We start from the raw sequence: 109239 nt of genomic DNA on the forward strand, positions 1-109239 counted from the left end.
AACACTTCTCCTCTCTCCCCCCAGAAAGATGACAGAAACGCCATGTCCAAAGCTGCTTCCGCCCCGAAAAAGGTTGTTCTTGCCTATTCCGGCGGCCTCGACACTTCGATCATCCTGAAATGGCTCCAGGTGGAGTTCGGCTGCGAAGTCGTCACCTTCACTGCCGACCTCGGCCAGGGCGAGGAGCTGGAACCGGCCCGCAAGAAGGCGCTCGCCGCCGGCGTGAAGCCGGAAAACATCTTCATCGAAGATGTCCGCGAGGAATTCGTCCGCGATTTCGTCTTCCCGATGTTCCGCGCCAATGCCGTCTATGAAGGCGTCTATCTGCTCGGCACCTCGATTGCCCGGCCGCTGATCGCCAAGCGCCAGATCGAGATTGCCGACATGGTCGGCGCCGATGCCGTCTGCCATGGCGCGACCGGCAAGGGCAATGATCAGGTCCGGTTCGAGCTGGGCTATTATGGCCTCAACCCGGACATCAAGGTGATCGCGCCCTGGCGCGACTGGGCATTCAAATCGCGCACCGACCTTCTGAAATTCGCCGAAGAGCACGGCATCGAGATCGCCAAGGACAAGCGCGGCGAAGCGCCCTTCTCGGTGGACGCAAACCTGCTCCACTCCTCCTCCGAGGGCAAGGTTCTGGAAAACCCGGCAGAGGCGGCGCCGGAATTTGTCCATATGCGCACGATCAGCCCGGAAGAAGCGCCCGACGAAGCCGAAGTGATCACCATCGGCTTTGAAAAAGGCGACGCGGTTGCCATCAATGGCGAAGCGCTGTCGCCGGCGACGCTGCTGACCAAGCTCAACGAATACGGCAAGAAGCATGGCATTGGCCGGCTCGACCTTCTGGAAAACCGTTTCGTCGGCATGAAGTCGCGCGGCATTTACGAGACGCCGGGCGGCACGATCCTGCTGGTGGCGCATCGCGGCATCGAGCAGGCAACGCTCGACCGGGGCGCCGCCCACCTGAAGGACGAGCTGATGCCGCGCTATGCGGAGCTCATCTATAACGGCTTCTGGTGGAGCCCGGAGCGCGAGATGCTGCAGGCCGCCATCGACCATTCCCAGCGCTTCGTCACCGGCGAAGTGACGCTGAAGCTCTATAAGGGCCAGGCCTACCTCATCGGCCGCTCCAGCCCCTATTCTCTCTACTCGGAGAAGATCGTCACCTTCGAGGACGATCACGGCGCCTACGACCAGAAAGACGCAGCCGGCTTCATCAAGCTGAACGCCCTGCGCCTGCGCCTCCTGGCCGGCCGCGACCGGAAGTTCGGCAAGAACTGAGCCGCTTCTTCACATAGCCAACACCGGCGCCCTCCCCTGACCTTAAGGGGAGGCGCTTTTTTATGGGCGACCCGCCAGCGCCTCAGGACGAATTGAGCCCCGCCCAAGCCGCAGGCCGCGCTTCTTCATCCAGCCGCAGGATCAGCGCGTCGGTCCATGGCGCGAGGCGGCGGAGGATGTGGGCCGGGACGGGAATGTCTTTCAGGCTTGCGCCTTTCCGTCTGCGGAGGAGACGGGCCAATCGCTTCGCATGTTTCTCGGGATCATTGAGAACGAGCGCGAGGCGGCGGGCGGCTTCGAGCATCATCGCCCATTGGATGAAGGACGGGTCTGCGGTTTCGGAATTCGATGATCTTGAAGGCGCGCAGGCTTCTTCGATGAGGCGGAACAGGGCCTCGCGGCGCGCTTGGAGTTTCCCTGGAGTTTCGTTGGAGTTTTTTGCGGAAACGCCAACGGCGCGCTCGGGCAGGACGATCTCTGCGGCGAGGACATGGATGTAGCGGCGGATGAGGGCGGCAGCGGCCACAAGATGCGCGCGGGCCTCGCTGGCAATGCCGGTGAAGTGTTCAGGCACGACCGTTCGCAGGAGCTGGCGCAGGGCGCCGAGCACGGCGGCGATGCGGGTCCAGAGTTCCGGGCGGGGCATGTGATCGAACATGCGCCGGAGGATGGGGGAGACGGGAAGCCGGGCGGATAAGGTGCCGGGAATTGCGGGTGCCCGCTCTATCCTTCGACCTCATCCTGAGCCCGGCGAAGGACGCTCAGGATGAGCTTCGCGGGCAGGGGCGCTGGAATTGCGGGGCTTTCTGGGTCCCGGACATTTGCTTCGCAAATTCCGGGATGACGGACGGAGGGGGCGAGTGGGCGTGGACAGGCCAGCGCCTGTCCCCTGCCCGATCAGCCGGCGACGACCTGCAGGCGGGGCGTTTCGGCGAAGGCGCCGGGGCGGAGCCAGGCGCCGATATTGCGCGTGAGGGCCGGTTCACCCTGCACTTTCAGGTCACCGGAATTGATCGCGTCCCTGAAGGTCCGGTCGCCCATCCAGACCTCATACATCGTACGGATGGCGCAATTGAGATAGACGTTCACATCCTTGCCCGGATCGGTGATGCACAGATCGACATTCTGGCCCTTCACCAGCAGCCAGAAATCCTTCTGCTCTTCCAGGTCGATAAATTTGAACTGGATGACGCTTTCATCCCCGATCAGCTTCGACGGATCGACCGCGCGTTCCAGATAGAGCATCAGCATTTCGACATCGAAATCGGAATCGAGCATGTTCTCCTTCGTCCAGACGATGCCCCATTCGCCGATGGCTAGGATAACCGGGAGCAGCGCCTGACAGGCGGGCGTGGGATAATATTCGAATGTTTTCTGGCCCTGCACCCGGCGCTTTACCAGCATCCGCTGCTGCTCGAGCGATTTGAGACGCGCGGTGAGCAAGGCGGGCGAAATATCGCCGAGGCCGCGCTGGAGCGTATTGAAGCGGCGCCCGCCCATCAGCAGCTCGCGGATGATCAGGATCGTCCACTTCTCGCCAAGAATTTCCGTTGCCGTGGAAATCGGACAATATTGCCCATACTTCATAGCGCGTCCCTCCGTCCGTCCCCCGACACCGGTAACACGGAGTAAAACCCCAAAACTGTAGTGTGTCACTTCAAAATCTGTAGCCCGTTACTTCAATCTGAGAACTCAAATGCGCCGGCTGGCTCTGGCAAATGTCTCCCTGTCGCCGGACGGTCCGGCCACGATCAAACCAAGGAGACTTCAGATGCCCCTCGTTACCGTTGACGTTATCAAAGACGTGTTCACCCCCGCCCAGAAAGAAGAAATCATCCGCAAGGTGACCGACGCCATGGTCTCCATCGAGGGCGAAGCCCTGCGCAGCGTGACCTGGGTGCGCATCATGGAAGTGGAACAGGGCGACTGGGGCATCGGCGGCCAGCTGCTCAAGGCGCGCGACGTTCACCAGATGCAGGGCGCCCCCGCCCACGCCTGACCTGCCGAGGCAGGACAATCAAGGAGGCCCGCGCTTTGCGGGCCTTTTTGTGTTTTGGGCGCGCCGGGCGCCGCCATCGCCATCCCGGAAGGTCCGAAGGGACTATCCGGGATTCAGTGCAGGCGTGGTACTTCGGCGCATTCTGGGTCCCGGACATTTGCTACGCAAATTCCGGGATGACGAACCCGGTTCGCTGCGGGTGTTGGATAGGCCGGGCTTTATCCACGGAGCCCGTAGGGTGGGTTGACGCCCAATGGGCGGATACCCACCGCATACGGCAGATGGTGGGTATCGCTACGCTCAACCCACCCTACGACTTGCTACGCAAATTCCGGGATGACGAGCGGACAGCTGCACGAACTAGGGCTTCGTCTTCACATCCCTGCCCGTGGTGACTTTCTTGCCATAGCTGGGGGCGCCGGCGGAGGCGCCGCTGATGGCGGAGCTGCCGCGAACCGTGCGATCCGTGAGCGGAGGGATGGCCATGGCCTTGGGGTTTGGCTCGTTTTCGTCGAAGAGGGAGGCGAGCTGCTCGGTCATCGCGCCGCCGAGCTGTTCGGCGTCCACGATGGTCACCGCGCGCTTGTAATAGCGCGTCACATCATGACCGATGCCGATGGCGATGAGCTCGACCGGCGAGCGGTTTTCGATTTCCTCGATCACCTGGCGCAGATGGCGTTCCAGATAATTGCCGACGTTCACGTTGAGCGTGGAATCGTCCACCGGGGCGCCGTCTGAAATCACCATCAGGATCTTGCGCTGCTCGGGCCGGCCCAGCAGGCGATCATGCGCCCAGAGGAGCGCTTCGCCGTCGATATTCTCCTTGAGCAGACCTTCGCGCATCATCAGGCCGAGATTGCGGCGCGCGCGGCGATAGGGCGCGTCGGCCTGCTTGTAGACGATGTGGCGAATATCATTCAGGCGGCCGGGCGCCTGCGGCTTGCCCGCCTTCATCCAGTCTTCCCGTGCGAGACCGCCCTTCCAGGCTTTCGTGGTGAAGCCGAGGATTTCGGTTTTCACCTGGCAACGCTCCAGCGTGCGGGCGAGAATATCCGCACACAGAGCCGCCACCATGATCGGGCGCCCGCGCATGGAACCGGAATTGTCCAGCAGCAGCGTGACGACCGTGTCGCGGAACTTCGTGTCGTCTTCCTGCTTGAAGGAGAGCGGCGAGGTCGGGTCGGTGATCACGCGCGTGAGGCGGGCGGTATCCAGAACGCCCTCCTCCAGATCGAACGACCAGGTGCGGTTCTGCTGCGCCATCAGGCGGCGCTGCAGCTTGTTGGCGAGCTTGGCGACGGCGCCCTGCAGGCCTTGCAGCTGGTGGTCGAGATAGGCGCGCAGGCGGGAAAGCTCCTCGGCGTCGCAAAGGTCTGGCGCATTGGCCACCTCGTCATGCGCGCGCGTGAAGACCTGGTAGTTGAACCGGTCCTTCTCGTCGCCGGGCTGGAAATTCGGCCGCAGGGGCTTGGTGCCTTCCTCGGTCTCGTCGGGGGTATCGTCCGCCTCCAGATCGACATCCTGGTCGACCGAGACGTTTGCCTCCTCCCCTTCCAGCTCCTCGCTGTCGCCGGCCTCCATCTGTTCGGAGGAAGCGCCCATCTGCTCTTCCGATGAGGTGTCATCCTCGCCGGACTGGTTTTGCTGGTCGTCCTGCTCCTCGGAGGGGGCTTCGTCTTCGGCCTCGGCTTCATCGCCGGGCATGTCCGAAGCCGTCAGATCCCGGATGATGGCGCGGATGGTGCGCGCAAAACCGGCCTGATCGTGCAGCTGGCCGGAGAGAGCGTCCATCGCGCCGCTCGCATGTTCCTCGACCCTGGCGCGCCAGACATCGGCCACGCGCCGCGCGCTTTCGGGCAGCGGGCGACCGGTCAGCTTTTCACGCAGCAGGAATTCCAGCGCCGGGGCGAGCACGGCGTCGGGGTCTTCCGAGCCCATGCCGAAATTGGTGGACCGGCAGCGGAAATCGAGCACGGCTTCAAGGTTTCCGGCGGTGCCGGCCATGGCATTGGCGCCGAGGCTTTCGATGCGGGCTGTTTCGGCCGCCTCATAGACGCGGCGGGGAAGATCCCCCTGCGGACGGTTGGCCGCATGGGCGGCAGGATTGTGGTGGGCCCGGCGCAAGGCAAGCGCGTCGGCCTCCCCGCGAATGCGCGCAGCGATCTCGGCGGAGACTTCGATCGGCGGCGGGCGCAGCACCATGCGCGTGCCATGGTCGCCCACATCCGGGCCGAAGCCGACTTCGATCTCCCGCTCGGCGCTCATGGCCTTGGTGGTCGCGGCGAGCGCGGCCTTGAAGAGTTCCTGAGGGGTCGTGTCTTTGGGCATCTTTGCTGTCTTAACGCGCCACAGGCTGCCTGAGTAGCCAACACATCGGCAAGATGGTCAGCCGCTCTGCAATCACTCCAGCATCTTGAAACTTTCGGCTCGAAGGCAGGCGCCTGGATTTTCAGCTTCCCAGCTGATCCTTATTGAAGAATCAGCGAATTCAAATGTTTCGGGCAGCTCCGGAATGCCGGAACGAACTTGCGCAAACTCTTGCTCGATCATTGCCCGGTTCTGCACACGACGATCAGCCTCCCGCGCGCTGTTGAGCGTCAATTGGTCGTGGTAGGATGGATGAGGGCCTGACAGGAAAAGAGTCACGACGCCGGGCTTCAGATTGATGATGGGTGCGCCCTGAGAGAGGCAAACCGTGCTTCTCCCTCTCAAAAGTCCGTCATCCCAGTCGCTGGCCACAACTGCACTCGCATACGCGCCCGGCGGGACTCTCAGCAAAGAGAACCTGAAATTGGCGGCGCCCCCGTTGAAGTTCGTTTTAGCCTGACGGTTGATGTTTTTCTTTTTCTCGCGCAACCCGAGTGCAAAGCGCTCGTCTATGAACTCTTGTGTCTCGATATTAACGCGCTTGAAGAGGAAGTGAGTATCGAGCGTAATGGGTTGGGCGCGCGTCGCTACAACTATAATCGCGGCATCTTCTCCAGCTTTATTGGCTGCTGGAATGACCAGGGTTTCAGCAAATGCCGCCACCTGGCCCAAGACAACCACAGAAGCCAAAGCTGACACCAGAGGCAAAAGGAATCTGCGCACGCCCTTGATCCCTATCCTCAGGCGACCTTCACCATCAGCGGGCTCTCGGGGAGTTCGGCGCCGAAGCAGCGCTGGTACATCTCCGCCACGAGCGGGCGCTCGAGTTCGTCGCACTTGTTGAGGAAGGTCATGCGGAAGGCATGGCCGAGATCGCCAAAGATGGCGAAGTTTTCTGCCCAGGTGATGACGGTCCGCGGGCTCATCACGGTGGAGAGATCGCCCGACATGAACGCGTTCCGGGTCAGGTCAGCCAGGGTGACCATCTTGGCGATGGTGGCGTCTTCAACGCCGGTGGCCTTGGCCTTGATGATTTCGACTTCGGCGTCATGGGTCAGATAGTTCAGCGTCGTGACAATGCTCCAGCGGTCCATCTGGCCCTGGTTGAGCTGCTGCGTGCCGTGATAGAGGCCCGTCGTATCGCCGAGGCCGACCGTGTTGGTCGTCGCGAACAGGCGGAAGAACGGGTTGGGCGCGATCACCCGGTTCTGGTCGAGCAGGGTCAGCTTGCCGCTGGCCTCAAGAACGCGCTGGATCACGAACATCACATCCGGGCGGCCGGCGTCATATTCGTCGAACACGATGGCGACGGGGCGCTGAAGCGCCCAGGGGAGAATGCCTTCGCGGAATTCGGTGACCTGAACGCCGTCCTTCAGGACGATGGCATCCTTGCCGACCATGTCGATCCGGCTGACATGGCTGTCGAGGTTCACACGGATCATCGGCCAGTTGAGGCGGGCGGCGACCTGCTCGATATGGGTCGACTTACCCGTGCCGTGATAGCCCTGCACCATGACGCGGCGGTTGTGCTCGAAGCCTGCCAGGATGGCGAGCGTCGTCTGGGGGTCGAAGCGGTAGGACGGGTCAATCTCCGGCACATATTCGGTGCGCGTCTTGAAGCCATGGACGACCATGTTCGTGTCGAGGCCGAAGACCTTCTTCACATTGATCTTTTCGGTCGGTTTCAGGCCATCGAGGGCATCGGTGTCGGACATAACGGTCATGGGGTATCAGCTCGCCAGCGGGAGGAATTCAATACAGACTCCGGGTTCTAGCACGGGATGGCCGCACGCCTAGTGCGACGCAACGTAAAGTCTGCAGATGCGGGCGCCCTCCCCGCTCCGGCGGAAAGGGCGCGGCGGGGTCAGGGCCGGGTGAAAACGAGGACGGCCTGATCGGTCTTCCCGCGAATGGCGGGATCGAAAACGTTGGTAAGGCCATCATCGTCCGGATTGCGGAGAATGTCCGAGCTTTCACGGAAGCTGAGGCCCGCGGCCTCTGCCATCTGGCGGATCAGCGCCGGATCGATCCGGTGCGTGTCACCGCCCGTTGTCGGGGGTGAGCCAGCCGGGGCAGTGTGATCGATGGCAATGAAGACGCCGCCGGGCTTCAGCACGCGGGCGATTTCAGCAAAGCTTTCTTCCGGATCACCCAGGCTCTCGGTCGTGCCTTCGGGAATGTACCAGAGCTCATGCGGGCCCTGGAACCAGGTGACGGCGTCCATCGACGCATCCGGCAGGCCAAGCGCGTCAAAGTTCGATTTGAGATAGGTGACATTTGTCAGCCGGCCTTCGAGGCGTTTGGTGACCGTGTCTCCCAGGAAGCCATCGAAGGAGGCCGGGTTCTGCATCCACACCTGCCCGTCGGGGCCAACTGTGCGGGAGAGTAGCTCGGTGAAATATCCCGCGCCTGCTTCCAGTTCGAGCACCTTGTCTCCCGGCGCGATGCCTGTGATTTCAAGGATGGCGGCGGGATGGCGCCCGGCGTCACGCGCAACATCATCTGCCGGACGGGCGGCGTCTGCCACGACGGCAGCGTAATCTGGAAGGGACGCAGCGCCTTCGCTGACGCAGGCAGATGTCATCAGGGCCAGCGCCAGAGCGGCGGCGCCTGCAAATTTCAAACTTGGCATTTTGAATGTCCTCCAGCCGATAAACTCTCGACTCCCCGCAAGGAGTCATACGCCGATGCAGCAGGCTTGTCGCCTGCCTGCCTAGTCGCCCTGCCAGACTTCCTTCAGCGTCTTCTCCCGCCCGCTTGCCTTCTTGTAGGCTTCGTAGCGGCCCGGCTCCTTCAGGTAATAATCCTGATGATAGTCCTCAGCCGGATAAAATTCAGTGGCGGGCAGCACGGCTGTGGCGATGGGCTGTTTCAGGCGTTTGGCGTTCGCCTCCAGCGAGGCACGCGCGGCATTGGCCTGCGTCTCATCCAGCACATAGATGGCGGTGCGATACTGGCTGCCCCGGTCGTAGAACTGGCCACCTTCATCGGTCGGATCGATGTTCGACCAGAAGACTTCAAGCAGCTGCGGATAGGTGACCTTCGCCGGATCGTAGATCACTTCGACGGCCTCGGCATGGTCGCCCATGCGCTTATAAGTCGGGTCGGGCGTCGTGCCGCCGGTATAGCCGGAGATGACCGTGCGCACGCCGGGCACTTCTTCCAGCTCTGCCTCGATGCACCAGAAACATCCGCCGGCGAAGATTGCGACTTCCTCATGCGCGGCCGCTTCCGGGTGGGCGGCCTCTGTGGCGGCAGCTGGCGGGACGGCGACGGCATTGTTGCAGGCCGCAAGCGAGACGATGGCGGCGGCGATCAGGGCAAGACGCATGGGATACCTTTCATCCGGCGATGAAAGCCAAGGTATGGCGGCGCGCGGGCAGGTCCAGCCCGGCGCCTTTCACAATAAGGCGAGCAAGGCAGGCGCTAGCGTTCTGCCCGCCAGACGACCTCGCCGCCCACGACCGTCATCACCGGTTGGGCTTCCAGAATCTCCGCCTCCGGAACAGTCATCAGGTCCCGGTCAAACACCGTGAAATCGGCGATCTTGCCAGTCTCGATGGTGCCGAGGTCTGCCTCCTGGAAAGCGGCATAGGCCGGGCCGGTGGTGAAGAGGGCGAGCGCCTGCTGGCGTGTGACGGCCTCCTCAGGATGCCACCCTTCCCCCGAGAAGCCTTCCAGATCCTTGCGGGCAACCGCCGCATAGAACTCGATGGTCGGGGAGCCGACTTCGACGGGCGCGTCCGATCCGCCAGCGATGATCGCGCCGGCTTTCAGGAGGCTTGCCCAGGCATAAGCGCCGCGCAGGCGGTCGAGACCGACACGGGCCGGCGCGAAATGCAGGTCGCCAATGGCGTGGCTTGGCTGCATCGAGGGGATGAGGCCGCTTTTGGCGAGCCGGTCGACATCGTCAGGGTGCAGCATCTGGGCATGTTCGATGCGCCAGCGCACATCCGCCGGATAGCCAAGTTCCTCGAACTTCTCGATGACGCGGCGGTTGGCGAGATCGCCAATCGCATGGATCGCGAGCTGAACCTTATCCTCATAAGCGTCCATCATGAGATTGTGCAGCTGGCCGGACTCCAGCAATGGCAGGCCGCTGGTATCGGGCCGATCCGAATAGGGCTGGATAAGCAGCGCGCCCCGACTGCCGAGGGCGCCATCCATATAGATCTTCACGGCGCGGTTGGTGATCCTGCCGGTTTCAAATTCGCGGCGTTTGGCAATGTCGAAGCCACGCTCATCGAATGCGTTGTAGACGCGCAGCGGCAGGCGGCCCTCATCGTCCAGCGCTTTCAGCAGGCGGGCATGGTCCCGCGCGGCGCTCATATTGTGAACGCCGGTCCAGCCGCGGCTGGCATAGGTCTTCGCGCCGACTTCCAGCGCCTTGCTCATGTCGTCATAGGTCGGGTCCTGCACCAGAGCCAGGACGGGCATCATGGCATTGTCGATGACGATGCCGGTGGCTTTGTAGTTTTCGTCCCGCTCGGTGAGGCCACCGGGCGGGTCGCCGGTGATGTCGTAAATCTCCGCTGCTTTCAGGGCGGCGGTGTTGGCGACGAGGGCGTGACCATCGGAGCGGACAAAAATCACTGGATTATCAGGGCTTACCGCGTCGAGATCGGCGGCCGACGGCATCCGGCCCTCGGGCCAGCCGGTTTCGATCCAGCCGCGCCCGAAGAGGATGGCGCCGGGGGCGAGATCTTGCAGCTCCGCTTCGGTGCGGGTGACCAGTTCGTCGATCGAGGCGGTGCCTTCGAGGTTAAGGGTCAGCTCCCGCTCGCCGATGCCTTGCAAATGGGCGTGGGCATCGGTGAAGCCAGGGAACATGACCGCGCCGGAAAGGTCAATGATTTCAACCTCTTCTTCGCTCCAATCCTGGGAGAGCGGCGGGGCTGTGCCGAGGATGCGGCCATCGGGGCCGACGATGACGGCCTCCACGGTCGCCGGATCGGCGAGGCCGGTATAGATCGTCCCGCCAGTGAAGACGCGAACCTTGCCTTCTGCAGCGGGCGCTGCAGATTGCGGGTCCGTGCAGGCACCCAGAGCGAGCGCGGCGAGGGCGGCAAGTATGGTCAGACGCATGAGGCTCCCCTTCCCTGTGGTGGGGCATTCTTGAACCGGTTCCCGCAACCGCGCCACCCCCTCAAACCGGGGCGGATGCGTGCCTGACAGTGTCAAAACGGGGACGGACCGTGTCATTTTGAGTACGTTTGAGGACAAACGCGGCCATTTCGGCGCCATTCCAGGCCAAATGAAAACGCCGGGCCTGACAGATCAGACCCGGCGCTCACAAAAGACAGAAACCCGCTTACTTGTAGGCCGTGATCGGCACGCCGCGGGTGGTGTCCTTCCGGGTATACTGAAGGCAGTCATCCGTGATGAGCTTGGTTTTCATGCGGACCGCACGGACAAGTTCGGCGGCAGAGTAGTCTGCATCCTTGCAGGCAACGAGCTGGGTGAGGCGGACATCTTCTGACTCGGCAAGATCGAGCAGGAAGTAGGTCAGGCTCTGCGCGAGGATATGGGTGTTGAGCTGGCGGGCGCGGGTGCGGGCGTTGCGCGAGCCCTGCCCGACCGTGGAGAGATTGCCCTGCCGGGCGGCGCGGGTGGACATCTGCTTCTCGTCATTGCCCGACCAGGGTAGCGGCAGGTAGTTGGCCGGATCAACCTGAAGTGAAACATAGTTCAGCGGATTCATCTGGCCGAGCGCCACGAGCGCCGGGCCGGAGAGGGCGGAGACGCCCGCCGTCCAGACATAGCCCTGATAGGCATCATTCCATTCGGCCTGGGAGAGCTCATCGACCGTGTCGCCACCGAAGAAATTGCGGAGCTTCACATTGTTGTTCCAGACTTCGAGGAGCCCGCCTTCATACAGGCCGAACGCGCCGAAGGCAGCGGTGGAGGCGATCACGCCGGGGGCCGAAACGTTATAGGCGAAGCTGGCGTCTTCCTCGTTCAGCCCCGGATATTCGGCAATGAAATTGGAGCGGATGACATTCTCATAGATCGCCGCGCCGGTGCGCCGGTCAACCACGCGGTAGGTGGCGGACGTCTTGCCGGCAAAGTGGCGGCCAAAGGCATCTGAATCCAGATCCTGAAACTCGATCTGCAGCGCATAGCGCGCGCCAGCGGCCGTTTTCGCCTCAAGACCGGAATCTGCCAGGGCAGAGGCGACCATCGGGCGGAAAAGCCCCTGATTGGGCTCCTCGAACAGGTAATCGCGCTGCGACATGCCGCTGATGTAATCGAGTTCAAGGCCGTGCATCAGCCGGTCCTGCTGGCCCCAGCGAATATAGTGGGTGACCGGGAGCGTCGGGCGCTGGCGCTCAATCGTCTGCGTCTCGTTCATGAAGCCGGGCAGACCCATCATACCATTCTTGGTGGGTTGATGGTTTGCGCAGGCTCCAAGGGTCAGAAGCGCCGCTGCCAGAACGAGATGTTTCATGATTACAACCCCTGCCGGAAATCTATATTCAGCAACGGGAATAGGTTCGAAACCCTAAGAAATAATGTCGGCAACCAGACAGCGCGGCACCGGGATTCCGGCACACACGAAAGCGCCGGGCCTGACGGATCAGGACCGGCGCTTTGATTTTCGAGGGATGACGCGGAAAGGCGTCAGCCCGCCTTCAGGAGATCAGGCGACAGCTTTCTTGGCGATGTCGCGCTTGATCTTGAGGGCTTTGTCGGACAGGCCGTCTTCCTTCGCCTTGGCGAGGAAGGCATCAAGGCCACCCAGCTTGTCGACCGAGCGCAGGGCTTTGGCAGCGATGCGCATCTTGAAGTCCTGGTTCAGGGCTTCAGAATGAAGCGTAACCTGAACGAGGTTCGGCAGATAGCGACGCTTCGTCTTGATCTGAGAGTGGCTGACGATGTTGCCGACCATCGGCTTCGTGCCAGTGAGTTCGCATTCGCGGGACATGGGCCTCGCTCCGGAAATGAGGTGTTCTTTGATCTGAAGGCGCGCGTCTACAGTCTGCGGGGGCGCCCTGTCAACCGCCACGATCAGGCTTGTGACTGATGAATCGTACTCCCATGTCATGCTCTGTCATTTTATGTCAGTGGGCGGGGCCCCTGGAATGCGGCATGTTCGGGGCAGGTCCGTTCAGGCCGCGTTGGGTGAGGGCGACTATAAAGCCGCAAACGGGAGGGCAATATGCCCGCCCGAGCAAAAGGCCGACCGAAAGGAACGACGAGACCCAATGAAGCGCCGCCTCACCCTTGCTGCCGCCGCCGCCCTCGGGCTTGCGGGGCTTTCCACTGCCGACACAGCGCCAGCCGCCCCGGCGGCGCCCAAAGGCAGCCTGCTGGCCAATGTGAAGGCCGGTACGCCCATGCGCATGGTTTACGAGCTGGATGCCAGGGCGATGATCCTGATCATCCCGGCGACCGGCCGCGCCAGCTTCAATGTGGAGCTGAAGCCCAACACCTACACCATCAAGTCCAAGGTTCGCACCACCGGCCTGGCCGATGTGTTCGTGAACTATAATATGGAACTGGCTGCCTCGGGCTATACCCGCCCCGGCGAACTGAAGACGTCCGGCTATGTTTCCCAGAACCGCGACGGGAAGAAGAACCGCCGGGTCGAGTTGTCGATGACCAATACCGGCTTTACAATGAATGCGTCGCCGAAGTTCGGAAACCTGGGCGACCCGGCCGCGACGCAGGAACAGGCAGTTCTGGCCAATGACCCGCTGACCGCGCTGATCACTTTTGCGCTGGAGCCGCGCCCCAACGGGGTCGACCCCTGCGGCGGGCCGATCCGCGTCTTCGACGGCAAGCAGCTGACCTACCTGATCCTTGAAAACAAGGGCAAGGCGAAGGTGAAAAGCCCGGCCTGGAGCGGGGAAGCCATCGAATGCCATGTGACCATGGACAAGATTGCCGGCTACAAGGCGGGCGAAGTGAACAAGGACACGCTGACCGGCATCGACGGCCCGCTGCGGATGTATCTCGCCCCGATGGACAATGGCACATTCGTACCGGTACGGATTGTCGCTGACACCGACAAGGTGGGCAAGGTAACACTGCAGGCGCGTACACTGCGCTTCGAGCCGCTGGAAACGGCCGCAGCGCAGACAGGCAGCGGCGGCGGGCGCTGACCTTTCACGATCTTCATTCGCCAAGGGCGGCGGATTCTGATCTTGGGTGCGCCCCTTCCCTGCACACCCAAGGAGCCGCCCGATGGCAAACCCCTTTTTTCCTGCCGCCTGGCTGACGGCTGCCTGCCTTTTGATTTCAGCCTGCGGGGATACGCCGGGCCTTGAGCTGGAGGCTGGCCCCATTGCCGGGCCGATTGCCGAGCTGGTGGCCAGCGAGCCGGCGCCTGCGCCTTCGCCCAAGCCCCGGACCTTCCAGCGCGGCAATGGCGAAGCCTATGAACTGCTGGGCAGCCAGGTGTGGGATGTGCCAGACCCCGTTTCAGGCCGGAACTATCAGGTGTTCGTTTTCCTTCCGGCGTCCTACGCCGAAGCGCCCGAGCGGACCTATCCGGTGCTTTATGTGACCGATGCCGATTATGCCTTCCCGATTATCCGCCAGATCAGCCGCCGGATGAATTTGGAGAAGACGCGGATTGCCGACTTCATTCTTGTAGGGCTTTCCTATGCCGAGGGCGACACTGGCGGGACAAGCCGCCAGCGCGATTATACCCCGACACCCAACGGGCCAAGCGGCGCAGCGCCCGGATCAATCCACGGCCAGGCCACCGCCTATCAGACCTATCTGCGCGACCAGGTGAAGCCGTTCATCGCCAGCCGCTTTCGCGCGGCGCCGGGAGAGGATGTCCTGCTGGGGCATTCCTATGGCGGGCTTCTGGGCGCGCAGATCCTGCTGACCGAGCCGGAAATGTTTCGGGGTTATGTGCTGGGCAGCCCATCCTTCTGGTTTGACAACCGCCATATCCTGACGCTGGAAGCAGACTATGCCAAAGCGCATGATGATCTGAAGGCGGACGTTTACATGTATGTGGGCGAGTATGAGGCCCGAAAGCCCGGTGACCCGCGCTACATGACCAGCGTGGACATGGTGGCCGACATGCAGACCTTCCAGCGCCGCATGGAAGGGCGCGGCTATCCGGGCTTGCACATCAGCGCTGACGTGCTGAATGATGAAAACCATATGAGCGTTGCGCCGCGCGGCTTCACCCTCGGCCTGCTGGAATTGCTGCCGGCGGACTGAGCCGGGCGCGCGCCATGCTAATCGACGGGCAGTTTTCTCAGGGCGGCAACGAGGCCGGCCATGTCTGCCGGAAGCGGCTGTTCGAAGCGGTGGGTTTCGCCCGTGATGGGATGGACGAAGCCAAGCACGGCGGCGTGCAGCGCCTGCCGAGGGAACGCCCGCGCTGCCGCAAGCGCAGCGTCATACTCAGCCTCGGGCGCGGCGGGCGATTTCCACGCCATGATGCCGGACTGGCGGCCATAGACCGGATCGCCGATGAGCGGGGCGCCGACATGCGTCATGTGGACCCGGATCTGGTGCGTGCGGCCTGTTTCCAGCCGGCATTCGATCATCGCGGCGGCGGGAAGACGGGTGGCGCGGTCCTTATAGCCATAGGTTTCCACGGCCCGGTAATGGGTGACGGCATGGCGGGCGGACGGGCTGTCGGGATTTTTGTGAACCGACATTTTCTTGCGGTCATTTTCCGAGCGGGCAATGGAGGCCTCGATCGTGCCCGAGAGGGGCCGGGGGGCGCCGCGCGTGATGGCGCGGTAGAGCCGGTCTATGTCGTGACGCTCGAACAGGGCCGCCAGGCCGATATGGGCGGCTTCCGTTTTCGCCGCGACCATGACGCCGCTGGTGAGCTTGTCGAGCCGGTGGACGATGCCGGGACGCTCCACCCCGCCGATGCCGGAGAGCTGGCCCTGGCAATGATGCAGCAGGGCATTGACCAGCGTGCCGGTTTCGCTGCCCGGCGCGGGGTGGACGGCGAGGCCGGCAGGCTTGTTGAGGACGATCAGGTGTTCGTCTTCAAACAGGATGTCGAGCGCGATGGCCTCGGCCTGGGGCGTGGCGGGCACCGGGGGCGGCAGGTTTACCGCATATTCGAGGCCGGGCTTGATCGGCGCGCGGGGGTTTTTCTCCACCGCGCCCGCGACCGTGACCGCGCCTTCTTCGATGAGCGCCTTGGCGCGGGAGCGGGAGAGGCCTTCAGCCTTTGCGCCAAGAAAGGCATCAAGGCGCTGGCCGGCATCATCTGCCTCGGACGTAATCAGGATCTGGGTCATCGGCGCCTTATAGACGAGGGACGCAGCGCGCGTCATGCTGGTGTCGCAAAATGAGGCCAAGAGAGCCACACGCAAACTGGGGAGTAACAGACAGATGACACGGGTTACACGGCGCAGCCTTCTGGGCGGGGCAGCCCTCGGTACAGTCGCAATCGGCGCAACCAGCCTGACCGCCTGCGCCAAGACGGGGCCGGAAAAGTATAAGGGCGAAGTCGCGTTCCAGCATGGGGTGGCCTCCGGCGATCCCCTGCCCGACCGCATGATCCTGTGGACCCGCGTGACGCCGCTTTCGGGCGCCGGGCCGATCCCCGTGCGCTGGGAAGTGCTGCGCGCGGGCCAGGACACACCGGTTTCCGCCGGCATGGCCGAGGCAAGCGAAACGAAGGATTACTGCGTGAAGGTGGACGCGGGCGGGCTGGAACCTGGCTCGGACTACACCTATCGCTTCACGGCGCTGACCGATCATGGCGATGTGACCTCACCCACCGGACGCCTGCGTACGCCGGCGGCGAATGGCTCCAGCGCTGTCCACCTCGCAGTCGTTTCCTGCTCCAACTGGCAGTTCGGCCTGTTCAACGCCTACAAGGCGCTGGCTGCCGAACCCAATCTGGATGCCGTGGTGCACCTTGGCGACTATCTCTATGAATATGGCATCGATGGCTATGGCGGCGACGTGGCCGTCAAAATCGGCCGGATGCATGAGCCGTCTACGGAGATTATGACGCTGGCCGACTATCGCCAGCGCCATGCGCAGTACAAAACCGATCCCGACCTGCAGGCCGCGCATGCCGCCGCGCCGTGGATCTGCACCTGGGACGACCATGAGAGCGCCAACGACGCCTACCGGACCGGCGCGCAGAACCACAATCCGGAAGACGGCGAAGGCGAGTGGAGCGCCCGGAAGATGGCCGCCGTGCAGGCCTATTTCGAATGGATGCCGATCCGCGATATCAAACCGGGCGAAGTGACTTCGGTGGCATGGCGCACCTTCCGCTTTGGCGATGTGGCGACCATCCACGCGCTGGAAACCCGCCTGACGGGCCGCTCGGAAAGCCTGAGCTGGTCAACCGCGCTGGCAGGCGCGACCGATCCGGCAGAAGCGGGCGCCAAGGTGCAGGCGATGATGCAGACCGCCGCTGACCCGGCGCGCACCATGATGGGCGCCGAGCAGGAGAACTGGCTGAACGGCGAGCTGGCCCGGTCTGTGTCTTCCGGCGCAGCCTGGCAGGTTTTGGCCAACCAGGTGATCATGGCGCGGGTGAAGCTGCCCAACTTTGCAGAAACGCTGACGGCGGAGCAAGTTGCCGCGCAGGACATGCCGGAAGTGAAAGGCCTGCTCGCCTTCACCGCCATGGGCCTGCCCTGGAACCTCGACGCGTGGGACGGATACCCGGCGGCGCGCGAGCGCCTGTATGACAGCGTTTCGGCCGCCGGCGCGCGTCTCGTGACGCTGGCCGGTGATACGCATACGGCCTATGCCAACGAACTCTATGACGCGCGCGGCATTCGGCGCGGCGTGGAGTTTGGCTGCACGTCGATCTCCTCCCCCGGCATGGGCGCCTATGTCAAAGCGGTGCCCGACCTTGGCCAGCAGATTGCCGACGCCAATGACGAAGTGGTGTGGCACGATCCATTCGGCCACGGCTACACGCTGGTGTCTTTGACACCGGGAGCGGCCCGCGCGGTGTTCCGCAAGGTGTCTGACATCTATTCGGAAACCTTCAGCACCGAGACGGTCGCAAGCTATGAAGCCAGCGCCGAGGCGGGCGGGGTTTCTGCGCTGAAGCCGGTCTAAAGCCGCCTCAGTCCAGCACGCCGGAAAGGGTCGAGCGTCCGCCATCCATCACCAGGCTTTGCCCGGTAACAAAGGCGGCCTCGGCCGAGGCGAGGAAGAAGGCCGCCGCCGCAATCTCGTCGGCAAGGACCGCGCGCCCCAAAGGCACGCGGCCGAGCGACCAGGGTGTGGCGCGCTCTTCACTCGGACGCAGGGAGACGATGGAGTTCACGCGGATGCCATGTTCGGCAAGCTCCAGAGCGCCGGACCGCATGACGCCCTGAATAGCAGCCTGATTGACCGTGTCGGAAAAGCGGCCCGGCATCGAAGAAACAGCCGCATAGCGCAGGACGAAGATGACCGAGCCCTTCTGGCGCTTACGCTCCACGCCGGCTTCGGGAAGGTCTTCCTGCTCCAGCATCCGCTCTGCCACGACGCGCAGGGCGATGGCGGCGCCGCGAATGGTGCGACCGATGGATTTGTCGAACTTCTCCTGCGTGAATTCGAGCAGCTGGTCTGGATCTTCATAAGGCGGGACGACGACAACATGGTCGATCCGGCCAAAGGCTTCGACAGCGGCGGTGACCGCATTCCGGACACCCAGCTTTGATGTGAGGTCGCCATGATAGAACTCGATCGACTCGTCGAGCGCTTCACGGGCGGCGTCGATACGGTCCTGGGAGGGGTCTGCGACCAGAACGCGGTGGCCTTCATCTTCAAAGCGGCGGGCAATGGCTTCGCCAGCTTCGCGGCCAAGGCCGAGCACAACAGTTACGGGCTGTGCCATGGATCAGGCGACTGTGGGTGGCAGAGGGCGGCGGTAGACGTTCGGCATGGAGTCCCGTTCCTTTCTGGGCCCTTGCGGCCCCGGAACGGGACTGCCGAAGGGAGGGTCAGCTTGCTCTAAGGTGTTGCAGCTGCTCCTTAATCCTGAGTTTCTGTCGCTTCAAATCCTTGATGACGAGGGCATCTCCCGACGGACTCTTCTCCTCGGAAGCGATCTTTTCGTCCAGATGGCGGTGCTTTGCAGACAGCTCACTGATACGACCGTAGAGCGACATAGGCAGTCTCCTTTCGTCCCCGGCCCGGATTGACCGGTGATGCAAAGATGCCACACTCCTGTAGGGGAGTCATGGGCAGAACTACCTATCTTGCCACATTTTCACCTTAATGCCCGGCCTTCGCCCTTGCGGCGCGATTTTTCAGCAAACATCGCCTGATCCGCCCGGGCGATCAGGCCGGCGGCGCTTTGCCCGGCAGCCCACTCCACAACGCCGCAGGACGCGCCGATCTCGACAGGCGGAAGCGTGGACCCCTCCTCCCCCCGCACTTCGAGCGCATCGATGGCGGCGGCAAGCTGGGCAGCCTTGCGGCGGCTGTCTTCAAGGCTGGCATGGGCAAGCACGATCCCGAACTCATCCCCGCCCAGACGCCCGACAATATCGGTTTCGCGTGTGCGGGCGAGCAGGATGTCCGCCACCTTCAGGAGGACAGAATCCCCGGCGGCATGGCCATAGACATCGTTAACCGCCTTGAAGTTGTCCAGATCGATGAAGATCAGCGTTAGAGGTGTCTGGAAGCGTCCGGACAGGGCGATTTCGCGCCGGACCTCCCGTTCGAAAGCACGCCGGTTGAACACCGGGCAGAGCGTATCATTGTCTGCCAGCAGCTCGGCATCGGCAAGGCGCGCCCGGAGCGTGTCTCCCTCTTCGCGCAGGGCGATGACTTCTTCCGCCAGCGCCTCGATGGCAGCGCGGGCGCGCAGATCCAGACGGCCAAGATCCACCCCCAGCGCGGCCAGCAGGGCGCGCTTTTCGGCATCGCTCAGGGGAGGCATTTCTGTCGGCATTCGTTAACTTTAGCGGGCTTCGGCGCCATTGTAGAGCGCAACTACATTTTCTGCCGCCGGTTTCCCCTCACACGAGCTGTTGACGGTCAGCGACGCGCTCTTATGGTGCGCGCTTTCCAGCGGCGAGGCAGGCATGGACAAGGCGCGCTCCCCGGTCGTGGGCATCATCATGGGCAGCCAATCGGACTGGCCGGTGATGCGCGAGGCGGCGAAGATTCTCGAAGATATGGGCGTGCCGTTCGAGGCGCGGATCGTTTCGGCGCACCGTACGCCGCAGCGGCTGGTGGAATATGCCACCAGCGCCAAGGATCGCGGCCTGAAAGTGATCATTGCGGGCGCTGGCGGCGCGGCGCACCTGCCGGGCATGGCGGCCTCCATGACGCCCCTGCCCGTTCTGGGCGTGCCGGTGCAATCGAAAGCCCTCAAGGGCCTCGATAGCCTGCTGTCCATCGTGCAGATGCCCAAGGGCGTTCCGGTGGGCACGCTGGCGATCGGCGAGGCAGGCGCAGCCAATGCCGGTATCCTGGCGGCCTCCATCATTGCGCTGGAAGACGGCGCGGTGGCCGCAAAGCTCGACGCCTTCCGCGCCGCGCAGACTGCTTCGGTGAAAGAGGTTCCCGAGGAATGAGCCCGCTTCGCCCCGGCGCGACGATCGGGATACTCGGCGGCGGCCAGCTTGGCCGCATGATGGCAACCGCCGCTGCCCAGCTCGGCTTTGACGTGCTGATCTATTCCCCGGAAGACGACCCGCCCGCGGGCCGCGTGGCAACCGGCGCCTTTCAGGCCGACTGGGACGACGCCGAAGCGCTGAGCGAATTTGCACGCGCCTGCGATGTGGTGACGCTGGAATTCGAGAATGTACCGGTGGCGAGCGTCGAGGTGATCGAGGCCGCCGGCAAGCGCGTGTTGCCGGGGGCGAAATCCCTGTCGGTCTCGCAGGACCGGCTGACGGAGAAGACCTTCCTCAACGCGCACGGCATTGCGACCGCGCCTTTCCGCGAAATCGAAGCGGCGAGCGATATTCCCGCTGCGCTGGAAAGCCTGGGCGGCAAGGGCGTGCTGAAGACGCGCCGCGAAGGCTATGACGGCAAGGGCCAGGCCTGGGTGCATGATCCGGCCGAGGCCGAGAGCGCGTGGCAGAAGATTGGCGCGGTGCCGGCGATCCTTGAGGGCGCGATTGCGTTCGCGTGCGAAATCTCCGTCCTCGTTGCGCGCAGCCAGACAGGGGCGACCATCAGCTGGGCGCCGCCGCGCAATGAGCATGAGAACGGCATTCTCGCCCGCTCCACCGTGCCTTCCGGCCTTGCCCGCGCGATTGAAGACGAAGCGCGCAGGAAAGCGATGCATCTGGCCGACGCGCTGGGCCATATCGGCGTGCTGGCGCTGGAGTTTTTCGTGCTGCCCGATGGCACGCTGCTGGCCAACGAATTTGCGCCGCGCGTGCACAATTCCGGCCACTGGACACCGGAAGCCTGCCAGACCGGCCAATTCGAACAACATATCCGCTGCGTGGCCGGATGGCCGCTGGGCGATACCCACCGCCTGTTTGATGCCGAGATGCTGAACCTGATCGGCGAGGCGGGCTATGTTGACCCGGCAAAGCTGGGCAAGAATGATGTGCTGACCCTCTATGGCAAGCGCGAGGCCCGGCCCGGCCGCAAGATGGGCCATATCACGCGCCGCCTTGCCCCGCGAAAGGACTAGTCCCATGCGCCTGCCCGTTTCCACCTGGCCTGACATTGAAGCCTGGCTGCAGAAATCGAAAACCATCGTCATTCCCATCGGCTCTTTCGAGCAGCATGGGCCGAACGGTTTCATCGGGACCGATGCTCTGTGCCCGGAAATCATCGCCAATCATGCTGAAAGCCTCGCCCCGGACGATATTCTGGTGGGGCCGACTTTCAATGTGGGCTGCGCGCAGCATCACCTTGGCTTTACCGGCACGATCACCATGCGCCCCTCGACCATGATTGCCGTGATGGTGGACTGGACCGAGAGCCTGATGCGGCATGGCTTTGAGCGGATCTACTGGCTGAACGGGCATGGCGGGAACATCGCCACCATCGAGGCGGCGTTTTCCGAAATCCATGCGCGCCGCAGCTTTGACCCGCGCGGGGAGAATAATCGCCCCGGCCTGACCCTGAAGCGCCGCGACTGGTGGGACTTCAAGGAGGTGATGAACGTCTGCAATACGCTCTACCCCACCGGCCATGGCAGCCACGCGACGCCGTCTGAAGTCTCGGTCACCTATTGGGGCTATCCGGAGCGGGAGCGCAGCAAGACCGCGATGAGCCCGAAGATTGCGCCCAGCGGAACGATCGGCGACGCCATCCAATATCGCCGCGACTTCCCCGATGGCCGGATCGGATCTGACCCGAGCCAGTCGAGCGTGGAAGACGGCGGGAAGATCGTGGCTGTGGCGGCGAAATGCGTGATCGAAGAGGTCGCGCGGTTTTCGGCGTGAGCCCGGCGCACATGAAACGCCCGTAATATCTGACAGCTGCGCCTTTAACCCCGGCGCGACGCCCGCTATCACCGGGAGACGGGAACAGCGCGGGACATTCATGCTGGACGTCAGATCGCTCGAAAAGGCCTATGGGCCGAAGCAGGCCGTGTGCGGCATCTCCTTCGCCGTGGAGAAAGGCACCGTGCTGGGCTTTCTGGGCCCCAATGGCGCGGGCAAATCCACCACGATGCGGATGATCGCCGGCGTGCTGGAGCCCGACACGGGCGACGTGCTGATCGACGGGAAATCCATCGTTTCGGAGCGCCGCGCCGCGCAGGCCGCGCTCGGCTACCTGCCTGAAGGCGCGCCGCTCTATAATGACATGACGCCGCCAGAGTTCCTGGCCTTCCTCGCCAGCGCCCGGCAGATCCCCAAAGGCCAGCGCAAGGACGCCATCGACCGCACGATTGCGGATGCGCGCATTTCCGGCGTGCTGGGCCAGCGGATCGGCGCGCTGTCGAAAGGCTATCGCCGCCGCGTGGGGCTGGCAGGCGCGATCCTGCATGATCCGCCCGTGCTGGTGCTGGACGAGCCGACCGATGGCCTCGACCCCAACCAGAAGCGGGCCGTGCGCTCGCTGATCGCGCGGATGGCGCCGACCAAAGCGATCATCATCTCCACCCATACGCTGACCGAAGTGCCCGCAATGTGCAGCCGCGCTGTGCTGGTGAGCCGGGGGCAGATCATTGCGGACGACACGCCCGCCGGCCTTGCCAAACGCTCCGATGACGGGACGCTGGAAAGCGCCTTCGCCCGCCTGACCGATCAGGTGGAGGAGGAAACGCTGTGATTAGCTTCATCCGCCAGCAGATGAGCGGGTTTACCGCGACCTACCGGCGCGAGCTGGGCGCGTATTTTGCCACGCCAATGGCGTATGTGTTCCTCGCCGTGTTCCTGCTGGCGCTGGGCCTGTTTACCTGGGAAGCGGCGCGCCTGTTTGATACCGGAGTGGCAGACCTGCAGCCATTCTTTGCCTGGCATCCCTGGCTCTACATGATCTTCCTGCCCGCCCTTGCCATGCGCCTCTGGGCGGACGAGCGCGCGGCGGGGACCGATGAACTCCTCCTCTCCCTGCCCCTCGGCCTGCCGGGGCTGGTGCTGGGGAAACTCTGCGCGGCATGGACGGTGGCGGCTGTTGGCCTGCTGCTGACGGCACCGACCTGGATTTCGATCAACTATCTTGGCCACCCGGACAATGCCGCGATTGCGCTGACCTATTTTGTCAGCCTGCTGATGGCGGGGGCGTATCTGTCTATCGGCGCGGCGATCTCTGCGCTGACGGGCAGCCAGGTGACGGCGTTTGTGATCTCTGTCGTCATCGCGTTCGTGTTTACGGCGGCGGGCTGGCCGCTGGTGCTTTCCACCGTGCAGACGCTGTTTGGCACAGGCTTTGCCGACCTGATCGCGCGCTTTTCTTTCCTCACCCAGTTTGAAAGCGCGCAGCGCGGCGTGCTGGAGCTGCGCGTGGTGGCGTATTTCCTTGGCTTCACCGCGACCTTCGCCTTTCTCAATTGCCTGTGGGCGTCGCGCCGGAGGCTTGGCTAGGCGATGCGGGCACGGCGCTATCTTCTGCTGACGACGCTGCTGGCGGCAGTGATCATGCTGGCGGGCAACATTGCCGGGCAAAGCCTGCTGGCAGGCGCGCGGCTCGATTTCACCGAAGGCAAACTCTACACACTTTCTGACGCGACCAAGGAAACGCTGCGCGACCTGGCTGAGCCGGTAGAGCTGACCTTCGTCTACTCCCGCCGTGTGGGGCAGGACTATCCGGCGATCCAGGCGCATGCCGCGCGCGTGCGCGAGCTGCTGGCGGCCTATCGCGCCGCGTCCGGCGGGAACATCCGCGTGCGGGAAATTGACCCGAAGCCTTTCTCTGAAGCGGAAGACGAGGCGCTGGCCGCCGGCGTCAGCGCGATCCCTGCGAGCGGCGATCCGCTCTATTTCGGCATCATCGGGCGCAACACGATTGATGATGTGAGGCTGATCCCCTTCCTGGCGCCCGAACGCGAGACGACGCTGGAATATGACCTGACACGAATGGTGGCGCGACTGGACAATCCGGAGCCCCCGAGCGTGGGTATTCTTTCTTCGCTGGACGGGATGCGCGCGCTGGGCGGGGACAGCGGCTATACGGTGCTGCAGGATATCGGGCGCAGTTTCACCGTGGAGCAGATCCCCGATGATTTCCGCACACTGCCGGATGTGGACGTTTTGCTGCTGGCCCAGCCCCCTTCCCTGACGGCGCGGCAGGAATGGCTGATCGACCAGTTCATCCTGCGCCATGGGCGGGCGATCTTTGTGGTGGACCCGGCAGCGAAGACGGCGCTGACAGGAAGCTTCTTTGCCAATTCCGAGTCCCTTGCCCGCTCGAGCCTCGGGCGGCTGGGCACGGCCTGGGGCGTGGAGCTGGCGCCGCAGGCGGTGGCCGACGCAGCCAACGCGCTGACCGTGCCGGTGGAGAGCGCGCTGGGGCGGATCGAGGAAATGGCGCATCCGCTGTTTGTGGGCGTGCCGGCCGAGACGATGAGCCGGGATGATCCGATCACGGCGGACCTGATGCGCGTGATCAATTTCGGCGCGCCCGGCGCCCTGATTGCCAAGGCCCTGCCCGAAGGCGAGACCTTTGCGCCGCTGATCATGACGGGGCCGAGCCCATCCTATATCGACCCGGCCCGCGCCGCGCGCGACATGAGCCCGAATGAAGTGCTGCAAAGCTATATGACCGAGCCCGAGCCGCTGGTGATTGCCGCGCGGCTTTCAGGCGAGCTGCGCAGCGCGTTTCCAAACGGCGCGCCGCCCATTGATGAACCTGCCGACGAGGCGGAGGCCGAAGCCGCACGCGCCGAAGCGCAAGACCTGTTGCCGCATATTGCGGCGAGCGAAACGCCTGCGGAGATCGTTCTGGTGGCGGATGCTGATTTCCTCTCAGACGATTTCTATGTGGTGCCCGGCAGCGGCGTTGTGGTGGCCGACAATGGCGCCTTCCTGCTGAACGCGCTCGACGCGCTGGCCGGGAGCGGGGAGCTTTCGCGGCTACGGTCTCGCGCGGCCAGCCTGCGGCCAATGGTGCGGATTGATGAGATGCGCGAGGCGGCAGAAGACCAGTATTTCCGTCAGCAGTCTGAACTGGAATCGCGGCTTTCTGCGGCGCAGGCGCGGCTGAACGAGTTGCAGTCTGCCGTCACCGGCGACGGCTTTTTCGCTGGCGATCCGGAAGCCGAACTCACAGCGGCAGAGCGGGCCGAGCTTTCGCGCCTGCGCGAGGACATTCTTTCCCTGCGGGCGAACCTGCGCGACATTGAACGCGATTACCGGCGCGACATTGACCGGCTGGAGGCAACCCTCAAAGCCATCAACATCTGGGGCGGGCCGTTGCTGGTGACGCTGGCAGGGCTTCTGGTCTGGCGGCGGCAGGTGAAGCTGCGGAGGAAGCGGGCATGAGCGACCTGCGCGGGCGCCAGCGCGCCAACCGTGTGCGGATCATGGCCGCCGTTGCCGGGGCGCTGACACTGGCGGCAATCCTCAGCCAATGCAGTGGCCGCTTCGGGCCCGAGCAGAGCGACCTGACCGGCAAGCCCGTGCTGCCCGGCTTCGAGAGCGTGCGGGCCGAGGCAAAGGAAATCCGCATCTCGCTGGCCGATGAAAACTACACCCTGTTTGCAACACCGGCAGGATGGCGCCTTGCGGGCACGGACGGGTATCCCATCCGCGTTGACCGGCTGGACGAACTGGCCGCGGGCCTTGAAAGCCTCGTCTGGGACCAGCCGCGCACGCGCGACGAGGGCAAGATGAATGCCATTGGCCTCGGCGACCCGCGCGAAGGCGGCAATGGCGCGCTGGTGGAAGTAATCGGGCAGGATGGCGAGGTCCGCTCCGCGCTGATTACGGGGCGTAAGGACAATTATATCTATGCGCGCCATCCGGGCGAGGCGCAGGCCTTCCGCGTGACCGGCGACCTGCCCCCGCTCTATTCTGCGCAGGCCTGGCTCGATCTCGACATTATCGACATCAATGCCGACGCGGTGTCTGCCGTGCGCATCACCGACCGCAATGGCGCTTCGCTCTATCTGCAGCGCGCCGTGGGCAGCAGCGACCGGGATTTCCTCCCCGCGCCGCCCTTCGAGAATTATGTGCTGGTGAACCGGCTGGCGGTGACCGGCCCGGCCCTCGCCCTGACACGCCTGCAGCCAGTTGGCGTGAAGCCAGCGAGCACGCTGCGGACCCAGCCTGTAAGCCGGCACATCACAGAGACGCATGACGGGCTGGAGGTGGAAGCGCGCGCCTATTCGGAAGCTGATGGCTACTACATCACCCTGCGCGCGATCGAAGCGGGCGAAGGCGCCCATCGCGGCGCAGCGATCAACGAACGCGCCGATGGATGGGCGTTTCAGGTGTCCGCGGTCGACTGGATGGATTTCACGCCGATGATCAGCGCCATTGCCCGCGCGCCGGAGAGCGAGACACCGACCACAGAAACAGAAACACCTGCCGAAGAGTGATCAGCGCACGTCCAGAACGGCGAGGACAGGACCGAAACCGGCCTCCTGAACGATCAGCATGCAGGCCGAGGCGCAGGCGGGAAGATCGATATCGGCCCGGCCGCCGATCCATGGGCCGATCTGGCGCGCGGATGTGACGGGGTTGGGCATCTTGGTGTCGTTGTCTTCATCGGTGAGATAGCTGACCCACCACAGGTCTACGAGGCCTTCGGCCTCCCCTTTCAGGGACACGCGGCCATCCGCCTTGCGCACCAGTCGGATGCCGCTGGCAGGCAGCGCCGTCATCTTGGAAAGGGCGGCATCGACCTTGCTGGACTTGTTGCCGGGGGCTTGCTCCCTGCCATTGAAGACGGCCTGGGGCGTATACGGGCCGCGCAGGGCGAAACGCTCGACATAGCCGCGCTGGCGATCTTTCGATTCCGGCAGGGCCATCTTCTCTTTCGAGCCGAGATAATCCCAGTAATCGACCGGCCAGGTGAGGACGAGGACATCGTCCCGCTGGGCTTCCAGCTCATCCATCGCCTTATAGGCCGCCGGGCAGGACCGACAGTTCTTGGAGGCAAAAAGCTCCACAAGAACAGGACCTTCCGCGCGCGCCGAGGGCGCCACAAATGCAGCCATCAGGAACAGGAAAAGAGCGGACAGTCGCAGCATAACAGGAACAGCTTATAAGCTCTGGCTCGAAGTGCCGACAGTCACAGCAGCGTGAGACGCTGTAAAAAGCCCGCCGCGGGCAAATCCGGCGGCGGGCTCTTTTGCTTACGAGGCTTTTGCGAGGTTGCGCAGCACGTAGTGCAGAACGCCGCCATGCTTGACGTAATCGACCTCGATCTCGGTATCGATCCGGCATTTGATCTGGATCGTTTTCACCGTGCCGTCTGCATAGGTGATCTTCGCAGGAACGGTGGAGAGCGGGCGAATGTCGTTGCCGAGGCCTTCGATGTCGAAGGTTTCGGTGCCTTTCAGGCCAAGCGACTTGCGGTTGTCGCCGTTCGTGAATTCGAACGGGATAACGCCCATGCCGACGAGGTTGGAGCGGTGGATCCGCTCGAAGCTTTCGGCGATGACGGCTTTGACGCCGAGCAGGTTGGTGCCTTTGGCGGCCCAGTCACGGCTGGAGCCGGCGCCGTATTCGATGCCGCCGATGACGACGAGCGGCACGCCGCGGTCGATCCAGGCCATGGCCGCGTCATAGATCGAGGTCTGCTCGCCATCCGGGCCGAGGGTGTAGCCACCCTCGACGCCATCGAGCATCTCGTTCTTGATACGGATGTTGGCGAAGGTGCCGCGCATCATGATTTCATGGTTGCCGCGGCGCGAGCCGTAGGAGTTGAAGTCCTTCACCGGAACCTGGCGCTCGGTCAGGTATTTGCCTGCCGGGCTGTTGGCCTTGAAGGAACCGGCCGGCGAGATGTGGTCGGTGGTGATCATGTCGCCAAGCAGGGCGAGGACACGCGCGCCGGAGATCGGCTTGATGTCGCCCTTCTCCGGACCCATGCCGCGGAAGTAGGGCGGGTTCTGAATGTAGGTCGAGCTGACCGGCCAGTCATAGGTCTCAGCATCGGTGGTTTTGACGCCCTGCCATTTCGTGTCGCCTTTGAACACGTCGGCATATTTGGAGATGAACATCTCACGCGTGACGACCGAATGCACCATGTCGGCGATTTCTTTCGTCGTCGGCCAGATGTCCTTCAGGTAGACCGGCTTGCCGTCTTTATCGGTGCCGATCGCATCTTTCGTCAGGTCGATGTTCATGTCGCCGGCAATTGCGTAGGCGACGACCAGCGGCGGCGAGGCGAGATAGTTCGCGCGCACGTCGGGGCTGATACGGCCTTCGAAGTTGCGGTTGCCCGAGAGCACCGAGACGGCGACCAGGTCGTTCTCGTTGATCGACTTGGAGATTTCCGGCGCCAGCGGACCGGAGTTACCGATACAGGTGGTGCAGCCATAGCCGACGAGGTTGAAGCCGAGGGCGTCCAGGTCTTCCTGCAGGCCAGCGGCGTTCAGATATTCGGAGACGACCTGCGATCCCGGTGCCAGCGAGGTTTTCACCCACGGCTTGCGGGTGAGGCCAAGGGCGCGTGCCTTGCGGGCGACGAGGCCGGCGCCGATCAGCACATAGGGGTTCGACGTGTTGGTGCAGGACGTGATCGAGGCGATCACGACGGAGCCGTCGCGCAGCTTCCAGTCATGGCCTTCAACGGCCGCCTCGCTCGGGCCGGCATGGTCGCCGGGGATCGTTTTGGGAGCGGGCGCGCCGCCCTCTTCCGTCATGTCCGACTTCTGGGCCGACGGAGCGACAGCCGGCTTGCGGATGCCGTCGATATAGTCGCCGAAGGTCTGGGCCGCAGCGTCGAGGGCCACGTGATCCTGCGGGCGTTTCGGGCCGGAGATGGCCGGGACGACATCGCCCAGGTCGAGATGCAGCGTCGAGGTGTAGACCGGCGCATAGTCAGCGCCGCGCCAGAAGCCGTTCTGCTTGGCATAGGCTTCGACGAGGGCGATGCGGTCTTCCTCGCGGCCCGTCTGGCGGAGGTAGCGGATCGTCTCGTCATCGATCGGGAAGAAGCCGCAGGTGGCGCCGTATTCCGGGGCCATGTTGGCAATCGTCGCGCGGTCAGCCAGCGGCATGTTGTTGAGGCCTTCGCCGAAGAATTCGACGAACTTGTTCACAACGCCGTGCTTGCGGAGCATCTGCACCACTTTCAGCACGAGGTCGGTGGCGGTGACGCCTTCCTTCAGCGCGCCGGTGATCTTGAAGCCGACAACTTCCGGGATGAGCATCGAAACCGGCTGGCCGAGCATGGCCGCTTCCGCTTCGATACCGCCGACGCCCCAGCCGAGAACGGCGAGACCGTTGACCATCGTGGTGTGGCTGTCGGTGCCGACCAGCGTGTCGGGATAGGCGAGGACGGAGCCGTCGGTGTCCGTATCAGTCCAGACAGTCTGGGCGAGGTATTCGAGGTTCACCTGGTGGCAGATGCCGGTGCCGGGCGGAACGACGCGGAAATTGTTGAACGCGTTCTGGCCCCATTTCAGGAACGTGTAACGCTCCATGTTGCGCTCATATTCCAGGTCGACGTTGGCCTGGAAGGCGCGCGGGGTGCCGAATTCATCGATCATCACCGAGTGGTCGATCACGAGGTCGACCGGAACCAGCGGATTGATCTTCTTGGCAGAGCCGCCGAGGCCCATGATGCCGTCGCGCATGGCGGCAAGGTCAACCACGGCCGGAACGCCGGTGAAATCCTGCATCAGCACGCGGGCCGGGCGATAGGCGATCTCGCGGGGGTTCTTGCCGCCCTTGTCGGCCCATTCGCCGAAGGCGCGGATGTCGTCTTCAACGACCGTCAGGCCGTCTTCAAACCGCAGCATGTTCTCCAGCAGAACCTTGAGCGAGGCGGGCAGGCGCGAAACATCGCCAAGGCCTGCATTCTTCGCCGCTGCTTCCAGCGAGTAATAAGTGTACGTCTTGCCAGCTGCGGTGAGCGTGCTTTTCGATTTGAAGCTGTCCTTTGACGGCATGTCCGACCCTTGCCTCCTGGTAAAGGGCCTCACGGTCTGGAGGCCCGCTTTCGTCGCTGCGGCCCTCATATAGGCCCTGCCCTTCCGGCGCAATTGGGACAAAGGGTCAATACGTTAATCGCGGCGCAAGGCCCCGTTTGCAGGCAGGGGCGAACAGGCTAAGCCTGCGCGGGTGACGACTTCGACCGCGCCCCTGATCCATGCCAGCGGCCTCGCTATCCTGCGGGGTGAACGGGTGCTGTTCCGCGGGATAGGCCTCACCCTTGCGCCCGGCGAAGCCATCGTGCTGCGCGGCGCCAACGGGGCGGGCAAGACGACGCTGCTGCGGATGCTGGCGGGACTGACACGGGCCGAAGCGGGGGATATCTCCCGCCCTCTGCCCCATCACTGGGTAGGCCATAAGGAAGGTATCAAACCGCAGGAAACCCCGCGCGAGCATCTGGCGCTTTGGGCGCAAGCCTGGGGATCGACAGCGAAGATCCCTGAAATCCTTGAGAAAATGGCACTGACCCGCGCCGCGGACGTGCCGGGCCGATACCTTTCAGCGGGGCAGAGACGGCGCACGGCCTTTGCCCGGCTGATGCTGGAGGACCGGCCCCTGTGGCTGCTCGATGAGCCTTATACAGCGCTGGACGCCGATGGCAGAAAGCTGCTCGACAATGTCATTTTGAGGCATCTTGAGGCAAAAGGCGGCCTTATTGCATCAATGCACGACCATTCCGGATTCCCTGTGAGCCGGGAGGTGACGCTTTGAGCGGCGCCCCGGTTCTGGCGGCGTTCCGGCAAGCGTTCGGCGAGGCCTGGGCGGGCGGCGCGGGCGCGCTGATGCCACTCGGCTTCCTGGGCGGGGCAGCCGTTCTCGTGCCGCTGGGTATCGGAAGTGATACCCAGACCCTCCAGGCGGTTGGCCCCGGCATCATCTGGGTAGCGCTTGCCCTATCCAGCCTTGTGACGCTGGAGCGGATTTTCCAGGCCGATGTGGAAGACGGGACGCTGGACCTCTGGCTGCAAGCGGGCACGCCCATGGCGGCCATCGCGGCGGCAAAGACGCTGGCGCACTGGCTGGCCGCCGGCCTGCCGCTGGCGCTGGCCTCTCCCCTGCTGGCGCTGATGTTCCAGGCACAGATCAGCCCGCAATTGCTGACCGATCTTGGCCTCTACACCCTTGGCGGACTTGCATTTTTCTTCTGGGGCGGGGTGGGCGCGGCCCTTTCGGCAACGGTGCGCCGGGGCGGGCTGCTGATCGCGCTGATCGCCCTGCCGCTTTATGTGCCGACGGCGATCTTCGGCGCCCTTGCCATGACCGGCGGGATCGGGTCTGACGGCGCGCCGATGCTGCTGGCAGCCTCGACACTTTTTGCCTGCGCTGTTGCGCCCTATGCCATGGCCGCCGCCCTGCGCTTGGCGGCGGACTGAGGGAAGGTTATTCCGGGAACGTCATGTGGTCCTATTTCGCTAATCCGCACAAATTCCTCGGCCTGTCGAACTGGCTGGCGCCTGTCTTCTATATCGCGGGCGCGCTCTGCATCGGCTGGGGCCTCTGGCAGGCGCTCTGGATTATTCCGAAGGATGACTATCAGGGCGGGGACATCATGCGGGTGATGTTCGTCCACGTTCCCGCCGCCTGGCTGGCCATGGCGAGCTATTCAGCCCTGGCAATTGCCAGCTTCGTCTGGTTCATCTGGCGCCACGAACTGGCAGACATTGCGGCCAAATCCATCGCGCCGCTGGGCGCAGTGTGGACGGCGCTGTGCCTTGCGACCGGCGCGATCTGGGGCAAGCCGACCTGGGGCACCTGGTGGCAATGGGACGATGCGCGGATGATGTCCGTGCTGTTCCTGTTCTTCCTGTTCCTTGGCTATATGGCCCTGCGCGCAGCGATGGATTCCCGCCAGAAGGCAGCCCGCGCCGGGGCAATCCTCGCCATGGTGGGCGCAATCAATGTGCCGCTGATCAAATTCTCCGTGGACCTCTTCACCTCGCTGCACCAGCCTGCCAGCGTCATCACAGCGGACGGCCCGGCGATGCCGGCAGTCTACCTGACGCCGCTGCTGATTTCCGGCCTGGGCCACAGCCTGCTGTTTGGCGGCCTCGTGATGACGCATATGCGCACCGAAATTCGTGAGCGGCGCATTGCGCGCCTGACGGCCAAGGCATTGGAGGCCTGACCCATGCCGGAGTTTGACAAGAACGCCGCCTATATCTGGGCCTGCTATCTGATCGGCGCGCTGATGATTGGCGCAGCCTGCCTTCAGGCCTGGCTGGCGGCAAAGGCAGCCAAACGCCGGCTGGACAGGCTGGCGGCCAATGATGACGAGGCGAGCGCATGAAACGGTGGCTCTACGCCCTGCCGGTTGCGGCGTTGGTGGTGGTGGCCGGGTTTGGCGGCTGGCAGATGATGCGCCCCTCGAAAGGCGAGTTCGAGCGGATTTCCCGCGACGCGCCACAGCACATTTTTCCCCTGATGGATGGCAGCGGCGAGATTTCCTTTGCCCCTCCCCCCGGCGGGCAGCCGGTGGTGGTGAACCTGTTTGCCAGCTGGTGCGCCCCCTGCGAAGCCGAGCACAAATACCTGGTTGAGCTGGGCGGGAAGCATCCCGGACAGGTGTACGGCATTCTTTATAAAGACAAGCTGGAAGACGGCGCCGCATTCCTGGAGCGGATGGGCAATCCCTATACCCAGATCGGATTGGACCCCAACGGGCGCGGCGGGCTCGATTTCGGGCTGACGGGCGTTCCGGAAACCTTTGTGATCTCCGCGGATGGCCAGATCATCCTGCATATTGGCGGCCCGCTGGACGAAGAGCTGGTCCAAAAAGTAAGCGGGGCGCTAGAAGCGCCCCGCTGATAGCCTTCTGACGAAGGAAAGAAGACTTATTTCTTCTTCGCAGCCGTTTTCTTGGCAGCAGCTTTCTTGGCAACCGGAGCTTTCTTCACGGCAACCGGAGCGGCTTTCACTTCAGCCTTGGCAGCGGCCTTTTTCTTGGCAGGCGCTTTTTTGGCTTTCGGGGCAGCCGCTTTGGCAGCCTTCGGAGCTTTGGCAGGCTTGGCCGCTTTCGGGGCTTTCGGAGCCTTCGGCGCTTTAGGTGCTTTCGGGGCTTTAGGAGCGGCCGGAGCAGCTTCTTTCTTCTCAGCGTCGTCGACGAGGCCGGTCAGGCCCTGCAGCAGAGCGTCTTGTTTCGCTTTGGCGAGGGTCGAGAAAAGCGCCGCGTCGGCTTTCGAAACAGCCGGGAGGGCTTTGTCGTAGGCTTTTTTGCCTTTTGCGGTCAGCGTGACCGATTTGGCGCGGGCGTCGGTTTTGGAGTCGGCGCGCTTGATGAGGCCAGCAGTTTCCATACGGGCAACCATGTCAGCGAGGGTCGAACGGTCGATGCCGGTGGCATTGACAAGGTCAGACTGGCTGACACCTTCGTTGCCGGAGAGGGCAGCGAGGACCGAAAACTGACGGAGCGTGACGCCGGCCGATTTCAGGGCAGCGGCGGAATGGTTTGCAGCGATCTGCTGTGCGCGGTGAAGCAGGTGGCTGGGCGAAGCGTTGAGGTTGAAGCTCATGATGGGATTCCTGTAAGTTAGAGGTCTTTAGGTTGGTGGGCGTCCTGGGGGACGAGACTGGGAAAGGGGCCGATCCGTGTTCCGCGGCGTTAACAACAACCCCGTAGGCGGATCAAACACATTCTCCATATAGGCGACAGGATAAAGATTGGATGACTGATCAATTGCCAACTCCTTACCACAACACAGATTTTCGGCTTGATGTGCCAGATGGGGACGATCGGTTGCGAAGAATCTGCAATCGCTGCAGTTTTGTTGATTACGTGAATCCTAAGATCGTTACCGGCGCGGTAGTAATCAAGGACGAACATATCCTCATCTGTAGGCGTGCAATAGAGCCACGCAAGGGCTTCTGGACCCTGCCAGCCGGTTTCATGGAAGAGGGCGAGAGCGTGGAAGAGGGCGCGATACGCGAGGCACGCGAGGAAGCGATGGCCGAAATCCGGATCGACGCCCTGCTCGGGGTCTATTCCGTGCCCCGAATTTCGCAGGTTCAGATCATGTTCCGCGCGCATCTATTGTCAGACATCGCGCCAGGACCGGAAAGCCTGGAAGTGAAACTGGTGCCCTGGCGGGAGATTCCGTGGTCGCAAATGGCGTTTCCGACGGCAATCTGGGCGCTGACACATTATGCCCAAACCCGGAATCAGGAGGTTTTCGTACCCTTTGGCAACCCGCCGGGTACGGAAAAGGTCACGCGGCAGTCGCTTCAGCTTCCCTGAGATGCTTCAGGGTGTAGGGCGTGTTCAGCGCGCCAAACAGGAAAACGATGACCATGTTGCCGAGCTTCCAGTTGGCCCAGACATCTTCGGCGTTCTTTGCGCCGAAGGTCAGGCCAAGGAATTCATAGGTTCCGGCAGGGGCCACCGGAATGCCCGCGAGTACGAGCGGGGCCTCGAAGCCCGGCGCGTAAGTGCGCCAGAGATATTCGTTCCACACCGCCATGGCGAGGAAGAACAGGCCCCAGCGGATGGCCAGCGTGCGCCAGGCAAAATCGGGAAGGTCGAACACTTTTGAGAAGAGCGACTTCCAGAGGTTCTTCCCGAACAGCAGCGGAATGAAGATCATGCCGGCCATGAAGATCTGCTGGATGGTGGGCTTCACATAGATGAAGGCCTTTTCCTGAAGCAGGATACCGATCAGGCCGAAGCCGCCGACGATGGCGGAGGAGAACAGCATCATCTGGGAAACCGGCTGGCGGCTGATGATCTGCTTTCCGAGGAAGCCGAGCATCAGCGCGATCAACACACCCGTGGCCCAATAGATAGCGGTGTCTTTATTGATCAGACCATCAAACAGCTCGACACGGCGGAAGATATTGTAGGTGAGGATGAAGCCGATCACCGGGACAAAATCGCCCCAGATCTGGTTTGCCTTGCCGGCGGCAGTGCCGATGCCATTGGCGGGCGAAGGCGGCGGGGTCATCTCGGTCATACTCTTCCTTACGCGTTTTTGCGTCTTCCGGTTCAGCTGCGTAACGTCATGTCATGAACGAAATGTTCCGTCAGCCCGCGGCCTGCATCAGGACGAGGCCGGCGGCGAGCGTTGAAGCCGCAATAATCCGGCGTTTGCCGAAGCCTTCACGCAAGAGCCAGGCGCCGAGCGCGGCGGCGAAGACCACGGATGTTTCGCGCAAGGCCGTGACCATGGCCGCGTCCGTCAGCGTGTAGGCGTAGATCGCCATGCCATAGGACAACGCCCCAGCAATGCCGCCGATGACACCGGCGCGCAGCTCCTTGCGGAGGGCGGCAACCGCCCTGCCCTGTCGCTGCCAGAAGAGGACGATCGTGACGCCGACCCAGTCAAACAGGAACAGCCAGACCACGAATGTCATCGGATCTGGCATGGCGCGGACGGCGCGCGTATCGGCCACCGCATAAAGACCAACGCCGAGCGCCGTCATCATGGCCCAGAAGAGCGCCGTGCGATCGAGGCGGCGAGCGTCCGGCGTCTGGGCGGTCGGAAAAGCAAAGACGAGGATCGAGGCGGAGGCGGCAACCAATCCGGCGATCTGAAGGGGCGCGAGACCCTCGCGCAGCCAGATGGCCGCAAACGCCGCTGTGGCCAGCGGGCCAAGACCGCGCATCACGGGAAAGACCAGGGACAGCGCGCCGCGATGCAGCGCCCGGATCGCGGAGAATTGATAGAACCAGTGGACGACGACGGAGATGGCAATCAGCGGCCAGGTCTCCGGCGGGGGAAGCGGCACGAAGGGCGCAAGTGGCAGGACACTGAGGCCCATCGTGATTGCCACGATGGCGCGCGCGGTGAGCACATCGCCGCCGCGTTTCACCATCACATTGGTGATCGCAACCGTGAGCGCCGACAGGAGGCAGAGAATAACCGGGAGGAGCGGGGCGGACATCGGCGCACCGATTAGGCCGGAATCGGACAAGGGGGAAGCGGCGTCAGGGTTTGACAGGCCCCACCCTTGCGGCATCCTCGCCCGAGAAAAAGAAGAGATGACCCGGAGGACTACGCAGATGACAACCCATGACCTGATCATTCGCGGCGGCACCATCGTCGATGGCACCGGCGCTGAAGCGTATGAGGGGGACGTTGCAGTATCCGGCGGCGTGATCACCGCTGTAGGCAAGGTAAACGGCAAAGGCATCGAAGAGATCGACGCCAAAGGCCAGATCGTGACGCCGGGCTTTGTTGACCTGCATACCCATTATGATGGCCAGGTGACCTGGGGCGAGGAGATGAGCCCCTCGTCCATTCACGGCATCACGACCGTGGTGATGGGCAATTGCGGCGTGGGCTTTGCGCCCTGCAAAAGCGAAGACCATGATCGCCTCATTCGCCTGATGGAGGGCGTGGAGGACATCCCCTTCCCTGTTCTCTCCCAAGGTCTGCCCTGGGCGTGGGAAAGCTTCCCCGACTATCTCGACTTTCTTTCCACGCGCCGCTTCGACACCGATGTCTGCGCGCAGCTGCCCCATGCGGCCTTGCGCGTGTTCGTGATGGGCGACCGCGGCGCCAACCGGGAAGATGCGACCCCAGAAGATATTGCCGCCATGGCCAAGCTGGCCAAGGAAGCGATGATGGCCGGGGCGATGGGATTTTCCACTTCGCGCACGCTGAACCACCGCACCTCCGATGGCCAGCCAACGCCGACGCTGACCGCCTCTCAGGCAGAGCTGGAAGGCATCGCCATGGGCCTTTCAGAGGCAGGCCGGGGCGTGTTGCAGTTTGTGTCAGACTTCAACGACCCGCTGAAGGAAGCCGCGATGCTGCGGCATCTGGTGGAAGTTTCCGGCCGGCCACTTTCGGTATCGCTGGCCCAATCGGATGTGGCGCCCAATGCCTGGCGCAAGCTGCTTGGCGCCATTGAAGCCGCCGCGAATGACGGCGTGCCGATCCGCGCGCAAGTGGCGCCCCGCCCTGTCGGCGTGCTGCTGGGGCTGGACCTGACGCTGAACCCGTTCACCGCCCACCCAACCTATCAATCGATTGCGCATCTGCCGCTGGCCGAACGCGTGGCAAGACTTCGCGATCCGGCGTTCCGTGCGCAGCTTCTGGCCGACGAGCCGAGTGCGGACAATCCGTTCGTCAAATCCACGCTGCGCAATTTGGGCAAGATCTTCCAACTGAGCGATCCAGTGAACTATGAACCCGGACCGGAGAGTACGCTGGCCGCGATTGCCGAAGCGCGTGGGATGACGCCGGAAGCCGTCGCTCTGGACCTGATGCTGGAGCGTGACGGGATGGGCGTGCTCTACCTGCCTTTCCTGAACTATGCGCAAGGCTCACTCGATCCAATCCTGGAGATGATGGAGAGCCCAGCCACCCTGCCCGGCCTTTCCGATGGTGGGGCGCATGTGGGCATGATCTGCGACGGATCGTTCACGACAACCATGCTGACCCATTGGGTACGCGACCGGATGAAGGGCAAGAAGCTCTCTGTTGAGAGCATCGTGCAGCGACAGGCGCGCAAGACAGCTGAATGGATTGGTCTGTGGGATCGCGGGCTGATTGCGCCGGGATACCGCGCAGACCTCAACGTGATCGACCTGGCAAACCTGAAGCTGCACCTGCCAACCATCCAGCGCGACCTGCCGGCCGGCGGGCGCCGCCTGATGCAGCGCGCCTCGGGCTATACTGCCACGATCCTGAAGGGTGAGATCACCCACCGAGACGGAGACCCGACCGGCAAGCGGCCCGGCCGCCTCGTCCGCGGCGCGCGGGCAGCACCGGTTCAGGCAATCGCGGCGGAATAGTCCGTCAATCGGGAAGACCAATTGACGATCCCGGCCGGCCCCGCCGCGCCGGGATTTCTTTTGGCAGGTTGGATCAAGGAATGTTGTAAAGCTCGCTTGACATGACAAGGACACTTGTCATATAGACAAGGAAACTTGACAAGGAGAGATCCCAATGATCCGGCCAAAAGGCTTTCGAGCAGCCAACAAACGTTACCTGATGATCTTCGTGCCGATGATGGCGCTTTATTGCGCAGCATTGATCTTTGCCATGACATTCATCGACATGAAGACGGCCTCCGCTGCAGCGCGGACCGGCGCTGCATTGGGCGTTTCTCTGCCGCTGGCCGCGATCCTGTGGTCGATTATGCGGCTCGTTCGTGAAACGGACGAATACACACGTTTGCGCCAGCTTCAGGCGCTGAGCGAAGCCGGGGTGATGTTGACGGCGCTGGTTTTTGTGCTGGGCTTCATGGAGCGCTTCAACGTGATCCCGGATATCCCGCTGTTCCTGTTCGGACCCGCCTTCTTCTTTCTCTACGGCTTTGCCCACGTTCGCCAGATACTTGGCAAGACGGTCTGACGGAGGCGCTCATGGAAAACACCATTCGTACCCTGAGGGCAGAAAAGGGTTGGAGCCAACAGCAACTGGCAGACCTGCTCGATGTATCCCGGCAATCGGTCAATGCCATTGAGACCGGAAAGTATGACCCGTCCCTGCCTCTGGCATTTGCGATCGCCCGGCTGTTCGAGCGTCAGATCGAGGACATTTTTGACGACGGGCGGCGCGCAGCCGAATAGACCGGCCTAAGCCTTGATCCCCACCAGCGCCTTCGCAAAGGCCTCCGCACTGAACGGGCGGAGGTCTTCTGCTTTTTCGCCGATACCGATGAAGTGGATCGGCAGGTCGTGCGCCTCGGCAATCGCGACCAGGACGCCGCCTTTCGCCGTGCCATCAAGCTTGGTCATCACAAGACCCGTCACGCCGGCCGTATGCCGGAACGCCTCGACCTGGGAGAGCGCGTTCTGGCCAACGGTCGCATCGAGCACCAGGATGACATCATGGGGCGCATCCGGATCAATCTTCCTCACGACACGGACGACCTTGGCAAGCTCCGACATAAGCTCCGCCTTGTTCTGCAGGCGGCCTGCCGTGTCGATCAGGACGAGATCGAGGTCTTCGGCTTTGGCTTTCTCCACCGCTTCATAGACGAGACCCGCCGCATCTGCGCCGGTATCCTTGGAAAGAACCGGAATGTCGGCGCGCGCGCCCCAGACCTTGAGTTGTTCGACTGCGGCGGCGCGGAATGTATCGGCAGCCACCAGCAGCGCTTTGGCCCCCTGATCCTTCAGCTTGGACGCAATCTTGCCGATGGTCGTGGTCTTGCCTGAACCATTCACGCCGACAAACATCACGATGCGCGGACGCGGACCATCTGAAAAGTCGACGACTTTTTCGCGCGGCTTCAGGATGTCCGTGATTTCTTCAGCGAGGGCAAGCCGGATTTCGTCGGGGCCAATTTCCTTGTCGAACCGCTCTTTCGCAATCCCCTTGGTAACACGCGCGGCGACCTTTGCGCCCATATCGGACGTGATCAGAAGATCCTGCAGCTCGTCGAGCGTATCCTCGTCCAGCTTGCGGCGGCCCAGCGCAGCAATGCCTTCGGAAATCTTTGCCGTGGAGCGCGCCAGCCCCTGCCCCAGACGGCCAAAGAGACCCGGATCATTGGCTTCTGCTTCGGCGGCGAGGCGGGCGGCTTCCGCCGCTTCAGCGCGCAGGCGCTCATGCTCGCGGCGTTCTTCCAGAAGCTTCAGCTCTGCGGCGGCTTTCGCGCGGATGGCTTCATCTTCGGCTTCCTGCGCTTCGCGGCGCTGACGCTCTTCCCAGGCGCGGTTGGCTTCAGCAACCTTGCGCTCAATCTCTTCCTTTTCGCGCGCGGCGGCTTCCTGGGCGGCAAGCTCTTCGGCTGAAAGCTCGGGCGCTTTCATTGCCTCGCCGGCGGCCTTGGCCTCTTCGAGTTTCTTTTTCTTGCCGAACCAGAGGATCATAAAGGTGTTCCGAGAAGCTGTTTGCCGTCATGGTCGGTTATCTGCACGGAGAGCATGCGTCCACCCTCCGCGTCCGGCTGACTGAGTTTGACCTGGGTGAAATCTGACAGGCGCGCCATCGTGCCACGCTCCACAAGGGCTTCGCGTTGCTGGCCGACATGGCGCTCAAAGTGACGTATCAGCGCCGTCTCCCCTGCTTCGCGCAAGCGCGCGGCGCGCGCCTTGATCAGCGGTTTGGCAAGCTGGGGCATCCGCGCGGCGGGCGTTCCGGGGCGCGGGCTGTAGGGAAAGGCATGCAGGAAAGAGAGGCCGCACTCCTCGACGAGGCGGAGCGAGTTTTCAAAATGCGCGTCTGTCTCAGTCGGGAAGCCCGCGATGATGTCCGCCCCCAGAGCGATATCCCGACGGATCGTACGCAGGCGCTCGGCGAGCGCGATGGCGTCCTCCCGGCTGTGGCGGCGTTTCATCCGCTTAAGGATCAGGTTGTCGCCATGCTGGAGCGAGAGGTGCAGGTAAGGCGCCAGGCGCGGCTCTGCCATCGCTTCGAGGAGGGCGTCATCCATCTCGATTGCGTCGATGGAGGAAATCCTCAGCTGGCGGAGATCTGGCACGAGCTTCAGGAGACGCTGGACAAGATTGCCGAGTTGCGGCGTGCCCGGAAGGTCTGCGCCCCAGCTGGTGAGGTCAACGCCCGTCAGCACGACTTCATAATGCCCGCTGGCGACGAGGGCGCGCACCTGCGCCACTACCTCCCCCGCCGGGACGGAGCGGGAATTTCCGCGGCCATAGGGAATGATGCAGAAGGTGCAGCGATGGTCGCAGCCATTCTGGACCTGCACATAGGCGCGGGCGCGCCCTTCCATCCCGTCGATCAGGTGAGCAGCGGTTTCCCGCACGCTCATGATATCGTTGACGCGAACCTTTTCTTCGCCGCCGAGCAGATCTGCCGGTTTCCAGGTTTCGGCTTTCATCTTGTCATGATTGCCGATGACGCGGGTGACTTCCGGCATCGCGGCAAAGGCCTGCGGATCGGTTTGCGCGGCGCAGCCTGTCACCAGGATCGGCGCGCCGGGGTTCTCGCGGGCCGCGCGGCGGATGGCCTGGCGGGCGCCGCGCACCGCCTCGGAGGTGACAGCGCAAGTGTTGATGATGACAGCCTCCTCAAGCCCCGCCTCCTGCGCATGGCGGCGCATCACCTCGGACTCGTAGGTGTTGAGACGGCATCCGAGCGTAATGACGGTCGGGCCGGAAGAAGGGGCGGTCTCTGCCATAAGCCCCGTCAGATCGCGCCGATGGGGCCGAAATGCAAGCGGCCAGGCCTGTTTTGCCTCAGCTCGGGGCCTGGCAGGTGCCCGTGCGGTGGCCAATCATCAGGAGATCGCTCTGGAAATCGAGCCCGTCGTTGGCCTCATTGTTCAGCTGGAGATGGGCGGAGAAGCTGTCGCGCGTGTGGCTGACAGAGAAGGCCAGCGTTCCGCCGACAAGCAGGCCGTCAAAGTCGCAGGAAACGCCAATCGCGACGCCATAGGGCAGCGCCTTGCTGCCTGTAGACACACAGCCTTCGAACATGGCGACCATGCTTTCATCAATCAGGACCTCTTCATCGAGCGTCCAGCATTCGTCGATTGAGCTGAACTCCGGCGGCATATCAAGGACTTCGCCATCGGCGATGCCTCTGAAATAGGAGTCCTGATCAACGCGCCATTGGCCTTTGTTGACGCTGATCGACTGGGCCTGCGCGGCGAGAAGCGGCGCGAGGAAAGCGGAAGCCAGAAGGACAGGAAGGCGCATGGGGCGGGTCTCCGAATGTGTGCCGGCACAGAATGGCCTAGCGTGGCGCCGCCGCAAGCCCCCGGAAGGGTTTAGATTTCCGCTTCGAATTCCAGCTCAACCGGGCCGGTCATGTAGACGTGGTCGTCGCTTTCGCGCCAGTCGATGATGAGATCGCCGCCATCGAGGATCATACGGGCCTTGCGACCGGTGAGCCCGGCGCGGGCCGCGCAGACGAGCGCAGCGCAGGCGCCGGTGCCACATGCCTTGGTGAGACCAGCGGCCCGTTCCCAGACGCGCAGGCGGATGGTTTCCCGATCGATCACCTGGGCAAAGCCGACATTGGTGCCTTCCGGGAACAGCGGGTGCCATTCCACCAGCGGGCCGATGGCCGGAATATCGTAGGCGGCCACATCCTTCACGAAGAAGACCGCATGGGGGTTACCCATCGAGACGACGGCCGGGCGGGCGAGGATCGGCGCATCAATCGGCCCGATTTTCAGGTCAACACCGCGCACATCCATCTTTTCGGAGAGGGGAATGTCTTCCCAGCCCATCTGGGGCGAGCCCATATCGACTGTGATGAGGCCGCCGTCGGCGCGATAGGCGTGCAGCATGTCCGCCTCGGTCTGGATGGTGACGCGGTCCTTGCCGGTTTCCTCCAGCATCAGCAGGCCGACACAGCGGGTGGCATTGCCACAGGCGGAAACTTCCGAGCCATCCGAGTTCCAGATGCGCATGAACACATCCTTGGTGGCGTCGCGTTCCATCGCGATCACCTGGTCGGCTTTCAGGTCTTCAGCGATCTTGCGGATCTGGTCCACAGTCGGCGTGAACGCCGTCGAGCGCGCATCGAATATGGCAAAGGCATTGCCCGCGCCGTTCATCTTCCAGAGCTTCATGGACCGGATTCCTAGATTTCCCCAGACACGCGAAACCGCGCTCCCCCCTGCCCCTTATTTCGGAACGCGGGCCGAGACAATCCAGCCGGAGGCCTGAACCGCCAAAGCAGCCAGCAAAAGCAGTGGAACCAGCCAGTAATCGAACGCCAAAGCGAGGCCGGCGGCCAGAACGCAGGCATAGTCGACCAGATCGCTGGACATCAGCCATCCGGCCGGCGCGCGGGCGCGCCGCACGTCGAGCAGCGTCACGTTCCGCCAGATACGCCCCATATCGGGAGGCCCAAACACAGCCAGAAGCTGTTTAGGGTCCAGAATGCCGGTCATTTCCGCCAGATCCGACATGCGAGCCTCACCATTCGCAATCATCTGCTTCCGGCTGGACGTGCCCAGCAGGCTGACAATTGCCGAGAGGGTCACGCCCAGCGCGAGCGCGAACTCGGTAAATCCGGAATATGGAGGATAGCCGCCCATCGGGAGAATATAGGGTGAGCTACCGCTTACGCTAGCGGGCGCGCGGGATGGCGGCCCAATAGTCGAAGTCGAGCAGGACGCGGGTGTCGTGCTTGCCGGCGTCGTCCTTGTGGATGAAGGCACCGGGATCGGCATCCTTCACCGCGACGAGACGCAGGCGCAGGGCCCCGCAGGTTTCCGACAGCTCGGCTTTGTCCAGCACTTCGCTCCAGGCATAGATCGTATCGCCCGCGAAGAGCGGGTTCACATGCGTGCCCGCATTGATGGCGAGGATCTGGCCAGCGTTTTCAAGCCCGTTGAACGCCAGCGAGCGGGCAATCGAGATCACCACGCCGCCATAGATCAGGCGCTTGCCGAAACGGCTGGATTTCTGGCCATGCGCATCGAAGTGAACTTTGGCGGTGTTCTGATAAAGGCGCGTGGCGATCTGATGCTCGGCCTCCTCAACGGTCATCCCGTCGACATGGTTGATCTTCTCGCCGGTCTCATAATCCTCAAAGACATGCCGGCTGCCCGACTGAGCGAACGGCCAGGCCTTCATTTCGGGATAGCCGACCAGGTCTTCCTGGGCGACGGCAGCGGGAAGCTCCGGCACGACCGCTTCAGGCGCGGGCGAGGCGGCGTCGCGCTTGTTGACCATCACCCAGCGGACATAGCTCATCACTTCTTCGCCGCGCTGGTTGAGGCCCTTGGTGCGGACCCAGACGACGCCGGTCTTGCCGTTGGAGTTTTCCTTTACGCCGATCACGTCGGAGGTGGCGCGTAGTGTATCGCCCGGCAGGACGGGGCGCAGGATGCGACCATCGGCATAGCCGAGATTGGCGACCGCGTTCAGGGAAATGTCCGGCACGGTCTTGCCGAAGACAATGTGGAAGGCGTGCAACGGATCAACGCAAAGACCCGACATACCGGCGGCCTTGGCAAACTCGGCCGATGAATACTGGGCGAAGCGATTGCCTGTGAGGGCGCGGTAAAGGGCGATATCGCCCTCCGTCACCGTCTGAGGCGTTGCATGAATAAGGGATTCGCCGGGACGGAAGTCCTCGAAGAAATTGCCGGGATTGGATTTGACGCCCGTTGCCATGTCTCGCCCTCATTGCTGATGGGCGAGCCTTAGCGCCTTCCGGGCCTTAGCTCCAGAAGCGCGAAGGAACGCCCATTACGGTTTCGGCGAACACCTGCATGTGAGGGGCGGCCGAAATCAAGGCGGAATTCAAAAGCGGCATGCAAGCGAGCGCAATCGCCGCAGTCCCGAGGATGCCGGCCATCAGATGCTGGTCGCGGCGATCGGCGAACTCCTCAAAGGCCCGGTTCCCCATGACCAGCCATGGCAGCCCGAAGGCCGTGAAGGCGGAAAAGCCAAGGAGAAGACCGGCAGTTGAGAGGGCGATAAGCAACATGATTGCCCTTATCGCCTGTCAGGGCTGAGAAACCGCCAAGCAAATCGTTCAAATTTTATCGAATTCGGGCCCGGATGGCCTGAAATCAAAGGATTTCGAGCAGATTCTCAATCGGCCGCCCAAGCGCGGCCTTGCGGCCATTGATGCCGATGGGACGCTGGATGAGCTTCGGGTTCTCCGCCATTGCGGCGTAGACTTCCTCGTCAGGGGCCGTCTCGGAAAGACCCGCCGCATCTGCATCCTTCTTGCGGAGGAATTCGCGCGGCGATTTCGCCTTCAGCTTCTTCGCAATGTCCTTCAGCTCGTCGACCGAAAGCCGCTCGGCCTCAGTCATGTATTTGCGAACCTTTGGCTCGATCCCGTTTTCTTTCAGCAGCTCAAGACCGTTGCGTGAGGTCGAGCAGCCTGGATTGTGGATGAAGATATAAGCCATGTCGGGTCTCCTGTGAGGATGGAAGCAGGATCAGGCGAGCGCCCGGATCGCCTCGTCCATCGCCACGATACGGTTGGCCTCTTCCAAGTGGAGCAGCTCGGTCATCTTTCCATTCACTTTCAACACGCCCTTCCCGGCATTGGCCGGATCGGCGAACGCTTCGATGACGGCCTTCGCCTGTTCGACATCATGCGGGCTGGGCGCGAAGATGCGATTGGCCTCGTCAACCTGGCTCGGATGGATCAGCGTCTTGCCGTCAAAGCCGAGATCGCGGCCCTGTTCGCACTCATCGCGGAAGCCGTTTTCATTCTTGATGTCGTTATAGACGCCATCGATCGCATTGAGGCTGTAGGCACGGGCTGCGGCCATCGACAGCTGAAGCGCGGTCTGGAAGGCGATCCGGTCCGGCGTCATCCGGGCACGGTATTCCTTGGCCAGATCATTCGTGCCCATGACGAATGTGGTGAGGTGCGTGCCGATGGCTGAGGCGGCGATTTCCTTGATGTTGAGGATGGCAAGCGGGGTCTCGATCATCACCCACAGGGCCATATCGTCCGGCGCGCCGGCTTCCTTCAGCAGCTGGCTGAGGCGTTCGATGTCGCGGTGGCTGGTGACCTTCGGTGCGAGCACGGCATGGGCGCCGGAAGTCGCAATCGCTTTCAGGTCGTCATGGCCCCAGGGCGTGTCGAGGCCGTTCATCCGGATCACGATCTCGCGCTTGCCATAACCGCCCTGGGAGACAGCCGCGAGAATGGCGGCGCGGGCCTCTTCCTTGGCTTCCGGCGCAACAGCGTCTTCAAGATCCAGGATCAGCGTGTCGGCGGGGATCTCCCGGGCCTTTTCGAGCGCGCGGGTGTTAGCCCCCGGCATATAGAGACAGGAGCGGCGCGGACGGTGCTTGGTGGACATGGCAGGATCGGCCCTTACATCTGATGCAGAAATCCTGAGGAGCGATGCAACGCATGGACGGGGATGTCCAGATCAGACGGACCCGTCCGGGCGATTTCGACGCGCCGGTTAAGCCCTGCGCCCCGGCTGGACCGGCGCGCGCCCGCATGCGAAGGCGCTTTGTGGAAGACGGTTTTGCAATCTGGGCGCCGGAAACGGCGGTCCGGCGGGACGAGACCTTCAAACGGTTCCAGATGGAGAAATCGCTCAATGGCTGATGCTACCGCCACCCCAGTCTCAGGCTATGTCGCCCCCGGCTTCGAGCCTGTTCTGGAGGCATTCGAGGCGAACTTTGCAGGCGACGAGGAGCAAGGCGCGGGATTTGCCCTGCGCATTGGCGGGGAAACGCTGGTCGACATCCATGGCGGCTGGGCCGACCGGCAGAAAGATCGCGTCTGGGCGGAAGATACGATCGTTCCGATTTATTCGGCGTCCAAAGGGATCTCGGCGCTGGTTCTGGCGATGGCCGTGGAAAACCTGCCGGCGGGATATGAAACGCCCGTTGCCGATGTCTGGCCGGAGTTTGCCGCCGAGGGCAAAGGCGAGGTGACCATCGGCCAGATGGTGAGCCATCAGGCCGGCCTGCCGGGCTTTGAGAAGGAAATCGACCCGGCGCTGTGGCTCGACCCGCCCGCCTGCGCGGCTGCGATTGCGACCCTCCCCCCGATGTGGCCGCCGGGAACGGCCCATGGATACCACCCCCTCACCTGGGGCTACATGCTGAATGAGATCGTGACCCGGATCACCGGGCGCACGGTGGGCGCGCTCCTCAAGGAAGAGATCTGCGGCCCCGCGGGCATCGACTTCCAGATTGGCCTGCCGGAAAAAGACGAGCCGCGCGTGGGCGATATGCTGCGCCCAAAGGCATTGGCGCCGCTGGGCGAGATCACCCCGCCGCGCCGGGCCGCCTTCGTCTCGAAATGGTCCTCGCCGGACCGGGCGGGCCGGACCTGGCGGGAAATCGAAATCCCCTCGGCCAACGGGCACGGCACGGCGCTCGCGGTTGCGAGTCTCTATGAGGCCTACGCCCGGGGCGGAGAAATCGCCGGCGGAAAAGTGTTGATAAAGCGGGATACGCTGGACGCGCTGACCCGGCCCCGCACAGACGGGCCGGATCTTGTGTTGCCCATGCATACGCGCTTTGGCGCCGGCATCATGATCAACAGCCATGGCAAGTTTGGACCAAACCCGGAAACCCTGGGTCATTCAGGCTGGGGCGGCTCGATGGCGATTGCCGATCCGGCGCGGGAGCTTTCAGCGGCATATGTGATGAACCGACAGTCGGCCTCGCTGGTGGGCGACCCACGTGCGGTGCGCCTCGTCGAGGCGGCTTATGGCTGCCTCTGAGGGAACTGGCATACGCATTGCAACGAAGAGTACCGGAAATTGGAGGGCTCCATTTTCCGTCATGCACAAAACTTCACAGCGGCTTCCTTCCGGAACGCCGCTGTTTTCTTTTTGCGCGCTCAGGCTGGCCGCGCCGTGCGCGCAAGGCGGCGCGCCTTGGCGTCTCCCATCAGGCTGTCGGCCGTAAAGACGATCAGCGCGGTCCAGATGAAACCGAAGGCAATCGCATGTGTCGTGCCGAAGCCTTCCTTGAACACCAGCACGGCAATCAGGAACTGAATCGTCGGGCCAATATACTGCATCATGCCAATCGTAGAGAAGCGCAGGCGCTTGGCAGCCAGGGCGTAGAGGATCAGCGGGATCGCCGTGATCGGGCCGGCCGCCATCAGGAGCGGAATATCCCATCCCCCTTCCCCGAGCCAGCGGCCATCGGGCTGCGTCGTCGCAAACCAGACGAGCCAGCCAAGCGCGACCGGCGCCAGCAGCGCCACTTCCACGAGGAAGCCTGCGCGGCTGTCAATCGCCACTTTCTTCCGGATCACCGAATAGCAGGCAAAGGTGATGCAAAGCACCAGCGCCACCCAAGGCACCCGGCCAAATGCAAAGGCCATCACCGCGACGCCGGTCGCCGCAATCGCAACTGCGACCCACTGGGCTGGACGCAGCTTTTCCGAGAAAATCAGCATGCCGAACAGCACGTTTACGAGCGGGTTTATGTAATAGCCCAGCGAGGCTTCCATCGTCCGGCCGGCGTTCACCGCCCAGATATAGATCGCCCAGTTGGCTCCGATCAGCAGGCCAGAGAGCGTCAGCCAGCGCAGATTGCTGCCCGTGAAGGCCGCACGTACATCCCGCCAGTTGGCCGCCACCGCAATGAAAAGGATGGCCGTCGGCACAGACCATAGCACTCGGTGAGCCAATAGCTCGAGCGCACCGGTATGTTTCATGACACGTATATAAAGCGGCAAGCTCCCCCAGATCAGGTAGGAGAGAAGCGCAGCGGGAAAACCAAGGCGAAGGGCGGAGCTCATGCGGCGCGCTATACGTCCGACCGCGAAACTCCGCCACCCGGATTTTGCTCTGCGAGCAGTCAAGGCCGCCTACCACCATGGGGCGTTTGGGTATCCCGTTGCCGGGACTGGCGCTCGGCGACAGCCGCGTTAGGGTGGCGGCGAAACGATCACGGGAGTAGACGCCATGCAACATCGCCGCCTCGGCAAGAGCGCCATCTATGTGTCCGACATCTGTATGGGCACAATGACCTTCGGCACCCAGACTGACGAAAAGGAAGCCTTCCGCATCCTGGACGCGAGCCTGGACGCAGGCATCAACTTCTTCGACACGGCGGAGAACTATCCGGTACCCCCCGATATCAAGTATGGCGGCCTGACCGAAGAGATCGTCGGCCGTTGGATGAAAACCAAGGATCGGGACAGGATTATTCTTGCGACGAAGGTGTGCGGCCCTTCCCATGGTTGGATCAAAGGCGCACAACGCGGGGAGATGACCGCGCTGGACCGCCACAACATCCGCCGCGCAGTGGAGGCAAGCCTCACCCGTCTCCAGACGGACTATATCGACCTTTACCAGACCCATTGGCCCGATCACGGGACGCCGTTTGACGAAACCATGGAAGCGCTCGACGATCTGGTGCGTGAGGGTTACGTCCGCATCGTCGGCTGCTCGAACGAGGATGCCTGGGGCCTGATGAAGTCCATCGAGACATCGAGCCGTCTCGGGACTGTCCGCTATCAGACCATTCAGAATAACTTCTCACTCAACAATCGCCGGTTTGAAGACGCTTTGTCCAAAGTGTGCGATCGGGAAGGCGTGAGTCTCATCCCCTACTCCCCTCTGGGCGGCGGCGTTCTTTCAGGAAAGTATCAGGGCGGCGCATTCCCGGAGGGTGCACGGTTCTCTGCTTACGCCACACGGGGCGGCCGGCATACCGCGATGGCCCAGCGCTTCGTCAATGAGAAATCACTGGCCGCCACGGCGCGCTATATGGAGATCGCCGCCGGAGCGGGAATCAGCCCGGTGACGCTGGCGACAGCTTGGTCGAAACAACATTCTTTCGTTGCGTCCACGATTGTCGGCGTTTCGAAGCATGATCAGCTCGCCGATATTCTGGCGGCAGCCGATCTGACGCTTTCAAACGATGTGATGAAAGCCTGCGATCAGGTTTCCAGGGAAATCCTCTATCCGATGGGATAAGGCGGTTCCGGCATGGCCCGAAAACGGAATGGCCCCCGCCCTCTTCTCTGGAAGGCAGGGGGCCGCCCCTTGGGGGCCCACCATGGCTGAAGAGAGAGAAGTCTAGGCCGCGCTTGCCTTGCCGCCGCCATTGCCGCCGGCGAGGACTTCCCGTTTGCCGGCGTGGTTGGGAGCAGAAATGATACCTTCTTCTTCCAGGCGGTCGATCAGGCCGGCGGCCTTGTTGTAGCCAACCTTCAGACGGCGCTGGAGATAAGAAGTCGAGGCGCGCTGATCGCGGACGACGATCTGGATCGCCTGGGCGAAGAGACCTTCATCTTCATCGCCGCCGCCACCGGTGCCGAGGATGGCATCCATCACGGCCGAGCCCGTGGAGCCGTCATCGGGCGCGTCAAGAATGTCCATCACATAATCCGGCTCGCCCTGGTCGCGCAGCCAATCGGCCACTGCGCCCACGTCTTCATCTGACACGAACGGACCGTGAAGGCGCTGGGATTTCTTGCCGGGGGCCTGATACAGCAGGTCGCCCATGCCAAGGAGCTGTTCGGCGCCCTGCTCGTTGAGGATCGTGCGGCTATCGACCTTGTTGGTCACCATGTAGGAGATCCGGGTCGGGAAGTTGGCCTTGATCGTGCCGGTAATAACGTCCACGGACGGACGCTGTGTGGCGGTGATCAAGTGGATGCCGGCGGCGCGCGCCATCTGGGCGAGACGCTGGACGCAGCTTTCCACTTCCTTGCCGGCAACCAGCATCAGGTCCGCCATCTCGTCGATCACGACGACGATGTTCGGGATATGGTCGGTCGGCAGGATTTCGGTTTCATAGACGGGCTTGCCGCGATCATCGAAGGCGGTCTGCACCTTGCGGGTCATCTCTTCCCCGGCGGTGCGATACTTCGCGGCCTTCTCGTTATAGCCGCCGAGATTCCGGACGCCGGCTTTTGACATCAGCTCGTAACGGCTTTCCATCTCGCGCACGGTCCATTTCAGCGCGTTGACGGCCTTGTCCGCCTCGGTGACGACCGGAGCCAGGAGGTGGGGAATGCCTTCGTATACGGAGAGTTCGAGTTTCTTGGGGTCGATCATGATGAAGCGGCACTGTTCCGGTGTGTGGCGGTAGAGCAGCGACAGGATCATGGCGTTGACGCCGACCGACTTACCCGAACCGGTGGTACCGGCGATGAGCAAGTGAGGCATCTTGGCGAGGTCCACGACAGTCGGCAGACCACCGATGTCTTCACCCAGCGCCATCGGAAGGCTTGAGCGGTTACCGGTATAGGCTTCCGCTTCCAGCAGCGAGCGCAACCAGACTGTTTCGCGTTCTTCGTTCGGCAGCTCGATACCGATCGCGTTCTTGCCAGGCACAACGGCGACACGGGCAGAGACGGCGCTCATCGAGCGAGCGATATCATCCGCCAACGAAATGACGCGGGAAGACTTTACGCCGGGGGCCGGTTCCATTTCGAACAAGGTGATGACCGGGCCGGGGCGCACTTCCTTGATGCGGCCACGGATGCCAAATTCCTTCAGGACTTCAGACAAGCGCGCGGCCTTGGCGATGAGGGCGTCCTCATCGATCACTTCGCGGCGCGCTTCTGGCTCCTGCATCAGCTCAATCGGCGGCAGGCGGGTCGACACGCGACGGCGTTCAGGCTGTGCAACCTTTGGAATGGAGGCAGAGCGCGGCGCCTGATTCGGCTTGGAGAAGGTGAAGCGCGGGGGACGCGACGGGCTGTCGTCTTCGTCATTGGCGGCTTCGAAGCCTTCTTCGTCCTCGTCCTCATCTTCCCAGTCTCCGTCTTCGGAGCGGGCGTAGTCTTCGTCCTCTTCCTCATCGAGGTCACGCAGGTAACGCGACGTGGGGACGTAATCCTCATCAGACTTGATGATCAGCGTGCGGTCTTCGCGCACAGCAGTGACGGTACGGGCCGGTGCGATCTCTTCTTCCTCTTGGGCGACCGCAGGCTGACGGGTAACCAGTTTCTGGCCGATGCGGATCAGCATTCCCCCTGCTCCGCGCGCATGGGTGACCGCGTGACGGCCACCGATGGCAGCTGTTTCCTGCAGGAGCTGAGCATCGCGGCGACCGAAGCCGAGGGCCGAAAGTGCGCACCACATCGCCAGACCACCGGCAAGGAAGCCGGCCCAGGTTTGCGGCGCGGGCAGCATCAGGGCGCTGAACGGCAGAACGATTAGATTGAACAGGCCATCGCCCATCATGCCGCCGAGGCCGGCACTGAGGGGCCAGGATTCCGGAACCGGCCAGGCGGCAAAGCAAGCCGCCGAAAGCGGGACGGCCAGCGCCCCGAGCAACCAGCGGCGAACACGCGGCTGGCCAACCAGAACCGCACGCATTGCGCCGCCAATCATCAGGGCGAGGCCCGCGATCCAGCCGGACCAGCCAAGGGTCTGGCGCGCCAGGTCAGCAAAGACGGCGCCCGTAGAGCCGAAGAGGTTCTGCACCGCAGCGCCAGTGGCGGCATTCCAGCTCGGATCGGTCGGTGTGTAGGAGCCCACGGCGCCGCATACAAAGACGCCGGCGCCGAACGCGGCAGCGCCTGTCAGAATTCTCCAGACGGGATCGCTTACCGTGCGGAGTTCTGTGTCGCGGCTGGCGTAATCTTTCATCGTGGAAGGCGCTCCGTTTTTTACTCTGGTGCGGGCCTTCACCATGCCCGCGTTAGGCTTAACGCCCTGCAAACGGACTGGCTGAAATTTGAAAGAATCTGCAGCCAAGGCAGGGTGTTCTCCATTTGGTTGAACATTAAAAGCCCCGGCAGATCGCTCCGCCGGGGCCGCTGGTCTGTGGAATTCTATCCAGATTAGCGGTTGGAGAATTCCGGGTAGGCTTCCAGGCCGATTTCGGCGCGGTCGAGACCCATTTCCTCGTCTTCCTCGCTTGGGCGCAGACCCAGCGTGAATTTAAGGATCAGCCAGACAACCGTCGAAGCGACACAGACGAACACTGCGGTGAGCGCCACGCCGACCAGCTGGCCGAGATAGCTTGCGTCGCCGTTCGAGAGTGGAACGATCATCGTGCCCCAGATGCCGCACACAAGGTGCGCCGGAATGGCGCCGACAACGTCGTCGATCTTGAACTTGTCGAGTAGCGGCACGGTGATCACCACCAGGACACCGCCGACAGCACCGATGAGGACCGACAGGCCCATCGACGGAGCAAGCGGCTCAGCCGTGATCGATACAAGGCCGCCGATGGCGCCGTTAAAGATCATCGTGGCGTCGAGCTTGCCTTTATAAAGGACCGCCGTGGTGATCATGGCCGCCAGCACGCCGCCGACAGCAGCCATGTTGGTGTTGGCGAAGATCTGAGCGACCGCGTTGATGTCGGCGGCGGTGCCGGCAGCAAGCTGCGAGGCGCCGTTAAAGCCGAACCAGCCGAACCACAGGATGAATGTGCCAAGAGCCGCGAGCGGGATGTTGGAACCCGGCATTGGGTTGACGTGACCGCCCGAATACTTGCCGCGGCGCGCGCCAAGGATCAGAGCGCCCGTCAGAGCCGCCCAGCCACCGGTTGAGTGAACCAGCGTCGAGCCTGCAAAGTCGGAGAAGCTCCACACAGTGTCGAGGTAACCACCGCCCCATTCCCAGCTGGCAACGATCGGGTAGATGAAGGCCGTCAGGATCGCCGTGAAGATCAGGAATGGCCAGATCTTGATGCGCTCGGCCACTGTGCCCGAGACGATCGAGGCGGCCGTGGCAACGAACACCATCTGGAAGAACCAGTCGGAGGCTGGCGCATAGCCGGAATCGGCTTCTACAGAGAGGTCGCCACCGCTCCAGGGACCAGGCGTGGTGCCGAGAAGCCCCATCAGCGCGGTCGCGCCGGGATAGGCCATGTTGTAACCGACAACCCAGAACATGAGACCGGCAACCGCGAACAGGGTGACGTTTTTGGTCGCCTGCATCGCAGCGTTCTTGGACCGAACAAGGCCCGCCTCGAGCATACAGAAGCCGGCCGCCATGAACATGACGATCAGACCCCCGATGAGGAACAGGTAGCTGTTATCGACATAGGCGCTGGCGCTGCCGCCGACCGCCTCTTCCAGCGCGGCGAGACGTGTCGCGACATCGTCTTCCTGCGCAAATGCCATGCCTGCCGTAAGCAGTGCCGCCGGAGCAAGCATGGCTCCGCGGATCCATCGTCCTATCAATTGGCCCATGGGCCCCTCCTTCTTGCCATCTTCGTCTCGCAGAGCCCGGAACCCCCCGCGCTCTCCCATGGCGATATGATTGCGCCTGCCCGAAAAAGTCGCACATGACGCAAAGGCGGCCTCCGATTCAGAGACTTTGTGGTCAAACCTTGTGCATAGTTGCGACCAATCGCCCAAAGGGGCGCCATCGCTGGACCGAAAGCCCCCGCAGAGCTACCTGTTTGGCATGGCTGAACCCCAATCCCCTGCCCCGCTGGACGTAGACCTTGTTGTCGTTGGCGCCGGCCCCGTCGGTACAGCGCTGGCCGTCCTGGCGGCCAGAAAAGGCTTTGCCACCGTTCTGATCGATGCCCGGCCTGCAACCGCTGCGCCTGCTGCTGATACCCGCAGCTTTGCGATCGTCCGCGGCAGCTGGAGATTCCTGGGCGCCGCAGGCGTTCACGAGGATCTTGCCGGCCTGACAGAACCCCTGAACGGACTGGAAGCTGTCGATGGCGGCACCCACTGGTTCGGGGCGCCCTGGGCGGCTTTTTCGACAGACGACCTGCCCGACGGCGACCGCGAAGCGCTGGGTGAACTGGTGCCGGCGGGCGCCCTTCAGGCAGCCCTAGACCGGCAGGCCGGAGCGACCGACGGGCTGATCTGGAAGCGCGGCGCCCGTTTTTCAGGCTACACGCCGGAAGCTGGTGGCGCACTAGTGCAGCTGGAAAGCGGCGAAACGATCAAATGCGCGGTGATTGCCGCCTGTGACGGCATTCATTCCGCCGTCCGGCAGGCCGCAGGCATCCGCACCGAAGGCCGCAGCTATGGAAAGAGCGTGTTTGCGGCAGATGTGCAGCTTTCCCGCCCGCACGGCGGCATAGCCCGGCAGCTGTTCACGCCGGAAGGCCCGTTTGCGACCCTGCCGCTGCCTGACAATCGGGCAAACCTGGCCTGGTATATGAAGACCGGCGCCGCCGAGACGCTGGCAAAAATGCCCAAGGACGCGATCGAGGCGGAACTGAATGCCCGCTTCTCCGAATTTGCCGGGCCGATGACGCTTGCCGGGCCGCCCCTCTCCTACCCGCTGGTCCTTCAGATTGCCCTCGACATGGTCGGCCCGAGAGTCGCGCTGCTGGGCGACGCGGCCCGCCGGGTCAATCCTTTGGCCGGCCAGGGCCTGAACCTTGGCTTCAAGGACGCCGCCGCCCTGTTCGACATTATCAGCGAGGCCCGCGAAGTTGGCCTCGACCCCGGGAGCGACACGGTGCTGGCGCGTTACCGCGAATGGCGCCGCTTCGACTCGGCGGCAACCGCCCTGTTCATGGACGCAGTGGACCGCACCTTCTCCAATGACAATCTGCTGCTGAAACCCCTGCGGTCGCTCGCCCTGACAGCGGCCAACAAGATGGTCCCGATCCGGAAGGCGCTCGCCCGCCAGGCCAGCGCCGACCAGGACAGCCTGCCCAGCCTGATGCGCTAAACGCCCCTTCCCCCTTGCCCCGCCATGACCATTGGCGCGGCCCGCCTCGCGGCTTAAGCTTCCTGCCGGGGACAAATAAGGGGACGCCAGATGAACACGCCGCTCCTGTGGACACGCCGCAGCCTGCTTGCCACCGCCGCGATAGCCCCGGCCGCCTGCGCCGCAGGGCCAGCGATGATGGCTGGTGACCACGACAGCGGTCGGTATCTGGCGACGACAGAATTTGAAGATCAGGACACGATCTGGGTGACCTGGGGCGAGAACGGTTTCCTCGGCGGCGAGCCGATGACCGAGACGCTGGTGCCTCTGATCCGGGAAATTTCGCCGCATGTGCGCGTACGCATTCTTTATAATCAGTGGACCTCCTGGCTGGATGCTGAAGCCAATCCCGAAACCACCCGGACACCGGAAGAAATGCATGCCCGGATTTCTGCCCGGCTGACCGAAGCGGGCGTGGACCTTGCCCGGATCGATTTCCAGATCACGCCGATGCTGTTTGGCGCCATTCAGGATCCGGGCCCCGTATTCCTGCGGCGGCAGGACGGCGACATGAAGATTGCAGACTTTGCCTCGCGCCACTTCGATCGGAAGGTTAGCTATCTTGATCGCGAGCTGGTCGCACCAATGGGCATAGCGGCCATCAGCTCCCAGATGAAATGCGACGCCGGAAACCGCCAGTGCAACGGGCGCGGCGTGTTGATGGTCGGCGGCGCGTTCGCGCAAAGGATCAATCCGGAAATGAGCCGGGCGGAGATGGAAGCAGAATACCGCCGCGTACAAGGCGTTGAGAAGGTGGTCTGGCTGAACCACGGCCCAAGGGAAGAAGACTTCGATCTTCTGGAGGATGGACGCTGGGGCATTGGCACTGGCGGGCACATTGATGAGTTCTGCCGCTTCGTGGATGCGCGGACGGTCATCCTCGCCGAAGTTTCGGAGGCGGAGCGCACGCTCGGTCCCGTCCTTGCGGAAACCCATCGGCGCATGGAGGAGAATCTGGCGATTCTTCAGGCCGCACGCGACGTTGATGGCAATCCGTTCCGTATCCTGAGGGCGCCCCTGCCCCACCTTATGACATTCAAGCTTGCATTCGACGACCTGAACCCGTTCGAGAAATACTGGTTTGAGGGACCAGGGCCGGGCGACGAAATGGAGTTCTACCTTCCGGGAAGCTACACAAATTTCGTTATCGCCAACGAGATCGTTGTTACCTCGAGCTATTGGCGCGAGGGCATGGACGAGAAAATCCGCGCGCGAGACGAGGAAGGCCTCGCCGCCATTCAAGCGGCCTTTCCGGATCGCCGCGTTGTGCAAATCCACGCGACGCCCTTGCTGCACGATGGCGCCGGCATTCACTGTTATACCCGCAACCAGCCCGTGAAGCGGGCGAAGCCGCGCGCTTAATCACCAACCGTCAGTGTTCGGAGAATGTTCCAGGTGTAAAGCCCACTGGAATGGCCATCGGAAAAAAAGATCCGCACGGCATACCGCCCAACAGGTTCTGCCTTCACCACGCGAATATCATCCGGCACGACCGGCGGCGGCGGTTTGGGGCCAGCGCCGTGCCCCTGCACTTCAGCAGATGGGCTTTCCAGCCGCAGCCTGCGATAGGCCACCTCACCGGATTTGCCATCATCAAACGCGGCATGCAGCGTCTGCGCGCCGGCTTTGAAAGTCAGCTTTACCGGCCAGGGCTGGGCGCTCATGCGTCCGTCTCCGGAGCATCGTCTTCCGCTTCATCGAGATCGCGCGCCTCATCGGGCAGCATGATCGGAATTCCGGCGCGGATCTGGTAGGCGAGCCGGGCATTCTTGGAAATGAGTTCGCCCTTTGCCCTGTCATAGGAAAGCGGCTGGCGTGTCAGCGGGCAAATCAGGATTTCCAGCAAGCGCGGATCGATGCCGTTGGGCGTGAACGTTCTGCCGTCTTCTTGAGGGTCATCTGTCATGGGGTGTTCCTGCTTACTGTACCGGCCCGGCACCGCCCGGCGCACTGCCGAATTCCAAAAGCGCCGTCAATGCTTCGGTGCGCTCTTCAAGGCTTGGGGCTTCGAGCAACGCCTGTTTTTCCACCGGCGTGAAAGGACAGCCCGACGCAAGCGCGTGCACAAGGGTTTCGAGCGATGCATTACGCATGGCCGACCAATCCGCCTCAAGACTATTTGCATCCGCATACGCACGGAAAGCATGGATGAGCCCGGTGCGCGCCCCACCCTCCCCTTCCGGAGGCGGTATCAGGTCGTCTCCAAACGGTTCCCAGTTGGGGGCCACCTGACGGTAAGGCGTTGTCACGTCCAGTTCTTGCGCAATGACGAAGCGGCATATGCCGGTCAGCGAAATCAGATACCGGCCGTCAGAAGTTTCAGCATAAGATGTGATGCGGCCAGCGCAGCCTACATCCGCGATCTCAGGGTGATGCCGAGGGCCACCAAAGCTCTGCACCATACCAATCAGACGCGAGCCGCCCATCGCATCGTCAATCATGTTGAGATAGCGCGGTTCGAAAATATTCAGCGGCAACTGCCAGCGCGGGAAGACCAGCGCGCCGGGAAGCGGAAACACGGCAAGTGTCGCAGGCAGGTCAGCTGTCTTGCGATACGGCGCCATGTGTTTCCTTTCCTTCCCCCGGCGCGGGGCGTTTGTGTCTGGCTCAGGCAAACATCAGTGAGGAAAGCCGGCGGCGGCCCTCGATCGTGATGGGATCCGCGTTGCCGGCAGCCTCAAAGATATTCAGCAATTTTTCCTTCGCCTTGCCGCCTTCCCAGTCGAGCTTCGATGAGAGGATAATCAGCAGGTGATCAGCCGCGTCCTGATAGCGGCCCAAAGCGGCGTACTGTTCGGCAAGCTCGAACCGCTTCTCGTGATCGCCCGGCGCAGCCATCACGGCAGAAAGGGCTTCATCAAGTTCGCTCGGCGGCGGAGCATCGGCCATCATTTCGATGGCCATGCGGACGCTCTTGATAGCCGAGTCGGTTTTCTTCGCGTCCGGCACCGTCGCAAGTGTCGCCTCAGCCGCTTCCTTATCGCCATTTGCAAGGTGACAGCGAGCAAGGCCAGCGATGGCAGCGATGTTCTCAGGCTCTTCCTGGAGAACAGCCGAATAGATTTCAGCGGCGAGCGCGATGTCCCCCGATTGGCTCGCAGCCTCTGCCTGGGCCAGCGCTTCGGCGATCATCTGGCCAGTATCGGTGCCGGTGAGCAGCTTTTCGACAAAGCCGCGCACCTGGCTTTCAGGCAGGGCGCCGAGGAAGCCATCGACCGGGCGGCCTTTGTCAAAGGCATACACCGCGGGAATGGAGCGCACGCCGAGTTGGCCGGCATAGGCCTGGTGTTCCTCGGTATTGATCTTCACGAGCTTCACCGCGCCCTTCTTGCTCTCAACCACCTTTTCGATGATCGGGCCCAGCGTCCGGCACGGGCCACACCATGGCGCCCAGAAGTCGACGATTACCGGTTGGGTCATGGAGGCCTCGACCACGTCAGCCATAAAGCCCTGGTCTGTGCCTTCCTTGACGTGCTGGAGTTCAGCGTTGCTCATTAGAAGTGTCCCTTTGTTTCGGGCGCAAAGATGGGACGCCGCGATGATAAGCGCAAGCGGGTGGGCCGACGGGCCGCAGCCGCCTCATGAAAATCTGCCATCTGCCCTGTTTAGGCCCGGTTCAGCCCGCTAAGTGTAGGCGTTGATGCGTATGGTCATATAAAAGGAGGCCAGAACGATGATGAACTTTCTCGCGCCGTTTGCTGCCGCTGCGCTGGTTGCCGGCGCCTCGCCCCTGCTCCCGGCGCTGAAACAGGCACCTGTCAGCCCGGCGGTCAGCACGCCTGCAACGACGCAGATGTCTGCTGCCGAACGCGGCGCTGTGCTCAAGGATGCCGGAAAAGCGCTTGCCGCAGTGAAAACCGCGCGGGGCCGTTTCGAGCAAACCTCGCCCGATGGCGGATTTTCCACTGGCCAGTTCGCCATGCAGCGCCCCGGCAAGGTGCGGTTTGATTATGACGACCCGGTTCCGCTTCTGATGGTCAGCGATGGCACAACCGTCGCCCTTCAGGATAGCGACCTGGAAACGACGGACCGCGTGCCCCTGAAATCAACGCCGCTATCCCTACTGCTGAGCGACCGAATGGACTTCGAATCCCAGGCGGACGTGCTGGACGTGCACCGCGCCAATGGCCGGACGAATATCACCGTGCAGGACAAGAATGGCGAAATGGAAGGCACGCTGACGCTGGTGCTGAGCTCGACCGACAATTCGCTGATCGGCTGGAATACGACGGATGCCAATAGCGGCAACACATCGGTGACGCTGCGCAATGTCGAGACCGGCGCCAAGCTCAATCCGCGCCTGTTTATCCTTCGGGACTTCGACAACAACTGACACACGAAAGCGTGAACTGCAGTTACGGCGAGTTAACTTGGAATTTTTTGCTCGCCGTGACATAAAAGACACATCGACGGATCGGAAACATCGCGCAGCATTGCCCCCCCGCTGCGATACCTTCCGCCGATCGATCCGGGCCGCGATGCTCGGACATCAAGACGCGTGCACCTGCGTCCGGCGCGCCCGAACTCCCCGCGTTCGGGCGCGTTGACGTTTAAGGTCAGGGTGTTAGCGAAGGCGACATGACCCGTCCGCTGAAAATCGTCACCTGGAACATCAACTCCGTCCGCCTGCGGGCACCGAATGTGGCCGATTTTGTCGCCGCCGAGGCGCCCGACGTGATCTGTCTTCAGGAAACCAAGTGCCAGGACGCAGAGTTTCCGGCCAAGGCCTTCAAGGATATGGGCCTGCCCCACCTTGTTATCCGCGGCCAGCGCGGTGGACATGCTGGCGTTGCCATCGCGTCGCGCCTGCCGATCGAAGAAGCCGAAGTGCCAGACCTCTGCCGGGAAAACCAGGCGCGGGTGATCGCAGCCCGCCTGCCCTCCGGCCTCGAGATCCACAATATCTACCTGCCTGCCGGCGGCGACATTCCCGATCCGGTAGCGAACGAAAAATTCGCCCACAAGCTCGACTTCCTCGACAAGCTCGGCCCCGGCTACAAGACGCTGAAAAAGGGCGCGAAACGCATCCTCGTGGGCGATCTCAACGTTGCCCCACATGAGAATGACGTGTGGTCCCACAAGCAACTGCTGCGCATTGTCTCGCATACGCCGCAAGAAACTGAGCGCCTTGAGGATTCCCGCAAAAGCGCAGGTTTCAGCGATGTCGCCCGCCTGGCCGTTTCCGATGAGCAGAAGCTCTACACTTGGTGGAGCTACCGCGCCGCAGACTGGGCGGCCTCAAACCGGGGCCGGCGCCTCGACCATATCTGGGCGAACAAGGCGGCGCTGGAAGACGTGAAGGTCGACAGCTACCGCATCCATCCGGGATGGCGCGGTGGCTGGAAACCGTCGGACCACGCGCCGGTCAGCCTGAAGATCAAGGTCTGAGGCGGTATCCGCCTGTATCGGTCAGCAGGAGCTGCGCGTTGGAGGGATCGGGTTCGACCTTCTGACGCAGACGGTAGATGTGGGTTTCCAGCGTGTGCGTCGTTACGGCCGCATTGTACCCCCAGACCTCTGACAGCAACGTTTCCCGGGCAACGGGTTTGCCGGCGGCGCGGTAGAGAAATTTCAGGATCTCGGTTTCCTTCTCCGTCAGGCGGATGCGGCGCCCTTCCTTGGTCCGCAGCACCTTGGTGGAGGGGCGGAACTCGTAAGGACCGATCTCGAAGGTCGCATCTTCTGTCTGCTCGAAGCTGCGCAACTGGGTGCGCACGCGGGCCAGCAGTACCGCGAAGCTGAACGGCTTGGAGACATAATCGTTGGCACCGGATTCAAGGCCCGCAACGGTGTCGGCTTCGCCATCCCGACCGGTGAGCATGATCACAGGCGTGCGGATGCCTTCGTCGCGCATGCGGCGACAGACTTCGCGGCCATTCATGCCGGGCATGTCGACATCCAGGATCACCAGATCGATGCGCGTGTCGGCGATCTTCTTCAGTGCATCTTCGCCCGATTCCGCTGTCAGCGCCTCGAATCCGTCACTCAGCTCGAACTGTTCGGCGAGGGTTTCGCGCAGGTCTGCCTCGTCATCGACGATGAGAATGATCTTCCGGCCCGTCATCTGGCTTGCCTTTCGCAATTGGGGGCGCGGGTTTCGCGCCTGATGCTTGCTTATGAAGGTGGCGCCTGTTTATCCAATAACAAGAACGGGAGGCGCTGCAGGATGGCGCATTTCATAGCATTTTCAGGCGGCTGGATCGAAGGCGATGGCTTTCGCGCCCGCTGCGCGCTGGGCAAAGGCGGTGTGACACCTGCCGCTGAAAAGCGCGAAGGTGACGGCGCCTCTCCCATTGGCGCATGGCCCGCGCGGCGGGTGTGGTACCGGCCAGACAAGGGATCGCCGCCGGAAACGGGATTGCCTGTGATCGCGATGCAACCCTCGGACGGCTGGTGCGACGCGCCGGAACATCCGCTCTACAATCGCTGGGTGCCCCTACCCTTTCCCGCCAGCCATGAACGCCTCTGGCGGGAGGATGGGGTGTACGATCTGGTGGTGGAGCTGGGATATAATGATAGTCCGCCCATTGCAGCACGGGGGAGCGCGATCTTCCTGCATGTGGCGCGGGCGGGCTATGAACCGACGGAAGGATGCATCGCACTGGCCGGGGGAGACCTGCGGCAGGTGCTGAAGCACCTCGCGGGCGGATCGATCATCGAAATCCGGGCCTGAAGCCTAGTCGCGGCTGCCGAACAGGGCGGTGCCGACGCGCACATGGGTCGCGCCATAGCGGGCGGCGAGCTCATAATCCCCGCTCATACCCATTGAGAGGCCGGGAAGTCCGTAGTCCTTGGCGATCTTGCGCAACAGGGCAAAGTGAGGCCCGGCCGGCTCGTCCACCGGCGGAATACACATCAGGCCGACAATTTCGAGACGGGCCTGTTCGCGCGAATACCGCAGCAAATCACCCACTTTGGAGGGGGAAACACCGGCTTTCTGCTCCTCTTCGCCAGTATTCACCTGGATAAAGAGTTTCGGGCGGCGGCCCTCCTTTTCCATCGCAGTGGCCAGCGAATCTGCGAGTTTTTCCCGGTCGAGCGTTTGAATAACGTCGAAAAGCCGGACGGCTTCAGCCGCCTTGTTGGTCTGGAGCGGGCCGATAAGATGGAGGGTGAGGCCCGGATACTTATCCTTGCGGGTTTCCCAGTGTTTCTCGGCTTCCTGGACCCGGTTTTCCCCGAACACGCGCTGGCCAGCCGCCAGCATCGCGTCGATCGCTTCATCGGACTGGGATTTCGATACGGCGATCAGCTCGGGCGCAGGATCGTGGGCAGCGGCAAGCTCTGCGAGGATGCGCGCGCGGCGGTTGGCAATGTCCTGGTTCGGGGTATCAGTCATCTTGATGAGCGAGAAAGCCCAAGACAGATCAAGGCGCAAGGCGCGTATGGCCGCGCGGGTGGCTGCGCGCCACCTGCCAGAGGGGCTGCCGCCAGCTTTTTTCCTGACAGATCCGGCGCGAACGCCCTGCCCAGAGCGCGTGGTTGCGGGGCTTCCCGCAGGCTGGGGTGTGATTTACCGCCATTTTGGCGCGGATGACCGGGAGGAAGTTGCGCGGCGCCTTCTGAAACTCTGCCGGCGGCGGAAAATCACCCTGCTGATCGGCGCGGACCCGGAGCTGGCCGCCAAGATCGGCGCCGATGGGGTGCACTGGCCAGAACGAATGGCGGGACAATCGCGCAAGTGGCGCGGGCGGTTCAAACTGCAGACTGTTTCAGGCCATTCTGGGTACAACCGTGTACTTTTGAGGACTCTCAGTGTCGATGCGGTCCTTTTCTCGACCGTTTTTGCATCAAACAGCGTCAGCTCCGGTCACCCGATGGGCGCACTGAAGTTCCGGAAGCTGGCCCCTTCCCTGCCAAAGCCGGTGTACGCACTCGGCGGCATAAATACGGAAAACGGACTTTGCATAGCAGACTCAGCAGGGCTGGCGGCAATTGAAGGCTGGACATGTTTTGAAGTCCGATAACCGGATGCAGCCAGCGCGCGCATGAACGCAACCGATGCCGGATGGCACCTGACAGCAATCATCGAATTGTCAGTGGATCAGAACTTGAAGGCCGACTTCAGGCGAATGCCGGCTTCGACTTCCTGGCTTTCCCAACGGGTGGAGGAGTCGATTTCATCGGCGCCGAAGCGCACTTCACCGCCGACCGAGAAACGGGGCGTGACGCGGAAGGTGGCGCCGGCCTGGACTTCTTCGCGCGGGAGCATGGTTTCACCGGGACGGGTGACCTTGTCGAGGTTCAGCTGCCAGCGGGAATCCTTGCCGATATGAACGGAGAACTCCTGCGTGGGTTCGGCCTGCCATTGCAGACGCGATTCCGGCGGCTTGCCCTCAGAAAACTGGCGATACCAATCGGTGCGGGCAGAGCTGGTTTCCGACAGGGTGGGCGCTTCCACGCGGATCACGTCGTCAGCCAGACGTTCCTGTGCCACAGCCGGCAGCGTGAAGGCTGCAGCCGCAAGGGCAAAAGAAAGAACAAGATCAGCGCGCATGGCAACTCCCAGCCACTAACGATAGTGGCGAGGCCCGCTTAATGGAAGATTAACATTCTGATAAAGCGGGAAATTACATCGATCGTGTGATTTCGATCACAATGCCCTTACGTTCACCCGGCGCGTTCGAGGCGGCCAGCCCCCCCGAAATATAGCGCGTGTCGACATCCCGCCAACCGGCCGCAAGGCGCCAGTCTTCCAGCGGGGTCCAGACGATACCGGCCTGCCAGGCATCGCTGGTGAGGCCGGCAAATTCATCTTCTGCGCCGGACACTTCAGCGACGAAACTCAGCTTTTTGAACGGAATGGCGGCGGAGACTGCCCAGGCCGTGTAGTCACCGGGGCCGGACGCGGCGCCATTATTGGAGTCCAGATAGCTGCCGCCCAGGGTGAAGCGGGAAAACTCCGCCGAAGCGCCCGCCGACCAGGTTTCCACATTGCCGTAAAGTGTCGGATCGGCCGGGAAATGCGTGTCGGCCTGACTGTAGGCAGCGGCCGCGCGCAGGCGCACGCCGCTTTGCGGAAGGCGGCGCGACAGGTTCAGCGCGAATTCATAGGCGTTTTCGATTTCCGGGCGGCCTGTGCCAGGAAAATCACGGGCGGGGTCCCGGTCGAGCCCCCGCCGGTCGGCTTCCGGCGTATAGGAAGCGCCGGCCCGCAGGCCGAGAATGCGCGGGCTGGCATAGCTCGCCCGCATGGCCGGGCCGGTCAGGTCATGATCGGTGCGGGCGATCAGCGCGCCGGACGGGTCAAGCGCCGGATTGACGAGGCCGGCATGGGAAAAGAGGACGGGGCCGCCTTCAAAGAAGCGCGTGGCGACGCCTTCATCGGCGCCAAGGCGCGCTTCGCCATAACCGCCCTCAATATAGATATAAGCCGTTTCGAGACTCGCGCGCAGGCCCTGATCTTCCGGAACCCCTCCGCGCGCGAGGCCGCTGAACGCGCCGCCCGAAGAGGCCCCTGCCCCGGCAGTCGGCGGGAACACGCCGCTGAAACCTGCCCGCGCAGGATGATCACGCTGCGCCTCAAGCCCGCCGACGGCGCCGATTTCGACACCATTATCGAGCACATAATTGGCCGAAAGCCCGCCTTTCAGAAGGCCGAGGGCGAACTGGTCCGCCTCCGGCGCGATGACGAGGGCGCCCTCCAGGCTGAACTCGGTTTCAATCCCGCCGGCGTCATCCCATACATCCTGCGCCATTGCGGGGCCTGCCGCGAGCAGCGGCGCAGCAAGGGCAAGCATGACATGGCGGGCATGGGGCATCGGAGCTTCCTTCATTACAGGCGCAGACATGAGTGACGGCGATGCGCACATCAATACTGGCGAGGCCAGACCCCCCTTGTTATACACGCCGGGTCAACAAGGAATTGCACGCGGAAAATGCACATGATCAAGCCGATCCTCACCGCCGCCTTTGCCGGCCTGCTTCTCGTCTCCGGCTGCCAGTCGCGCGGTGGAAATTCCGGTGGGCCGCTCGTGGTCCAGTCGGTTGGAGCGGCCAACCCGTTCCTGTGGCGCGCGGCGCTCGACACGTTCGAAGCCCTGCCCGTGCAATCGACCGATCCCATCGGCGGCATCATTTCCTATGATTGGAAAAGCTTCGCCGACGCCCCAGAGGAGCGCGTGAAAGCAACCGTTTTCATCCTCGACAGCCGCCTGCGCGCCGATGGCGTGAAAGTGACGGTCTATCGTCAGGTGAACACTGAAGGCCAATGGACCGACGCAACCGTGGACCCGGAAACGGCCATCCAGCTCGAGAACAAGATTCTTGAGCGGGCGCGTCTTCTACGGACTTCCCAGATCGGCTAAAGCGCCGGCACGAGTCGACAACAACCCTATTGCATTCAAGGGAGCCGCGGATGGCCACCCGTTATGATCCGCAGAGCGCGGAACCCCGTTGGCGTGAAGCCTGGGAAAAAGACGACATTTTCCGGACCAAGGCGCCGAAGGACGCGCCCGGCGCGCCGAAAGCCTACGTGCTGGAGATGTTCCCCTACCCTTCCGGCCGCCTGCATATGGGCCATGTGCGCAACTATGCGATGGGCGACGTGGTTGCCCGTCACCGCCGCGCCAAGGGATATAACGTTCTGCACCCGATGGGATGGGACGCGTTCGGCATGCCGGCGGAAAACGCCGCGATGGAACGCAAGGTCCACCCCGGCAAATGGACATATGCCAACATCGAGTCGATGAAGGCGCAGTTCCGCAAGCTTGGCCTGTCGCTGGACTGGAGCCGCGAATTTGCGACCTGCGACCCGGAATATTACGGCGCCCAGCAGGCATTGTTCCTGAAGCTGATGGAAAGGGGCCTTGTCTATCGCAAGGCCTCCAAGGTGAACTGGGACCCTGTGGACAACACCGTGCTCGCCAACGAGCAGGTGATCGACGGGCGCGGCTGGCGCTCGGGCGCGCTGGTGGAACAGCGCCAGCTGACCCAATGGTTCTTCAAGATTACGGCGTATGCCGACGACCTGCTGGACGCCGTGCAGAAGCTGGAACGCTGGCCAGAGAAGGTCCGCACGATGCAGGCCAACTGGATTGGCCGGTCTGAAGGGCTGGAGATGACCTTCGCCTTTGAAGGCACTGCGCCCGCCGGCTTTGAAGATGGCATCACCGTTTTCACGACGCGGCCCGATACGCTGTTTGGCGCGAGCTTTGTCGCACTGTCTCCGGATCATCCGCTGACGATCCAACTGGCGGAGACGTCTGAAGAATTGAAAGCCTTCCGCGCGAAATGCGCGCAGGTGGGCACCAGCGAGGAAGCCATCGAAAAAGCCGACAAGCTCGGCTTCGATACCGGCCTGACCGTCGCCCATCCGTTCGAGCCCGGACGGACGGTTCCGGTCTGGGTCGCAAACTTCGTGCTGATGGGATATGGCACGGGCGCCATTTTTGGCTGCCCCGCGCATGACCAACGCGACCTCGACTTTGCGCGCAAGTTTGGCCTGGGCGTGTTCCCGGTGGTGCTGCCGCCCGACGCCGACGCGGCCAAGTTTGAAGTAGGCACCGAAGCCTATACCGGACCCGGACATATATATAAGTCTGGTTTCCTCGACGGCCTCGCCATCGACGAGGCCAAACGCGCCGCGATTGCGAAGATCGAAAGCGCCGGCCAGGGCGAAGGCAAGGTAAACTACCGCCTGCGCGACTGGGGTGTTTCGCGCCAGCGCTATTGGGGCTGCCCGATCCCGGTGATCCATTGCGAGGATTGCGGCGTGGTGGGCGTTCCGGAGGCGGATCTTCCTGTGCGCCTGCCCGATGACGTGACCTTCGACGTGCCCGGCAATCCGCTGGACCGCCACCCGAGCTGGAAGCATGTGAACTGCCCGAAATGCGGCAAGCCGGCCCGGCGCGAGACCGATACGCTGGACACGTTCGTGGACAGCTCCTGGTATTATGCGCGCTTTGCCAGCATTTCCGATCCGGAAGAGCGCGCTTACTGGCTGCCGGTCGATCAATATATCGGCGGCGTGGAACACGCGGTTCTCCACCTGCTCTATTCCCGCTTCTTCTCCCGCGCGATGCGCGATGTCGGCGAGCTGGACCTGCCTTCGGGCGAGCCGTTCGCGGGCCTCTTCACGCAAGGGATGGTGACACACGAGACCTACAAATCCGAAGGCGGATTGTGGCTGGAACCTTCCGCTGTCGAGCGGAAGGACGGCAAGGTTATCGAGATTGCGACGGGCCAGCCTGTGAAGGTCGGCGCCATCGAGAAGATGTCGAAGTCCAAGAAAAATACGGTCGACCCCGACGCGATCGTCGCCACTTATGGTGCCGATGTGGCGCGCTGGTTCGTGCTGTCGGACTCTCCGCCTGAGCGGGATGTCGAGTGGACGCAGGCCGGGGCCGAAGGCGCTGCGCGGTTTGTCCAGCGCGTCTGGTCCTTCGTCGACGCCCTGCCCGAGGCAGGCCCCTTCCCTGCCCCCGCGGCGGACGATGCCTCAACCGCGTTGCGCAAGGCGAGCCACAAGGCGGTCGCCACCATCGACAAGGCAATCGAAGAGTTCCGGTTCAACTCTGCCATCGCTTCGGTGCATGAATGGGTGAACACGCTGAAGAAGGCCGAGTCTGACCCGGCAACCCTCGGCGCGCGTGTCGAGGGCGCCGACTTCCTCGCGCGCTGCCTGACGCCGTTCATGCCCCACCTTGCCGAAGCGTGCTGGGCGCGGATGGGCAAGCTGGGCCTCGTCTCCGTCGCCGCCTGGCCGGAAATCGACCCCAGCCTCGTGACGGACGAATCCGTAACGCTGGCTGTTCAGGTGAACGGCAAGCGGCGCGGGGAGATCACGGTTGCCAAGGATCTGGCCAATGACGCGGTGGAAGCCGCCGCCATTGCGCTTCCCGAACTCGCCCCGTTTATCGAGGGCAAGAGCGTGAAGAAAACGATTGTTGTGCCCGGCCGGATTGTGAATATCGTGGTCGCATGAAGTTTTTCCTGCCTGCCCTGATGCTGGTCGCCCTCGGCGCCTGCGGATTCCAGCCGGTCTATGCGCCGGCGAGCGGAAACTTTGCCGAGGCCGGAATGATCTCGGTCGCCCCGATCGAGGGGCGCGAAGGCTATATGCTGCGCCGGGAGCTACAGCAGGAACTGGCCATTGGCGTGCCGGGCCTGACGGAGAAGGTGACCCTGACGGTCAAGCTGAAAAGCAATCTCAGCCGTCTCGCCCTGCGCCCAGATGGCGCTGCGTCCCGCTCGGGCATTCTGGCGACGGGCTCTTACAAGCTCGAAGGCGAGACTACGAATGTGAACGGGCGGCGGGAAGTTGAGACCGGCTTTCTCGTTCCGGATTCGCCCTATGGCGATATTGCCGCCCAGACCGATGCCCGCGACCGGGCGATGCGGATGCTGGCGAAAGAGATCGCCGACGACATCCGCCTCAAATTCGCGACAAGCTGATGCTGCACAAGGGACGCGCGGCGGAAGGTTTCGCCCGGCGGCCTGATCCGGATGTCTGGGCAGTGCTGGCTTTCGGCGAAGATGAAGGCCTCGCCTTCGATGCCGGCCAGTCGCTGATCGCCAGCTGGGGCGGAAAGCACGGCATGGATGTGACCGTGCTGGACGATGACGCCGTCCGCAAGGAACCGGCTCTCCTCTTCGATGCGCTCGAAGCGGTCTCCCTCCTGGGAGATGCGCGCGCTGTTCGCCTGCGCACGAGTGGGGACAAGATCGCCGCCCTGATCATCGAAGCGATCGAGATCGGCGACAAAGACCCAGCGCGCTTTGCCGCCAAGCTGATCATCGAAGCGGGAAGCCTGCCGGCAAAATCCAAACTTCGCGGCGCGGCTGAAAGCGCCAAGCGGGCCGCCTGCCTGCAACTCTTCGCGGAGGAAGAAGCCGATGTGGCCGGGCGGGTGAAGACGGCTCTGCTGGCCGAAGGCGCCGTCATAGACCCCCCTGCCCTCGATGCTTTCGTGGGCGACCTTCCGGGGAACCGGGCGCTGGCCAATTCAGAAATCGAAAAGCTGGCGCTTTATGCACGCGGCCTTGGCCGGCCCCTGACGCTGGAAGACATCCGCGCGCTTTCGGCAACAGATGTGAAGCAGGCGATTTCCGGCGTGATCAATGCCGCGCTGGATGGGCGGCCCGGTGAGGCGCATCACGCGCTCGACAAGCTGGCGGAAAACGGAACAAGCGGCATCTCCATTCTCCGCTCCCTTCAGATGGAAGTACTCCGGATGCTGAGCGCGCACGAGAAGATCGCGGGCGGGGATGGCAATCCCGGAAAATACCTGCGCCCGCCGATTTGGCCGAATGAATGGCCAGCCTTCCGCGTGCGCCTGGGCAAATGGCCGGCCAAACGCCTGATGCGCATAATGGAACGTATCCACGACGCCGAGCGCCAGACGAAGGTTGCCGGACCGTCCGGTGACCCCGTCGTCCGGCTACTGATTAACGATTTGGCAAAGGCTGCTGAAGCCGTCCGTTAACGGACCGTTTACTCCGGTCCGCGGCGTTTTGCGGTGAGCCGCCTGCAGACATCATCGAGCTGTTCCAGATCCCGGTACTTGATCCGGATCTCGCCGCCATTGCGGCCGTGACGGATATCGACATCAAGGCCGAGCGTGCGGCTGATATCGGCTTCCAGGGCCTCGGTGTTGATGTCTTTCATCGGCTCGGCTGAACCGGGCATCGACTTCGTTTCAATCGGGCCGCCATCGCGGGCTTCGCGGGCGCGGGCCTCAACCTCACGAACGCTGAGCCCCTTCTCCACCGCAAGCTCAACGAGGGCTTCCGGATCCGGCGCGCCGAGCGCGGCGCGGGCGTGACCGGCACTGATGCGCCCGTCCCGGACATGCGCGCGGGCGCTGTCGGGCAGCTGCAGAAGGCGAAGCGTATTGGCGATGTGGGCGCGGCTCTTCCCAACACTTGCCGCGAGGCTTTCCTGCGTCTTGCCGAAGCGCTTCATCAACGCGTCATAAGCCTCGGCCTCTTCAATCGCATTGAGGTCGGATCGCTGGACGTTTTCAATGATGCCGATCTCGAGAAGCTCGAGTTCGTCCACACTGCGAACGATGGCCGGAATATGGGTGAGGCCCGCCATGCGGGCCGCGCGCCAGCGGCGTTCGCCGGCGATGATCTGGAACTTGCCCTCATCCTTCGGATCGGGACGAACGAGGATCGCCTGAAGCACACCTTTGGCCTTCAGCGAGTCGGCAAGTTCCCGAAGGTTTTCCTCCGAGAAGGTTCGACGGGGCTGGGCCGGATTTCGCCGGATAAGGTCGATCGCGATCTCATTGGGCCGGTCTGCGGGAGGCGGCTGCTGCGCCGGCGCGTCAGATTGCGTGGCCGGCGCCTGGGTCGCAGGCCGGGTATTCATCGCTTCGACTTCACCGATCAGGGCCGAAAGGCCCCGGCCAAGACGGCTCGGGCGTCCGCGATTGTCTTCAGCCGGATCGCTCATGCCGCCCTCGCCTTTTCACGCTGCAACACTTCGGAAGCAAGGCGGATATACGCCTCGCTGCCTGGGCAACGATAATCATAAAGGAGCGCAGGCTTGCCGAAGGACGGGGCTTCCGACAGGCGGACATTGCGCGGGATGACCGTGTTGTAGACCTTTGAGCCGAAGAAGGCCCGGACCTCATTGGCGACCTGATCGGACAGGCTGTTGCGCCGGTCATACATGGTGAGCACGACGCCCTGGATTTCGAGCGTCGGATTGAGGCCGGAGCGGACAACCTCGACCGTGCGCAGGAGCTGGGTCAGACCTTCCAGGGCAAGGAACTCGCACTGGAGCGGAACGAGCAGCGCATCGGCCGCAGTCATCGCATTGACCGTGAGCGCAGACAGCGATGGCGGGCAATCGATCAGCACATAGTCATACTTCACCAGTCCGCCCTGTTCGACCCGGTCGACATAGGAGTGGATGGATTCACGCAAACGGTATGACCGGCGGGAATCCCCGGCGAGCTCCGTTTCGACACCCGAGAGGTTCTCATCGCCGGGCACAATGTCGAGCCGCGGAACGATGGTCGAGAGCACCGCTTCTTCGAGCGGGATCCGGTCGACCACCAGATCGTAGGACGTCATCAGACGCTCGGCACGTGAAATGCCCAGGCCGGTCGAGGCGTTGCCCTGGGCATCGAAATCGATGATGAGGACGCGGCGACCAACGGCAGCGAGCGCGGTTCCGAGATTGATCGAAGTCGTGGTCTTGCCGACCCCGCCTTTCTGATTCACCACGGCGAAAATTCTGGGCCTAGTCATGACGACGTGCGACCTCCCTGACAATCAAGATGACGCCTGACCCACCACTGCGACTTGGAATCGCTTCATAAGCGAAATTCCATCTTTGGCGGGCTTCAGTCAATTCCTCTTTCCAGCGTTCGCCCTTCGGGAAAACCCCCGTCGCGCCTTTCCGGAGCCAGGGCGATGCGTATTCCAGAAGTTGTGGCATCGGTGCAAAGGCCCGGGCGGTGACATAATCGGCCTTGATTGGAGGCGCCGCTTCGATCCGGCCCTGATAGACAGAGGCGTTCAAACCAGCCGCTTCGATGGCCGCGCGCAGGAAGACGCATTTCTTGCCGACACTTTCCATCATCGTCACATGACCGCCGGGCCGCGCCGCCGCGATGATCAAACCGGGAAAGCCGGCGCCCGATCCGAGATCAACTACGCGGGCCGCTTCCGGAAGATGATCGAGGAGCTGCCAGGAGTCGCCGACATGGCGCGTCCAGATCTGTGGCCATTCTTTCGGACCGATAAGATTCGACTTCTGCCGCCAGACATCGAGTTCGGAAATGATCCGGTCCAGCCGGTCCAATGTTTCACGTGAAACATCATTGGCGGCCAGGAAGGCCGCGCGGTCTTCGCGTTCGGTCATCTTTCACCCGGCTTTCCGGACACGGCGGACATGGCCGAGTAGCGCCGTCAGCGCGCCCGGCGTTACACCTTCAATACGCGCGGCCTGACCAAGTGTGCCCGGTCTGACCGCTTTGAGTTTCTGGCGCACCTCATTCGAGAGGCTTCCGATGGAATCATAATCAAGATCAGGCGGAATGGTCAGCGCCTCATCACGGCGGAGCGCGGCAACGTCTTCGGCCTGGCGATCCAGATAGGCGGCGTAGAGCGCTTCAATCTCGATCTGCGATGCAATGGACTCCGGAACATCGGACAGCTCCGGCCAGACGGCGCGGAGTTCGGCAAAGCCGATGTCCTTGTAAGAGAGATATTCCCAGCCGGACCGGACGCGGCCATCCTGGTTCACCGTCCACCCATTCTTCGCGGCAGCCGCCGGACTGAGATTGAGGGCTTTGAGACGATTCCGGGCCGATTCCAGTTCCGAATGTTTCACGTGAAACATCGCGGACCGTTTCTCACCCACGACCCCGACATCGATCCCTTTTTGTGTGAGGCGCTGGTCGGCATTGTCCGCCCGAAGCGCTAGCCGGTATTCGGCGCGCGAGGTGAACATCCGATAGGGCTCGGTGACGCCACGGGTCACGAGGTCGTCGATCAGGACACCGATATAGGCTTCGGCGCGGTCGAAGATGACCGGGTCTTTTCCGGCGGCGGCGCGCGCGGCGTTGAGGCCCGCCATCAGACCTTGGGCGCCAGCTTCTTCGTAACCGGTTGTGCCATTGATCTGGCCAGCGAGATAAAGGCCGGGCTGGACTTTCACTTCAAGCGCCGGGCTGAGCGCGCGCGGGTCAACATAGTCATATTCGATCGCATAGGCATGCTGGAGGATGACGACATCTTCCAGGCCAGGGATCGTGCGGATGAACTTCTCCTGGACCTCTTCGGGAAGCGAGGTGGAGATGCCATTCGGATAGACGGTGTGATCGTCGAGGCCTTCAGGCTCGAGAAAGACCTGGTGGCGGTCGCGGTCGCCAAAGCGATTCACCTTGTCCTCGATCGAGGGGCAGTAGCGCGGGCCGCGTCCGGAGATGGCACCGGAATAGACCGCCGACTCGTTCATGTGTTCTTCGATGATCGAATGGGTTTCCGGTGTCGTCCAAGTGATGCCACATTGGACCTGCGGAACGGTGATTTCCGAATTGAGGAAAGAGAACGGGATCGGCGCGTCATCGGCAGGCTGCATCTCGAGCCGATCCCAATGGATGGTGCGGCCATCGAGCCGGGCCGGGGTGCCGGTCTTGAGGCGGCCCATCGGGAGGCCGAGATTATAGAGCCGGTCCGAAAGACCGATGGACGGCGCTTCGCCAACCCGGCCCGCCGGGATGCGCTTGGCGCCGATATGGATAACGCCCTTGAGGAAGGTGCCGGTGGTGATGACGACCTTCGCCGCGCCATAGCGATTGCCCGACAGGCCGACCACACCGCGCACGGCGCCGTCTTCGACGATCAGGTCTTCGGCGCCGTCTTCAATGAGGGTGAGGTTTGGATAGTCGCCCAGCTCGGCCTGCATCGCTTCGCGGTAGAGTTTCCGGTCGATCTGCGAGCGGGGACCCCAGACGGCGGGGCCTTTGGAGCGGTTCAGCATCCGGTACTGGATGCCGGCCTTATCCGCCATCCGGCCCATGACGCCATCGAGCGCATCGATCTCGCGGACGAGGTGGCCTTTGCCGAGACCGCCGATCGCCGGGTTGCAGCTCATCTCGCCAATCGTCGATCGCTTGTGGGTGATGAGGGCCGTGCGCGCGCCAAAGCGGGCCGCCGCAGCCGCAGCTTCGCAACCGGCATGACCGCCGCCAATGACAATAACGTCGAAGTCCGGGAAGTCCGGCATTAACCAACCCTTAAGTGCTGCTTGAGGCGGCTATATAACGCCGCGAGCCTTCAAACCCTAGGGGTCATTTTCCGATGCAGAATTGGGAGAAGACCGCGCCCAGGACATCCTCGACATCGATCCGGCCGATGACGGAGGAGAGCTGGCGAAGCGCCATGCGGATGTCTTCGGCGGCGAGTTCGGCGCCAATGTCATCACGCAAAGCGGCGTGGGCCGCCTTGAGGCTCTCACGACCCGCAACCAGTTTTTCGCGATGGCGGGCGCGGGTGATGACCGGGGCTTCGACCGAGGCGGCGCGTTGAGAGACGAAGCCAGCGATCCGGGATTCGAGCTTTTCTATACCGTCGCCGCTCGCCGCTGAAATGGGAAGCGCGCCGTCGGGCGCCAGAATGGCCGGGCGGACATCAGCCTTGTTGAAGACGACAATATCCTGCGCTTCGATAGGCCCCGGGGGAGGGGAGGGGTTTTCCCCGTCGATGACGTGGATACGAAGATCGGCTTCGGCGGCGGCGCGGCGCGCGCGGCGCACACCTTCGGCTTCAACCACATCGTCGGTTTCACGCAGGCCAGCCGTGTCGGCAATCCAAACGACCTGGCCGCCGAGGACGAGGCGGACTTCGACCACGTCGCGCGTGGTGCCCGCAATGTCGGTGACGATGGCCGCTTCGCGCCGGGCAAGGCGGTTAAGAATCGAAGACTTGCCTGCGTTGGGCGGCCCGACGATGGCAATGCGGAACCCGTCGCGGATGCGTTCGCCTACGCCCCGATCACCTAGCCCGGATTCGATTTCAGCGATGACCTTGTCCAGCCGCGAGAGGATCGGGCGAAGGGTGTCTTCGGGAACGTCTCCCTCATCGGGGAAGTCTATCATCACTTCAACGAGGGCGAGCGCGCCGGTCAGTTCCTCGCGCCAAGCGTCATAGATTTCAGTGAGGCCGCCGCCGAGTTGGCGAAGGGCCTGGGCTTTCTGCGAGGCGGTTTCCGCTTCGATGATGTCGGCGACACCCTCTGCCTCGGTAAGATCCAGTTTACCATTTTCAAAGGCGCGGCGCGTGAACTCTCCCGGCTCGGCCAGACGTACTCCGGATACAGAGGTCAGCGCACGGAGCGCATGATCGATGACCGCGGGGCCGCCATGCAGGTAAAGTTCCAGAGTGTCTTCGCCGGTATAGGAATTGGGGCCGGGGGCGAAGAGGGCGATGCCCTGGTCGATCTGCTCGCCGGCGGAGTCATATATATATGTCAGCGCGGCGCGCTTGGGCGCGGGCAGGCCCGAGGACAGAAACACCTTGCCGATGCCGGCTACGGCGGGACCGGAAATCCGGATGATGGCAATGGCCGAAGGGGGAGGGCCAGAGGCGAGCGCGCAGATTGTGTCTTGCGCGCCCATCGCGCCTGGCTCCCTAGTTCTTCATCGCTTCGAAGAATTCGTCGTTCGTCTTCGTTTGCTTCAACTTGTCGAGCAGGAATTCAACGGCGTCCGTCGTGCCCATCGGACCGAGGATGCGGCGGAGGATATAGATCTTCGCCAGCTGATCCTGCGGGGTGATGAGTTCCTCTTTCCGCGTGCCGGACTTCATGATGTCGATGGCCGGGAAGGTGCGCTTGTCGGCAATCTTCCGGTCAAGGACCACCTCGGAGTTACCCGTGCCTTTGAATTCTTCGAAGATAACTTCGTCCATCCGGCTGCCGGTATCGATCAGTGCGGTGGCGACGATCGTCAGCGAGCCGCCATTTTCGACATTCCGCGCGGCGCCGAAGAAACGCTTCGGGCGCTGAAGGGCGTTGGCATCCACACCCCCGGTGAGAACCTTGCCGGAGGAAGGAACAGTCGTGTTGTAGGCGCGGCCGAGGCGGGTGATCGAGTCGAGCAGGATCACAACATCGCGCTTGTGTTCGACAAGGCGCTTGGCCTTTTCGATGACCATTTCAGCGACCTGGACGTGACGGGTGGCCGGCTCATCAAAGGTCGAGGCGACAACCTCGCCCTTCACCGTGCGGCGCATGTCGGTCACTTCTTCCGGACGCTCGTCGATCAGCAGAACGATCAGGTAGCATTCGGGATGGTTCTCTTCGATGGCGGCGGCGATGTTCTGCATCAGAACGGTTTTACCGGTCCGCGGCGGAGCAACGATCAGCGCGCGCTGGCCCTTGCCGATTGGGGCAACGATATCGATGACGCGGCCCGAACGATCCTTCTTGGTCGGATCGCGGCTCTCCATCTTGAGGCGCTTTTCCGGATAGAGGGGGGTGAGGTTGTCGAAGTGGACCTTCTTGTTGGCCTTGTCCGGTTCCTCGAAATTTATACGGCTGACATCGGTCAAGGCGAAGTAGCGCTCATTATCCTGCGGGGCGACGATCGGGCCTTCGACCGTGTCGCCTGTGCGGATGTTCGCCTTCTTCAGAACTTCCGGGCTGACATAGATATCGTCCGGGCCGGGGAGGTAGTTGGATTCCGGCGAGCGCAGGAAACCGAAACCATCGGTGAGCACTTCGAGCACGCCCTGGCCGGTGATTTCCACTTCGCTGTCGGCCAGCTCCTTGAGGATCGCGAACAACATGTCCTGCGTCCGCATCGAGGAGGCGTTCTCAATCTCCAGCTCCTCGGCATAGGCGAGGAGTTCTTCTGGCGACTTTGCCTTGAGTTCACGCAGAGTCACGCTGGTAAGATTGTCGAGCATCGTGGAGGCCATTCGGGCTGGGTTCCGGTAGTGGGAAACGCAAAAGGGGAGGGGCCGGGCGAAAAAACATCGCGGGCGCCAAAGGACTTGGCGAACCGGCAAGCGCGTTATCTGTCAGAAATCCGCCAGCCGTCAAGCGATTGTGGCGGCAGAAATGTCAGAAGGGTTTCACGATCACAAGGATCGCAATGCCGATCAGCAGGAGAAAAGGCACCTCGTTCATCATCCGGAGGGTCTTGGCCTGAACGGTGCCGGTCACACGGTCGACCTTCTTGCCCAGGCCAATAAAATAACCGTGCAGGCCGGAGATGATCAGGACCAGCAGGAATTTGGCATGAAACCATCCGGCCAGGTAGATCTGGCCACCGCGCTGCCAGTCGACAAAGACCATTCCAAGTCCGAACACCCAGACCAGAATGAGGCTGGGATTGAGGATGATGTTCTTCAGGCGATGGGACGCGTCTTTCATCGTTTCGAACAGCGCTTCCCCCGGCGCACTGGAAAGTTGGTGGATCTTGTAGCGCGGATAAACCAGCAGCCCGCCCATCAGAGCGACGACAAAAATGACGTGCCCGGCTTTCAGCCAGTTGTAGAGATCCATCGCCGTTTTCCTCTTAGCTGGCCGTTGCTGTCATCCGCTTGCCGGCCGTCTGTTTGACTTCGGCATGCGGGCAACCGCCCCAGCCGGAAGGGCAGAGGCGCCCGCCCGCGCAGGAGCGAACCTGTTCTTTCATGCCTAGCGCCTGGAGCACTTCGCCGGAAATCGTGCGGATAAAATCGGGATGCGTGCCCAGCGCTTCAACACGGGTATAGCTCGGCGCGCCATGTTTCTCGGCAACCAGGCGGTATTCCTCACCCAGCTCGACCAGCGTTTCGATATGCTCGGACACGAACGCGATGGGCGCAATCAGGATGTTGCGGCGAGCCTCGGCCAGGCGGGCCACTTCCTCTTCCGTCGGTGGGCCGATCCATTTCATCGGTCCGACGCGGGACTGGTAGCAAACGCTGACTTCCCAATCGGGCGGCACGCGGCCAGCGATCATTTCCGCCATCGCTTCGCACTGCCACTGATAGGGATCGCCTGCCTTGATGACGCTTTCCGGCAGGCCGTGGGCAGAAAGGAGGAGAGAGACGTTCTCGGGTTTACCGGCTTTTTCCCAGGCCTTCATGATCTGATCGACATGGGCCGAAACAAAGTTCTCTTCGAAGGGATAGCAACAGACTGTGCGGCAGGGCTTTTTGTAAGCCTTGTTCCAGGCGGTGAGGGATGAGCCCGTCGTTGTGGTAGAAAACTGCGGATAAAGCGGCAGGAGCACGACTTCATCAGCGCCCCATTTCTTCACCTCTTCGGCGGCCTCTTCCGTGAAGGGGTGCCAGTAGCGCATGGCAATGAAACAGCGCACTTCATCGCCGGGCACGGCGCGGGCGAGCTCAGCTTCAAGCGCCTCAGCCTGCAACCTCGTTTCGGGAAGCAGGGGGGAACCGCCGCCAGCATCCATCATGGCATAATTTTGCTTCACAACCGGCGCTCGGCGGGAAGAAATTATCCGCGCAACCAACCATCTGATAGGAAGCGGTGCCCGGATGATGGCCGGATCACGGAATAAGTTTTTCAGGAAGGGCTGAACATCGTCGCCGGTATCCGGGCCACCCAGATTGAAAAGCACAACAGCGATCCGGCGGCCCATTTCGGCTCTCACTTCTATCCGTTTCTGATCAGGTCCAACACACGCTCGACATGCGCGATCGGGGTCTCGGGGCGGACGCCATGGCCGAGATTGAAGATATGGGGTCGACCAGCATAAGCGTCCAGCAATTCGCGAACCCGTGCGTCAAGTCGCCCGCCCCCTTCAATAAGGAGCAGAGGATCAAGATGCCCCTGAACCGGTAAGCCTTCCGGAAGACTGGCATTCACGAACACCGGGGAAGCGGCCGTATCGAGGCCAACCGCAGTCACCCCCGTTTCGCGAACATATTCGGGAAGCATGACGCCGGCGCCGCGCGGGAAGCCAATGATCGGAACCGTGATGCCCATCTCCCGCAGCCGGGCGACGAGCTTCTTCGTCGGGGCGATGATGACTTCGCGGAAGATGTTATCCGGCAGGCCTTCGGCCCAACTGTCGAACAGCATCAGCGCTTCAGCGCCCGCCTCGACCTGATGGGCAAGATAGTGCGCGGTCGCTTCGGAGATCTGATCCATCACGGCGGCGAGATCATCGGGGCGGCCATGAGCCCAGCGCCAGGCCGTAGACTTGTCGGTCTTGCCGCGGCCTTCGACGGCATAAAGGCTGACGGTCCAGGGAGACCCGGCAAAGCCGATGAGCGTCGTTTCCTTCGGAAGCCCGGCTTTGACCCGAGAAACGGTTTCATAGACCGGAGCCAGTCGGTCTGCCGCCTTCTGGGGGCTGACGCGGGCAAGGTCTGAAGGAGCAGAAATCTGCTCGACCAGAGGGCCTTCACCCTTCTCGAAAGTCACTTTCAGACCCATCGCATCCAGAATGAGGAGGATGTCTGCGAACAGGATCGCGCCATCCATGCCGTAGCGGCGGATCGGCTGAAGCGTCGCTTCGGTGGCAAGGGTCGGGCTGTAGCAGAAGTCGAGGAAGTCCTTCGCCCGAGATCTTGTCTCCAGATATTCCGGAAGATGTCGGCCAGCCTGGCGCATCATCCATACCGGTGGTGGCTTCACAGCCTCGCCTGACAGTACCGCCAGCAATTTCTTAACAGCGCTCGCCACGCAGACCCCTTCTCTTCACCAACTAAATGCCCGTCAGGGCGCTTATGATTATAACCCTGCGGGATTCAGGGATAACCTGTCTGTTAAAGAGTTATCCCGCCAAATCCACAGGGGACTCACAGATTGGTCCGCGACGCTTTGACGTTTTAAAGTCGAGATGAGTCAATGGTTAACAGGGTGTAAACGTCCGTGTTGGAATCACAGACGTGAACGCACCGTGACTCTCCGGAGGTGAGAATCCTGCAATTGTGAGTCGCCTGTGAATCGCTGTGGGGGATTTGGAATTCCACACACGAGTCACACCCCTTGTGAAATCGCTCCCGGCCCGGCAAGAGAGCTATCGTGACCCAGCCCCAACGCCCCAGTATCTATTTCAATGTGCATCTCGTTTCCGACAGTACGGGCGAGACGCTCAACGCCATCCAGCGCGCGGCCTGTGCCCAGTTCGAGAACGTGCAGCCGCTGGAACACAACTACTACCTCGTGCGCTCCGAACGCCAGCTCGACCGCGTGATGCGCGAGATCGAGTCGGCGCCCGGCGTCGTCTGGTATACCATCTCCGACGGCGCCTTGCGCTCCAAACTGGAAGCGTTTTGCCGTGAGCGGAGCATCCCGACGCTGCCGGTGCTTGACCCGTCGATCGCCATGCTCAGCCGCCATCTGGGGGTTGCGCCGAACAACCGGGTGGCCGGGCAGCACGCGCTGGATGAAGATTATTTCGAGCGGATGGAAGCGATCAACTTCACTCTCGCGCATGACGATGGCCAGAATGTCGACAGCCTGATCGGCGCCGATGTTATTCTGCTCGGTGTCAGCCGCACTTCCAAAACACCGACTTGCGTGTATCTGGCAAACCGGAAGGTAAGGGCAGGGAACATCCCGCTCGTGCCCGGCGTGCAGATACCCGACTTCCTGGAGAAGATGGGGGACAAAGGCCCGCTGGTTGTCGGTCTCAAGATTTCCGCCGAGCGCCTCGTGCAGATCCGACGGCAGCGCCTCATCTCGCTCAATCAGGATGAGATCACCGAATACGCCGACGAAGAAGCCGTGCGCGACGAGATTACCCAGGCCAACCGCCTGTTCCAGCGCAATGGCTGGAAGACGATTGATGTCTCCCGTCGCTCGGTCGAGGAAACGGCTGCCGGTATTCTCAACATGTTGCACGAGCGCTGGGGGCATTCATGAGCGTTGCCCTGACGCTGGCCTCAACCAGCAAGAGCCGCCGCGCCTTGCTGGCCGCCGCAGGCGTTGAAGCCGAGAGCGCCGCGCCGAATGTGGATGAGGAATCCTTCCGCCTGACAATGCGCGCCAACAAGTTGCCCGTGCGCGAGCAGGCCATGCAGCTTGCCGAGCTCAAAGCCATGCGCGTTTCGGCAAAGCGCAGCGGGCTGGTGATCGGCGGCGACCAGATGCTTGCCCTGGGCGATGAGGCTTTCGACAAGCCGGCCGATCTCGACGGCGCGAAAGACCATCTGCGCCGGCTTTCCGGGAAGACGCACATACTTGAAACCGCCATCGTGATCTGTGAGGACGGCGCCCCGATATGGCGCCACCTTGCCAGACCGAAACTGACCATGCGCCCGCTGACCGAAGAGTATATCGAGACCTATGTTTCGACATGCGGCGAGGCGCTTCTCTCGACTGTGGGGGCTTACCAGCTCGAGGGTCTGGGTGCGCAGCTGTTTACGCGGATCGAGGGAGATTATTTCTCCATCCTCGGCCTGCCTTTGCTGCCGCTTCTGGACTACCTCCGTATCCGGAAAGTGCTTCCTACATGACACATCTCCTTGGTGTTGTGGGCGATCCTGTTGCCCACTCCCTGTCTCCCTTCATTCATAATGGCTGGCTGCGCGCCCATCAGATCGATGCGGTGTATTCCGCTTTCGAGATCAAGGCTGGCGAACTCGCGCCCGGTCTGCAATCGCTTGCCCGACAGGGGGTGATCGGCGTCAACATCACCTTGCCACATAAAGAAGAAGCGCTGCGGCTCGCTTCCTCGGTCAGCGATATGGCCCGGCGCCTCGGCGCGGTGAACTTCATGGTGTTCCGCGACACCGGCTGGATGGCAGACAATACGGACGCGCCTGGCTTTGAGCTAACGCTCGACTATGGCGAGATTGAAGTAAAAGACCGTCCGGTCTTCCTCCTCGGGGCCGGAGGATCTGCGCGCGCGGTCGCGTCGGTGCTGCATTCACGCGGCGCGCGCCTGACAATCTGTAACCGGACAGTGGAGCGCGCGGAAGCGCTGGCACATGATCTTGCACCCGGCGCGCGGGTGCTCTCGCTGGAAGACGGCGTGAAGCAGCTGTCTTCGGCAGCACTTGTCGTAAACACGCTCAGCCTTGGGCATTCGGGCGGAAAGCTGGAGTTGCCCCAATCAACCGGCGGCATTTTTTACGATATCAGTTATGGCAAGGGCGCGGCGGCGGCACTTGCCGAAGCCAAGGCAAAAGACTGGCGCGCGCTCGATGGGCTCGGCATGCTTGTCGCGCAGGCAGCCATCAGCTTCCAGCATTGGTTCGGTGTGCTGCCGGATATGGCCGAAGCGCATGACCGGTGCCGCAAACTTGTGGAGGCAACGTCATGATTATCCTTGGGCTGACCGGTTCCATTGGCATGGGAAAATCGGCCACGGCTGGCCTGTTCCGCGATGCCGGTGTGCCCGTGTATGATGCCGACGCGGCTGTTCACGCCCTCTATGCAGAAGGCGGCGCGGCGGTTGCCCCCATTGAAGCTGCGTTTCCCGGGGTCACGCATCAGGGCGCGATCGACCGGCAAAAACTGCGCACCCGCGTCCTGGATGATGCAGAGGCAATGAAGCGCCTCGAAGGCATCGTGCATCCCCTTGCTGGGGAAGCACAGCTTGATTTCCGGCGGACCGCAAAAGAGCAGGGGGCTGCCTTCGCGGTTCTCGATATTCCGCTGCTGTTTGAAACCGGCGGCAACCGGCACTGCACTTACACGCTCGTCGTTTCAGCGCCGCCGGAAGTGCAGCGCGCGCGGGTGCTCGCCCGCCCCGGCATGACGGAAGAGGCGTTCGAAGCCATACTGGCGCGCCAGATGCCGGACGCCGACAAACGCGCCCGCGCAGACTTTATCCTGTCGACAGCCCACGGTTTTGACTTTGCACGCGACCATGTCCACGCCATCATTGCCCTGATGAAGCGAACCGCTTCAGGAGAGACAGAATGAACGAGCGCGTCCGGGAAATTGCCTTCGATACTGAAACCACCGGCCTCAATCCGAATGAGGGCGACCGGATCATCGAGATCGGTGCCGTGGAGATGATCAATCACATCACCACCGGGCGCACCTTCCGCCGCCTGATCAATCCGGGCATGGCGGTTTCCGAAGCGACGATCCGGATCACCGGCATCACGGACGAGCATCTGAAGGACAAGCCCCCGTTCGAAGATCCCGATGTGATCGACAGCTTCCTGGAATTCCTGGGCGATGCGACCATCGTGGCGCACAATGCCAGCTTCGACCGCGGCTTCCTGAATATGGAACTGAAGCGCTGCGGTCGGGACATCATTCCCGAAGATCGCTGGGTCGATACGGTGCAGATTGCGCGCAAGCGTTATCCCGGTGCACCCGCCAGCCTCGACGCATTGTGCAAACGGTTCGATATTTCACTGGAAAGCCGCACGTTTCACGGCGCTCTGCTCGATAGCCAGCTGCTGGCCGGGGTCTATCTGGAATTGCTCGGGGGCCGCGCGCGGGCGTTTTCGTTTGAGCCGGCAATCGACCTGAATGCCAAACGCCCGGCAGCTGCGCAGCGGCCTTCGCCGCTGGGAAGCCTGGTAACGGAAGAAGAGCGCGCCGCCCATTTAGCCTTGATCGAAAAGCTCGGGCCGAACGCGCTCTGGAAATCCATTCAATCCTGAAAAATCAGGCCGTCGGGATCAGGCGTTGCCGCCGTCTCCATTCGCAGCGCGCTGCTCGGCGGCGCGACGGTATTGTGCCTGGTAAAGTGCAACAAAGTCGACCGGATCGATCAGCAGGGGCGGGAAACCGCCTTCGCGCGTGATCTCTGCGATGATACGGCGCGCGAACGGGAAGAGAAGGCGCGGGCATTCGATCAGCAGCATGGCTTCAACTTGACCTTCCGGCACGTTCTGAAGCTGGAAGAGGCCAGCATAGTCGAGCTCGGAGATAAACAGGACAGTTTCACCCGACGATGCTTTGGCCGAAAGCTTCAGCGAGACTTCGAACAGGCCATTGCCGTCTGCATGGGGCGCTGCGCCGACATCAATGCCAAGATCGATATTCGGCTGGGTCTGGACTGGCGGATGGCCCGGATTCTCGAAGGAGAGATCCTTTACATATTGGCCAAGCACGCGAAGGCTCGGCGGATTGGCGGTCCGCTCACCGGCTGTGGGGTTTCCGGGCGCGCTCGTATCTGTCATTATCCACCTCTGAAGTTTGGGCTTCGCGCCTAGCATGCAGCCCGCATTGGTGCAACGCATGGGCTGGCAAGGTGCCGTTTCCGGCACTATGTCTGCCGCTGACTTCGTATTTGCCTGTTATCTACTAAAGGAATTCGCCGCCAACATGTCCAACCCGCTGATTGAAGTGCTGATACTTGCGGCTGTCGCCCTGTTTGTTTTGTGGCGTCTTTATTCCGCGCTCGGCCGGGGCGGGGATGAAGGCCCGATGCAGCGGCCAGCACCACAGGCGGACAAGCGTCAGGCGCCGTCTGAAGCCCCGTCGCCGCAGCCGCGCCGTGTAGATAATGAGCGCCCGATCTTCACCGGCCCTGCAGCGGGCGGTCTTGAAGACATCTATAATGCCGATCCGGAATTCCGGACCGAGGATTTCATGCGCGGCGCCAAGGCCGCCTACCAGATGATCGTTGCTGCTTATGCGCGCGGGGATCGCAATGCCCTGCGCCCGTTGCTGGATGATGATGTCTACGAGGCCTGGGATGCCGCCATCGCTGAGCGCGATGCCAGCGGCGCCCGCCCGTTCGAACTGCTGCGTATCAAGCGCGCGGAGATCGAGCGCGCTGAGCTGGATGGCAGCATCGCCCGGGTCATGGTCCGTTATGAGGCCGAGCTGGGCGATGGCGAAACCACGCGCATTGCGCGCGAAATCTGGACGTTCATGCGCGATGTGCATTCCGGCGACCCGAACTGGCTGCTGGATGATGTGGATGTTGCAGCCTGACATAACCCTCAGGTGACATGTTAACGGGTTTCGCGGCATAAGCGGCGGATGCTCCGCCATATTGCTCCGATCCTTCTCGCTGCGATCGCGCTGGCAGCCTGCCAGACGGCCCCGCACCCTGTCACGCCGCCTGCTGGCGGAACTGGACCTGGCCCCGCCACGGGCGGCCAGATTCCCGGCATTGTCACCCCGCTGCCTGCCTCCACACCGGCGAGTTACCTCGATCTGCCCGGCTGGTCGGCGGCAACGCTTGCGCCGCCGCTCGAAGCCTTCCGGCGTACCTGCGACCGGTTCACCCGCCGCGCCTGGGATGCGCCGCTTTCCCAAAGCGCGCCCTGGGCCGGAACCGCGCAGGACTGGGCGCCCGCCTGCGCCTCGCTCTCCGGCCCGCTCGATGAAACCGCCGCCCGGCGGGTGTTCGAATCCCTTTTTGTCCCGGTAGAGATTGTCGACCCGCAGGCAAAGCCGCGTTTCACCGGCTATTTCGAGCCGATGTATGAGGCCCGCCGCACGCCCGAGCCGGGCTTTACAGAGCCGGTTCTTGCCCTGCCGTCCGATTTCGTGGCGAATGGAGGTTCTCCGCTTCAGCGCCTGCCGAATGGCACAACGCGGCCCTATCCTCCGCGGGCAGACATTACCTCCAGCATCACTGCGCCGGTGATCGGCTGGGCGCATCCGTCGGATGTGTTCTTCCTTCAGGTGCAGGGCTCCGGTCGGCTCATTTTTCCAGATGGCCACACCATGCGCGCAGCCTATGCCGCACATAATGGCCAGCCATTCAAATCTGTCGCCAACTGGCTGATCGAAACGGGCCGCATCACGCGCTCGGAAGGCTCGATGCAGGGCATCCGCGCCTGGATGGACCGCGCCTCTGCCGATGACGTGCGCCGCGCGATGAATATAAATCCCCGCTTTGTTTTCTTCCAGGCCTTGCCGGAAGGCGATCCCGGCCTCGGCCCGAACGGCGCACATAATGTGCCGCTCACGCCGTTCGGTTCCATGGCCGTGGACCCTTCTATCCATGCCCTCGGTGTACCGATGTTTGTGCAGACTACTGCACCCGGCCTTGGCGGGGAATGGTCCGGTCTCCTCATCGCGCAGGATACCGGCGGGGCCATCAAGGGTCCGGTGCGCGGCGACATTTATTTCGGCACAGGTTTCGAGGCTGGCCAGCGCGCCGGAACGATGAATGCGCCTGGCCGGCTCTGGGTGCTCCTTCCCCGGAAGGTCGCCGAGCGGCTCTATAGCAATGGTCCCTCCGCTGCGCTGGAGCCGGCCTCGCGGGCAGGCTGACCTCGATGAAACACCGCCGTCTCAGCGAAGAAGAAGCGCGCGCCTGGGCAAGGGTCGCGTCCACCATAAAGCCCATCGGGCCGAAGGAATCTTCGTTGCCGGAATTTCAGGCCGCGCTGGAGGCGGGCGAGGCGGAACTGCGCGCGGAGAAAAAGACGGCGCGGAAGAAAGCGGCGCCTCCGCCGCCAGCAGAGCCCAGTCCTGCACCGAAGCTACCCGTGCCGCCCGCCAATCGCGGCGCTGAAAAGCGCGTACGCCGGGGCAAGTTGGACATCGCTGCCAGTTTCGATCTTCACGGTCACACGCAAATCAGCGCGTCGCGCGCATTGCCCGCTTTCCTGCTTTCTCAGCAGGCGGACGGCGCGCGCTGCGTCCTCGTCATCACCGGCAAGGGCCGGGAAGGGCAGGGCGTCCTGCGCCGCAATTTCCTGATGTGGCTGGAGAGCCCCGAAGCACGCGCGCTCGTCTCCGGCTTTGCCGAATCCCATCCCAAGCATGGGGGCTCTGGCGCTTTTTATGTCTTCCTGAGGCGGATGGACTAGGCCGCAGGAAAAAGGCCGGCCCCTGATGGAAGCCGGCCTCATCATATCCTGGATTCAGGACGCGACGCCTAGTCGAAGTCGCGGAACACGTCGTCTGCCGAGATGTCCTTCTTGAAGGTGTCTTCGGCTTCTTCTTCATAATCGCCGGCATTGTCGCGGGTCGGAACGAGGCCGGGGCCTTCGCCGCGGGCGATCTTTTCAGCTTCCATCTTGCGGCGGCGGTCAGATGCCTTGGCGATCACTTCGTCCAGCTCGATCTGGCTGCACAGGCCCAGCGTCACCGGGTCGACAGGGCGGATGTTCTGGGCATTCCAGTGAGACTTGTCGCGCACATTGTTGATCGTTGTCTTGGTGGTGCCGATCAGCTTGATGATCTGCGCATCGGTCACTTCCGGGTGGTTGCGGATGAACCAGGCCACGGCGTCCGGCTTGTCCTGGCGGCGGATAACCGGCGTGTAGCGGCTGCCCTTGCGCTTGGGCTGCGGAATGTGGGCGATCTTGGATTTCGCCACCTGCAGGTCGTAGTCCGGGTTTTCCTCGCCCTTGGCGATTTCTTCGCGCGAGAGCATGCCCCCGGCAATCGGGTCGACGCCGCGCATGTTCTCGGCAACGTCGCCATCGGCGATGCCCTTCACTTCGAGATGGTGCAGACCACAGAACTTCGCGATCTGCGCGAATGTCAGGGTCGTATTGTCGAGCAGCCAGACGGCGGTGGCGCGGGGCATCAGGACATCGGCCATGGGGGAACTCCCTGTCATTATGTTGGGTGCCTGAAATGCAGCCGCCCGACACTTGCGTGCCGGGCGGGAGAAAGGTTTCAGGCAAACTGTGAACCTTGAAGCCCCATATAAGCCAAATGCGGGCTCAAGGGAAGCGGCCTAGACCGTCAGCAGGATTTTCCCCGAATGGCCGCCCTTTTCCATATGCGCAAGGGCGGTTTCGGCTTCACTCAGCGGGTAGGTCGTATCGAGCACGGCGCGGATCTTCCCGCTGGCCACATGCGGCCAGAAATCCTTTTCGACAGCGGCGCGAATGCGGGATTTCTCAGGCACGGGCCGTGCCCGCAGGGTAGTCGCCATCAGCGACAGGCGTTTCATCAGCACGAGACCGAAATTCACGGTCACGCTCATGCCGTTCTGATAGGCAATGTTGATGATGCGCCCATCAGCCCGCGCCGCGCCGATATTCTTCTGCACATACTCGCCGCCCACCATGTCGAGCGTCACATCGGCGCCGCCGGCTTCCTTCACCACCTTCTCGAAGTCTTCTTCGCGGTAATTGATGGCAATGTCGGCGCCCAGGTCGCGGGCAAGGGCGCATTTTTCCGCCGATCCCGCCGTGCCGAAGATTTTCGAGGCGCCATAGACCTTCGCCATCTGGATCGCCATCACGCCGATGCCGCTGGTTGCGCCATGACAGAGGAAGGTTTCGCCCGGCTTCAGGCCCGCCCGGTCGAACACATTTGCCCAGGCCGTCATCAGCGCTTCGGGGAAACAGGCCGCCGTCACGATGTCGATATTATCTGGCACCGGCAGGAGGGAGCCTTCATCGACCACCACATGGCTGGCATAGCCCCCGCCTGCGAGCAGGGCACATACCCGGTCACCGGTCTTGAACCGGCCTGCGCCCGGCCCGAGGCCCGCAACGACGCCGGACACTTCAAGCCCGAGAATAGGGGAGGCGCCCGGCGGCGGCGGATAGCGGCCCGCGCGCTGGGCAAGGTCTGCCCGGTTAAGGCCGGCAGCGGCCACTTCGATCAACACTTCGCCGGGGCCGGGCTCTGGCCGGTCCATCTCCACCAGCGCCAGCGGCTGGCCGGTTTCGGCATGGGCGGCGGTCATCTTTGCGGTCATCGGCGGTTCCTCATGCAGGCTTTTCTTACTCGGAGTCGCTTCTAGCCCGGCTTTCTGCTTTGATGAAACCAGCGAGACAGGAGAACAAGCCCATGGCGATCAATGACGAAGAACCCGTCCTGGTGCGCAAGGCGCAGACTCTGGACCAGATGTCCGTCGATGAGCTGGAAGCCCGGATCGAGCTTCTGAAAGCCGAAATTACTGCCTGTCAGGTGGAAATCGAGAAGAAGAAAGCCCAGAAACGCGCCGCTGACGCGCTTTTTGGTGGTGGTGGTTAAGCGGCCCTAAAGGGCTTCGGCGGTAAGATGGCAGGATATATGCCGCGATTGGACGTGGAGAGGTGTGATGGCAGAGCGAGACCTGGTTCCCCCGCAGCCCCCGGCTCTGGAACCCTTCACCGGCGGCAAGCTGTTCGACACCGTATTCACGCGCGGCATGGCGCTGGTTGAGGAAACCGCCGCTTATCTCGATGGGCCGGGCCGGGATCAGTCCCGCGGGCTCTCCCGCGAAGCCAGCCTCACCTATTCTGCCTGGAGCATGGAGCTGACGACGCGCCTGATGCAGGCTGCGTCCTGGCTCGTCATGCAGAAAGCCGTGCGTGACGGGGATATGCGCCGCGAAGATGCCGGCGCCCGCAAATACCGTATCCGCCGGGATGAACCTGCGCTCGATCCTTCGACCGATGAAGGCAAGACCCTGCCGCCACGTTTCCTGGAACTGGTCGGGCGCGCTGAAGCCCTGTTCGAACAGGTCTGCCGTCTTGATGAAGCGCTTTATCAGCCCGCCCGGCCAAGCGCGGCGTCAAATCCTGTCTCCGAACAGATGGCCGCGCTCCAGAAAGCCGCCGAGGCCGGCGCTTTCGATCCCCTCATGGTGTGGCGCCGGGCGAAATAACGCCCGGCCCTCGAGGGTGTTTCTCAGAACTGGGCGTAGGTGCGCAGGAAGGCGGTTGCCTGCTCGGCGCAGAAGCCTTCCTTGATCGGCGCGCGGGAGATCGTCAGCCGGTGGAAGAGGGGGCCGAGAAGCTGCTCCATCACATCGTCCAGCTCGAAATCACGCCGGATCACGCGCTTTGCCGCCAGTTCGGCCAGCAGCATGCGCAGGGGCTGGCGAATATCGCGGCCCACCCAGGCGCGCCAGACTTCACCGGCTTCCTTGTCATCGGCCGCTGCCAGCAACGCCACGCGCAGCACGGCATGGCCATGCCCGGTGCGGGCGGCTGCCTCGATGGGAATGATCAGCGCGGTAATCCGCTCCTGCGGGTCGCGGCCGCCATCGGGCGCGTCCGGCACGAGGGCGAGCGCGGCGTCGACACACATCGCGCCGATCGAGGGCCACCAGCGATAGATCGTCTGTTTGGAAGCGCTCGCGCGTTTGGCCACGGAGTCGACACTGAAACCGCGCCAGCCATTTTCGGCCATTTCGTCCCGCGCAGCCTCAAGGATAGCCGCTTTCGATGCCTCGCTGCGCGTCGGCCCCTTGCGGGAGCCTGAAGGCGGGCTCGGGGTTTCGGTCGGCGTCGACATATCCAGTTTCTCCACGATGTCTTGTCTCTGAATAACCGGGAATCGGTGCATCGGCGAGACGGGCCGTTCCGTGTTAACGGTATAATCGTTTCAAATTCGCTTGCAGCGCAGCAAAATTGGCTTAATTCGCCCCGCAGAACAGCTTGGAGAACGGGATGAAAACGATCGACCAGATGATCGAGGGCTACCGGCGCTTCCGGTCCGGCATGTATGCCGAGCAGGTTGAACTCTATCGGCAGCTGGGGGAAGGGCAGGACCCGGACATCATGCTCATCGGCTGTGCCGACAGCCGCGCCGAACCCTCCGACATTTTCAACGCCGCGCCGGGACAGATGTTCGTCGTGCGCAACGTGGCCAACCTCGTGCCGCCTTACCAGCCCAATGGCGGCCTGCACGGGGTTTCCGCCGCGCTGGAGTTTGCGGTCAACATCCTCAAAGTGAAGATCATCGTGGTCATGGGACATGGCGGTTGCGGCGGCGTTTCGGCCTCCCTCACCAAGAATGACAGTCCGCTGATCGGCGAATTCGTTGCCCCCTGGGTCAAACTGCTCGATGAGGCGCGGGAGCGCGTGCTGGAAAGCCAGCCGGTGAACCCGCAATTTGCGCTGGAACTCGAAGGCATCGAAACCTCGCTGGCAAACCTGATGACCTTCCCCTTCGTGCGCGAAAAGGTCGAAGCCGGCACGCTGGAGCTGCACGGCGCCTGGTTCGCCATCAAGCATGGCGAGCTTCACTGGCGCAATGCGCGCACCAAACGCTTCGAGATCGTCGCCCCGTAAGGCAATTGAAACTCAAAAGAAAACGGCCCGGAAGGATGTCCCTCCGGGCCGTTTTTCTGTCTGGCGACAGAGGTTTACTTCGCGTTCTGTTGCTCGCGCAGGACGGCTTCGCGGATCAGTTCGCGCGCCTTTTCAATGCCCTGCCAGCCGTCGATGCGGGTCCATTTGCCTTTTTCGAGGTCTTTATAGTGCTCGAAGAAGTGCTGGATCTTGTCGCAAAGCGTCTGCGGCAGGTCGTGATAGGTGGAGATCTTGTCGTAATAGGCCGTCAGTTTCGGGTGGGGCACAGCGAGGATCTTCTCGTCCGGGCCCTTGTCGTCCGTCATCAGCAGCACGCCAATCGGGCGCGCGCGCAGGACCGAGCCGGGCACCAGCGGGCGGTTGCCCACCACCATCACGTCCACCGGGTCGCCATCGAGGCTCAGCGTGTGGGGCACGAAGCCATAGTTACAGGGATAGCGCATCTCGGTGTAGAGAAAGCGGTCCACGAACATCGCGCCAGAGGCCTTGTCGATCTCGTATTTGATGGCGTCGCCGCCGAGCGGAACCTCGATCAGGACGTTGATATCATCGGGCGGATTCTGGCCGGCGGAAATTTTTGAGAGGTCCATGAGACGAGCGCGTCCTTCTCTGTGGGAGGGCAGGAAAGTTCGGCGCTCCGATGAACTGCCAGACGCCTCAGGTCAAGGCCCGCATCGTTAACATAGCCCTTGGTCGCAGGCAGATGTCCCGCTCAGCCTTTGCGTTTCAGGCCGTAATTGAAGCTTACCGAGATGCGCGCCTCTTCCGTGCGGCTGGGCATGACTTCATGCCGCAGCCAGCTTTCCCAGAGCAGGCAATGGCCTTCCTTGGGCTGAACATAGACAAACCGACGGGCCTCCTCGGGCGCGTCGTCAGTCAGTTGCGGGGCGGCCATCATCATCGCCAGGCGCGGGTCTTCATACTTGATCTTCCCGGCCCCTTCCGGAACGCACACGTAAAACGTGCCCGAAATCACGCTGCCGGGGTGGATATGCCCGGAATGATGCCCGCCCTCGCCGAGGATATTCACCCAGATCGCGTCCAGCGTCAGGGAAAGCCCCTCCATGTCCCAGTAATGGGCCTTGGCGAAGGCGGCCGCAGCCTTGTCGAGATGCCGCTTCAGCTCGGCAAACTCCGGAAACCGCTCCGGCAGGTCGTCCAAAGAGGCGTAGGACGTATAGCCGTCATAGCCTTCGGCCTCGCACCAGGCGTTTCCCGCTGCGTCTTCATCCTCCATCAGCCAGGCGCACCGCTCCAGCCCCTCGCGCAGGTCGGCGCTGCCTATCGCGATTTCCTCGATCCGGGTCGTAAACAGCTGGCGCATGGGTAGGGCCTCCGATGGGTTCCCGCGCCCTTACAGAGACTTCGCCAGCGCTTCAAGCTGGTCTGCCGCCATGCCCCAGCCTTCATGAAAGCCCATCGCCTCATGTTCCTTCAGGGATTCTTCGCTCCAGTGCAGCGCGCGGGCGGTGTATTTTGTCTTCCCGTTCCCGGCGTCCGCAAACAGCGTTTCGGCCACCATGAACGCCCGGCTCGAAGGCACCCATCCCGGCAGGAAGGCATCGGTCGTCACGATCTTCTGCATGGGAACAACTTCCAGATACACGCCGAGATTCTCAAACCGCTGGCCATCTGGCCCGTTCATCACGCAGAAGCTTTCCCCGCCCGGGCGCAGGTCCATCCGCACATCGCTGACATACCAGGGCTTGGGGCAAAACCATTGCTCCATCAGGGCAGGGGTGGTCCAGCATCGCCACACCTTCTCCACGGATGCGTCCATCACGCGGTCCAGGGTCAGCACGAATTTCGGTTCAGATATCACAGTCATGTGGGGTCTCCTCCGATGGTGCCGGTCCGTAGCGGTCCGGCAGGTTTGTAATGGTTGATCATCACGCCGCCCGCCGTGGTCTGTGTCCGGATAAGTTTCAGCTCGCAAGGCGCCGCGCCGGAGAAAAAGCGTTTGCCCTCGCCCAGCAGTACGGGGAACACCAGCAGCAGCACATCCTCCGCCAGCCCCCTTTCCAGCAATACCGGCGTAACGGTCGAGCTGCCCCAAACGATCAGCGGCGGCCCGTCCTGTGCCTTCAGGCGTGAAATGCCCGCCACAATGTCCGTGTCCAGTGCTTCTGCCGGTCCCCAGCTCAGGCTGTCGGGCCGGTGCGTTGCCACATATTTTACCGCGCCGTTCAGCTGGTCGGCCATCGGCCCGGGCTCGGCCTTCGGCCAATAATCGGCCCAGATATCATAGGTCCGCCGCCCCAGCAGAAGGTCAAACCGTTCGCCATGTGCCGCCACGATCGCTTCGCCAATCGCGTCATCATCATGCGGCGCGGCCCATCCGCCATACGGGTAGTCGCCATCTTCATCCGGCCCGCCCGGCGCCTGGATGATGCCGTCCAGCGTGATATGTTCGATCACGGTAATTCTACGCATTCGCCGCTCCCGCACAGGCGCCAAACAGGCCCAGAATATAGCGCTTCAAATGATCCAGGCTCTCGCGCGCCGGGGCGGCGTCACCGCTCGCCTTGGCCAGGATGAAAGCCCCTTGCGTCACCGCCACAATGTGCAGCGCCAGGCTCTGCGCGCTCCACGCGCCGGAAATCCCGCGTGCATCCATCGCCGCTTCAATATCAGGGACCAGCTTATCGCCATGCCGGCGCATGCTGTCCCAGGTGGCGGCGGCCACAGGCGGGCTCGTCGCCCAGGCTTCCTGCGCCATCGTGCCCACAAAACAGGTAAACTCGGCAATCTCCCCGCTCATCATCTCGCGGCGCAGGTCGATATAGCCAAGCAGGCGCTCCAGCGGGTCTTGCGGCGCATGATAAGGCGCGGTCTCGAAGAAGGCTTCAGTCACCGCGGTCCAGTGATTGGCCGCGGCCGCGGCCAGCTCTTCCTTGCTCTTGAAGTGATGGAAGAACGCGCCTTTCGAAACGCCCGCCGCCGCGCAGATCTCATCCACGCTCGTCGCGGAAAGCCCCTTCTGGCGCACCAGCCCAAAGGCGGCTTCCATCAGATTATCCCGCGTCTGCGGGTTCGCCTTCCGGGCCATGGCCTGTCTCCTTGAAGAATAACATACCAACTAGTCGGTATAATGGTCAAGCGGCCTTCTTTAGAAGGCCCCTGCAAAGGCGAAGGCCCGAGATTGAACCCGGCCAATCGAAACCTGAAACGCAAAACCGGCTCACAACCCGTAGGGCGGATAGAGCAAAGCGAAATCCGCCATCACCAAATACGGCGTCCGTACACGTCGGATTTCGGCTTCCCAGCCTCTATCCGACCTACGAGTTGCGAGGTGACTAGGCCTTTCACCGGAACCCACGAGTTGTCCTTGGAGTCGACACGCCTTTGGGCGGGTTTGCATAACTTTTTAGTGCCCCGTTGGAGTTTTTGCCGCTCTCCTTGGAGTTTTCGTTGGAGTTATTTTCCAGCGCTTACCCCGCAAAGAAAAAGCCCGCCGCGGGGGTCCGGGCGGGCTTGATCGGGAAGGGGGAAGGGCCGCTTATTCCGGTTTCCTGAACTTCAGGGTCATGCGGTCGCTTTCGCCGATGGCCTTGTAGGCTTCCGGGTCAAAGCCCTCGATGGTCGTGCCATCTGCCTTGGAGGTCGCGCTGTTGGGCGGCAGGGTCCACACGCCGAAGGGATGGTCGGCGGTGTCGGCCGGGTTGGCGTTCACTTCGCTGGCTTCCACGAACTCGAAACCGGCAGCGGCGGCCAGGCCCTTCACATAGTCCTCATGCACATAGCCGCTGGCAGCGGTCGGGTCCTGCATCGCAGTCGAGGGCAGGCGGTGCTCCACCACGCCCAGCGTGCCGCCGGGCTTCAGCGCCGCAAAGGCGTCGGTGAAGAACTTCTCGGTATAGCCGCCCGACATCCAGTTATGAATGTTGCGGAAGGTCAGCACGGCGTCGGCGGTGCCCGGCTCGGTCAGCGGGCCGGAAGTGGCCGAAAACGCTGAATATTCAATCGTTCCGAAGCGCGGGTCGGCATAGGCGTTCTTGAATTCGGTGAGGCGTTCTTCCATCCGCGCGCGGCGGTCGGCGTCTTCAACCGAGGCAATGTCGAAGCCGGCGGCCACCAGCGTGCCGCCGCCCGAGGCAAGCCAAGGCGCCAGGATGTTGGTATACCAGCCGCCGCCCGGCCAGATCTCGACCACTTTATACCCCGGCTCGATGCCGAAGAATTCCAGCGTCTCGGCCGGATGGCGCCACGGGTCGCGGGCTTTTTCTTCGGCGGAGCGGGCATCGGAATTGACGATATCGGCCAGCGTCACGGCGGGGGCAGCTTCGGTGGCGGCGGTCTCGGTGCCGGTTTCGGCGGGGGCATCGGTCGCCGGCGCCTGCGCAGAGCAGGCCGCCAGCATCAGGGCCGAGGCGGCCGCGAGCATCAGATTTTTCATGGTGTGTCTCCATCCCAGGGTACTTGATACCCCTCCTACGCTACCCACATACTCCTTGTCACGGTGCCGCCAGGCGGGCCGGGACCGGAGAAAAGTGCCAGCGCCACGCTTGGGCTGGGTCGTCACTTCCCCTCCGAAAAACTCCAACCGCAGTTGCTTTTGAGAGGACTGTCCAAATGAGCAATATCGACCTTACCCCCCTTTATCGCACCATGGTCGGCTTCGACCGTATGGCCAACATGATCGACCAGGCCTCCCGTCTGGATGGTGCGCAGGGCTATCCCCCTTATAATATCGAGAGAGTCGACGAGAACGCCTTCGCCATTGAGATCGCGGTCGCCGGCTTCACCCAGGAAGACCTTGAAATCGAAACCAAGGAAGGCCTGCTCACGGTCGCCGGCAAGAAAGGCGAACCCGAAGACGGCAATGGCCGCAACTTCCTGCATCGCGGCATCGCGCAGCGCAGTTTCATCCGCCGCTTCCAGCTCGCCGATCACGTAATCGTGACCGGGGCGAGCCTCGAGCATGGCGTCCTGCGCATCGATCTGATCCGCGAAATTCCGGAAGAAAAGAAAGCCCGCAAGATCGAAATCGGAGACGGCACCGTTGCCAAGGGTCCGAAGCTGATCGGCAAGAAGTCCGCCACAGACAACGCAGCCTGATGGTTTAAGACCAGTATAGTGCGTTTGCCGCGAGGCGACGGAACGAAAGCCCCCGTGGTTCAGGCCGCGGGGGTTTTTTGCGGCTGGCGCTCGGCAAAGAATTCCGCCGCGCCCGCTTCTGCCAGGAACTCGGCCAGGGCAGGGGCTTCCTTCAGGGCTGCGCGCACGCGGTCCTGCAATTTCTGGAAGCTGCGCCCGGCATAGCTCTGGGTCGCCTGCTCGAACAGGCCATCGTCCAGCGTCACGGAGAAGCGCTTCTTCTGGCGCGAGGCGCTCGCCGCATTGGCTTTCGCCCAGGGCAGGAAGGTGCGCGCGGCTTCGCCATCAAACAGCGCCAGCAGCGTCGGCTTCAGCGCTTCCAGCGTCGCATACGGGCCGCCCGCCTGCGGGTCGATCATATGCTCGCACCATGCCACCAGGAACGGCGCGCGATCGGCCAGCCAGGCTGCCGGTGTCGGGTCCGTCAGCATCTGCTGGAACTGCGCGGCCAGCGCAAAATCCGCCGCCGACGGATGACCGCCGAAAATGAAGAGGTGGTTCTGCAGGTGCGCGTTCAGGCGCAGCGCAAAGCGGCGATAGCTGGTTTCCAGCGTCGCGGCATTCTCATGTTCAGCGCCCACCAGCGGCAGGCGCGCGGCCATCCGGTCGCCCACCTGCTTGGATGCGGCTTTGTAAGCGCGCGGGCGCTTGCCGCCGTTCAGCTGCACCAGCGCGCGAAGCGCGGCGGCGTCGCGGTCCGGCAACTGGCCCCAGCGCTGCTGGAACATCGCCTTGTTCAGCCACTCGTCGGCATAGTCTTCCAGGATCAGCGACAGCGCCGCCAGCGTCGCATCGTCGGGCTGTGCGGCGGGTTCGGGGAATGCCTGCTCAAGCGCTGCCAGCATCTGCGTCGAATCCTGGCTCACCTTACCCTCGGGCGAGAGGAGCAGCGGTACGGTCGGCGTCTTCGCCAGCTCGCGGAATTCCGCTTCATTCGCTGCCGAGCGCGAGATCCATTCGAACTCAGCGCCCTTGAAACGGAGCGCCGCGCGCACCTTGAGCGAGTAGGGCGACGTCTCGGCGCCGAAGAGTCTGTAGCCAGCCATCAGGTCGGTCCCATCGGAAACAAGGGGTCTCTGTAGGCAGAACACTGCCCGCTGCCAAGCATAGTTTGCCGCCGAAGCTGTTCCCCGGTATGCGCTGTTGCAACAGGATAACGCCCTCAAGGGAGAACCAGATGCGGGTAATGCACGTCATGGCAGGCGCGGCCGAAGGCGGCGCAGAGAATATCATGCTGGAGTCGGTGCTTGCCCTCGGCGAAGCAGGGCACACCCAGCATGTCGTCACGCGGCCCGATAATCAGTTCCGGATTTCGCAGTTCCGCGATGCTGGCATCGGCGTCGATACCGCCAGTTTCAACAATGCCTGGCCGTTTCCCACACGCGGTGTCATCAACCGTGCCATCAAATCCTTCCAGCCCGACATCATCGAATACTGGATGGGCCGCGCCGGGCAGTTCGCGCCCAAGGCGTATCGCAACCGCTCGATCGCTTGGTATGGCGGCTATTACAAGCTCGCCCGCTTTACCAATTGCGAATGGCATGTCGGCCTGACGATTGATCTTCTCCGCCATATCCGGGAGCAGGGGGTCGCGGAGGATCGCTCCGCCATCATCCATACGTATGCGGATTTCACCGGTTCGGCCCCGGCAGACCGCGCCGCGCTGAACACGCCGGCAGACGCCCCGGTCGCCCTCGCTCTCGCGCGCCTTCACGAGAAAAAAGGCCTCGACACCCTGCTCGACGCGACGGCGAAAGTGCCCGGCCTCTATGTGTGGATCGCTGGCGAAGGCCCGCTGGAAGCTGAACTCAAAGCGCATTGCACGCGCCTTGGCCTTGACGACCGCGTGCGCTTCCTCGGCTGGCGGAATGATCGCGGCGCGCTTCTGGAAGCCTGCGATGTTGTGGCGTTTCCTTCCCGTTACGAACCCTTCGGCACGGTGACGGTCGATGCCTGGGCCGCGTCTCGCCCGCTGGTGGCGGCTGATGCAGTTGGCCCGGCGGCTTATGTGAAGAACGAGATCAACGGCCTCCTCATTCCGAAGAATGATGTTGATGCCCTCGCCACGGCGCTCTCCCGCGTGATCACCGACAAGGATCTTGCCGCGCGGATCGTTGCCGGCGGGCGCGAAAGCTATGAGGCGCAATTCAACAAGGCCGCTTTCCAGCGCGACTCGCAGGCATTCTACGAGCGCATCCTTGCCCATGCTGGCCCGTTCAAGGCCTGATCAGCCAGCAGCGGTCGCCCTGAAAAACCAGCCGTAAAGGCGCGCGGCCTGGCGTTTGCCAAGGCCGGTTTCCACGCGGATGCCAGCCTCGCGCAGGATGCGAAGCCCGTCGCGTGCGGTGGGGTGGGGGTCTTCAATCGCCACCACGACGCGGGCAATTCCCGCCGTCACCAGCTTGTTCGCGCAGGACGGCGCGCCCGATGAGCGCTCGCGGCAAGGCTCCAGCGTCACATAGGCTGTCCCGCCTTTTGCGCGGGTGCCCGCTTCCTCCAGCGCAATCTCTTCGGCATGCGGCCTGCCGCCTGTGCCAGTCACGCCCGCGCCAACGATATGGCCGTCTGCATCCAGCAGGATACAGCCTACGGATGGGTTCTGGCCTGTGAGGCCCTGATTGAGACGGGCGAGCGCAAAGGCCCGCCCCATCATCCGGCGGTCGCGGCGCTGGCTCACGGCAGCGCAGGCAGCGGCTGGGCGCGGCTGTCGTCGAGATAACGCACCGAAACTGGTTTCAGGTTTGCGTCGAGTTCGATCAGCAGCGGATTGCCCGTCGGGATCTCGACGCCCGTGATCGACTCATCAGGCACCTTGAACAAGTGCTTCACCAGCGCGCGCAGCGAATTGCCATGCGCGGCGATCAGCGTGTCCTTTCCGGCCAGCAGTTCGGGCGCAATGCGCTGTTCCCAATAGGGCAGCACGCGGTCGAGTGTCGTTTTCAGGCTTTCCGTGTTCGGAATATCGATGCCGCGATAGCGCGGATCGGTGGACAGGTCATAGGTGCTGCCAACTTCCAGCGGCGGGGGCGGAATATCATAGCTGCGGCGCCACACATGCACCTGGTCTTCGCCATGCTTGGCGGCAGTCTCTGCCTTGTCGAGGCCGGTCAGGCCGCCATAGTGGCGCTCGTTCAGGTGCCAGTCTTTTTCAATCGGCAGCCACACACGCTTCATTTCTGTCAGTGCCAGCCAGAGCGTGCGGATGGCGCGGGTCTGAACGCTGGTGAAGCCGGCGCGGAAATCGGCGTCGAGGGCGGCGATCATCTGGCCGGCCTTGCGGGCTTCGGCTTCGCCTTTCTCGGTCAGGTCCGCATCCCACCATCCGGTGAAGCGATTTTCCAGGTTCCAGGCCGACTGGCCGTGCCGGATCAGGACGAGCTTTGTCATGGCATTCCTCGATTGATGTCTATGTGCCGCCCCTGCGGGCAGGCTGGGTCCGCCGTTCTCTTCCCTGCAAATCCGGGGAAATTCAAGCGCTCATCACGCGCATCAGCTCTGCAAAGGCCAGAACCACGTGATAGCCGGTTGATGCCGGCGTGAAGGTGGAAAGGGGCGCGCCGTTGGGGCCGATATGCTCCATCCAGCCGCCATCTTCGGTCAAATGCTCATCCATCAGGATGTCGAAGCTGCGGCAGGCGGCGGCGGCAAAGCGCTCTTCGCGCCGGATTTCATACATTGCCAGATGCGCTTTCAGCGCTTCAGCCTGCCCCCAGGTGCGCCGCGAGGCATCAATCGGCGCGCCCCCGCGCGCTGCCTTGAGGATCACGCGCCCCTCAACGTCCAGCGTGGAGAGGGAATAGGTGTAAAGGCGCTGTGCCGCCTCGGGCACCGGTTGCCCGGCAGCTTTGGCCCATTCATGCAGCAGCCACACCCATTCCAGCTGGTGGCCAGGTTCCACAATCCGCGAAGGATCACCGGGCAGCATCGCCCAGTCCGGCGCAAACACTTCGCCCAGAAGGCCGCCATCGCCCGCCGTCAGCTTGGTCTCGAACAGTTCGAACAGCTCGCCCGCGCGGCGCAGGTGCCCGCCATCAGGATCTGCGCCATGCAGCGAGAGGCAGGCTTCCAGCAGATGCATGTGCGGGTTCTGTTCGCGCTCGTCGGCGCGGGGCAGGGCCTCGGCATAGCCGCCATGAGGGTCACGCGCCAGCCGGTCGAGATTGGTGAGAATGCTGCGTGCGGCCGCAATCGCGGCGTCCGCAGGGCCCGGCCCGCGCGCGGCTTCTGCAAGGGCAAACAGCGCAAAAGCCGTGTCGTAAAGATCGAAGGTGGTGTCTGTCAGGCCCGTGCCCTCAAGGCTCAGCGCGCGGCCCGGCAGGCCCTCGCTGTTCAGCGCGGGTCCGGCCAGGGTCGCGATCCCGGCATTGACGAGCTTGGCGGCGGTGTCGCGTTTCCAGCCCATCCGCCAGGCTTCGGTGAACACATAAGTCTGGCGCGCCTGAACGCGCACGCGGGTCGTGTCTCCGGGTTTGTCGTCCAGCGACAGGGTCAGGGCTTCAGGAAACAGGCCAGCCTGATTCACCCCATGGTCCGCCCACAGCGGAAAACAGCTGTCGAACAGCCAGCCCCGCGCTTCCCTGGCGCGCCGTTGAAGTGCCGCAACCGACATAAGTCCTTGCCTTCTCCCTGATTTCACCGCTGCAATTGGCTCGCCACAACGGTGTTCCTCCTGCTAACAGGAGCCTTGGAAATTGGCCAGCGCCCCATGCTGGGGCTTTGCAGGAGAGATGTAGCGCCGATGCGCGACAAACTTTTCTTCCCCCTCGCCGCGCTTCTTGCGGCCGCGATGGTGCTTCTGGCGATCCAGCCGGGCGTCGGTCGCCTGCCAACCGGCGCTGTGGCTGGCGATGGCATGAATTACGATCGGATCGTTATCGAGGGGCCATATCTCAACAAGGTCATTGCGGGCGGCGACGCGCGTGCGCAGCTCATCCGCGAAGGCGGGAACTACTATCTCTATATTGAGGCTGCTGCTGATGCGCTTTCTGCTGCGCCGGAGCTGGGCCCGCATTTTCGCCTCGCGGCTGATATCGAAACCCAGTTCTCCGGTCGTAAGGCACGTGTCACGGTGCGCGCCCGCCCGGCAGATGTACGCGGCGCAGAAGATATCGAGGTGAACTATTCAGCGGGCCGTGTCGGCGAATCCGGTTGGCAGGTGATGCCGCTTCAGCCCGGCTTCTCCGATGTCAGTTTCGATTATGATGTGCCGCTCATTCAGGGGGAGCAGGGGGTCGACGTTCTCGGCATCCGCCCAGTCGTGCCGGATAAATCCCGCGCATTGGTAATCGAGCGGATCGTTCTGCAGCGCTTGCCCTGAGCCCGCCGGTTTCGGGTTTGCCATATCGAGCAACGATGATTATTCAGGGACCACCGCCGCGCCGCGCGGTCATTGGATGACCAGCGCAGCGGACCTGCAAACCTGCTACCGGAGTTCCCATGCGTCCACTTATCGTGTCGCTGAGCGCCCTTATTTTGGCCGCCTGCGCAACAGACCCTCAACCGGAGACGAACTTGACCGCTGACACTCAGACGCCTGCCGCCGCCGCCTTCGATCCGGCTTCCCATCTGTGGCTAGAAGAAGTCGAAGGCACCGAGGCTCTCGCCTGGGTCACCGCGCAGAACGAACGCACGCTGGCAGAGCTTCAGGCCGATCCGCACTACGCTGCCTACGAGGCGGCCGCGATCGATGTGCTCACCTCTGCCGCGCGCATCCCCTACGGCACCGTGCGCGACGGCTATGTCTATAATTTCTGGCAGGACGAAACCAGTGTCCGCGGCCTGTGGCGCCGCGCCTCGCTGGAAAGCTACGCAACCGAGACCCCGGACTGGGAAACCATCCTCGATTTCGACAAGCTCTCCGCCGATGAAGGCGCCAACTGGGTCTATAAGGGCGCCAACTGCCTGCGCCCGGAAGCGGGCGGCGGATGGCGCTGCCTCGTCTCGCTCTCCAATGGCGGCAAGGATGCGGTGATCAATCGCGAGTTCAACCTCGCCACCAAATCCTTCGTCGAAGGCGGCTTCGTCACCGGCGAAGCCAAGCAGGGCATCGCCTGGGCTGGCCCCGATACGCTGCTCATCGCCACCGACTGGGGCGAAGGCTCGCTGACGGAATCTGGCTACCCCTCCATCGTCAAGCGCTGGCAGCGCGGCACGCCGGTTGAAAGCGCCGTCGAGCTGCTGCGCGGCAAGGCAACCGATGTCGGCGTCTGGCCGATGGCGCTGAAGCTGGAAGACGGCCGCGTGCTCCAGGGCGCCGTCCAGTCTGAAACCTTCTTCACACAGAATTACTACTGGTTCCCCGAAGGCGAAACCGAAGCGGTGCGCTGGCCGCTGCCGATGAAAGCCTCGCCAAACGGCATCTATAAAGGCCAGTTCCTCTTCACTATCGAGCAGGACTGGACCCCCGAAGGCCAGGACGCCTTCAAGGCAGGCGATCTCCTCGCCTTCGATCTCGACACCTATCTTGAAACCCGCGCGCTGCCGCCGGTCACGCTGGCCTTCCGCCCGTCGGAAACCCAGGCCGTCAACGGCGTTGCCATCGCCAAGGGCGCCGCGCTCCTCTCGATCAGCGAGAATGTCATCGGCAAGGTGCTGCGCATCGAACCCTCCGAGAGCGGATGGACGACCACGCCGGTCACCCTTCCGGGCACGGGCGAAGTCGGCATAGCCTTTGCCGATGAAGACGAAACCGCCGTCTTCCTCAACTATGAGGATTTCCTCACGCCCAGCTCGCTGCTCAGCTATGATGTCGCCAGCGGCGAAGTGACGACGCTCAAATCCCTGCCGGCCAAGTTTGACGCCACCGGCCTCAAGGTCGAACAGTTCTTCGCCACCTCCACCGACGGCACGAAGGTTCCCTACTTCATCGTCCATAAGGAAGACATGCCCCTCGACGGCACAACGCCGACGCTGCTTTATGGCTATGGCGGTTTCCAGGTGTCGATGACGCCGGGCTACAGCCCCGTCAGTGGCCGTCTCTGGCTGGAGCAGGGCGGCGCCTATGTCCTCGCCAACATTCGCGGCGGCGGCGAGTTCGGCCCCAACTGGCACCAGGCCGGCCTCAAGCAGAACCGCCAGCATATCTATGATGACTTCATCTCCGTGGGCGAAGATCTCATCGCGCGCGGTGTGACGCGCCCGGAACATCTCGGCATCATGGGCGGCTCCAATGGTGGCCTGCTGATGGGCGTCATGCTCAATCAGCGTCCGGACCTCTGGAACGCGGTTGTCGTTCAGGTGCCGCTGCTCGACATGATCCGTTTCCATCTCCTCCTGGCGGGCGCTTCCTGGGTCGACGAATACGGCTCGCCGGATGTGCCGGAAGAGCGCGCCTTCCTCGAGACGATCTCGCCCTACCAGAACTTCGATGCGTCCAAGCCCTATCCGGTGCCCTTCTTCGTCACTTCGACGAAGGACGACCGCGTCCATCCGGGCCATGCCCGCAAGATGGCCAAGCGCTTCGAGGAAGCCGGTCTTCCCTTCCTCTATTTCGAGAACATGGATGGGGGCCACGCGGCGGCTGCTGACCAGACGGCCCGCGCCAAGCGCTCCGCCCTCGAGTACACCTATCTCACCCGCCAGCTTTTCCCGAAGCCGGCCAGCGAGACCGGGGGGTAAGAGACACCGGCGCAGATATATCCTTGCGCCGCAGATTGTGATGAGCGGGCCGGTTTTTCCGGCCCGTTCTTTTTTGCCCCGCTCCGGCGAATATGGCATAACCGGTGAATGAAACTCGACGCACCCGGATTATCGGTGGCCAATGTTCGTCTCGATCCCATCTGCGAGGCGCATCGCCCTGTTCTGGCCGGCGCCGGCGCCATCGAGGCGATGTGGCGCTGGATGCCGATGATGGAGCGCGGCATCAGTTTCAACACCTATTTCGACCAGACCCAGCAGGATTACCGCGACGGACATATGGTGCCCTTCGCCATCACGCGCACAACCGATGGCGCGTTTGCCGGGGTCGTGGCTTTCATGAATATCGTCCGCCTCCACCGGCGTTTGCGGATTGGGTATCGCTGGCATCCGCCGGAAATGCGGGGCGGGCTGCTCTCGGCGGCCACGTCGCTCGCCCTGATGCAGCGCGCGCGGGACTGCCGGTTCCAGCGGATCGAGTTCCATGTCAGCGTCGAAAACAAGGATGCGGTCGCCGCCATCCAGCGTTTTGGTGCCGCGGAAGAGGGCGTTCTGCGCCATTATATGCGTGCCGCAAACGGGCTCTGGGCCGATGTGGCGGTGTTTTCGCTGGTCACCACCGAGATCGACCGGACCATAGACAGCCTCACCGCCCATGTGGAGGCTTTGGCCGCCAAAGCTTGACCTGTGGATTGCTACGTGCTTTAGGCCCCCCACATTTCGCGCAATTTCGATAAGCGCGCCCTGACCGGCACAAGTTCCTATATGACAGGAACGGGAGGCCAGCGGGGCCCCCCGCCCGGCGATGTCTCGCTCAGCGGGGCTTTCGTGTTTTGTGCGGAAACGAAGGAGTAACGCGGTATGTTCGACGCCCTTAGCGAACGTCTTGGCAGTATTTTCGACGGTCTCACCGGCCGCGGCGCGCTGTCCGAAAAGGACGTGAATGAAGCGCTGCGCGAAATCCGCGTGGCGCTGCTCGAAGCCGACGTTGCGCTCCCGGTCGTCAAAGAATTCGTTGAAAAGGTGAAGACCCGCGCCGTTGGCGAAGAGGTCATCCGCTCGGTCAAGCCCGGCCAGCAGGTCATCAAGATCGTTTATGACGGTCTGGTCGATATGCTCGGCGCCGAGGAAGACGCCAGCGCCCTGCGCATCGACTCGCCCCCGGCGGTCGTGATGATGGCCGGCCTTCAGGGCTCGGGTAAAACCACCACTACAGGCAAGCTCGCCAAACGCCTGGCCGAGCGCGGCAAGAAGAAAGTCCTCCTTGCTTCGCTGGACGTGCGCCGCCCCGCCGCGATGGAGCAGCTCGCCATTCTCGCCGGCCAGGCCGGTGAAACGGTCAGCTCCCTGCCGATCATCCCCGGCCAGCTTCCGGCAGACATTGCCCGCCGCGCGCTGCAGGCCGCCAAGATCGGCGGATATGACGTTCTCTTCCTCGATACGGCAGGCCGCACCTCGATCGACGAACAGATGATGGCCGAGGCGGCCGAAATCGCCGCTATCGCCAATCCGTCCGAAGTGCTGCTGGTGGCCGATGCGCTCACCGGTCAGGATGCGGTTGAAACCGCCCGCCGTTTCCATGAGCGCCTGCCCCTTACCGGCCTTGTCCTTACCCGGATGGACGGCGATGGCCGCGGCGGCGCAGCGCTCTCGATGCGCGCGGTCACCGGCCTGCCGATCAAATTCCTCGGCGTCGGCGAAAAGCTGGACGGCCTCGACGCGTTCGACGCGCGCCGCGTTGCCGGCCGCATCCTCGGCCAGGGCGATATCGTCAGCCTCGTCGAAAAAGCTGCTGAGCAGTTCGATGCCGAAAAGGCCGAACGCATGGCGGCCAAGCTCAAGAAGGGCGAATTCGATCTGGAAGACCTCGCCGAACAATTGCGCCAGATGCAGCGCATGGGCGGCCTCGGCGGCATCATGGGCATGATGCCCGGCGTGCGCAAAGCCAAGGAAGCGATGGCTTCGGCCAATCTGGACGACCGTATCCTGAAACGTCAGGAGGCGATCATTTCCTCCATGACGCGGGAAGAACGCCGCAAGCCGGCCCTGCTCAACGCCTCGCGCCGCAAGCGCATCGCGGCTGGCGCCGGGGTTGATGTGTCGGACGTCAACAAGGTGCTGAAGATGCACCAGCAGATGGCCACAATGATGAAGAAGATGCGCACCAAGGGCGGCATGAAAAGCATGCTTGGCATGGCCCAGCAGGCGGGCATTTCTCAGGCCGATCTGGCGAAAATGGGCAGCGGCGCGCTCCCGCCGGGCGGATTGCCCGGTCTCGGCGGCGGCCTTCCCGGTGGCCTGCCGGGTCTTCCAGGGGGAGCTAAAAAGAAATGACCAACGCTGACCAGACCCTCGCCCAGTTCCAGCTGAACCAGCTGCGTGCGTCCATCGACAATATGGACTCCATCCTCATCCACACGCTCGCCGAGCGCTTCAAGCTGACCCAGCAGGTCGGCAAGCTGAAAGCGCTCCACAATATGCCGCCTGCGGACAAATCCCGCGAAGGCCAGCAGATTGAGCGTCTGAGACATCTTGCAAAGGAATCCGGTCTCGATCCGGCCTTTGCCGAGAAATTCCTGAATTTCATCGTGGCGGAAGTCATCCGCCATCATGAACAGATCCGCGGCCAAGAGGCCGAATAAAAGAACCCCGAGAGACAAGACTTACAGGAGAAACCCCATGTCACTCAAAATTCGTCTCGCCCGTGGCGGCTCGAAAAAACGCCCGTTCTACTCGATCGTCGTCGCTGACGCGCGCGCGCCGCGTGACGGCCGCTTCATCGAGAAAATCGGCACCTATGATCCGCGTATCGCCAAGGACTCGCCGGACCGCGTGAAGGTCGATGCTGCCAAGGCTGCCGACTGGATCGCCAAAGGCGCCCAGCCGACCGACCGCGTGGCCCGCTTCCTCTCGAAAGTCGAAGTTGACGGCAAGCCGGTGGCCACCTGGACCAATGGCAACAACCCGAAGAAAGCCGAGCCGGGCAAGCGCGCCCAGGAGCGTGCGAAAGAGCGCGCCGACAAAGCCGCTGCCCGTGAAGCTGCTGCTGCAGAAGCCGCCGCTGCGCCGGCTGAGGAATCCAGCGAAGGCTAAGCCTTCCTCAAGGCAGTCTCCTGAAACGGCCGGCGCCCTTCTCGGGCGCCGGTCTTTTCATGTCTGCGGTTCAGCTTCACCTGAACATCTGCCAACAAGGGGCGCACGCCGCGTTCAGCCAGCCCGTGTCAGATCTGACGCCTGACCGAAACAAGGAGCCACCTCCATGCTCACCCGCGCCCTTTCCTCCCTCTTGCCCCGCCTGCTTCTCGTGGCCGGCCTCTCGGCCGCTGCCTTCGCGCCCGCCGCCCTTGCCCAGCGGGGCGGCTCAAGCCTGCCCAAGGGCTCGCCCGGTATCGTTTTCTACGCCGATACCAATCTACGCGGCACCGCCATGGCCCTCACCAGCGACCAGCCGAGCTTCAGCAGCGTCCGCTTCAACGACAAGGCCCGCAGCGTCGAGGTGACCGGCGGCGTCTGGCTCGTCTGTCAGGATGGCGGCTACAAGGGCAAATGCGAATATGTCGACCGCACGGTCCGCAATCTCGGTGAGATCGGCCTGTCGGGCGCCATCTCCTCGGCCAAGCTCGTCCCGTATGACAAAGGCCCGCGCAGCTACGACATCGCCTTCTTCGCCGACAATAATTTCGGCGGCGAATTTGTCGGCTTCGATCAGGGCGAGGCCTCGCTTGGCCGGTTTCGCTTCAATGACCGCGCCAGCTCGGTGATGATCAATCGCGGCGCCTGGCTGGTCTGCGAACATGCCGATTATCGCGGCCAGTGCGAACTGCTCGATGCCTCAACCGGCAATCTCGGCGCCCTCGGCCTCAACGACACCATAACGTCCTTCCGTCGGTATGATGTGCGCAGAGAGGGGCCGTGGCGCCGGCCGGTCACCTCGCCGCCGGGCTCGATCCGCGATACGCGCGGCGGATTTGAAGGCGAAACCTCGGTGTTTTTCCCTGCGCCGACCGAGTATGGCCGCCGCATCACCAATGACAGCGGCTCCGCCACCCGCTTCTGCCAGAGCCGGGGTTTCCGGGAAGCGAGCTATAAAGCATCAGGCCCAGTTCTCTCGGACGTGATTTGCCGCTAAGGGGCGGCGCATGACGAAACTTCCTGCCAAAGACCGGCTTATTCCCATGGGCGTCCTGAAGGGCGCCCATGGCGTTCGCGGTGAGGTTCGGGTCAAGAGCTTCACGGCCGATCCGGACATTCTCTTCTCCTACGGCCCCCTGATGGACGAGGCCGGCAAGGTTCTCCTGACGCCGGTGTCGGTGCGTCCCGGCAGCGATCACCATATCGTCCGCCCGAAGGAGTCGCTCCAGAAGGAAGAGTGGGACGCCCTGCGCGGCTGCCTCGTGCATGTCTCGCGCGACCAGCTGCCAGAAGCTGATGATGACGAATTCTACTTTGAGGATCTCATCGGCCTGCCGGTCTACACTGTGGGCGATGCGCCCGAGGGCCGTGTGCGCGCGGTTCAGAACTTCGGCGCGGGCGATCTCCTGGAAATCGAGATCACCGGCCTGCCGAGTACCGTCTATGTCCCGTTCACGCGCGCCGATGTGCCGGTGATCGACATGGCCAGCCGGCGTGTTGTCATCCCTGAACTCTCCCTCTGGGCGAATCCGGACGAGGAAAGCTGAACCCGGCCACCGATTGCAGCCCAATTGCAGTTTGTTGCGGGGCGTTCAGGTGGGCCATGTCATTCTGCGAGCGTAATGGACGAAAGGAGCCCTCATGCGGGTCTCGATCCGGCGCATCGCGCTCACCCTTTCGCTGCCGATGGTTACGGCAGCCGCCCCGGCTTTTGCCGACACCTATTATGATGAAGGCCAGGCGCCCGCCGCCATCGCCCTCTTCAGTGGCAAGGATTTTTACGGCGATGTGCGCGAAGCCTTCGATCCGTTCGTCTCGCTGCACGATCTCGCCTTCAACGACCGTCCGCGCTCTGTCGCTGTGCTCGCTGGCCAGTGGGAACTCTGCGAGCATGTAAACTTCACCGGTCGCTGCGTGTTTGTCCGCGAAGACGTTCCCGATCTCGGCTGGTTCGGCCTCGATGGCCGGGTCACCTCCATTCGTCCGATCTATGAATATACAGAGGCCCAGCACGGCCTCATGTTCACGCGTGATGATCATGGCTACATCCGCTACGCTCACAATGAGAGCTGGGGCGATCATGGCTGGAACTATGGCTATTCCAGCAACCTGCGCATCAGTGTTCAGCATTACGGCTACTCGCCCGACTACTGGCGCTTTGGCTATTACGATCCTCGCTGGGGTTACGATCCCTACGGTTTCGCCTGGCGCCCTTATGGCGGTCCGCGATACGTTTCCTACACCTACCGGATTCTTCCGCGCCCGGTCTATGTGAACCCCTATTGGAAGAAGCATTGGGGCAAGGACCACAAATACTGGGACCGGCGTGGATCCCGCGACGATTGGCGCCGCCGCCCCGATGGCAAATGGCGGGGCGATGGCCGTGGGCCCGGTCGCGGTGATGGCAATTGGGATCGTGATCGAGACAGAGACAGAGATAGGGACCGGGATCGCCCCCGCGACTGGAACCGGGATGACGGCCCGCGCACGGGTGACCGTGCCAGAGACCGTGGGCGGACAGATTCGCGCGATCGCGGTTGGGGCGCTGGTGACCGTACGCGGACAGATGCCGCCGGTCCTCCCCGCACGGGCGGCAGTATTCCGACAGATCCCCGCCGCGGTGATGGAAGGGGAGGAGACCGCCCCCGCGGCGACCTTTCCGGCGGCGCGGGCGGCGGCGCTGCCATCGGCACACCAGGTGGCCGTGGCTCCCGCGATGGCAGCTGGCGCGGTAACCGGGACGACAGCCGCACAAGTGGCGGCGACCGGGGGTCGCGCGGAGACCGTGGCGACCGCGGTGATCGGGGCGGGCGAACGGGCGCAGGCTCTTCGCCGTCCTCGCCGCCGGTCGTATCGGCCCCGCCCAGAGAACGTCCGGGCCGGGATGAGGGTGGCCGCCGTGGCGGCAGGGGAGATGAACTCCGCGGCGCGCCTGGTGGATCAAAGCCGGTTGCCAGCCCGCCGCGCGGCGGTGGTGGCGGCGATGGCTTTCGCGGTGGCCGGGGCGGTGATCGCGGCCTGACGCGTCCGGCCGAGTCCCGTCCGGTGGCGTCTCCGCCTCCCGCGCCTGTTTCCCGTCCGTCTTCGACGCCA

At 62.9% G+C, this 109239-nt stretch carries 119 protein-coding genes (1 of these 119 running past the window's edge); 56 read left to right on the forward strand and 63 right to left on the reverse strand.

Annotated features, from left to right (window positions below; translation table 11 throughout):
- Window positions 1–42: 42 nt before the first annotated feature.
- Entirely contained in the window at window positions 43–1284 is a 1242-nt protein-coding gene (locus K1X12_RS03045; protein ID WP_220986164.1) for an argininosuccinate synthase, read from the forward strand.
- An 82-nt stretch (window positions 1285–1366) separates the two neighbouring features.
- Here the strand turns inward: K1X12_RS03045 and K1X12_RS03050 are convergent, their stop codons facing one another.
- Both K1X12_RS03050 and K1X12_RS03055 read right to left on the reverse strand, forming a co-directional pair.
- Window positions 1367–1930, reverse strand: a complete 564-nt coding sequence (locus K1X12_RS03050) for a hypothetical protein (protein WP_220986165.1) — start codon at window positions 1928–1930, stop codon at window positions 1367–1369.
- Window positions 1931–2181: 251 nt separating this feature from the next.
- Window positions 2182–2871, reverse strand: coding sequence for a winged helix-turn-helix transcriptional regulator (locus K1X12_RS03055; RefSeq protein WP_220986166.1), 690 nt, complete (start codon window positions 2869–2871; stop codon window positions 2182–2184).
- 184 nt (window positions 2872–3055) lie between these two features.
- Here K1X12_RS03055 and K1X12_RS03060 point away from each other — a divergent pair, with 184 nt between their 5' ends.
- Window positions 3056–3283, forward strand: a complete 228-nt coding sequence (locus tag K1X12_RS03060) for a tautomerase family protein (RefSeq protein ID WP_220986167.1) — start codon at window positions 3056–3058, stop codon at window positions 3281–3283.
- Window positions 3284–3643: 360 nt separating this feature from the next.
- On the opposite strand, the gene cobT is transcribed toward K1X12_RS03060, so the two are convergent.
- The 8 genes from cobT to rpmB form a co-directional block, all read right to left on the reverse strand.
- Window positions 3644–5611, reverse strand: a complete 1968-nt coding sequence (cobT, locus tag K1X12_RS03065) for a cobaltochelatase subunit CobT (protein WP_220986168.1) — start codon at window positions 5609–5611, stop codon at window positions 3644–3646.
- Between the two features lie 72 nt (window positions 5612–5683).
- A complete protein-coding gene (locus tag K1X12_RS03070) occupies window positions 5684–6373 on the reverse strand; it encodes a hypothetical protein (RefSeq protein WP_220986169.1) in 690 nt (229 codons plus the stop codon).
- Between the two features lie 17 nt (window positions 6374–6390).
- A complete protein-coding gene (gene cobS / locus K1X12_RS03075) occupies window positions 6391–7374 on the reverse strand; it encodes a cobaltochelatase subunit CobS (RefSeq protein ID WP_220986170.1) in 984 nt (327 codons plus the stop codon).
- 140 nt (window positions 7375–7514) lie between these two features.
- Window positions 7515–8282 (reverse strand): methyltransferase domain-containing protein, encoded by a 768-nt coding sequence (locus K1X12_RS03080; RefSeq protein WP_220986171.1) that lies wholly within the window; start codon window positions 8280–8282, stop codon window positions 7515–7517.
- Window positions 8283–8363: 81 nt separating this feature from the next.
- On the reverse strand, window positions 8364–8981 hold the full coding sequence (gene msrA / locus K1X12_RS03085; protein WP_220986172.1) for a peptide-methionine (S)-S-oxide reductase MsrA: 618 nt from the start codon (window positions 8979–8981) through the stop codon (window positions 8364–8366).
- A gap of 95 nt (window positions 8982–9076) precedes the next feature.
- The gene (locus K1X12_RS03090) at window positions 9077–10735 is read right to left on the reverse strand and encodes an amidohydrolase (protein ID WP_220986173.1); all 1659 of its coding nucleotides are present in this window, start codon (window positions 10733–10735) and stop codon (window positions 9077–9079) included.
- 226 nt (window positions 10736–10961) lie between these two features.
- Entirely contained in the window at window positions 10962–12098 is a 1137-nt protein-coding gene (locus tag K1X12_RS03095) for a hypothetical protein (protein WP_220986174.1), read from the reverse strand.
- A 192-nt stretch (window positions 12099–12290) separates the two neighbouring features.
- Window positions 12291–12575 carry a 50S ribosomal protein L28 gene (gene rpmB, locus K1X12_RS03100; RefSeq protein WP_220986175.1) on the reverse strand — a complete coding sequence of 95 codons (285 nt, stop codon included), beginning with the start codon at window positions 12573–12575 and terminating at the stop codon, window positions 12291–12293.
- A gap of 280 nt (window positions 12576–12855) precedes the next feature.
- Between rpmB and K1X12_RS03105 the strand changes: the two genes are divergently transcribed.
- On the forward strand, window positions 12856–13755 hold the full coding sequence (locus K1X12_RS03105) for a DUF3108 domain-containing protein (RefSeq protein WP_220986176.1): 900 nt from the start codon (window positions 12856–12858) through the stop codon (window positions 13753–13755).
- Window positions 13756–13837: 82 nt separating this feature from the next.
- Entirely contained in the window at window positions 13838–14833 is a 996-nt protein-coding gene (locus tag K1X12_RS03110; RefSeq protein WP_220986177.1) for an alpha/beta hydrolase, read from the forward strand.
- A gap of 17 nt (window positions 14834–14850) precedes the next feature.
- Here the strand turns inward: K1X12_RS03110 and K1X12_RS03115 are convergent, their stop codons facing one another.
- Window positions 14851–15879 carry an RluA family pseudouridine synthase gene (locus K1X12_RS03115; RefSeq protein ID WP_220988774.1) on the reverse strand — a complete coding sequence of 343 codons (1029 nt, stop codon included), beginning with the start codon at window positions 15877–15879 and terminating at the stop codon, window positions 14851–14853.
- A gap of 94 nt (window positions 15880–15973) precedes the next feature.
- Here K1X12_RS03115 and K1X12_RS03120 point away from each other — a divergent pair, with 94 nt between their 5' ends.
- Complete coding sequence (locus K1X12_RS03120; RefSeq protein ID WP_220986178.1) at window positions 15974–17674, forward strand: alkaline phosphatase D family protein; 1701 nt, start codon at window positions 15974–15976, stop codon at window positions 17672–17674.
- A 7-nt stretch (window positions 17675–17681) separates the two neighbouring features.
- Here K1X12_RS03120 and K1X12_RS03125 read toward each other — a convergent pair whose 3' ends face one another.
- The 4 genes from K1X12_RS03125 to K1X12_RS17040 all read right to left on the reverse strand — a co-directional run bounded on the left by K1X12_RS03125 (window position 17682) and on the right by K1X12_RS17040 (window position 19637).
- Complete coding sequence (locus tag K1X12_RS03125; RefSeq protein WP_220986179.1) at window positions 17682–18440, reverse strand: SDR family NAD(P)-dependent oxidoreductase; 759 nt, start codon at window positions 18438–18440, stop codon at window positions 17682–17684.
- A 106-nt stretch (window positions 18441–18546) separates the two neighbouring features.
- On the reverse strand, window positions 18547–18714 hold the full coding sequence (locus tag K1X12_RS03130) for a YdcH family protein (protein WP_225907852.1): 168 nt from the start codon (window positions 18712–18714) through the stop codon (window positions 18547–18549).
- Between the two features lie 101 nt (window positions 18715–18815).
- Window positions 18816–19502 (reverse strand): GGDEF domain-containing protein, encoded by a 687-nt coding sequence (locus K1X12_RS03135; protein WP_220986181.1) that lies wholly within the window; start codon window positions 19500–19502, stop codon window positions 18816–18818.
- 9 nt (window positions 19503–19511) lie between these two features.
- Window positions 19512–19637: a hypothetical protein gene (locus K1X12_RS17040; RefSeq protein ID WP_255563910.1), complete on the reverse strand. Its 126-nt coding sequence runs from the start codon at window positions 19635–19637 to the stop codon at window positions 19512–19514.
- On the opposite strand from K1X12_RS17040, the gene purE reads away from it, so the two are divergent.
- The 7 genes from purE to K1X12_RS03170 all read left to right on the forward strand — a co-directional run bounded on the left by purE (window position 19636) and on the right by K1X12_RS03170 (window position 26507).
- Complete coding sequence (gene purE, locus K1X12_RS03140) at window positions 19636–20130, forward strand: 5-(carboxyamino)imidazole ribonucleotide mutase (protein ID WP_220986182.1); 495 nt, start codon at window positions 19636–19638, stop codon at window positions 20128–20130. The two genes, K1X12_RS17040 and purE, sit on opposite strands and share 2 nt — an antisense overlap.
- A complete protein-coding gene (locus tag K1X12_RS03145; protein WP_220986183.1) occupies window positions 20127–21206 on the forward strand; it encodes a 5-(carboxyamino)imidazole ribonucleotide synthase in 1080 nt (359 codons plus the stop codon). Before purE ends, K1X12_RS03145 begins: the two co-directional genes overlap by 4 nt.
- Window positions 21207–21210: 4 nt before the next feature.
- The gene (locus tag K1X12_RS03150) at window positions 21211–21966 is read left to right on the forward strand and encodes a creatininase family protein (protein WP_220986184.1); all 756 of its coding nucleotides are present in this window, start codon (window positions 21211–21213) and stop codon (window positions 21964–21966) included.
- Window positions 21967–22066: 100 nt separating this feature from the next.
- Entirely contained in the window at window positions 22067–22798 is a 732-nt protein-coding gene (locus K1X12_RS03155) for an ABC transporter ATP-binding protein (protein ID WP_220986185.1), read from the forward strand.
- Entirely contained in the window at window positions 22795–23553 is a 759-nt protein-coding gene (locus K1X12_RS03160; RefSeq protein WP_369426051.1) for an ABC transporter permease subunit, read from the forward strand. Before K1X12_RS03155 ends, K1X12_RS03160 begins: the two co-directional genes overlap by 4 nt.
- Window positions 23554–23556: 3 nt before the next feature.
- The gene (locus tag K1X12_RS03165) at window positions 23557–25449 is read left to right on the forward strand and encodes a GldG family protein (protein ID WP_220986186.1); all 1893 of its coding nucleotides are present in this window, start codon (window positions 23557–23559) and stop codon (window positions 25447–25449) included.
- Window positions 25446–26507, forward strand: a complete 1062-nt coding sequence (locus tag K1X12_RS03170; protein WP_220986187.1) for a DUF4340 domain-containing protein — start codon at window positions 25446–25448, stop codon at window positions 26505–26507. Before K1X12_RS03165 ends, K1X12_RS03170 begins: the two co-directional genes overlap by 4 nt.
- On the opposite strand, the gene K1X12_RS03175 is transcribed toward K1X12_RS03170, so the two are convergent.
- Together K1X12_RS03175 and acnA are read right to left on the reverse strand one after the other, a co-directional pair.
- Window positions 26508–27161, reverse strand: coding sequence for a DUF1223 domain-containing protein (locus K1X12_RS03175; protein WP_220986188.1), 654 nt, complete (start codon window positions 27159–27161; stop codon window positions 26508–26510).
- 105 nt (window positions 27162–27266) lie between these two features.
- Entirely contained in the window at window positions 27267–30032 is a 2766-nt protein-coding gene (gene acnA / locus K1X12_RS03180) for an aconitate hydratase AcnA (protein WP_220986189.1), read from the reverse strand.
- A gap of 172 nt (window positions 30033–30204) precedes the next feature.
- Here acnA and ccmA point away from each other — a divergent pair, with 172 nt between their 5' ends.
- From ccmA to K1X12_RS03205, 5 genes are read left to right on the forward strand one after another with little or no spacing between them, the layout of a single operon-like run.
- The gene (ccmA, locus tag K1X12_RS03185) at window positions 30205–30786 is read left to right on the forward strand and encodes a heme ABC exporter ATP-binding protein CcmA (RefSeq protein WP_220986190.1); all 582 of its coding nucleotides are present in this window, start codon (window positions 30205–30207) and stop codon (window positions 30784–30786) included.
- Entirely contained in the window at window positions 30783–31448 is a 666-nt protein-coding gene (gene ccmB / locus K1X12_RS03190; RefSeq protein ID WP_220986191.1) for a heme exporter protein CcmB, read from the forward strand. The genes ccmA and ccmB overlap by 4 nt, the downstream gene beginning before the upstream one ends.
- A 23-nt stretch (window positions 31449–31471) precedes the next feature.
- The gene (gene ccmC / locus K1X12_RS03195) at window positions 31472–32200 is read left to right on the forward strand and encodes a heme ABC transporter permease CcmC (protein WP_220986192.1); all 729 of its coding nucleotides are present in this window, start codon (window positions 31472–31474) and stop codon (window positions 32198–32200) included.
- 3 nt (window positions 32201–32203) lie between these two features.
- A complete protein-coding gene (gene ccmD / locus K1X12_RS03200; protein WP_220986193.1) occupies window positions 32204–32362 on the forward strand; it encodes a heme exporter protein CcmD in 159 nt (52 codons plus the stop codon).
- Window positions 32359–32880: a redoxin family protein gene (locus K1X12_RS03205; protein ID WP_220986194.1), complete on the forward strand. Its 522-nt coding sequence runs from the start codon at window positions 32359–32361 to the stop codon at window positions 32878–32880. Before ccmD ends, K1X12_RS03205 begins: the two co-directional genes overlap by 4 nt.
- 26 nt (window positions 32881–32906) lie before the next feature.
- Here the strand turns inward: K1X12_RS03205 and K1X12_RS03210 are convergent, their stop codons facing one another.
- Window positions 32907–33584 (reverse strand): MarR family winged helix-turn-helix transcriptional regulator, encoded by a 678-nt coding sequence (locus K1X12_RS03210; RefSeq protein ID WP_220986195.1) that lies wholly within the window; start codon window positions 33582–33584, stop codon window positions 32907–32909.
- A 152-nt stretch (window positions 33585–33736) separates the two neighbouring features.
- Here K1X12_RS03210 and K1X12_RS03215 point away from each other — a divergent pair, with 152 nt between their 5' ends.
- Window positions 33737–34306: an NUDIX hydrolase gene (locus K1X12_RS03215; RefSeq protein WP_225907853.1), complete on the forward strand. Its 570-nt coding sequence runs from the start codon at window positions 33737–33739 to the stop codon at window positions 34304–34306.
- Here K1X12_RS03215 and K1X12_RS03220 read toward each other — a convergent pair.
- Window positions 34278–35018, reverse strand: a complete 741-nt coding sequence (locus tag K1X12_RS03220) for an inner membrane-spanning protein YciB (RefSeq protein ID WP_225907854.1) — start codon at window positions 35016–35018, stop codon at window positions 34278–34280. The genes K1X12_RS03215 and K1X12_RS03220 overlap by 29 nt on opposite strands.
- A 70-nt stretch (window positions 35019–35088) precedes the next feature.
- Entirely contained in the window at window positions 35089–35949 is an 861-nt protein-coding gene (locus K1X12_RS03225) for a DMT family transporter (protein ID WP_220986196.1), read from the reverse strand.
- A gap of 118 nt (window positions 35950–36067) precedes the next feature.
- Between K1X12_RS03225 and K1X12_RS03230 the strand changes: the two genes are divergently transcribed.
- From K1X12_RS03230 to K1X12_RS03240, 3 genes are all read left to right on the forward strand, one after another.
- A complete protein-coding gene (locus K1X12_RS03230) occupies window positions 36068–37807 on the forward strand; it encodes an N-acyl-D-amino-acid deacylase family protein (RefSeq protein ID WP_220986197.1) in 1740 nt (579 codons plus the stop codon).
- Between the two features lie 154 nt (window positions 37808–37961).
- Entirely contained in the window at window positions 37962–38369 is a 408-nt protein-coding gene (locus tag K1X12_RS03235; protein ID WP_220986198.1) for a hypothetical protein, read from the forward strand.
- Window positions 38370–38380: 11 nt separating this feature from the next.
- Window positions 38381–38587, forward strand: a complete 207-nt coding sequence (locus K1X12_RS03240) for a helix-turn-helix transcriptional regulator (protein WP_220986199.1) — start codon at window positions 38381–38383, stop codon at window positions 38585–38587.
- Window positions 38588–38593: 6 nt separating this feature from the next.
- Here the strand turns inward: K1X12_RS03240 and ftsY are convergent, their stop codons facing one another.
- The 9 genes from ftsY to K1X12_RS03285 form a co-directional block, all read right to left on the reverse strand.
- Complete coding sequence (ftsY, locus tag K1X12_RS03245; protein ID WP_220986200.1) at window positions 38594–39835, reverse strand: signal recognition particle-docking protein FtsY; 1242 nt, start codon at window positions 39833–39835, stop codon at window positions 38594–38596.
- Window positions 39832–41106, reverse strand: a complete 1275-nt coding sequence (mtaB, locus tag K1X12_RS03250; RefSeq protein ID WP_220986201.1) for a tRNA (N(6)-L-threonylcarbamoyladenosine(37)-C(2))-methylthiotransferase MtaB — start codon at window positions 41104–41106, stop codon at window positions 39832–39834. Before mtaB ends, ftsY begins: the two co-directional genes overlap by 4 nt.
- Window positions 41107–41164: 58 nt before the next feature.
- Complete coding sequence (locus tag K1X12_RS03255; protein ID WP_220986202.1) at window positions 41165–41626, reverse strand: DUF3617 domain-containing protein; 462 nt, start codon at window positions 41624–41626, stop codon at window positions 41165–41167.
- Window positions 41627–41697: 71 nt separating this feature from the next.
- Window positions 41698–42507 carry a diaminopimelate epimerase gene (gene dapF / locus K1X12_RS03260; protein ID WP_220986203.1) on the reverse strand — a complete coding sequence of 270 codons (810 nt, stop codon included), beginning with the start codon at window positions 42505–42507 and terminating at the stop codon, window positions 41698–41700.
- Between the two features lie 54 nt (window positions 42508–42561).
- Window positions 42562–42978, reverse strand: a complete 417-nt coding sequence (locus K1X12_RS03265) for a hypothetical protein (RefSeq protein WP_220986204.1) — start codon at window positions 42976–42978, stop codon at window positions 42562–42564.
- A gap of 31 nt (window positions 42979–43009) precedes the next feature.
- Complete coding sequence (locus tag K1X12_RS03270; protein WP_220986205.1) at window positions 43010–44062, reverse strand: MaoC family dehydratase; 1053 nt, start codon at window positions 44060–44062, stop codon at window positions 43010–43012.
- Window positions 44063–44108: 46 nt separating this feature from the next.
- Window positions 44109–44378, reverse strand: a complete 270-nt coding sequence (locus tag K1X12_RS03275) for a hypothetical protein (RefSeq protein WP_220986206.1) — start codon at window positions 44376–44378, stop codon at window positions 44109–44111.
- Between the two features lie 85 nt (window positions 44379–44463).
- A complete protein-coding gene (locus K1X12_RS03280; protein ID WP_220986207.1) occupies window positions 44464–44811 on the reverse strand; it encodes an ArsC/Spx/MgsR family protein in 348 nt (115 codons plus the stop codon).
- A 30-nt stretch (window positions 44812–44841) separates the two neighbouring features.
- A complete protein-coding gene (locus tag K1X12_RS03285) occupies window positions 44842–45720 on the reverse strand; it encodes an HpcH/HpaI aldolase/citrate lyase family protein (RefSeq protein ID WP_220986208.1) in 879 nt (292 codons plus the stop codon).
- Between the two features lie 53 nt (window positions 45721–45773).
- Here K1X12_RS03285 and K1X12_RS03290 point away from each other — a divergent pair, with 53 nt between their 5' ends.
- Together K1X12_RS03290 and K1X12_RS03295 are read left to right on the forward strand one after the other, a co-directional pair.
- Window positions 45774–45977: a hypothetical protein gene (locus tag K1X12_RS03290; RefSeq protein ID WP_220986209.1), complete on the forward strand. Its 204-nt coding sequence runs from the start codon at window positions 45774–45776 to the stop codon at window positions 45975–45977.
- Entirely contained in the window at window positions 45970–47106 is a 1137-nt protein-coding gene (locus K1X12_RS03295; RefSeq protein WP_220986210.1) for a serine hydrolase domain-containing protein, read from the forward strand. The genes K1X12_RS03290 and K1X12_RS03295 overlap by 8 nt, the downstream gene beginning before the upstream one ends.
- 119 nt (window positions 47107–47225) lie before the next feature.
- On the opposite strand, the gene rarD is transcribed toward K1X12_RS03295, so the two are convergent.
- Window positions 47226–48137: an EamA family transporter RarD gene (gene rarD / locus K1X12_RS03300; RefSeq protein WP_220986211.1), complete on the reverse strand. Its 912-nt coding sequence runs from the start codon at window positions 48135–48137 to the stop codon at window positions 47226–47228.
- A gap of 166 nt (window positions 48138–48303) precedes the next feature.
- Between rarD and K1X12_RS03305 the strand changes: the two genes are divergently transcribed.
- Window positions 48304–49320 (forward strand): aldo/keto reductase, encoded by a 1017-nt coding sequence (locus tag K1X12_RS03305; protein ID WP_220986212.1) that lies wholly within the window; start codon window positions 48304–48306, stop codon window positions 49318–49320.
- Window positions 49321–49422: 102 nt separating this feature from the next.
- On the opposite strand, the gene K1X12_RS03310 is transcribed toward K1X12_RS03305, so the two are convergent.
- Window positions 49423–51948, reverse strand: coding sequence for an FtsK/SpoIIIE family DNA translocase (locus K1X12_RS03310; protein ID WP_220986213.1), 2526 nt, complete (start codon window positions 51946–51948; stop codon window positions 49423–49425).
- A 194-nt stretch (window positions 51949–52142) separates the two neighbouring features.
- Window positions 52143–53501: an ammonium transporter gene (locus tag K1X12_RS03315; RefSeq protein WP_220986214.1), complete on the reverse strand. Its 1359-nt coding sequence runs from the start codon at window positions 53499–53501 to the stop codon at window positions 52143–52145.
- Between the two features lie 217 nt (window positions 53502–53718).
- Here K1X12_RS03315 and K1X12_RS03320 point away from each other — a divergent pair, with 217 nt between their 5' ends.
- Together K1X12_RS03320 and K1X12_RS03325 are read left to right on the forward strand one after the other, a co-directional pair.
- On the forward strand, window positions 53719–54954 hold the full coding sequence (locus tag K1X12_RS03320) for an FAD-dependent monooxygenase (protein ID WP_225907855.1): 1236 nt from the start codon (window positions 53719–53721) through the stop codon (window positions 54952–54954).
- Between the two features lie 90 nt (window positions 54955–55044).
- On the forward strand, window positions 55045–56355 hold the full coding sequence (locus tag K1X12_RS03325) for an agmatine deiminase family protein (protein ID WP_220986215.1): 1311 nt from the start codon (window positions 55045–55047) through the stop codon (window positions 56353–56355).
- Here K1X12_RS03325 and K1X12_RS03330 read toward each other — a convergent pair.
- The 4 genes from K1X12_RS03330 to K1X12_RS03345 are packed head-to-tail and all read right to left on the reverse strand — an operon-like array spanning window position 56352 to window position 58488.
- A complete protein-coding gene (locus tag K1X12_RS03330) occupies window positions 56352–56657 on the reverse strand; it encodes a gamma-butyrobetaine hydroxylase-like domain-containing protein (RefSeq protein ID WP_220986216.1) in 306 nt (101 codons plus the stop codon). The genes K1X12_RS03325 and K1X12_RS03330 overlap by 4 nt on opposite strands.
- Window positions 56654–56899 carry a Trm112 family protein gene (locus K1X12_RS03335; RefSeq protein WP_225907856.1) on the reverse strand — a complete coding sequence of 82 codons (246 nt, stop codon included), beginning with the start codon at window positions 56897–56899 and terminating at the stop codon, window positions 56654–56656. The genes K1X12_RS03330 and K1X12_RS03335 overlap by 4 nt, the downstream gene beginning before the upstream one ends.
- Before the next feature lie 13 nt (window positions 56900–56912).
- Window positions 56913–57557: an LON peptidase substrate-binding domain-containing protein gene (locus K1X12_RS03340; RefSeq protein WP_220986217.1), complete on the reverse strand. Its 645-nt coding sequence runs from the start codon at window positions 57555–57557 to the stop codon at window positions 56913–56915.
- A gap of 43 nt (window positions 57558–57600) precedes the next feature.
- Window positions 57601–58488 (reverse strand): thioredoxin family protein, encoded by an 888-nt coding sequence (locus tag K1X12_RS03345; RefSeq protein WP_220986218.1) that lies wholly within the window; start codon window positions 58486–58488, stop codon window positions 57601–57603.
- 178 nt (window positions 58489–58666) lie between these two features.
- Here K1X12_RS03345 and K1X12_RS03350 point away from each other — a divergent pair, with 178 nt between their 5' ends.
- Both K1X12_RS03350 and K1X12_RS03355 read left to right on the forward strand, forming a co-directional pair.
- Window positions 58667–59326: a LolA family protein gene (locus K1X12_RS03350; protein ID WP_220986219.1), complete on the forward strand. Its 660-nt coding sequence runs from the start codon at window positions 58667–58669 to the stop codon at window positions 59324–59326.
- Between the two features lie 245 nt (window positions 59327–59571).
- Complete coding sequence (locus K1X12_RS03355) at window positions 59572–60381, forward strand: exodeoxyribonuclease III (protein ID WP_220986220.1); 810 nt, start codon at window positions 59572–59574, stop codon at window positions 60379–60381.
- On the opposite strand, the gene K1X12_RS03360 is transcribed toward K1X12_RS03355, so the two are convergent.
- Window positions 60371–61057 (reverse strand): response regulator transcription factor, encoded by a 687-nt coding sequence (locus tag K1X12_RS03360; protein WP_220986221.1) that lies wholly within the window; start codon window positions 61055–61057, stop codon window positions 60371–60373. The genes K1X12_RS03355 and K1X12_RS03360 overlap by 11 nt on opposite strands.
- 102 nt (window positions 61058–61159) lie before the next feature.
- On the opposite strand from K1X12_RS03360, the gene K1X12_RS03365 reads away from it, so the two are divergent.
- On the forward strand, window positions 61160–61666 hold the full coding sequence (locus tag K1X12_RS03365; RefSeq protein ID WP_220986222.1) for a L,D-transpeptidase family protein: 507 nt from the start codon (window positions 61160–61162) through the stop codon (window positions 61664–61666).
- Between the two features lie 3 nt (window positions 61667–61669).
- Here the strand turns inward: K1X12_RS03365 and K1X12_RS03370 are convergent, their stop codons facing one another.
- Window positions 61670–62332, reverse strand: a complete 663-nt coding sequence (locus K1X12_RS03370) for a YggS family pyridoxal phosphate-dependent enzyme (protein WP_220986223.1) — start codon at window positions 62330–62332, stop codon at window positions 61670–61672.
- Window positions 62333–62336: 4 nt separating this feature from the next.
- Between K1X12_RS03370 and K1X12_RS03375 the strand changes: the two genes are divergently transcribed.
- Window positions 62337–62960, forward strand: a complete 624-nt coding sequence (locus K1X12_RS03375) for a thiamine phosphate synthase (RefSeq protein WP_220986224.1) — start codon at window positions 62337–62339, stop codon at window positions 62958–62960.
- Window positions 62961–63037: 77 nt separating this feature from the next.
- Here K1X12_RS03375 and K1X12_RS03380 read toward each other — a convergent pair whose 3' ends face one another.
- A complete protein-coding gene (locus K1X12_RS03380; protein ID WP_220986225.1) occupies window positions 63038–63490 on the reverse strand; it encodes an NtrZ family periplasmic regulatory protein in 453 nt (150 codons plus the stop codon).
- 73 nt (window positions 63491–63563) lie between these two features.
- On the reverse strand, window positions 63564–64754 hold the full coding sequence (locus K1X12_RS03385; protein WP_220986226.1) for a porin: 1191 nt from the start codon (window positions 64752–64754) through the stop codon (window positions 63564–63566).
- A gap of 123 nt (window positions 64755–64877) precedes the next feature.
- On the opposite strand from K1X12_RS03385, the gene K1X12_RS03390 reads away from it, so the two are divergent.
- The 4 genes from K1X12_RS03390 to holA are packed head-to-tail and all read left to right on the forward strand — an operon-like array spanning window position 64878 to window position 69419.
- A complete protein-coding gene (locus tag K1X12_RS03390) occupies window positions 64878–65300 on the forward strand; it encodes a DUF3576 domain-containing protein (RefSeq protein ID WP_225907857.1) in 423 nt (140 codons plus the stop codon).
- Window positions 65301–65350: 50 nt separating this feature from the next.
- Window positions 65351–67918, forward strand: coding sequence for a leucine--tRNA ligase (gene leuS, locus K1X12_RS03395; protein ID WP_220986228.1), 2568 nt, complete (start codon window positions 65351–65353; stop codon window positions 67916–67918).
- Entirely contained in the window at window positions 67915–68388 is a 474-nt protein-coding gene (locus K1X12_RS03400) for a hypothetical protein (protein WP_220986229.1), read from the forward strand. The genes leuS and K1X12_RS03400 overlap by 4 nt, the downstream gene beginning before the upstream one ends.
- Window positions 68388–69419 (forward strand): DNA polymerase III subunit delta, encoded by a 1032-nt coding sequence (holA, locus tag K1X12_RS03405; protein WP_220986230.1) that lies wholly within the window; start codon window positions 68388–68390, stop codon window positions 69417–69419. The genes K1X12_RS03400 and holA overlap by 1 nt, the downstream gene beginning before the upstream one ends.
- Window positions 69420–69427: 8 nt before the next feature.
- On the opposite strand, the gene K1X12_RS03410 is transcribed toward holA, so the two are convergent.
- The 9 genes from K1X12_RS03410 to hemE form a co-directional block, all read right to left on the reverse strand.
- The gene (locus tag K1X12_RS03410; RefSeq protein ID WP_220986231.1) at window positions 69428–70393 is read right to left on the reverse strand and encodes a ParB/RepB/Spo0J family partition protein; all 966 of its coding nucleotides are present in this window, start codon (window positions 70391–70393) and stop codon (window positions 69428–69430) included.
- Window positions 70390–71196, reverse strand: a complete 807-nt coding sequence (locus tag K1X12_RS03415; RefSeq protein WP_220986232.1) for a ParA family protein — start codon at window positions 71194–71196, stop codon at window positions 70390–70392. Before K1X12_RS03415 ends, K1X12_RS03410 begins: the two co-directional genes overlap by 4 nt.
- Window positions 71189–71812, reverse strand: a complete 624-nt coding sequence (gene rsmG / locus K1X12_RS03420; protein ID WP_220986233.1) for a 16S rRNA (guanine(527)-N(7))-methyltransferase RsmG — start codon at window positions 71810–71812, stop codon at window positions 71189–71191. Before rsmG ends, K1X12_RS03415 begins: the two co-directional genes overlap by 8 nt.
- Window positions 71813–71815: 3 nt before the next feature.
- Complete coding sequence (gene mnmG / locus K1X12_RS03425) at window positions 71816–73681, reverse strand: tRNA uridine-5-carboxymethylaminomethyl(34) synthesis enzyme MnmG (protein ID WP_220986234.1); 1866 nt, start codon at window positions 73679–73681, stop codon at window positions 71816–71818.
- Window positions 73682–73745: 64 nt separating this feature from the next.
- Window positions 73746–75071, reverse strand: a complete 1326-nt coding sequence (gene mnmE / locus K1X12_RS03430; RefSeq protein ID WP_220986235.1) for a tRNA uridine-5-carboxymethylaminomethyl(34) synthesis GTPase MnmE — start codon at window positions 75069–75071, stop codon at window positions 73746–73748.
- Between the two features lie 13 nt (window positions 75072–75084).
- Complete coding sequence (rho, locus tag K1X12_RS03435) at window positions 75085–76374, reverse strand: transcription termination factor Rho (protein WP_369426052.1); 1290 nt, start codon at window positions 76372–76374, stop codon at window positions 75085–75087.
- Between the two features lie 145 nt (window positions 76375–76519).
- Entirely contained in the window at window positions 76520–76963 is a 444-nt protein-coding gene (locus tag K1X12_RS03440) for a CopD family protein (protein ID WP_220986236.1), read from the reverse strand.
- A gap of 13 nt (window positions 76964–76976) precedes the next feature.
- The gene (gene hemH, locus K1X12_RS03445; protein ID WP_220986237.1) at window positions 76977–78050 is read right to left on the reverse strand and encodes a ferrochelatase; all 1074 of its coding nucleotides are present in this window, start codon (window positions 78048–78050) and stop codon (window positions 76977–76979) included.
- Between the two features lie 14 nt (window positions 78051–78064).
- A complete protein-coding gene (hemE, locus tag K1X12_RS03450) occupies window positions 78065–79099 on the reverse strand; it encodes a uroporphyrinogen decarboxylase (RefSeq protein WP_220986238.1) in 1035 nt (344 codons plus the stop codon).
- Between the two features lie 342 nt (window positions 79100–79441).
- Between hemE and K1X12_RS03455 the strand changes: the two genes are divergently transcribed.
- From K1X12_RS03455 to dnaQ, 5 genes are read left to right on the forward strand one after another with little or no spacing between them, the layout of a single operon-like run.
- Window positions 79442–80284, forward strand: a complete 843-nt coding sequence (locus K1X12_RS03455) for a pyruvate, water dikinase regulatory protein (protein ID WP_220986239.1) — start codon at window positions 79442–79444, stop codon at window positions 80282–80284.
- On the forward strand, window positions 80281–80877 hold the full coding sequence (locus K1X12_RS03460) for a Maf family protein (protein WP_220986240.1): 597 nt from the start codon (window positions 80281–80283) through the stop codon (window positions 80875–80877). Before K1X12_RS03455 ends, K1X12_RS03460 begins: the two co-directional genes overlap by 4 nt.
- A complete protein-coding gene (aroE, locus tag K1X12_RS03465; RefSeq protein WP_220986241.1) occupies window positions 80874–81686 on the forward strand; it encodes a shikimate dehydrogenase in 813 nt (270 codons plus the stop codon). The genes K1X12_RS03460 and aroE overlap by 4 nt, the downstream gene beginning before the upstream one ends.
- Window positions 81683–82291 carry a dephospho-CoA kinase gene (coaE, locus tag K1X12_RS03470; RefSeq protein WP_220986242.1) on the forward strand — a complete coding sequence of 203 codons (609 nt, stop codon included), beginning with the start codon at window positions 81683–81685 and terminating at the stop codon, window positions 82289–82291. Before aroE ends, coaE begins: the two co-directional genes overlap by 4 nt.
- Window positions 82288–82986 carry a DNA polymerase III subunit epsilon gene (dnaQ, locus tag K1X12_RS03475; protein WP_220986243.1) on the forward strand — a complete coding sequence of 233 codons (699 nt, stop codon included), beginning with the start codon at window positions 82288–82290 and terminating at the stop codon, window positions 82984–82986. The genes coaE and dnaQ overlap by 4 nt, the downstream gene beginning before the upstream one ends.
- Before the next feature lie 18 nt (window positions 82987–83004).
- Here dnaQ and secB read toward each other — a convergent pair whose 3' ends face one another.
- On the reverse strand, window positions 83005–83508 hold the full coding sequence (secB, locus tag K1X12_RS03480) for a protein-export chaperone SecB (protein ID WP_220986244.1): 504 nt from the start codon (window positions 83506–83508) through the stop codon (window positions 83005–83007).
- Between the two features lie 145 nt (window positions 83509–83653).
- On the opposite strand from secB, the gene K1X12_RS03485 reads away from it, so the two are divergent.
- From K1X12_RS03485 to K1X12_RS03495, 3 genes are read left to right on the forward strand one after another with little or no spacing between them, the layout of a single operon-like run.
- Window positions 83654–84268 carry a Tim44/TimA family putative adaptor protein gene (locus tag K1X12_RS03485; protein WP_220986245.1) on the forward strand — a complete coding sequence of 205 codons (615 nt, stop codon included), beginning with the start codon at window positions 83654–83656 and terminating at the stop codon, window positions 84266–84268.
- A gap of 48 nt (window positions 84269–84316) precedes the next feature.
- A complete protein-coding gene (mltA, locus tag K1X12_RS03490) occupies window positions 84317–85561 on the forward strand; it encodes a murein transglycosylase A (RefSeq protein ID WP_220986246.1) in 1245 nt (414 codons plus the stop codon).
- 5 nt (window positions 85562–85566) lie between these two features.
- Window positions 85567–86103, forward strand: coding sequence for a Smr/MutS family protein (locus tag K1X12_RS03495; RefSeq protein ID WP_220986247.1), 537 nt, complete (start codon window positions 85567–85569; stop codon window positions 86101–86103).
- 68 nt (window positions 86104–86171) lie between these two features.
- Here the strand turns inward: K1X12_RS03495 and K1X12_RS03500 are convergent, their stop codons facing one another.
- Window positions 86172–86843 carry a DUF1013 domain-containing protein gene (locus K1X12_RS03500; protein WP_220986248.1) on the reverse strand — a complete coding sequence of 224 codons (672 nt, stop codon included), beginning with the start codon at window positions 86841–86843 and terminating at the stop codon, window positions 86172–86174.
- A 138-nt stretch (window positions 86844–86981) separates the two neighbouring features.
- Window positions 86982–87956, reverse strand: coding sequence for an NAD(P)H-quinone oxidoreductase (locus K1X12_RS03505; RefSeq protein ID WP_220986249.1), 975 nt, complete (start codon window positions 87954–87956; stop codon window positions 86982–86984).
- 92 nt (window positions 87957–88048) lie between these two features.
- Between K1X12_RS03505 and K1X12_RS03510 the strand changes: the two genes are divergently transcribed.
- Complete coding sequence (locus K1X12_RS03510) at window positions 88049–88234, forward strand: DUF1192 domain-containing protein (protein WP_220986250.1); 186 nt, start codon at window positions 88049–88051, stop codon at window positions 88232–88234.
- A gap of 67 nt (window positions 88235–88301) precedes the next feature.
- On the forward strand, window positions 88302–88850 hold the full coding sequence (gene rcdA / locus K1X12_RS03515) for a protease adaptor protein RcdA (RefSeq protein ID WP_220986251.1): 549 nt from the start codon (window positions 88302–88304) through the stop codon (window positions 88848–88850).
- Between the two features lie 23 nt (window positions 88851–88873).
- Here the strand turns inward: rcdA and K1X12_RS03520 are convergent, their stop codons facing one another.
- Window positions 88874–89482 carry a TetR/AcrR family transcriptional regulator gene (locus tag K1X12_RS03520; RefSeq protein WP_220986252.1) on the reverse strand — a complete coding sequence of 203 codons (609 nt, stop codon included), beginning with the start codon at window positions 89480–89482 and terminating at the stop codon, window positions 88874–88876.
- A gap of 155 nt (window positions 89483–89637) precedes the next feature.
- On the opposite strand from K1X12_RS03520, the gene K1X12_RS03525 reads away from it, so the two are divergent.
- Window positions 89638–90261, forward strand: coding sequence for a carbonic anhydrase (locus K1X12_RS03525; RefSeq protein ID WP_220986253.1), 624 nt, complete (start codon window positions 89638–89640; stop codon window positions 90259–90261).
- Between the two features lie 74 nt (window positions 90262–90335).
- On the opposite strand, the gene ppa is transcribed toward K1X12_RS03525, so the two are convergent.
- The 6 genes from ppa to K1X12_RS03555 form a co-directional block, all read right to left on the reverse strand.
- Window positions 90336–90872: an inorganic diphosphatase gene (gene ppa, locus K1X12_RS03530; RefSeq protein ID WP_220986254.1), complete on the reverse strand. Its 537-nt coding sequence runs from the start codon at window positions 90870–90872 to the stop codon at window positions 90336–90338.
- A gap of 122 nt (window positions 90873–90994) precedes the next feature.
- Window positions 90995–91606 carry a TIGR02466 family protein gene (locus K1X12_RS03535; RefSeq protein ID WP_220986255.1) on the reverse strand — a complete coding sequence of 204 codons (612 nt, stop codon included), beginning with the start codon at window positions 91604–91606 and terminating at the stop codon, window positions 90995–90997.
- 30 nt (window positions 91607–91636) lie between these two features.
- Entirely contained in the window at window positions 91637–92110 is a 474-nt protein-coding gene (locus K1X12_RS03540) for an SRPBCC family protein (RefSeq protein WP_220986256.1), read from the reverse strand.
- Entirely contained in the window at window positions 92107–92715 is a 609-nt protein-coding gene (locus tag K1X12_RS03545) for a dihydrofolate reductase family protein (RefSeq protein ID WP_220986257.1), read from the reverse strand. The genes K1X12_RS03540 and K1X12_RS03545 overlap by 4 nt, the downstream gene beginning before the upstream one ends.
- The gene (locus tag K1X12_RS03550) at window positions 92708–93331 is read right to left on the reverse strand and encodes a TetR/AcrR family transcriptional regulator (protein WP_220986258.1); all 624 of its coding nucleotides are present in this window, start codon (window positions 93329–93331) and stop codon (window positions 92708–92710) included. Before K1X12_RS03550 ends, K1X12_RS03545 begins: the two co-directional genes overlap by 8 nt.
- Window positions 93332–93781: 450 nt before the next feature.
- Window positions 93782–94678, reverse strand: coding sequence for a class I SAM-dependent methyltransferase (locus K1X12_RS03555; RefSeq protein ID WP_225907858.1), 897 nt, complete (start codon window positions 94676–94678; stop codon window positions 93782–93784).
- A gap of 176 nt (window positions 94679–94854) precedes the next feature.
- On the opposite strand from K1X12_RS03555, the gene K1X12_RS03560 reads away from it, so the two are divergent.
- A complete protein-coding gene (locus tag K1X12_RS03560; RefSeq protein WP_220986259.1) occupies window positions 94855–95340 on the forward strand; it encodes an Hsp20 family protein in 486 nt (161 codons plus the stop codon).
- A gap of 59 nt (window positions 95341–95399) precedes the next feature.
- Here the strand turns inward: K1X12_RS03560 and K1X12_RS03565 are convergent, their stop codons facing one another.
- Window positions 95400–96425, reverse strand: a complete 1026-nt coding sequence (locus tag K1X12_RS03565) for a glutathione S-transferase family protein (RefSeq protein ID WP_220986260.1) — start codon at window positions 96423–96425, stop codon at window positions 95400–95402.
- A gap of 131 nt (window positions 96426–96556) precedes the next feature.
- On the opposite strand from K1X12_RS03565, the gene K1X12_RS03570 reads away from it, so the two are divergent.
- Complete coding sequence (locus K1X12_RS03570; RefSeq protein ID WP_220986261.1) at window positions 96557–97606, forward strand: glycosyltransferase; 1050 nt, start codon at window positions 96557–96559, stop codon at window positions 97604–97606.
- Here the strand turns inward: K1X12_RS03570 and K1X12_RS03575 are convergent, their stop codons facing one another.
- From K1X12_RS03575 to K1X12_RS03585, 3 genes are all read right to left on the reverse strand, one after another.
- Window positions 97607–98056: a bifunctional diaminohydroxyphosphoribosylaminopyrimidine deaminase/5-amino-6-(5-phosphoribosylamino)uracil reductase RibD gene (locus K1X12_RS03575; protein WP_369426053.1), complete on the reverse strand. Its 450-nt coding sequence runs from the start codon at window positions 98054–98056 to the stop codon at window positions 97607–97609.
- On the reverse strand, window positions 98053–98766 hold the full coding sequence (gpmA, locus tag K1X12_RS03580) for a 2,3-diphosphoglycerate-dependent phosphoglycerate mutase (RefSeq protein ID WP_220986262.1): 714 nt from the start codon (window positions 98764–98766) through the stop codon (window positions 98053–98055). Before gpmA ends, K1X12_RS03575 begins: the two co-directional genes overlap by 4 nt.
- 82 nt (window positions 98767–98848) lie before the next feature.
- Window positions 98849–99988 (reverse strand): AGE family epimerase/isomerase, encoded by a 1140-nt coding sequence (locus tag K1X12_RS03585; protein ID WP_220986263.1) that lies wholly within the window; start codon window positions 99986–99988, stop codon window positions 98849–98851.
- A 129-nt stretch (window positions 99989–100117) separates the two neighbouring features.
- On the opposite strand from K1X12_RS03585, the gene K1X12_RS03590 reads away from it, so the two are divergent.
- The 9 genes from K1X12_RS03590 to K1X12_RS03630 all read left to right on the forward strand — a co-directional run.
- Window positions 100118–100696: a hypothetical protein gene (locus K1X12_RS03590; protein WP_220986264.1), complete on the forward strand. Its 579-nt coding sequence runs from the start codon at window positions 100118–100120 to the stop codon at window positions 100694–100696.
- 194 nt (window positions 100697–100890) lie between these two features.
- A complete protein-coding gene (locus K1X12_RS03595; RefSeq protein WP_225907859.1) occupies window positions 100891–102996 on the forward strand; it encodes a prolyl oligopeptidase family serine peptidase in 2106 nt (701 codons plus the stop codon).
- 108 nt (window positions 102997–103104) lie between these two features.
- Entirely contained in the window at window positions 103105–103698 is a 594-nt protein-coding gene (locus tag K1X12_RS03600; protein ID WP_220986266.1) for a GNAT family N-acetyltransferase, read from the forward strand.
- Window positions 103699–103875: 177 nt separating this feature from the next.
- A complete protein-coding gene (gene ffh, locus K1X12_RS03605; RefSeq protein WP_220986267.1) occupies window positions 103876–105348 on the forward strand; it encodes a signal recognition particle protein in 1473 nt (490 codons plus the stop codon).
- Complete coding sequence (locus K1X12_RS03610; protein WP_220986268.1) at window positions 105345–105656, forward strand: chorismate mutase; 312 nt, start codon at window positions 105345–105347, stop codon at window positions 105654–105656. The genes ffh and K1X12_RS03610 overlap by 4 nt, the downstream gene beginning before the upstream one ends.
- Window positions 105657–105693: 37 nt before the next feature.
- Window positions 105694–106107, forward strand: a complete 414-nt coding sequence (rpsP, locus tag K1X12_RS17150) for a 30S ribosomal protein S16 (protein ID WP_220986269.1) — start codon at window positions 105694–105696, stop codon at window positions 106105–106107.
- A 166-nt stretch (window positions 106108–106273) separates the two neighbouring features.
- On the forward strand, window positions 106274–107143 hold the full coding sequence (locus K1X12_RS03620) for a beta/gamma crystallin-related protein (RefSeq protein ID WP_220986270.1): 870 nt from the start codon (window positions 106274–106276) through the stop codon (window positions 107141–107143).
- 10 nt (window positions 107144–107153) lie between these two features.
- Complete coding sequence (gene rimM / locus K1X12_RS03625) at window positions 107154–107693, forward strand: ribosome maturation factor RimM (protein WP_220986271.1); 540 nt, start codon at window positions 107154–107156, stop codon at window positions 107691–107693.
- Window positions 107694–107787: 94 nt separating this feature from the next.
- On the forward strand, window positions 107788–109239 hold the 5' portion of the coding sequence (locus K1X12_RS03630; protein ID WP_220986272.1) for a beta/gamma crystallin-related protein. The gene runs 117 nt beyond the window's last position; only the first 1452 of its 1569 coding nucleotides appear in the window; its start codon is at window positions 107788–107790; the stop codon falls past the right edge of the window.

This window comes from Hyphomonas sediminis (assembly GCF_019679475.1).
Classification (GTDB): Bacteria; Pseudomonadota; Alphaproteobacteria; order Caulobacterales; family Hyphomonadaceae; genus Hyphomonas; species Hyphomonas sediminis.

Coding starts and splice junctions, on each gene's coding strand:
- K1X12_RS03045 (WP_220986164.1), top strand. CDS start 43: ATGTCCAAAGCTGCTTCCGCCCCGAAAAAGGTTGTTCTTGCCTATTCC.
- K1X12_RS03050 (WP_220986165.1), bottom strand. CDS start 1,930: ATGCCCCGCCCGGAACTCTGGACCCGCATCGCCGCCGTGCTCGGCGCC.
- K1X12_RS03055 (WP_220986166.1), bottom strand. CDS start 2,871: ATGAAGTATGGGCAATATTGTCCGATTTCCACGGCAACGGAAATTCTT.
- K1X12_RS03060 (WP_220986167.1), top strand. CDS start 3,056: ATGCCCCTCGTTACCGTTGACGTTATCAAAGACGTGTTCACCCCCGCC.
- cobT (WP_220986168.1), bottom strand. CDS start 5,611: ATGCCCAAAGACACGACCCCTCAGGAACTCTTCAAGGCCGCGCTCGCC.
- cobS (WP_220986170.1), bottom strand. CDS start 7,374: ATGACCGTTATGTCCGACACCGATGCCCTCGATGGCCTGAAACCGACC.
- K1X12_RS03080 (WP_220986171.1), bottom strand. CDS start 8,282: ATGCCAAGTTTGAAATTTGCAGGCGCCGCCGCTCTGGCGCTGGCCCTG.
- msrA (WP_220986172.1), bottom strand. CDS start 8,981: ATGCGTCTTGCCCTGATCGCCGCCGCCATCGTCTCGCTTGCGGCCTGC.
- K1X12_RS03090 (WP_220986173.1), bottom strand. CDS start 10,735: ATGCGTCTGACCATACTTGCCGCCCTCGCCGCGCTCGCTCTGGGTGCC.
- K1X12_RS03095 (WP_220986174.1), bottom strand. CDS start 12,098: ATGAAACATCTCGTTCTGGCAGCGGCGCTTCTGACCCTTGGAGCCTGC.
- rpmB (WP_220986175.1), bottom strand. CDS start 12,575: ATGTCCCGCGAATGCGAACTCACTGGCACGAAGCCGATGGTCGGCAAC.
- K1X12_RS03105 (WP_220986176.1), top strand. CDS start 12,856: ATGAAGCGCCGCCTCACCCTTGCTGCCGCCGCCGCCCTCGGGCTTGCG.
- K1X12_RS03110 (WP_220986177.1), top strand. CDS start 13,838: ATGGCAAACCCCTTTTTTCCTGCCGCCTGGCTGACGGCTGCCTGCCTT.
- K1X12_RS03115 (WP_220988774.1), bottom strand. CDS start 15,879: ATGACCCAGATCCTGATTACGTCCGAGGCAGATGATGCCGGCCAGCGC.
- K1X12_RS03120 (WP_220986178.1), top strand. CDS start 15,974: ATGACACGGGTTACACGGCGCAGCCTTCTGGGCGGGGCAGCCCTCGGT.
- K1X12_RS03125 (WP_220986179.1), bottom strand. CDS start 18,440: ATGGCACAGCCCGTAACTGTTGTGCTCGGCCTTGGCCGCGAAGCTGGC.
- K1X12_RS03130 (WP_225907852.1), bottom strand. CDS start 18,714: ATGTCGCTCTACGGTCGTATCAGTGAGCTGTCTGCAAAGCACCGCCAT.
- K1X12_RS03135 (WP_220986181.1), bottom strand. CDS start 19,502: ATGCCGACAGAAATGCCTCCCCTGAGCGATGCCGAAAAGCGCGCCCTG.
- purE (WP_220986182.1), top strand. CDS start 19,636: ATGGACAAGGCGCGCTCCCCGGTCGTGGGCATCATCATGGGCAGCCAA.
- K1X12_RS17040 (WP_255563910.1), bottom strand. CDS start 19,637: ATGCCTGCCTCGCCGCTGGAAAGCGCGCACCATAAGAGCGCGTCGCTG.
- K1X12_RS03145 (WP_220986183.1), top strand. CDS start 20,127: ATGAGCCCGCTTCGCCCCGGCGCGACGATCGGGATACTCGGCGGCGGC.
- K1X12_RS03150 (WP_220986184.1), top strand. CDS start 21,211: ATGCGCCTGCCCGTTTCCACCTGGCCTGACATTGAAGCCTGGCTGCAG.
- K1X12_RS03155 (WP_220986185.1), top strand. CDS start 22,067: ATGCTGGACGTCAGATCGCTCGAAAAGGCCTATGGGCCGAAGCAGGCC.
- K1X12_RS03165 (WP_220986186.1), top strand. CDS start 23,557: ATGCGGGCACGGCGCTATCTTCTGCTGACGACGCTGCTGGCGGCAGTG.
- K1X12_RS03170 (WP_220986187.1), top strand. CDS start 25,446: ATGAGCGACCTGCGCGGGCGCCAGCGCGCCAACCGTGTGCGGATCATG.
- K1X12_RS03175 (WP_220986188.1), bottom strand. CDS start 27,161: ATGCTGCGACTGTCCGCTCTTTTCCTGTTCCTGATGGCTGCATTTGTG.
- acnA (WP_220986189.1), bottom strand. CDS start 30,032: ATGCCGTCAAAGGACAGCTTCAAATCGAAAAGCACGCTCACCGCAGCT.
- ccmC (WP_220986192.1), top strand. CDS start 31,472: ATGTGGTCCTATTTCGCTAATCCGCACAAATTCCTCGGCCTGTCGAAC.
- ccmD (WP_220986193.1), top strand. CDS start 32,204: ATGCCGGAGTTTGACAAGAACGCCGCCTATATCTGGGCCTGCTATCTG.
- K1X12_RS03205 (WP_220986194.1), top strand. CDS start 32,359: ATGAAACGGTGGCTCTACGCCCTGCCGGTTGCGGCGTTGGTGGTGGTG.
- K1X12_RS03210 (WP_220986195.1), bottom strand. CDS start 33,584: ATGAGCTTCAACCTCAACGCTTCGCCCAGCCACCTGCTTCACCGCGCA.
- K1X12_RS03215 (WP_225907853.1), top strand. CDS start 33,737: ATGACTGATCAATTGCCAACTCCTTACCACAACACAGATTTTCGGCTT.
- K1X12_RS03220 (WP_225907854.1), bottom strand. CDS start 35,018: ATGACCGAGATGACCCCGCCGCCTTCGCCCGCCAATGGCATCGGCACT.
- K1X12_RS03225 (WP_220986196.1), bottom strand. CDS start 35,949: ATGTCCGCCCCGCTCCTCCCGGTTATTCTCTGCCTCCTGTCGGCGCTC.
- K1X12_RS03230 (WP_220986197.1), top strand. CDS start 36,068: ATGACAACCCATGACCTGATCATTCGCGGCGGCACCATCGTCGATGGC.
- K1X12_RS03235 (WP_220986198.1), top strand. CDS start 37,962: ATGATCCGGCCAAAAGGCTTTCGAGCAGCCAACAAACGTTACCTGATG.
- K1X12_RS03240 (WP_220986199.1), top strand. CDS start 38,381: ATGGAAAACACCATTCGTACCCTGAGGGCAGAAAAGGGTTGGAGCCAA.
- ftsY (WP_220986200.1), bottom strand. CDS start 39,835: ATGATCCTCTGGTTCGGCAAGAAAAAGAAACTCGAAGAGGCCAAGGCC.
- mtaB (WP_220986201.1), bottom strand. CDS start 41,106: ATGGCAGAGACCGCCCCTTCTTCCGGCCCGACCGTCATTACGCTCGGA.
- K1X12_RS03255 (WP_220986202.1), bottom strand. CDS start 41,626: ATGCGCCTTCCTGTCCTTCTGGCTTCCGCTTTCCTCGCGCCGCTTCTC.
- dapF (WP_220986203.1), bottom strand. CDS start 42,507: ATGAAGCTCTGGAAGATGAACGGCGCGGGCAATGCCTTTGCCATATTC.
- K1X12_RS03265 (WP_220986204.1), bottom strand. CDS start 42,978: ATGGGCGGCTATCCTCCATATTCCGGATTTACCGAGTTCGCGCTCGCG.
- K1X12_RS03270 (WP_220986205.1), bottom strand. CDS start 44,062: ATGGCAACGGGCGTCAAATCCAATCCCGGCAATTTCTTCGAGGACTTC.
- K1X12_RS03275 (WP_220986206.1), bottom strand. CDS start 44,378: ATGTTGCTTATCGCCCTCTCAACTGCCGGTCTTCTCCTTGGCTTTTCC.
- K1X12_RS03280 (WP_220986207.1), bottom strand. CDS start 44,811: ATGGCTTATATCTTCATCCACAATCCAGGCTGCTCGACCTCACGCAAC.
- K1X12_RS03285 (WP_220986208.1), bottom strand. CDS start 45,720: ATGTCCACCAAGCACCGTCCGCGCCGCTCCTGTCTCTATATGCCGGGG.
- K1X12_RS03290 (WP_220986209.1), top strand. CDS start 45,774: ATGGACGGGGATGTCCAGATCAGACGGACCCGTCCGGGCGATTTCGAC.
- K1X12_RS03295 (WP_220986210.1), top strand. CDS start 45,970: ATGGCTGATGCTACCGCCACCCCAGTCTCAGGCTATGTCGCCCCCGGC.
- rarD (WP_220986211.1), bottom strand. CDS start 48,137: ATGAGCTCCGCCCTTCGCCTTGGTTTTCCCGCTGCGCTTCTCTCCTAC.
- K1X12_RS03305 (WP_220986212.1), top strand. CDS start 48,304: ATGCAACATCGCCGCCTCGGCAAGAGCGCCATCTATGTGTCCGACATC.
- K1X12_RS03310 (WP_220986213.1), bottom strand. CDS start 51,948: ATGAAAGATTACGCCAGCCGCGACACAGAACTCCGCACGGTAAGCGAT.
- K1X12_RS03315 (WP_220986214.1), bottom strand. CDS start 53,501: ATGGGCCAATTGATAGGACGATGGATCCGCGGAGCCATGCTTGCTCCG.
- K1X12_RS03320 (WP_225907855.1), top strand. CDS start 53,719: ATGGCTGAACCCCAATCCCCTGCCCCGCTGGACGTAGACCTTGTTGTC.
- K1X12_RS03325 (WP_220986215.1), top strand. CDS start 55,045: ATGAACACGCCGCTCCTGTGGACACGCCGCAGCCTGCTTGCCACCGCC.
- K1X12_RS03330 (WP_220986216.1), bottom strand. CDS start 56,657: ATGAGCGCCCAGCCCTGGCCGGTAAAGCTGACTTTCAAAGCCGGCGCG.
- K1X12_RS03335 (WP_225907856.1), bottom strand. CDS start 56,899: ATGACAGATGACCCTCAAGAAGACGGCAGAACGTTCACGCCCAACGGC.
- K1X12_RS03340 (WP_220986217.1), bottom strand. CDS start 57,557: ATGGCGCCGTATCGCAAGACAGCTGACCTGCCTGCGACACTTGCCGTG.
- K1X12_RS03345 (WP_220986218.1), bottom strand. CDS start 58,488: ATGAGCAACGCTGAACTCCAGCACGTCAAGGAAGGCACAGACCAGGGC.
- K1X12_RS03350 (WP_220986219.1), top strand. CDS start 58,667: ATGATGAACTTTCTCGCGCCGTTTGCTGCCGCTGCGCTGGTTGCCGGC.
- K1X12_RS03355 (WP_220986220.1), top strand. CDS start 59,572: ATGACCCGTCCGCTGAAAATCGTCACCTGGAACATCAACTCCGTCCGC.
- K1X12_RS03360 (WP_220986221.1), bottom strand. CDS start 61,057: ATGACGGGCCGGAAGATCATTCTCATCGTCGATGACGAGGCAGACCTG.
- K1X12_RS03365 (WP_220986222.1), top strand. CDS start 61,160: ATGGCGCATTTCATAGCATTTTCAGGCGGCTGGATCGAAGGCGATGGC.
- K1X12_RS03370 (WP_220986223.1), bottom strand. CDS start 62,332: ATGACTGATACCCCGAACCAGGACATTGCCAACCGCCGCGCGCGCATC.
- K1X12_RS03375 (WP_220986224.1), top strand. CDS start 62,337: ATGAGCGAGAAAGCCCAAGACAGATCAAGGCGCAAGGCGCGTATGGCC.
- K1X12_RS03380 (WP_220986225.1), bottom strand. CDS start 63,490: ATGCGCGCTGATCTTGTTCTTTCTTTTGCCCTTGCGGCTGCAGCCTTC.
- K1X12_RS03385 (WP_220986226.1), bottom strand. CDS start 64,754: ATGCCCCATGCCCGCCATGTCATGCTTGCCCTTGCTGCGCCGCTGCTC.
- K1X12_RS03390 (WP_225907857.1), top strand. CDS start 64,878: ATGATCAAGCCGATCCTCACCGCCGCCTTTGCCGGCCTGCTTCTCGTC.
- leuS (WP_220986228.1), top strand. CDS start 65,351: ATGGCCACCCGTTATGATCCGCAGAGCGCGGAACCCCGTTGGCGTGAA.
- K1X12_RS03400 (WP_220986229.1), top strand. CDS start 67,915: ATGAAGTTTTTCCTGCCTGCCCTGATGCTGGTCGCCCTCGGCGCCTGC.
- holA (WP_220986230.1), top strand. CDS start 68,388: ATGCTGCACAAGGGACGCGCGGCGGAAGGTTTCGCCCGGCGGCCTGAT.
- K1X12_RS03410 (WP_220986231.1), bottom strand. CDS start 70,393: ATGAGCGATCCGGCTGAAGACAATCGCGGACGCCCGAGCCGTCTTGGC.
- K1X12_RS03415 (WP_220986232.1), bottom strand. CDS start 71,196: ATGACTAGGCCCAGAATTTTCGCCGTGGTGAATCAGAAAGGCGGGGTC.
- rsmG (WP_220986233.1), bottom strand. CDS start 71,812: ATGACCGAACGCGAAGACCGCGCGGCCTTCCTGGCCGCCAATGATGTT.
- mnmG (WP_220986234.1), bottom strand. CDS start 73,681: ATGCCGGACTTCCCGGACTTCGACGTTATTGTCATTGGCGGCGGTCAT.
- mnmE (WP_220986235.1), bottom strand. CDS start 75,071: ATGGGCGCGCAAGACACAATCTGCGCGCTCGCCTCTGGCCCTCCCCCT.
- rho (WP_369426052.1), bottom strand. CDS start 76,374: ATGGCCTCCACGATGCTCGACAATCTTACCAGCGTGACTCTGCGTGAA.
- K1X12_RS03440 (WP_220986236.1), bottom strand. CDS start 76,963: ATGGATCTCTACAACTGGCTGAAAGCCGGGCACGTCATTTTTGTCGTC.
- hemH (WP_220986237.1), bottom strand. CDS start 78,050: ATGGGCCGCCGGATCGCTGTTGTGCTTTTCAATCTGGGTGGCCCGGAT.
- K1X12_RS03460 (WP_220986240.1), top strand. CDS start 80,281: ATGAGCGTTGCCCTGACGCTGGCCTCAACCAGCAAGAGCCGCCGCGCC.
- aroE (WP_220986241.1), top strand. CDS start 80,874: ATGACACATCTCCTTGGTGTTGTGGGCGATCCTGTTGCCCACTCCCTG.
- coaE (WP_220986242.1), top strand. CDS start 81,683: ATGATTATCCTTGGGCTGACCGGTTCCATTGGCATGGGAAAATCGGCC.
- dnaQ (WP_220986243.1), top strand. CDS start 82,288: ATGAACGAGCGCGTCCGGGAAATTGCCTTCGATACTGAAACCACCGGC.
- secB (WP_220986244.1), bottom strand. CDS start 83,508: ATGACAGATACGAGCGCGCCCGGAAACCCCACAGCCGGTGAGCGGACC.
- K1X12_RS03485 (WP_220986245.1), top strand. CDS start 83,654: ATGTCCAACCCGCTGATTGAAGTGCTGATACTTGCGGCTGTCGCCCTG.
- mltA (WP_220986246.1), top strand. CDS start 84,317: ATGCTCCGCCATATTGCTCCGATCCTTCTCGCTGCGATCGCGCTGGCA.
- K1X12_RS03495 (WP_220986247.1), top strand. CDS start 85,567: ATGAAACACCGCCGTCTCAGCGAAGAAGAAGCGCGCGCCTGGGCAAGG.
- K1X12_RS03500 (WP_220986248.1), bottom strand. CDS start 86,843: ATGGCCGATGTCCTGATGCCCCGCGCCACCGCCGTCTGGCTGCTCGAC.
- K1X12_RS03505 (WP_220986249.1), bottom strand. CDS start 87,956: ATGACCGCAAAGATGACCGCCGCCCATGCCGAAACCGGCCAGCCGCTG.
- K1X12_RS03510 (WP_220986250.1), top strand. CDS start 88,049: ATGGCGATCAATGACGAAGAACCCGTCCTGGTGCGCAAGGCGCAGACT.
- rcdA (WP_220986251.1), top strand. CDS start 88,302: ATGGCAGAGCGAGACCTGGTTCCCCCGCAGCCCCCGGCTCTGGAACCC.
- K1X12_RS03520 (WP_220986252.1), bottom strand. CDS start 89,482: ATGTCGACGCCGACCGAAACCCCGAGCCCGCCTTCAGGCTCCCGCAAG.
- K1X12_RS03525 (WP_220986253.1), top strand. CDS start 89,638: ATGAAAACGATCGACCAGATGATCGAGGGCTACCGGCGCTTCCGGTCC.
- ppa (WP_220986254.1), bottom strand. CDS start 90,872: ATGGACCTCTCAAAAATTTCCGCCGGCCAGAATCCGCCCGATGATATC.
- K1X12_RS03535 (WP_220986255.1), bottom strand. CDS start 91,606: ATGCGCCAGCTGTTTACGACCCGGATCGAGGAAATCGCGATAGGCAGC.
- K1X12_RS03540 (WP_220986256.1), bottom strand. CDS start 92,110: ATGACTGTGATATCTGAACCGAAATTCGTGCTGACCCTGGACCGCGTG.
- K1X12_RS03545 (WP_220986257.1), bottom strand. CDS start 92,715: ATGCGTAGAATTACCGTGATCGAACATATCACGCTGGACGGCATCATC.
- K1X12_RS03550 (WP_220986258.1), bottom strand. CDS start 93,331: ATGGCCCGGAAGGCGAACCCGCAGACGCGGGATAATCTGATGGAAGCC.
- K1X12_RS03555 (WP_225907858.1), bottom strand. CDS start 94,678: ATGAAAAATCTGATGCTCGCGGCCGCCTCGGCCCTGATGCTGGCGGCC.
- K1X12_RS03560 (WP_220986259.1), top strand. CDS start 94,855: ATGAGCAATATCGACCTTACCCCCCTTTATCGCACCATGGTCGGCTTC.
- K1X12_RS03565 (WP_220986260.1), bottom strand. CDS start 96,425: ATGGCTGGCTACAGACTCTTCGGCGCCGAGACGTCGCCCTACTCGCTC.
- K1X12_RS03570 (WP_220986261.1), top strand. CDS start 96,557: ATGCGGGTAATGCACGTCATGGCAGGCGCGGCCGAAGGCGGCGCAGAG.
- gpmA (WP_220986262.1), bottom strand. CDS start 98,766: ATGACAAAGCTCGTCCTGATCCGGCACGGCCAGTCGGCCTGGAACCTG.
- K1X12_RS03585 (WP_220986263.1), bottom strand. CDS start 99,988: ATGTCGGTTGCGGCACTTCAACGGCGCGCCAGGGAAGCGCGGGGCTGG.
- K1X12_RS03590 (WP_220986264.1), top strand. CDS start 100,118: ATGCGCGACAAACTTTTCTTCCCCCTCGCCGCGCTTCTTGCGGCCGCG.
- K1X12_RS03600 (WP_220986266.1), top strand. CDS start 103,105: ATGAAACTCGACGCACCCGGATTATCGGTGGCCAATGTTCGTCTCGAT.
- ffh (WP_220986267.1), top strand. CDS start 103,876: ATGTTCGACGCCCTTAGCGAACGTCTTGGCAGTATTTTCGACGGTCTC.
- K1X12_RS03610 (WP_220986268.1), top strand. CDS start 105,345: ATGACCAACGCTGACCAGACCCTCGCCCAGTTCCAGCTGAACCAGCTG.
- rpsP (WP_220986269.1), top strand. CDS start 105,694: ATGTCACTCAAAATTCGTCTCGCCCGTGGCGGCTCGAAAAAACGCCCG.
- K1X12_RS03620 (WP_220986270.1), top strand. CDS start 106,274: ATGCTCACCCGCGCCCTTTCCTCCCTCTTGCCCCGCCTGCTTCTCGTG.
- rimM (WP_220986271.1), top strand. CDS start 107,154: ATGACGAAACTTCCTGCCAAAGACCGGCTTATTCCCATGGGCGTCCTG.